Source organism: Bacillus sp. BS3(2021), from assembly GCF_021043345.1.
GTDB lineage: Bacteria > Bacillota > Bacilli > Bacillales > Bacillaceae > Bacillus > Bacillus paralicheniformis.
The window spans coordinates 403,701-519,043 of sequence record NZ_JAJNDM010000001.1 but is presented as its reverse complement, the minus strand read 5'-3'; the positions used below and the strand labels follow the sequence as shown (position 1 = coordinate 519,043).

General features: G+C 47.0%; 115 protein-coding genes and 2 pseudogenes (2 of these 117 cut by a window edge). 26 read left to right on the top strand and 91 right to left on the bottom strand.

The genetic code is table 11. The features are described 5' to 3' along the window. The 6 genes from srlE to LQ247_RS02500 form a co-directional block, all read right to left on the bottom strand. Positions 1-629, bottom strand: partial view of a PTS glucitol/sorbitol transporter subunit IIB gene (gene srlE / locus LQ247_RS02525; protein WP_020453200.1) — the 5' portion only. 379 nt of this gene lie to the left of the window's left edge; only the first 629 of its 1,008 coding nucleotides appear in the window; its start codon is at positions 627-629; its stop codon lies beyond the left edge, outside the window. Positions 630-645: 16 nt separating this feature from the next. Then, complete coding sequence (gene srlA / locus LQ247_RS02520; RefSeq protein ID WP_020453201.1) at positions 646-1,194, bottom strand: PTS glucitol/sorbitol transporter subunit IIC; 549 nt, start codon at positions 1,192-1,194, stop codon at positions 646-648. Beyond that, on the bottom strand, positions 1,191-1,634 hold the full coding sequence (locus LQ247_RS02515) for a transcriptional regulator GutM (RefSeq protein WP_020453202.1): 444 nt from the start codon (positions 1,632-1,634) through the stop codon (positions 1,191-1,193). Before LQ247_RS02515 ends, srlA begins: the two co-directional genes overlap by 4 nt. After that, positions 1,631-2,593 carry a sugar-binding transcriptional regulator gene (locus tag LQ247_RS02510; protein WP_095291473.1) on the bottom strand — a complete coding sequence of 321 codons (963 nt, stop codon included), beginning with the start codon at positions 2,591-2,593 and terminating at the stop codon, positions 1,631-1,633. Before LQ247_RS02510 ends, LQ247_RS02515 begins: the two co-directional genes overlap by 4 nt. A 220-nt stretch (positions 2,594-2,813) precedes the next feature. Then, entirely contained in the window at positions 2,814-3,161 is a 348-nt protein-coding gene (gene ssb, locus LQ247_RS02505) for a single-stranded DNA-binding protein (protein WP_025810666.1), read from the bottom strand. A gap of 104 nt (positions 3,162-3,265) precedes the next feature. Next, entirely contained in the window at positions 3,266-3,637 is a 372-nt protein-coding gene (locus LQ247_RS02500; protein ID WP_023857133.1) for a hypothetical protein, read from the bottom strand. A gap of 181 nt (positions 3,638-3,818) precedes the next feature. Here LQ247_RS02500 and LQ247_RS02495 point away from each other — a divergent pair, with 181 nt between their 5' ends. Then, on the top strand, positions 3,819-4,232 hold the full coding sequence (locus LQ247_RS02495; RefSeq protein ID WP_020453206.1) for a YwpF-like family protein: 414 nt from the start codon (positions 3,819-3,821) through the stop codon (positions 4,230-4,232). A 39-nt stretch (positions 4,233-4,271) separates the two neighbouring features. Here the strand turns inward: LQ247_RS02495 and mscL are convergent, their stop codons facing one another. From mscL to spoIIID, 6 genes are all read right to left on the bottom strand, one after another. Further along, a complete protein-coding gene (gene mscL / locus LQ247_RS02490; protein WP_023857132.1) occupies positions 4,272-4,652 on the bottom strand; it encodes a large conductance mechanosensitive channel protein MscL in 381 nt (126 codons plus the stop codon). 70 nt (positions 4,653-4,722) lie between these two features. Next, a complete protein-coding gene (fabZ, locus tag LQ247_RS02485) occupies positions 4,723-5,157 on the bottom strand; it encodes a 3-hydroxyacyl-ACP dehydratase FabZ (RefSeq protein ID WP_003185902.1) in 435 nt (144 codons plus the stop codon). Positions 5,158-5,338: 181 nt separating this feature from the next. Beyond that, positions 5,339-6,166 carry a flagellar hook-basal body protein gene (locus LQ247_RS02480; RefSeq protein WP_023857130.1) on the bottom strand — a complete coding sequence of 276 codons (828 nt, stop codon included), beginning with the start codon at positions 6,164-6,166 and terminating at the stop codon, positions 5,339-5,341. Positions 6,167-6,209: 43 nt separating this feature from the next. After that, positions 6,210-7,049 (bottom strand): flagellar hook-basal body protein, encoded by an 840-nt coding sequence (locus LQ247_RS02475; protein WP_231005660.1) that lies wholly within the window; start codon positions 7,047-7,049, stop codon positions 6,210-6,212. A gap of 206 nt (positions 7,050-7,255) precedes the next feature. Further along, positions 7,256-8,257: a cell shape-determining protein Mbl gene (gene mbl, locus LQ247_RS02470; protein ID WP_003185909.1), complete on the bottom strand. Its 1,002-nt coding sequence runs from the start codon at positions 8,255-8,257 to the stop codon at positions 7,256-7,258. A 185-nt stretch (positions 8,258-8,442) separates the two neighbouring features. Further along, complete coding sequence (gene spoIIID, locus LQ247_RS02465) at positions 8,443-8,718, bottom strand: sporulation transcriptional regulator SpoIIID (RefSeq protein ID WP_003185911.1); 276 nt, start codon at positions 8,716-8,718, stop codon at positions 8,443-8,445. A 336-nt stretch (positions 8,719-9,054) separates the two neighbouring features. Here spoIIID and LQ247_RS02460 point away from each other — a divergent pair, with 336 nt between their 5' ends. The 3 genes from LQ247_RS02460 (at position 9,055) to LQ247_RS02450 (ending at position 11,408) form a co-directional block, all read left to right on the top strand. Beyond that, the gene (locus LQ247_RS02460; protein WP_023857128.1) at positions 9,055-9,483 is read left to right on the top strand and encodes a MarR family winged helix-turn-helix transcriptional regulator; all 429 of its coding nucleotides are present in this window, start codon (positions 9,055-9,057) and stop codon (positions 9,481-9,483) included. 3 nt (positions 9,484-9,486) lie between these two features. Continuing rightward, positions 9,487-10,680 (top strand): MFS transporter, encoded by a 1,194-nt coding sequence (locus LQ247_RS02455; RefSeq protein ID WP_144497855.1) that lies wholly within the window; start codon positions 9,487-9,489, stop codon positions 10,678-10,680. A gap of 149 nt (positions 10,681-10,829) precedes the next feature. Further along, positions 10,830-11,408, top strand: coding sequence for an undecaprenyl-diphosphatase (locus LQ247_RS02450; protein WP_144497856.1), 579 nt, complete (start codon positions 10,830-10,832; stop codon positions 11,406-11,408). A 46-nt stretch (positions 11,409-11,454) separates the two neighbouring features. On the opposite strand, the gene LQ247_RS02445 is transcribed toward LQ247_RS02450, so the two are convergent. Both LQ247_RS02445 and LQ247_RS02440 read right to left on the bottom strand, forming a co-directional pair. After that, a complete protein-coding gene (locus LQ247_RS02445; protein ID WP_025810664.1) occupies positions 11,455-12,384 on the bottom strand; it encodes a manganese-dependent inorganic pyrophosphatase in 930 nt (309 codons plus the stop codon). A 130-nt stretch (positions 12,385-12,514) separates the two neighbouring features. Beyond that, positions 12,515-13,336, bottom strand: coding sequence for a manganese catalase family protein (locus tag LQ247_RS02440; protein WP_101561377.1), 822 nt, complete (start codon positions 13,334-13,336; stop codon positions 12,515-12,517). Between the two features lie 129 nt (positions 13,337-13,465). Between LQ247_RS02440 and LQ247_RS02435 the strand changes: the two genes are divergently transcribed. From LQ247_RS02435 to LQ247_RS02425, 3 genes are all read left to right on the top strand, one after another. Further along, on the top strand, positions 13,466-14,194 hold the full coding sequence (locus tag LQ247_RS02435) for a YqjF family protein (protein WP_144497857.1): 729 nt from the start codon (positions 13,466-13,468) through the stop codon (positions 14,192-14,194). A 132-nt stretch (positions 14,195-14,326) separates the two neighbouring features. Then, on the top strand, positions 14,327-14,842 hold the full coding sequence (locus LQ247_RS02430) for a TetR/AcrR family transcriptional regulator (RefSeq protein WP_035400336.1): 516 nt from the start codon (positions 14,327-14,329) through the stop codon (positions 14,840-14,842). Between the two features lie 78 nt (positions 14,843-14,920). Then, positions 14,921-15,868, top strand: a complete 948-nt coding sequence (locus tag LQ247_RS02425; protein WP_023857121.1) for an NAD(P)H-binding protein — start codon at positions 14,921-14,923, stop codon at positions 15,866-15,868. An 81-nt stretch (positions 15,869-15,949) separates the two neighbouring features. Here LQ247_RS02425 and LQ247_RS02420 read toward each other — a convergent pair whose 3' ends face one another. Continuing rightward, the gene (locus tag LQ247_RS02420; RefSeq protein WP_095323623.1) at positions 15,950-16,357 is read right to left on the bottom strand and encodes a CBS domain-containing protein; all 408 of its coding nucleotides are present in this window, start codon (positions 16,355-16,357) and stop codon (positions 15,950-15,952) included. A gap of 60 nt (positions 16,358-16,417) precedes the next feature. Continuing rightward, entirely contained in the window at positions 16,418-17,374 is a 957-nt protein-coding gene (locus LQ247_RS02415) for a magnesium transporter CorA family protein (protein ID WP_224066755.1), read from the bottom strand. 160 nt (positions 17,375-17,534) lie between these two features. Here LQ247_RS02415 and LQ247_RS02410 point away from each other — a divergent pair, with 160 nt between their 5' ends. The 3 genes from LQ247_RS02410 to LQ247_RS02400 all read left to right on the top strand — a co-directional run bounded on the left by LQ247_RS02410 (position 17,535) and on the right by LQ247_RS02400 (position 20,562). Continuing rightward, positions 17,535-18,833, top strand: a complete 1,299-nt coding sequence (locus LQ247_RS02410; protein WP_023857118.1) for a hemolysin family protein — start codon at positions 17,535-17,537, stop codon at positions 18,831-18,833. Positions 18,834-18,981: 148 nt separating this feature from the next. Next, positions 18,982-20,193 (top strand): ammonium transporter, encoded by a 1,212-nt coding sequence (locus LQ247_RS02405; RefSeq protein WP_023857117.1) that lies wholly within the window; start codon positions 18,982-18,984, stop codon positions 20,191-20,193. An 18-nt stretch (positions 20,194-20,211) separates the two neighbouring features. After that, complete coding sequence (locus tag LQ247_RS02400) at positions 20,212-20,562, top strand: P-II family nitrogen regulator (RefSeq protein ID WP_003185936.1); 351 nt, start codon at positions 20,212-20,214, stop codon at positions 20,560-20,562. Between the two features lie 47 nt (positions 20,563-20,609). Here the strand turns inward: LQ247_RS02400 and LQ247_RS02395 are convergent, their stop codons facing one another. From LQ247_RS02395 to LQ247_RS02385, 3 genes are all read right to left on the bottom strand, one after another. After that, a complete protein-coding gene (locus tag LQ247_RS02395; protein ID WP_026580222.1) occupies positions 20,610-21,182 on the bottom strand; it encodes an ATP-dependent Clp protease proteolytic subunit in 573 nt (190 codons plus the stop codon). 13 nt (positions 21,183-21,195) lie between these two features. Further along, positions 21,196-21,801: an RNA polymerase sigma factor gene (locus LQ247_RS02390; protein WP_020453224.1), complete on the bottom strand. Its 606-nt coding sequence runs from the start codon at positions 21,799-21,801 to the stop codon at positions 21,196-21,198. Positions 21,802-21,936: 135 nt separating this feature from the next. Beyond that, on the bottom strand, positions 21,937-22,812 hold the full coding sequence (locus LQ247_RS02385) for a M23 family metallopeptidase (protein ID WP_023857113.1): 876 nt from the start codon (positions 22,810-22,812) through the stop codon (positions 21,937-21,939). A 193-nt stretch (positions 22,813-23,005) separates the two neighbouring features. On the opposite strand from LQ247_RS02385, the gene LQ247_RS02380 reads away from it, so the two are divergent. Then, the gene (locus LQ247_RS02380) at positions 23,006-23,503 is read left to right on the top strand and encodes a GNAT family N-acetyltransferase (RefSeq protein WP_020453226.1); all 498 of its coding nucleotides are present in this window, start codon (positions 23,006-23,008) and stop codon (positions 23,501-23,503) included. Positions 23,504-23,553: 50 nt separating this feature from the next. On the opposite strand, the gene LQ247_RS02375 is transcribed toward LQ247_RS02380, so the two are convergent. Then, a complete protein-coding gene (locus LQ247_RS02375) occupies positions 23,554-23,997 on the bottom strand; it encodes a YwnF family protein (RefSeq protein ID WP_025810657.1) in 444 nt (147 codons plus the stop codon). Positions 23,998-24,244: 247 nt separating this feature from the next. Here LQ247_RS02375 and cls (LQ247_RS02370) point away from each other — a divergent pair, with 247 nt between their 5' ends. After that, positions 24,245-25,693, top strand: a complete 1,449-nt coding sequence (gene cls, locus LQ247_RS02370) for a cardiolipin synthase (protein WP_025810656.1) — start codon at positions 24,245-24,247, stop codon at positions 25,691-25,693. Between the two features lie 52 nt (positions 25,694-25,745). Here the strand turns inward: cls (LQ247_RS02370) and LQ247_RS02365 are convergent, their stop codons facing one another. The 12 genes from LQ247_RS02365 to btr form a co-directional block, all read right to left on the bottom strand. Further along, positions 25,746-27,179, bottom strand: coding sequence for an MDR family MFS transporter (locus tag LQ247_RS02365; RefSeq protein ID WP_105981267.1), 1,434 nt, complete (start codon positions 27,177-27,179; stop codon positions 25,746-25,748). After that, positions 27,176-27,400, bottom strand: coding sequence for an MbtH family protein (locus LQ247_RS02360; protein ID WP_095323618.1), 225 nt, complete (start codon positions 27,398-27,400; stop codon positions 27,176-27,178). The genes LQ247_RS02365 and LQ247_RS02360 overlap by 4 nt, the downstream gene beginning before the upstream one ends. Before the next feature lie 2 nt (positions 27,401-27,402). Next, positions 27,403-34,569: an amino acid adenylation domain-containing protein gene (locus LQ247_RS02355; protein ID WP_231005526.1), complete on the bottom strand. Its 7,167-nt coding sequence runs from the start codon at positions 34,567-34,569 to the stop codon at positions 27,403-27,405. 14 nt (positions 34,570-34,583) lie between these two features. Next, positions 34,584-35,510, bottom strand: a complete 927-nt coding sequence (locus LQ247_RS02350; protein WP_035337878.1) for an isochorismatase family protein — start codon at positions 35,508-35,510, stop codon at positions 34,584-34,586. 25 nt (positions 35,511-35,535) lie between these two features. Continuing rightward, positions 35,536-37,158: a (2,3-dihydroxybenzoyl)adenylate synthase gene (locus LQ247_RS02345; protein ID WP_231005523.1), complete on the bottom strand. Its 1,623-nt coding sequence runs from the start codon at positions 37,156-37,158 to the stop codon at positions 35,536-35,538. Positions 37,159-37,172: 14 nt separating this feature from the next. Next, positions 37,173-38,363, bottom strand: a complete 1,191-nt coding sequence (dhbC, locus tag LQ247_RS02340; RefSeq protein WP_230368290.1) for an isochorismate synthase DhbC — start codon at positions 38,361-38,363, stop codon at positions 37,173-37,175. A 24-nt stretch (positions 38,364-38,387) separates the two neighbouring features. Next, positions 38,388-39,167, bottom strand: coding sequence for a 2,3-dihydro-2,3-dihydroxybenzoate dehydrogenase (locus tag LQ247_RS02335; RefSeq protein ID WP_035400343.1), 780 nt, complete (start codon positions 39,165-39,167; stop codon positions 38,388-38,390). Between the two features lie 220 nt (positions 39,168-39,387). After that, positions 39,388-40,236, bottom strand: a complete 849-nt coding sequence (locus tag LQ247_RS02330) for an alpha/beta hydrolase (RefSeq protein ID WP_231005521.1) — start codon at positions 40,234-40,236, stop codon at positions 39,388-39,390. A gap of 40 nt (positions 40,237-40,276) precedes the next feature. Further along, the gene (locus LQ247_RS02325; protein ID WP_231005519.1) at positions 40,277-41,296 is read right to left on the bottom strand and encodes a FecCD family ABC transporter permease; all 1,020 of its coding nucleotides are present in this window, start codon (positions 41,294-41,296) and stop codon (positions 40,277-40,279) included. Further along, complete coding sequence (locus LQ247_RS02320) at positions 41,289-42,293, bottom strand: FecCD family ABC transporter permease (protein WP_020453237.1); 1,005 nt, start codon at positions 42,291-42,293, stop codon at positions 41,289-41,291. Before LQ247_RS02320 ends, LQ247_RS02325 begins: the two co-directional genes overlap by 8 nt. A 17-nt stretch (positions 42,294-42,310) precedes the next feature. Then, positions 42,311-43,267: an iron-hydroxamate ABC transporter substrate-binding protein gene (locus LQ247_RS02315; protein WP_105979558.1), complete on the bottom strand. Its 957-nt coding sequence runs from the start codon at positions 43,265-43,267 to the stop codon at positions 42,311-42,313. Between the two features lie 91 nt (positions 43,268-43,358). Beyond that, complete coding sequence (gene btr, locus LQ247_RS02310) at positions 43,359-44,954, bottom strand: bacillibactin transport transcriptional regulator Btr (protein ID WP_023857100.1); 1,596 nt, start codon at positions 44,952-44,954, stop codon at positions 43,359-43,361. Between the two features lie 332 nt (positions 44,955-45,286). Between btr and LQ247_RS02305 the strand changes: the two genes are divergently transcribed. Beyond that, a complete protein-coding gene (locus LQ247_RS02305) occupies positions 45,287-45,673 on the top strand; it encodes a DUF5362 family protein (RefSeq protein ID WP_231005659.1) in 387 nt (128 codons plus the stop codon). Positions 45,674-45,718: 45 nt separating this feature from the next. On the opposite strand, the pseudogene LQ247_RS02300 reads toward LQ247_RS02305, so the two are convergent. Continuing rightward, a pseudogene (locus tag LQ247_RS02300) lies at positions 45,719-45,922 on the bottom strand (NAD(P)-dependent oxidoreductase); the annotation flags it as partial. A gap of 193 nt (positions 45,923-46,115) precedes the next feature. Between LQ247_RS02300 and LQ247_RS02295 the strand changes: the two are divergent. Continuing rightward, positions 46,116-46,628, top strand: a complete 513-nt coding sequence (locus LQ247_RS02295) for a GNAT family N-acetyltransferase (RefSeq protein ID WP_025810650.1) — start codon at positions 46,116-46,118, stop codon at positions 46,626-46,628. A 73-nt stretch (positions 46,629-46,701) separates the two neighbouring features. Here the strand turns inward: LQ247_RS02295 and LQ247_RS02290 are convergent. Together LQ247_RS02290 and LQ247_RS02285 are read right to left on the bottom strand one after the other, a co-directional pair. Then, positions 46,702-46,871: pseudogene (locus LQ247_RS02290) on the bottom strand (SOS response-associated peptidase family protein); the annotation flags it as partial. Positions 46,872-46,940: 69 nt separating this feature from the next. Next, the gene (locus LQ247_RS02285) at positions 46,941-47,342 is read right to left on the bottom strand and encodes an Rrf2 family transcriptional regulator (RefSeq protein ID WP_020453242.1); all 402 of its coding nucleotides are present in this window, start codon (positions 47,340-47,342) and stop codon (positions 46,941-46,943) included. A 175-nt stretch (positions 47,343-47,517) separates the two neighbouring features. Between LQ247_RS02285 and LQ247_RS02280 the strand changes: the two genes are divergently transcribed. Continuing rightward, positions 47,518-47,901, top strand: coding sequence for a GRAM domain-containing protein (locus LQ247_RS02280; protein ID WP_229129223.1), 384 nt, complete (start codon positions 47,518-47,520; stop codon positions 47,899-47,901). A gap of 38 nt (positions 47,902-47,939) precedes the next feature. Here LQ247_RS02280 and LQ247_RS02275 read toward each other — a convergent pair whose 3' ends face one another. The 3 genes from LQ247_RS02275 to fdhD all read right to left on the bottom strand — a co-directional run bounded on the left by LQ247_RS02275 (position 47,940) and on the right by fdhD (position 50,403). Next, positions 47,940-48,419: a hypothetical protein gene (locus LQ247_RS02275; protein WP_023857096.1), complete on the bottom strand. Its 480-nt coding sequence runs from the start codon at positions 48,417-48,419 to the stop codon at positions 47,940-47,942. 152 nt (positions 48,420-48,571) lie between these two features. Continuing rightward, positions 48,572-49,597, bottom strand: coding sequence for a GTP 3',8-cyclase MoaA (gene moaA, locus LQ247_RS02270; RefSeq protein ID WP_048350588.1), 1,026 nt, complete (start codon positions 49,595-49,597; stop codon positions 48,572-48,574). A gap of 14 nt (positions 49,598-49,611) precedes the next feature. Further along, positions 49,612-50,403, bottom strand: a complete 792-nt coding sequence (gene fdhD / locus LQ247_RS02265) for a formate dehydrogenase accessory sulfurtransferase FdhD (protein WP_023857093.1) — start codon at positions 50,401-50,403, stop codon at positions 49,612-49,614. A gap of 266 nt (positions 50,404-50,669) precedes the next feature. Here fdhD and LQ247_RS02260 point away from each other — a divergent pair, with 266 nt between their 5' ends. Together LQ247_RS02260 and LQ247_RS02255 are read left to right on the top strand one after the other, a co-directional pair. Continuing rightward, entirely contained in the window at positions 50,670-51,932 is a 1,263-nt protein-coding gene (locus LQ247_RS02260) for an L-lactate MFS transporter (RefSeq protein ID WP_231005517.1), read from the top strand. Positions 51,933-51,965: 33 nt separating this feature from the next. Beyond that, positions 51,966-54,317 (top strand): FdhF/YdeP family oxidoreductase, encoded by a 2,352-nt coding sequence (locus LQ247_RS02255; RefSeq protein WP_224066760.1) that lies wholly within the window; start codon positions 51,966-51,968, stop codon positions 54,315-54,317. A 50-nt stretch (positions 54,318-54,367) separates the two neighbouring features. Here LQ247_RS02255 and LQ247_RS02250 read toward each other — a convergent pair whose 3' ends face one another. The 28 genes from LQ247_RS02250 to LQ247_RS02115 form a co-directional block, all read right to left on the bottom strand. Continuing rightward, entirely contained in the window at positions 54,368-55,060 is a 693-nt protein-coding gene (locus LQ247_RS02250; RefSeq protein WP_023857089.1) for a VWA domain-containing protein, read from the bottom strand. Positions 55,061-55,430: 370 nt separating this feature from the next. Next, entirely contained in the window at positions 55,431-56,117 is a 687-nt protein-coding gene (locus LQ247_RS02245) for a VWA domain-containing protein (RefSeq protein ID WP_023857087.1), read from the bottom strand. 316 nt (positions 56,118-56,433) lie between these two features. Next, positions 56,434-57,450, bottom strand: a complete 1,017-nt coding sequence (gene spoIID, locus LQ247_RS02240) for a stage II sporulation protein D (RefSeq protein WP_023857085.1) — start codon at positions 57,448-57,450, stop codon at positions 56,434-56,436. Between the two features lie 196 nt (positions 57,451-57,646). Continuing rightward, complete coding sequence (gene murA / locus LQ247_RS02235) at positions 57,647-58,957, bottom strand: UDP-N-acetylglucosamine 1-carboxyvinyltransferase (protein ID WP_023857084.1); 1,311 nt, start codon at positions 58,955-58,957, stop codon at positions 57,647-57,649. 32 nt (positions 58,958-58,989) lie between these two features. Continuing rightward, positions 58,990-59,733: a YwmB family TATA-box binding protein gene (locus tag LQ247_RS02230; RefSeq protein WP_105979552.1), complete on the bottom strand. Its 744-nt coding sequence runs from the start codon at positions 59,731-59,733 to the stop codon at positions 58,990-58,992. A gap of 136 nt (positions 59,734-59,869) precedes the next feature. Beyond that, complete coding sequence (locus LQ247_RS02225; protein WP_003186001.1) at positions 59,870-60,103, bottom strand: DUF1146 family protein; 234 nt, start codon at positions 60,101-60,103, stop codon at positions 59,870-59,872. A 382-nt stretch (positions 60,104-60,485) separates the two neighbouring features. Beyond that, positions 60,486-60,881, bottom strand: coding sequence for a F0F1 ATP synthase subunit epsilon (locus LQ247_RS02220; RefSeq protein WP_020453254.1), 396 nt, complete (start codon positions 60,879-60,881; stop codon positions 60,486-60,488). A 23-nt stretch (positions 60,882-60,904) separates the two neighbouring features. Next, positions 60,905-62,326, bottom strand: coding sequence for a F0F1 ATP synthase subunit beta (gene atpD, locus LQ247_RS02215; protein ID WP_020453255.1), 1,422 nt, complete (start codon positions 62,324-62,326; stop codon positions 60,905-60,907). Positions 62,327-62,351: 25 nt separating this feature from the next. Next, positions 62,352-63,206: an ATP synthase F1 subunit gamma gene (gene atpG, locus LQ247_RS02210; RefSeq protein ID WP_020453256.1), complete on the bottom strand. Its 855-nt coding sequence runs from the start codon at positions 63,204-63,206 to the stop codon at positions 62,352-62,354. Positions 63,207-63,294: 88 nt separating this feature from the next. Further along, positions 63,295-64,803: a F0F1 ATP synthase subunit alpha gene (atpA, locus tag LQ247_RS02205; RefSeq protein WP_020453257.1), complete on the bottom strand. Its 1,509-nt coding sequence runs from the start codon at positions 64,801-64,803 to the stop codon at positions 63,295-63,297. A gap of 7 nt (positions 64,804-64,810) precedes the next feature. Then, on the bottom strand, positions 64,811-65,365 hold the full coding sequence (locus LQ247_RS02200; protein ID WP_020453258.1) for a F0F1 ATP synthase subunit delta: 555 nt from the start codon (positions 65,363-65,365) through the stop codon (positions 64,811-64,813). Beyond that, positions 65,362-65,880 carry a F0F1 ATP synthase subunit B gene (gene atpF, locus LQ247_RS02195; protein WP_020453259.1) on the bottom strand — a complete coding sequence of 173 codons (519 nt, stop codon included), beginning with the start codon at positions 65,878-65,880 and terminating at the stop codon, positions 65,362-65,364. Before atpF ends, LQ247_RS02200 begins: the two co-directional genes overlap by 4 nt. A gap of 174 nt (positions 65,881-66,054) precedes the next feature. Continuing rightward, positions 66,055-66,267, bottom strand: coding sequence for a F0F1 ATP synthase subunit C (gene atpE, locus LQ247_RS02190; protein ID WP_020453260.1), 213 nt, complete (start codon positions 66,265-66,267; stop codon positions 66,055-66,057). A gap of 49 nt (positions 66,268-66,316) precedes the next feature. Then, positions 66,317-67,048, bottom strand: a complete 732-nt coding sequence (atpB, locus tag LQ247_RS02185) for a F0F1 ATP synthase subunit A (protein ID WP_023857083.1) — start codon at positions 67,046-67,048, stop codon at positions 66,317-66,319. 7 nt (positions 67,049-67,055) lie between these two features. Beyond that, the gene (locus tag LQ247_RS02180) at positions 67,056-67,439 is read right to left on the bottom strand and encodes an ATP synthase subunit I (RefSeq protein ID WP_020453262.1); all 384 of its coding nucleotides are present in this window, start codon (positions 67,437-67,439) and stop codon (positions 67,056-67,058) included. A 400-nt stretch (positions 67,440-67,839) separates the two neighbouring features. Then, positions 67,840-68,469, bottom strand: coding sequence for a uracil phosphoribosyltransferase (gene upp, locus LQ247_RS02175; protein ID WP_020453263.1), 630 nt, complete (start codon positions 68,467-68,469; stop codon positions 67,840-67,842). Between the two features lie 127 nt (positions 68,470-68,596). After that, positions 68,597-69,844, bottom strand: coding sequence for a serine hydroxymethyltransferase (gene glyA / locus LQ247_RS02170; protein WP_025810647.1), 1,248 nt, complete (start codon positions 69,842-69,844; stop codon positions 68,597-68,599). A gap of 226 nt (positions 69,845-70,070) precedes the next feature. Further along, the gene (locus LQ247_RS02165) at positions 70,071-70,613 is read right to left on the bottom strand and encodes a TIGR01440 family protein (RefSeq protein ID WP_105979548.1); all 543 of its coding nucleotides are present in this window, start codon (positions 70,611-70,613) and stop codon (positions 70,071-70,073) included. Between the two features lie 15 nt (positions 70,614-70,628). Next, a complete protein-coding gene (rpiB, locus tag LQ247_RS02160; RefSeq protein ID WP_020453266.1) occupies positions 70,629-71,078 on the bottom strand; it encodes a ribose 5-phosphate isomerase B in 450 nt (149 codons plus the stop codon). A 137-nt stretch (positions 71,079-71,215) separates the two neighbouring features. After that, positions 71,216-71,671 carry a low molecular weight protein arginine phosphatase gene (locus LQ247_RS02155; protein ID WP_023857079.1) on the bottom strand — a complete coding sequence of 152 codons (456 nt, stop codon included), beginning with the start codon at positions 71,669-71,671 and terminating at the stop codon, positions 71,216-71,218. Between the two features lie 150 nt (positions 71,672-71,821). After that, complete coding sequence (locus LQ247_RS02150; RefSeq protein ID WP_023857078.1) at positions 71,822-72,382, bottom strand: manganese efflux pump MntP; 561 nt, start codon at positions 72,380-72,382, stop codon at positions 71,822-71,824. Between the two features lie 74 nt (positions 72,383-72,456). Continuing rightward, positions 72,457-73,500 carry an L-threonylcarbamoyladenylate synthase gene (locus LQ247_RS02145; protein WP_023857077.1) on the bottom strand — a complete coding sequence of 348 codons (1,044 nt, stop codon included), beginning with the start codon at positions 73,498-73,500 and terminating at the stop codon, positions 72,457-72,459. A 157-nt stretch (positions 73,501-73,657) separates the two neighbouring features. Beyond that, complete coding sequence (locus LQ247_RS02140; protein ID WP_023857076.1) at positions 73,658-74,101, bottom strand: GNAT family N-acetyltransferase; 444 nt, start codon at positions 74,099-74,101, stop codon at positions 73,658-73,660. A 343-nt stretch (positions 74,102-74,444) separates the two neighbouring features. Then, a complete protein-coding gene (gene spoIIR / locus LQ247_RS02135) occupies positions 74,445-75,104 on the bottom strand; it encodes a stage II sporulation protein R (RefSeq protein ID WP_020453271.1) in 660 nt (219 codons plus the stop codon). Positions 75,105-75,224: 120 nt separating this feature from the next. Further along, complete coding sequence (locus LQ247_RS02130) at positions 75,225-76,409, bottom strand: MFS transporter (protein ID WP_095291445.1); 1,185 nt, start codon at positions 76,407-76,409, stop codon at positions 75,225-75,227. A 74-nt stretch (positions 76,410-76,483) separates the two neighbouring features. Next, positions 76,484-77,530 (bottom strand): Gfo/Idh/MocA family protein, encoded by a 1,047-nt coding sequence (locus LQ247_RS02125; RefSeq protein WP_231005515.1) that lies wholly within the window; start codon positions 77,528-77,530, stop codon positions 76,484-76,486. 13 nt (positions 77,531-77,543) lie between these two features. Further along, positions 77,544-78,392, bottom strand: coding sequence for an HAD-IIB family hydrolase (locus LQ247_RS02120; RefSeq protein ID WP_025810643.1), 849 nt, complete (start codon positions 78,390-78,392; stop codon positions 77,544-77,546). After that, on the bottom strand, positions 78,379-79,692 hold the full coding sequence (locus tag LQ247_RS02115; protein ID WP_231005514.1) for a DegT/DnrJ/EryC1/StrS family aminotransferase: 1,314 nt from the start codon (positions 79,690-79,692) through the stop codon (positions 78,379-78,381). The genes LQ247_RS02120 and LQ247_RS02115 overlap by 14 nt, the downstream gene beginning before the upstream one ends. Positions 79,693-79,798: 106 nt before the next feature. Here LQ247_RS02115 and LQ247_RS02110 point away from each other — a divergent pair, with 106 nt between their 5' ends. Beyond that, entirely contained in the window at positions 79,799-80,788 is a 990-nt protein-coding gene (locus LQ247_RS02110; protein ID WP_020453276.1) for a LacI family DNA-binding transcriptional regulator, read from the top strand. A 557-nt stretch (positions 80,789-81,345) separates the two neighbouring features. Then, positions 81,346-81,522, top strand: coding sequence for an IS3 family transposase (locus LQ247_RS02105; protein WP_354265252.1), 177 nt, complete (start codon positions 81,346-81,348; stop codon positions 81,520-81,522). A gap of 33 nt (positions 81,523-81,555) precedes the next feature. Here LQ247_RS02105 and prmC read toward each other — a convergent pair whose 3' ends face one another. Beyond that, positions 81,556-82,422 carry a peptide chain release factor N(5)-glutamine methyltransferase gene (gene prmC, locus LQ247_RS02100; protein WP_145625080.1) on the bottom strand — a complete coding sequence of 289 codons (867 nt, stop codon included), beginning with the start codon at positions 82,420-82,422 and terminating at the stop codon, positions 81,556-81,558. 1 nt (position 82,423) lies between these two features. Next, complete coding sequence (gene prfA / locus LQ247_RS02095; RefSeq protein ID WP_020453279.1) at positions 82,424-83,494, bottom strand: peptide chain release factor 1; 1,071 nt, start codon at positions 83,492-83,494, stop codon at positions 82,424-82,426. Positions 83,495-83,630: 136 nt separating this feature from the next. On the opposite strand from prfA, the gene gloA2 reads away from it, so the two are divergent. Together gloA2 and racA are read left to right on the top strand one after the other, a co-directional pair. Continuing rightward, positions 83,631-84,014 carry an SMU1112c/YaeR family gloxylase I-like metalloprotein gene (gloA2, locus tag LQ247_RS02090; RefSeq protein WP_020453280.1) on the top strand — a complete coding sequence of 128 codons (384 nt, stop codon included), beginning with the start codon at positions 83,631-83,633 and terminating at the stop codon, positions 84,012-84,014. Between the two features lie 135 nt (positions 84,015-84,149). Further along, positions 84,150-84,710, top strand: a complete 561-nt coding sequence (racA, locus tag LQ247_RS02085) for a chromosome-anchoring protein RacA (protein ID WP_020453281.1) — start codon at positions 84,150-84,152, stop codon at positions 84,708-84,710. Between the two features lie 51 nt (positions 84,711-84,761). Here racA and LQ247_RS02080 read toward each other — a convergent pair whose 3' ends face one another. The 10 genes from LQ247_RS02080 to LQ247_RS02035 form a co-directional block, all read right to left on the bottom strand. Continuing rightward, on the bottom strand, positions 84,762-85,718 hold the full coding sequence (locus LQ247_RS02080) for an AEC family transporter (protein ID WP_020453282.1): 957 nt from the start codon (positions 85,716-85,718) through the stop codon (positions 84,762-84,764). 177 nt (positions 85,719-85,895) lie between these two features. Next, positions 85,896-87,599, bottom strand: coding sequence for an oxaloacetate-decarboxylating malate dehydrogenase (gene malS, locus LQ247_RS02075; protein ID WP_023857066.1), 1,704 nt, complete (start codon positions 87,597-87,599; stop codon positions 85,896-85,898). A gap of 338 nt (positions 87,600-87,937) precedes the next feature. Then, positions 87,938-88,522, bottom strand: coding sequence for a thymidine kinase (locus tag LQ247_RS02070; RefSeq protein WP_026580247.1), 585 nt, complete (start codon positions 88,520-88,522; stop codon positions 87,938-87,940). A 78-nt stretch (positions 88,523-88,600) separates the two neighbouring features. Continuing rightward, positions 88,601-88,801 (bottom strand): 50S ribosomal protein L31, encoded by a 201-nt coding sequence (rpmE, locus tag LQ247_RS02065; RefSeq protein WP_003186051.1) that lies wholly within the window; start codon positions 88,799-88,801, stop codon positions 88,601-88,603. 127 nt (positions 88,802-88,928) lie between these two features. After that, entirely contained in the window at positions 88,929-90,212 is a 1,284-nt protein-coding gene (rho, locus tag LQ247_RS02060; RefSeq protein ID WP_003186053.1) for a transcription termination factor Rho, read from the bottom strand. Positions 90,213-90,662: 450 nt separating this feature from the next. After that, positions 90,663-91,628, bottom strand: coding sequence for a class II fructose-bisphosphatase (gene glpX, locus LQ247_RS02055; RefSeq protein WP_026580248.1), 966 nt, complete (start codon positions 91,626-91,628; stop codon positions 90,663-90,665). A gap of 66 nt (positions 91,629-91,694) precedes the next feature. Then, positions 91,695-92,984 carry a UDP-N-acetylglucosamine 1-carboxyvinyltransferase gene (locus LQ247_RS02050; RefSeq protein ID WP_023857064.1) on the bottom strand — a complete coding sequence of 430 codons (1,290 nt, stop codon included), beginning with the start codon at positions 92,982-92,984 and terminating at the stop codon, positions 91,695-91,697. A gap of 257 nt (positions 92,985-93,241) precedes the next feature. Next, positions 93,242-93,877: a fructose-6-phosphate aldolase gene (fsa, locus tag LQ247_RS02045; RefSeq protein WP_020453287.1), complete on the bottom strand. Its 636-nt coding sequence runs from the start codon at positions 93,875-93,877 to the stop codon at positions 93,242-93,244. A 229-nt stretch (positions 93,878-94,106) separates the two neighbouring features. After that, positions 94,107-94,964 (bottom strand): class II fructose-bisphosphate aldolase, encoded by an 858-nt coding sequence (locus LQ247_RS02040; RefSeq protein WP_020453288.1) that lies wholly within the window; start codon positions 94,962-94,964, stop codon positions 94,107-94,109. Between the two features lie 202 nt (positions 94,965-95,166). After that, a complete protein-coding gene (locus LQ247_RS02035) occupies positions 95,167-95,544 on the bottom strand; it encodes a response regulator (protein ID WP_231005658.1) in 378 nt (125 codons plus the stop codon). Positions 95,545-95,717: 173 nt separating this feature from the next. Between LQ247_RS02035 and LQ247_RS02030 the strand changes: the two genes are divergently transcribed. After that, a complete protein-coding gene (locus LQ247_RS02030) occupies positions 95,718-96,248 on the top strand; it encodes a DUF2529 domain-containing protein (RefSeq protein ID WP_026580249.1) in 531 nt (176 codons plus the stop codon). Positions 96,249-96,384: 136 nt separating this feature from the next. Here the strand turns inward: LQ247_RS02030 and LQ247_RS02025 are convergent, their stop codons facing one another. The 7 genes from LQ247_RS02025 to LQ247_RS01995 form a co-directional block, all read right to left on the bottom strand. Then, on the bottom strand, positions 96,385-97,992 hold the full coding sequence (locus LQ247_RS02025) for a CTP synthase (RefSeq protein WP_103749415.1): 1,608 nt from the start codon (positions 97,990-97,992) through the stop codon (positions 96,385-96,387). Between the two features lie 256 nt (positions 97,993-98,248). Then, complete coding sequence (rpoE, locus tag LQ247_RS02020) at positions 98,249-98,767, bottom strand: DNA-directed RNA polymerase subunit delta (protein WP_023857062.1); 519 nt, start codon at positions 98,765-98,767, stop codon at positions 98,249-98,251. Between the two features lie 302 nt (positions 98,768-99,069). Beyond that, positions 99,070-100,209, bottom strand: a complete 1,140-nt coding sequence (locus tag LQ247_RS02015; protein ID WP_035337908.1) for an acyl-CoA dehydrogenase — start codon at positions 100,207-100,209, stop codon at positions 99,070-99,072. A 12-nt stretch (positions 100,210-100,221) separates the two neighbouring features. Beyond that, positions 100,222-101,352: an acyl-CoA dehydrogenase family protein gene (locus tag LQ247_RS02010; RefSeq protein ID WP_231005513.1), complete on the bottom strand. Its 1,131-nt coding sequence runs from the start codon at positions 101,350-101,352 to the stop codon at positions 100,222-100,224. A gap of 12 nt (positions 101,353-101,364) precedes the next feature. Then, complete coding sequence (locus LQ247_RS02005; protein ID WP_023857058.1) at positions 101,365-102,228, bottom strand: 3-hydroxybutyryl-CoA dehydrogenase; 864 nt, start codon at positions 102,226-102,228, stop codon at positions 101,365-101,367. 16 nt (positions 102,229-102,244) lie between these two features. Then, the gene (locus LQ247_RS02000; protein WP_144497873.1) at positions 102,245-103,423 is read right to left on the bottom strand and encodes an acetyl-CoA C-acetyltransferase; all 1,179 of its coding nucleotides are present in this window, start codon (positions 103,421-103,423) and stop codon (positions 102,245-102,247) included. Between the two features lie 97 nt (positions 103,424-103,520). Continuing rightward, positions 103,521-105,635, bottom strand: a complete 2,115-nt coding sequence (locus tag LQ247_RS01995) for a (Fe-S)-binding protein (RefSeq protein ID WP_023857056.1) — start codon at positions 105,633-105,635, stop codon at positions 103,521-103,523. A gap of 149 nt (positions 105,636-105,784) precedes the next feature. Here LQ247_RS01995 and cls (LQ247_RS01990) point away from each other — a divergent pair, with 149 nt between their 5' ends. Then, a complete protein-coding gene (gene cls / locus LQ247_RS01990; RefSeq protein WP_105979528.1) occupies positions 105,785-106,975 on the top strand; it encodes a cardiolipin synthase in 1,191 nt (396 codons plus the stop codon). 73 nt (positions 106,976-107,048) lie between these two features. Next, positions 107,049-107,315, top strand: a complete 267-nt coding sequence (locus tag LQ247_RS01985) for a hypothetical protein (RefSeq protein ID WP_023857054.1) — start codon at positions 107,049-107,051, stop codon at positions 107,313-107,315. An 85-nt stretch (positions 107,316-107,400) separates the two neighbouring features. On the opposite strand, the gene argS is transcribed toward LQ247_RS01985, so the two are convergent. The 4 genes from argS to speE form a co-directional block, all read right to left on the bottom strand. Continuing rightward, positions 107,401-109,071: an arginine--tRNA ligase gene (argS, locus tag LQ247_RS01980; protein WP_023857053.1), complete on the bottom strand. Its 1,671-nt coding sequence runs from the start codon at positions 109,069-109,071 to the stop codon at positions 107,401-107,403. After that, positions 109,068-109,496 (bottom strand): DUF1934 domain-containing protein, encoded by a 429-nt coding sequence (locus LQ247_RS01975; RefSeq protein ID WP_023857052.1) that lies wholly within the window; start codon positions 109,494-109,496, stop codon positions 109,068-109,070. Before LQ247_RS01975 ends, argS begins: the two co-directional genes overlap by 4 nt. A gap of 155 nt (positions 109,497-109,651) precedes the next feature. Then, complete coding sequence (speB, locus tag LQ247_RS01970; RefSeq protein WP_023857051.1) at positions 109,652-110,524, bottom strand: agmatinase; 873 nt, start codon at positions 110,522-110,524, stop codon at positions 109,652-109,654. Between the two features lie 54 nt (positions 110,525-110,578). Then, positions 110,579-111,409: a spermidine synthase gene (speE, locus tag LQ247_RS01965; RefSeq protein WP_035337912.1), complete on the bottom strand. Its 831-nt coding sequence runs from the start codon at positions 111,407-111,409 to the stop codon at positions 110,579-110,581. Positions 111,410-111,777: 368 nt separating this feature from the next. Here speE and LQ247_RS01960 point away from each other — a divergent pair, with 368 nt between their 5' ends. Next, entirely contained in the window at positions 111,778-113,850 is a 2,073-nt protein-coding gene (locus LQ247_RS01960) for a transglycosylase domain-containing protein (RefSeq protein ID WP_231005512.1), read from the top strand. A gap of 60 nt (positions 113,851-113,910) precedes the next feature. On the opposite strand, the gene LQ247_RS01955 is transcribed toward LQ247_RS01960, so the two are convergent. Both LQ247_RS01955 and LQ247_RS01950 read right to left on the bottom strand, forming a co-directional pair. Continuing rightward, positions 113,911-114,426, bottom strand: coding sequence for a YwhD family protein (locus LQ247_RS01955; RefSeq protein ID WP_020453305.1), 516 nt, complete (start codon positions 114,424-114,426; stop codon positions 113,911-113,913). A 12-nt stretch (positions 114,427-114,438) separates the two neighbouring features. After that, positions 114,439-115,122 carry a site-2 protease family protein gene (locus tag LQ247_RS01950; RefSeq protein ID WP_035400430.1) on the bottom strand — a complete coding sequence of 228 codons (684 nt, stop codon included), beginning with the start codon at positions 115,120-115,122 and terminating at the stop codon, positions 114,439-114,441. Between the two features lie 86 nt (positions 115,123-115,208). Between LQ247_RS01950 and LQ247_RS01945 the strand changes: the two genes are divergently transcribed. Further along, positions 115,209-115,343 carry the 5' portion of a 2-hydroxymuconate tautomerase gene (locus LQ247_RS01945; RefSeq protein WP_025810627.1) on the top strand. It continues 51 nt past the right edge of the window, so the window shows 135 of its 186 coding nt (coding positions 1-135); it begins with the start codon at positions 115,209-115,211; its stop codon lies beyond the right edge, outside the window.

Genomic DNA, 115,343 nt, shown 5'->3' with positions numbered 1-115,343 from the left:
CCTGACTCTTTAATGATGCCGATCAATAGAGCCACAAAAGCCATGAACGGAAGAATTGTTTTGATAACGGTTTCAATCGCTTCCCGTCCAGCTTGATAAAACGTGCTGACGACCGATCCCATGGCCATCCCGATTGTCGCCATCATCCCTTTCGGCGACTGCTGTTCACTAATTTTTTTCTCTGTGCTATAATGGTTTTGTTTATTTTGCATTTGTTTTTCTTCTGGAATATTAGACTGTTCAGGCTCCTCCACAGCTCCCAGCAGTTTAATATTCTCTTTTTTTACTCCGGAAACATATATATCTTCTGTAATATGGGCGGCAAGCGGCCCGCTTTTTCCGGTCGCCATCACATTGATCGTCGGAATTCGCTTTTGCGGGTAAAGTCCGCAGCGCAGCGTCCCTCCGCAGTCGATGATCACAGCGGCCATTTCGTTTTCGGGTACTGTCGTTTTAAAGCCGTCGACCAGGGTGCACCCCGTCAGCTCAGCTAAATGATCCGCAAAATCGGGTTTGTTTCCGCCGGTGACGTACACGATTTTATTTCTCTCTTCATCAGGCGTGATCACCAGAGGCCCGCCAAACCCTCCCGGCCCTTTTGAAACTTCAACCGAACGATAGGAACTCATCTGTAAACCGCCTTTCTTATTTTAGATCAATCGAATCTTTCAAGGCAATGCCCTGCTGTTTTGCGACATAAGCCGTTGTCATATCCGTTACCCAGCCCCTGAGAAAGTTTGTTACAATCCCGACCAGAAGATAGCGGAGAGCGAGCTCGGTCGTTTCATGCCCCAGCGTCGTAATTCCTGCGGAAATCCCGAGGAAAACAAACAGCTCGCCCGGATTCACGTGCGGGAAAAGTCCGTTATGCGTGTGACAAGAATAGGATGCAGCCGCATAATAGCTCGGTTTGTATTTTTCAGGCAAGAACCTGCCAAGCGACAGCGTCATTGGATTTGCAAGCATGAACGTACCAATGACAGGCAAAACCATGTATCTCGTTAATGGATTTTTTCCCGACTTCCTCGCGAGCGCTTCGACGCGCTTTTCTCCTATCAGGCGTATCAGGGCATTCATGGCGACAAGAAGCATAATCAATAAAGGAACGATGTCTGTAAGCATACTGACAAACACTTCTCCGCCATGTCTGAATAAGTCCATAAACTTCTCCGCAAGCCATGTTACGTTTTTCATAATTCACCTCTTTTTTTGATTTGAAAGCTCATCAGTTTTTGAAGCCGCGTTTTCTTCTGCGGGACATCACCCCCTTTCGTGATGATGTCGAATGTTTTCAAGGCATCTTCAATTGCGAGCCGTGTGAGGCGGTCGTGCCGGACAAGCTCCGCTTGTCCGATCTTCAACAAATACTTTCCTTCAAACCCTTTTAAAGGCTTGATTCTTGAAAAGACAGTGACACCTTGCATTTTTGACGCCTTCAAAATTTTATTGCGCTTGTCAATGACAAACAGGACGACCGTTCCGGCTCTGAATAAGCCGGTCTTCCTTCCGACCGCGACTCTTCCCATACATCTGTATGCGGCGAATGTTCGGTTGAAATGCCTGATTTGCAAAAAACCAAAAATACTTTGGAGAAGCCATGCAGCTCCAAGGGCGATGATAAAGTAAATGATCATAATTGGTTTCTTACCTCCTCGGCAATTTCTCTGGCTGTTTCGGCAGTTGTCACCAAAATATTAATATAACGGCCTTTTGCAGCCCCGATAATAGAAGGGACTTTTTCATGGGATTCAGCAAGACCGATGGAATACTCCAAATTCTTTAACCTCTTGATGTCTATCGCGATGGTTCTGTCATGAATCTCTGTTTCTACCAACGCTCCCGACCGATCAAAGAAACGCGAGCATATATCTCCGACCGCCTGCTTTTCTTCAAGGCGCTCGATATCCTGATCGCCGTAAAATCCGGTCCAGATCATATTTGAAGAACTAAGCGGCGCTCCGATCCCGACGGCTGCCACGGTAAGGCCGTTCCACAGACTTTCTATTTTTTTAAAATAGTGGGACTTGACGATTTCCTCTTTCGTTTCTTTTTTTTCGACAACGGCTGCCGCGTCTATAAAGTAAGGCGTTCCTCCAAAGTCACCGGCAATGCTGTATACGATGCTGTTCACGTGATATTTCGTATCCATGGCGCCCGGACCGCCGACAAGCGGCACAAATGAAGCGCTCCGTTTTTTTACGCCGTGAAACTCCCCGATCATTCCCGCCATCGTCGTCCCCCATGCAAAGCCTACCGTATCTCCGTCTTTCACGACGCGTTTTAAGATTTCGGCACCGGCTTTGCCGACGAGTTTCTTCTTGTCTTCAGATGTTTGTTCCGGTTTTGCGTCGCATATGTACACTTCTTTAAGCCCAAGCAGTTGTTCGAGCTCCCGTTCCAAATCGTAGTGTGTCCCGACATGGTCATCGATCGTGATTTTAACGATTCCTTCCTCGCGCGCTTTTTTCAGCATGCGTCCGACCGTTGTTCTGTATATCCCTGTTGCTTTTGCAATCTGGCTCTGTGTCATATCCTCTTCGTAGTACATTTTGCAGACTTTGATCAGAAGGCGTTTATCATCCTTTATTTCCATAAGATCACCCTTCTTTTGCACATTTGTGCAAGTATTAGTCATTTGTTGTTGTATTCGCTTACATTATACATTCGGAATTTTTGGACGTCAATTTAAATTTGTCTATTTTTTGTCTAAAATAAAAAAACCGGTCATTGAAAACCGGCCATAAAGGGGGATAAAAAAGGGGATATTGATTGATTTTTTTTAAGAAAGGCGTTTATAGAAGGAATCTTGCGGTTTAAGCATCCGCCGGCTCATGGGCTTTTCGGCTTTCTCCCAAAAATCTGACTGATCGGGCGACAACTTCTGTAATAAAGACGCGTTCACCTTCTGAATTGACGTATTGGCGAGTCTGGATTCTTCCGCTCAGCCCGATGATGGAGCCTTTTTCACAATATTCGGCTGTATTCACGGCAGTTTTGCGCCACAGGGTGCAATTGACAAAGTCCGCTTCAATTTCGCCTGCTGCATTTTTGAAAGGCCTGCTGACAGCCAGCGTCACATTTGCAACAGGGACACCGTCAGATGTGTACCGAAGTTCGGGATCTTTTGTCAAACGCCCGACCAGCATGATCTCATTAAACATTTCGTCCCTCCCTTCCTGTTCGGGTATCCCCAGTTTATAAGAGATCGGTATTTAAGGAAAATCATCATAAAAGAAAAATAACCCGGAAAAAACCCGGGTTCGCGTCATAGTTTTTGTTTCTTTCTGCCATTAATTAAAAAAATCATCTCATTGTTATTTGAGAAATACGTATTTTTCAGAAACTGAAAAAAAACAGGAGATGCCAGCCACCGCTCTGAGTATACGCGGACATATGAGCCCCCGTCCCAAGCATACAAACGGAATGACAACTCTTTCTGTTTAATCGTTACTTGAAATTCGTATATTTCCATTCTGTCTTTTGTTTCATAGCGAAACACGATGCCTTCATTGGCATACGTGCTGATCTCGTGCTTTTTGTTTCCGGCTGAAAAGCAAATCATAGGCATATATTGACGGCAGTCAGCAGCTGGATTGCTTGCGATCACAAATACTTCTTTTAAGAAAAAATGGTTCATAAGTCACCTCCTGCTCAATATCACCTAAAGTATAAATAAAAATAAAGCATTATAAAATACTTTTTGCAAAATTTAAAATACGAATATGCTCCTATTGCATAAACAAACCAGGGTCAAGAGTTCTTCCAAGCGAATGTGCTATAATGGTTATACAACTATGGAAGCTTGTGAGGTGATACTAGTGAAAACCTTTAGGCTTATTGATTTAAAAATTGTCCGCCAGGATGAAACTTCAAAGCGGCTCGAGGAGTTCCCGCTGATCGACGGCCTTATCATTAATAAAGAAGACGGAGAAAACCACTGGATGGTTGAGGGGCTGGTTTCGAAAGAATACCGGTATTTTTTCGAATACCTCCTTCAGGAAGGCAAAGAAGTGAAAACATATGTAACGATCACGAAAAAAAGTAACCGCCCCGCACAGCTGTTAGCGAAGGTCAAAAAGATCACGGTACTAGGCGAGCATGTTTCCGTCTTATTGGACGGCAAAATGGTCAGCTCAAAGCTGAGGAAAGGCTCCGACAAGATCTTGGAAGATTTAATGAAAGAAGGATATTCCGGAGACCGGCTTCTTGAAGCATTTAAACAAAATATATAGAAAAGGCTGTCTTCGCCGGACAGCCTTTTCGCTATAGCTCTAAGAGCGTTTCGTCTGCTCTTTTAACAAATCCCGTATTTCCTTAAGCAATTCTTCCTGCGGATCAGGAGCAGCTTTTTCTTCTTCGGCATCCTTCTTCTTCAGCTTAGAGATATAACGGATAAATAGAAAAATGGAAAACGAAATAATAAAGAAATTGACGATCGACTGAATGAACAGCCCGTATTTAATGTCGGCATCAACAAATGTGAACGACAGCGCTGAAAAATCCAGGCCTCCTAGCAGAAGACCGAGGAGCGGCATCATTAAATCATTGACAAGCGAAGTCACGATTTTTCCAAAGGCGCCTCCTATGATAACCCCGATTGCAAGATCGATTACATTTCCACGAATCGCAAAGCTTTTAAATTCTTTCCACATGAATGATCACCTTTTCTCTTTTATGATAAAAAAACAAAATGGGCTTTTACGGAAACCCATTCTGTTTGCGTTATTCCTGTTTTTCGCCAAGAGAAAACATCAATTCGGCTTCACACACCACTTCTCCATCCACTTTCGCGACTCCTTTTCCTTTGCCGATGGAACCGCGGAAACGAAGCACTTCAAGCTCAAGATGGAGCTGATCGCCCGGTTTGACCTGCTTTTTGAAGCGGCAGCTGTCGATTCCCGCAAAAAACGCGAGCCTTCCGCGGTTTTCTTCCTTCATCAAAAGCGCCACGGCACCCACTTGCGCAAGCGCTTCAACAATCAAAACGCCAGGCATCACCGGATAATCCGGAAAGTGTCCGTTAAAGAATTCTTCATTTACTGTCACATTTTTATAACCCGCTGCCCGTTTTCCTTCCTCTACTTCTGTCACACGGTCTACCAGCAGAAAGGGATAGCGGTGGGGAATGATTTCTTTAATTTGCTGAGCATCAAGCATTGCCTTGACATCTCCTTTTTCGAAAAATATGTATAGAATGATATGTCAGTGCCTTATTCTGTACATCTGGAAGTATATTATGAAACGGAATCTTTTTCAACAAAAGATGAAAGACAACGCTGAAAATGAAAATAAAAAGAGCCTGAACCAAACGTCGTTTGGCCGGCTCCTATTTGCTTTGCTAGCGAACTGAATTGATCAGCCCCATCATTTGATCGCCCATCGTGATGGCGCGGGAATTCATTTGATAAGACCGCTGCGAAGAGATCAGGTCGGTCATTTCCTTCGATACATCGACATTTGATGATTCGAGGAATCCCTGTTTTAGAGAAATGTCCTGCCGCCCGGCTCCGTTCAGATTGATGAGAGCCGTTGCTCTCAATTCATCGCTGACAGAAAAAAGATTGCTTCCTTCTTCCGTAAGAGCCTGAGGTTTGACAGCCCGGACGATTCCCAGGTTAAAACGCAATGGCGCTTCACCTTGATTGTCTGACGAAACGGTGACACTACCCGAATCGTCAACTTTGATGTGTTTATAACGCTGGTTGAAACGGATGGGATTTCCGTTTTCGTCAAGAACAGCATGCCCTTCTTTCGTCACCAGCTGCATCTGGTTGGCGTTGCCAGCCGCAGGCGTCAGGTAAAATGCTCCGTCTCTTGTATATTGCACTTCCCCGTCGACATTGACCTGGAAGTACTGATAAGGAGAAGTCAGTGCGATATCAAGATCGCGGCCAGTTTCTTTAAGGCTTCCCTGTTTATGTGTCAGCCGATCGGTCATCACGGCTCCGACGCCGAGCCGAAGTCCGGGCGGCGTCTTTCTGCTTGCCGCTACTTCATTATTTTTCTCGTTTACCTGTTCAATCTGCTGCCTGATCAGCTCCGAAAAGCTCGTGTTTTTCGCCTTATATCCCGTTGTATCGGTATTTGCAAGATTATGGCTGATATTATCAATTTGTTTTTGCAGTTCAAACATTGTGTTTGAAGCCGTGATCATGGATCTAAGCATCGTTTTTCCACATCCTCCATTTACGCTGATCGCGATCGGTCATTTATCCGATCCTTCCAATCTCATTGGCCGCCTTTTCCATACTTTTATCATAAGCTTGAAGAACTTTTTGGTTGGCTTCAAACGAGCGGTAGGCAGCGGTCATTTCCGTATAAGCTCTCGTCACGTCGACATTCGACCGTTCCGTCATCCCCTGCTTGACAGAATAAGCGACTGCGGGATTGCCGACTGCGCTTGGCAGCGCCTCACCGTTTTCAGTACGATACAGATCATCGCCTTCTCTTGCTAAATTTCTCGTATCGAGCGCGATTCTGACATCGATCCTTCCAAGGTTTTGGCCGTTTTCAGTCACCGTTCCGTCCTCAGCGACTTGAAAATTCTCGCTTCCCACCGTAATCGGCTGGTTTTCCGTTGAAAGGACGAGTCGGCCGTTTATTGTCAATTGATTATTTTCATTTAAAGAAAAACGGCTGCTTCTTGAATAGCGTACATCCCCATTTTCAAGCCGGACCGCGTAGAAAAGCGCTGCTTTATCGTTTGTTTCCCCGTTGACCGGAACTTCGGTTTCGCTGATTGCAATATCCATCGGCTCATTCGTGCTTTGCAGATCCCCTTGCGAGAATTGAGGCTTCAGTTCCTGCATGTAAACTCCTGTATTGATAGAACCGATCGGCGTCTGTGTTGAAAACGAACGCGAAGCGCTGCCGGCCTTGACAGAATCGGATTCAATCCGGCTCAAAAGCATTTCCGGGAAAGAACGGATTGACCCTTGGTCTTCTTTATATCCCGGCGTATTTGCGTTCGAGATATTATTCGTCAGCATCTCTGTGCGGCGCTGCTGGGTGATCATTGCAGAAGTCGCTGTATAAAGTCCTTTTAACATCATTTCACCTCAAATAAGTGTCATGCTCCAGAGTTTCTCATCGAAAAACCTCTTTTGCGAAAGGCTTGCAATTTATATTTGCTAACACAGAACATTTGTTCTATAATGGTATTCAAACATACTACTCTTTTTATCGGCAGCCATTCGCTTCCTTTAAAGCATTTCACATAAAAAACCTCATTCTAAAAAAAGAATGAGGTTTCTGATCAGCTCAGTTTGCGCTTAGGTAGCTTGTCCATGTTATCAAGCATGACACCCGTACCAACTGCCACACAATCCATCGGATTTTCGGCAACGAGAACCGGCACTTTCAGTTCTTCGGCAAGAAGCTGGTCAAGACCGTTTAACAACGCGCCGCCTCCTGTAATGATAACGCCTCTGTCGATAATATCGGCTGACAGCTCAGGCGGCGTTCTTTCGAGCACCTGCTTGGCAGCCTGTACAATGACAGATACAGATTCGCGCAGCGCTTCTTCCACCTCTTTGCTCGTTACCGTAATGGTTCTCGGCAATCCTGTGACCATATCGCGGCCGCGGATGGAAATTTCCTCGTGACGTGCGTCTGGGAAAACAGTTGCGACTTTAATCTTAATGTCTTCGGCTGTCCGTTCGCCTATGAGCAGCTTGTACTCACGTTTGATGTAGTTCAAGATTTCAAGATCAAACTTGTCCCCAGCCATTTTAATAGAAGAGGCGGTGACAATATCGCCCATTGAGATGACTGCGATATCTGTCGTTCCACCGCCGATATCAACTACCATGTTTCCGCTTGGCTGGAAAATATCCATTCCCGCTCCGATTGCGGCCACCTTAGGTTCTTCCTCCAAATATACATGCTTTCCGCCGCTTTTCTCGGCAGCTTCTCTGATAGCCTTCTGCTCCACAGAAGTAATATTTGTAGGGCAGCAAATCAGCATGCGTGGCTTTGAAAAAAGACCTTTCACATTCAGCTTGTTAATGAAATGCTTCAGCATGGCTTCCGTTACTTCAAAATCGGCAATGACGCCGTCTTTTAATGGACGTATCGCAACAATATTCCCAGGTGTACGTCCTACCATTCTCCTTGCTTCTTCACCGACAGCGAGCACTTTCCCATTGTTTTTGTCAAGAGCAACGACTGATGGTTCATTTAAGACAATACCTTTTCCTTTGACATGGATCAGCACATTCGCTGTACCAAGGTCAATACCAATATCCCTTGCAAACATCTATCTATATCCTCCTCGAAATCTGTTTCACAGCAATGTCCACATTCTGCCCTAATTATATATTTTATCATAAATATTAGAAAAAAAAGAGAGCTTATTAAAGTTCTTCATAAAATTTTTGTGGCTTTTTACGGAGGATACCGGGAAATTCTGATAAACGGTGCTCGTTTCTGAGCCATTATTCCTTATTGCACGGGTTCTCTTTCAAAGATTTCCTCTTTCTTATATTTTAGTTTTGTCGCTTCTCCGCCCCGCAAATGTCTGATTGATTTATGATAATCAAGAATTTCTTTTACTTCATTGGCCAGGTCAGGATTAATTTCAGGCAGCCTTTCTGTCAAATCCTTGTGAACGGTACTTTTGGAAACACCAAACTCCTTCGCTATCACACGAACTGTTTTTTTCGTCTCCACGATGTACTTCCCTATCTTGATTGTTCGCTCTTTGATGTAATCGTGCACACCACTCGACCTCCCTAAAATGGATGTGAGAAGTGTGAAATGAGATCCGTCTTGTGAAAAAATTCGCTATTTACGCAGCTTCTTCGTTTTATGCTTTTCCAAGTAGAATTTTGAAATACTCCCACGATCCCTCACCTCAAACACTCTCTTTGTTAGGTTTGTATCAGTGTATTAGCATTCAAATGGGATTATGCTAAAAACTCAAGGAGGACAAGGGGTTTCTCTGATAATTTTATTTCGGGTTTCAAAAATTTTAACTTTACACTAATCTTGGCTTCCGGTAAAATGAATAAAGTTTATTATTTACCTAGGTAACTATTTTGAAGGAGTCCGGGAATGGAACATATCAATCGAAAGATTATTCACCAGCTCAATCAAAGCACGCGGATGGTTGCTAAAAAAACGAATGAACAGCTCGAAGCATACGGCCTTTACGGTTCACAGTGGTCGATCCTATACTGTCTTCACACCTGCGGACCGATGACGCAAAAAGACATTTGGACTTACTTGCACGTTGAGGCGCCGACTGTGACGAGAACCGTCAGCCGCCTCGAAAAAAACGGCTGGGTAGAACGGATACAGGGCGATGACAAACGGGAAAAAGTCGTCAAAATGACAGAAGAAGCCAAAATTAAATATGATGACATTCAATTAAAAATGCAAGAATTTGAAGAGGAAATGCTTTCCGTATTTGAAGAACGGGATAAAAAAACATTTCAAAGGCTGTTAAATCAATTATTAGAAGGACATCAGGAGGAGTTGTAGCCTATGAAGCAAGCTGAACCCATTTGGACCAGGGATTTTATCATGGTCGTTTTGATTAATTTATTTATATTCGTCTATTTTTACGCACTGTTGACCGTGCTTCCGGTCTATGCCATGCAGGAGCTCGGCGGTTCCGAGTCAGAGGGCGGCCTTTTGATCAGCGGCTTTATGCTGTCCGCGATTTTTGCGAGGCCGTTTTCGGGAGCCGTTATTGAACGTTTTGGCAAAAAAAGAATGGCGCTCATCAGTGTCGTGCTGTTTACTTTGGCATCATTTCTTTATATCTATATTCACGATATCTACCTGCTGCTTGGCATTCGCTTTTTCCAAGGCATTTGGTTCAGCATCATCACGACAGTGACGAGTGCAATTGCAGCCGATTTAATTCCGCCGACCCGCCGCGGGGAAGGTTTGGGCTACTTTGCCATGTCGATGAATTTGGCGGTGGTCATCGGTCCGTTTATCGCGTTGAACCTGCTGGATAAAATGAGTTTTTCCGATCTGTTTATTTTATTTTCAGGAATCGTCACTGTGGCCATCCTTTGCACGACACTGGTCAGGATTCCTAAAGGAAGCGACATCCGTTCGGCTGTGTTCAGGTTGTCTTTTTCCAACATGTTTGAAAAGGGCGCGATTCGGATTGCCACGGTCGGATTGTTCGTGTCGTTTTGTTATTCAAGCGTCATTTCCTTCATCTCTGTTTATGCAAAATCTCTCGGCCTTATTGAAGCAAGCAGCTATTTCTTTATGGTGTTCGCAGTGACAATGATGATCACGCGGCCGTTTACGGGAAAACTGTATGATAAAGTCGGCCCCGGAGTCGTCATTTATCCGTCCATTATCATTTTTTGCGCCGGGCTTTTCCTGCTTGCTTTCACAAACAGCAGCGGGATGCTCTTGCTATCCGGAGCTGTCATCGGCATGGGCTACGGATCTATCACGCCGTGCCTTCAGACCTTGGCGATTCAAGCTTCGCCGCCTCACCGGAGCGGCTATGCAACGGCGACTTATTTTACGCTATTTGATACCGGGATCGCAGTCGGATCCTATGTTTTCGGGTTGGTTGTGGCACAAGCCGATTTTTCAAACATCTATTTATTCTCAGGCGTTTTTGTGCTCATCAATCTGTTTCTGTATACATGGAGCCAAAAACCCGCACTCGCAAAGGAAAAGCGGGATATATCAATGGCTGAATAAGCCGTTCAACCTCGCCGGGCCGGGATTACCCGGCTTTTTTCATGCCGGCTGATACAGTCCGATCTGTCATTTAATGAAACTTTTGCAAAATCAAATACGTCTCCTAACTGTCTGACCAAAAACTACTACTCTATTAAAAAGGTGATTTTTTGAACTATTGGCTTTTTACACGTATTCATCAATTATCAAACCACAACCACATCCTGGACAGCGCTATGATTTTGATTACAGAAAAAGCAATTTACATGTATGCGCTCATTTTGCTTTTGATCTGGATCTTCGGAAACCGTTCTTATAAAATAAGCGTTCTTCAGGCAGGTGTGACGGGTATTCTCGGATTGGCGGCAAATTATTTGCTGTCATTGGTTTACTATGAGCCGAGACCGTTTGTCGCTCACCATGTGGACGTATTAATTCATCATGCGGCCGACGCCTCGTTTCCCAGCGATCATACAACCGGGGCGTTAGCCATTTCGATCGCTTTTTGGCTTTATCATCGGAAAATTGGAACCTGCCTGATTGCTTTCGGGTTATTGACGGGCTTTTCCCGTATTTGGGTCGGACACCACTACCCTGTTGACGTTTTAGGCAGCATTTTGGTCGCTTTATTTGTATCACTCGTTATGTTTAGATTCTCAGCGTATGTGCAGCCGCTTTTTGAACGGATCATCTCACTCTACGAATCGATCTGGCGGAAATTGCGGAAAGCTGTATCCAGAACGGCATAAGAAAACACCCGAATCTCATGATTCGGGTGTTTTTCATTTCCTTTCCTTAACCTTTTAAGGCTTCGGTTAACGGCGGAACAATTTGTTTTTTGCGGGATACAACGCCTTTCAGTGTCGCTGTGTTGTCTGACAATGTGACATTGAACGCTTTCTCCACTGCTTGTGCAGCTTGTCCTGAAGCTACGACAACCGAGTCGTTTGTTAAAATGTCGGTTACGACAAACACAAATAAATCCAATCCTTTTTCAGACACCACTTTTGCAAGTTCTGCTTCAACTTCTGCTTTGCGGGAGAGAACGTCGTTTGTATCAACAGTGTTAACTTGCGCGATCTCCACTTTATGGCTTCCCATCGTAAACTCTTTTGCGTCAAGAGAGAGAAGCTGAGGAATCGTTTTTGCGCTCAAATCTGCTCCAGCCTTCAGCATATCGAGTCCATAGCTGTCGGCATCAACACCGGCAATCGCAGCCAATTCTTTTGCGGCTTTGACATCTTCGTCCGTGCAAGTCGGAGATTTAAATAAGAGGGAATCTGAGATGATCGCCGACAGCATCAATCCTGCGATATCTTTTTTAATTTCGACGCCGTTTTCTTTATAGAGCTTGTTTAAGATTGTTGCCGTGCAGCCTACAGGCTCTGCGCGATAATACAGAGGGTCGCTCGTTTCAAAATTGGCGATCCGGTGGTGATCGATGACTTCAAGCACGCGAACTTGATCAAGGTCATCGACGCTCTGCTGGCGCTCATTATGGTCAACCAGAATCACGCTGTCAGTTTCATTCGCAACAGTGTTCACAAGGCGGGGTACTTCTGCATTGAATTTCTCAAGCGCGAATTCGGTTTCGCCGTTGATTTCGCCGAGGCGGACGGGTTCTGCGTCCATGCCGAGCTCCTTTTTTAATTCGGCATATGCAATCGCTGAACAAATCGTATCCGTATCCGGATTTTTGTGGCCAAAAATAAGTACTTTACTCATGATATAACTCCTTACTGTTGTTTTTATAGTAAGCTTACCTGACAATAAAAAAATCTGCAAATCTGTCACTTATTTTAATATTTACGGAGTGTTTTGTCATTTTAAAAAATAAAAAAAGAGCCGTTCGGCTCTATTCTCCATAGTCAGGTGTATTGTGGCTTCGTTTTGGAGCGGGCTTCAAGACCGGTTTTTCTCCATATGCGACAGGGCCGCTCTCGTAGTGGAATTCCGCTCCGTCCGGCGCCTTCTCTTTCAGCCAATCAAACTGCGCGCTTTCTTCTCCATCCGAGAAATTGTATAAAGTATGCGCAATGTCTTCTTTTTCATTTTCATCCGAAACCGTGCCGGGCACGATGACGCCTTCTTTTTCTTCCAACTCTTTGATCGCGGCGATCCACTGGTTTTGGTGCATCGTGTCTCTCGCTAAAAGAAAACCGAGCATATCTTGTACACCATTGTCATCCGTCATTTCGCGCAGCCGCGCGACTTGCAGCCTGCCTTGCGATTCAGCGTTGACATTTGCGCGCAGATCGGCCAGAAGGTTGCCGCTCGCTACAATATAGCCTGCATTCCACGGAACGCCTGTGCTGTTTTCAGGCATGGCTCCCAGTCCCGAAACGATCGCATGGTGAGGGTTCATTCCGCCCATAATTGCACCGATGACAGGATCGTCTGCGGCTTTTTCCTGCTCGTAAACCGGTGCGTCTTCAAGCAGGCGCGCGATCATCGTCGCAATCATTTCGACGTGTCCGATTTCTTCTGCCGCCGTATCCATGAGCAAATCTTTATACTTTTCATTTCCCCTTGTATTCCACCCTTGAAAAAGGTATTGCATGGCCACAGATATTTCTCCGTACTGACCGCCGAGTATTTCCTGCATTTTCTTGGCGAAGACAGGATCGGGTCTTTCAGGTTTTGCAGGGTACTGCAGCACTTTCGTATGCTTGAACAAATCACATCACTCCTCCGTTTTTTGTATCCTCGTTTTTGAATTAACCGTAAAGGGAAATGATAAAACCGTACAACAGGCTCGGGATGTGTTGCAGACGGGTCAACATTCGAATCGAAGGAGTGCTGTTCTATGATTAAAAATACTTCACACCGCCCTTTTCCGCCGCCTGAAGGACCGTGGGTGATGACGCAAACATGGAATCATGTATTATTTGCCCATTGGGCTGTTGATTCTGAAGCCATTCGCGGACGAATACCGGCGGCCTTGGAACTGGAGACATTCAATGGAAAAGCATGGATCGGCATTTTGCCTTTCCTGCTGACAAATATGCGCCCCCGTTTTTTGCCCCCCTTTCCTTTCGTCAGCAGATTTCCCGAGCTGAACGTCCGGACATATGTATCATATAAAGGCGTACCGGGCATTTATTTTTTCAGTCTTGACGCCGCTTCGCGCTTAGCCGTCGCCGGCGCGCGCGCAATGTTCCACTTGCCTTATTTTCACGCCGGGATAAACTTTGTAAAAGAAAAAAAACATATTGAATTTTCCAGCAGAAGGTATGATTCAAAAGCGGCCTTCCGCGCCAGCTACCGCCCGCTGTCAGATTCCTTTACCGCCCAAAAAGGGTCCATCGAATACTGGCTGACTGAAAGATACCGCCTGTACACCACGTACAACAACCGGGTCTACTATGAAGACATTCATCATTCTCCATGGACGCTGCAGCGGGCCGAAGCCGAAATCCGACAAAACACGGTGCCCGGAGCAAGCGGTCTCATATTGCCTGATACCGCTCCGCTTCTCCATTACGCCAAACGGCAGTACGTCTTATTTTGGCCTTTGCAGCGGGACCGGGGATGAAATGATTGATTGGAAAACTGTTGCACCAATAGATGCATGTTTTAAAAATTACGTGCTTGAATCTTGAATCGAAATCTGTTACGATCTCAGTAAGTAATCAATCAATAACAAAATGAGGGGAGGCGGCATATCATAAGACAGAGTAAGGAAAACCGAAAGGAGCAAATACTTGAAGCTGGATTAGAGGTGTTTGCAGAAAAGGGATATTATAATACCACGACAGCACTCATTGCTGAAAAAGCCGGTATTTCCCAGCCCTATATATTTAGGTTTTATAAGACGAAGGAAGAGTTGTTCGTTGCCGCGCTCGATCGGGCCTTTGAAAGAATTCTCCAAACGTTTCAAAATGTCGAATCCAGCTCCGAACAGATCGTAGCAAACATGATCAAAGCATATGAAGAGTTGTCTGTATCACACCCTAATGAAATAGCCTTACAGGTTATCGGACTATCCGTTACGGAGGAATCGATCAGAAATTGTTCAAAAACGGGCTTATCACGTATTAGAAACTATACGCTGGAAAGGTTCCAGGAAGCGAATGTTCCGAATGCAGAGAGGGAAGTTACGACTTTCCTGGCAAGAGGGATACTTTGCAACATTTCCTATTTCTTGGATTTGCCGGAGATCATGCACGGCCAAACAGAATAAAATAACCGATTTGTTTCGGTTTTTTATTTAAGCATTAGTTATTGATTGATTAATAACTTACCCAAGGGGGAATTTTCAATGGAAAAAGCAATTGTTTTAGGCGCAACAGGTGGAACAGGTCAAGTCATAGTTTCAGAATTGCTGTCAAGAAATATTCCGGTTATCGCTTTCGGCCGTTCTGAAAATAAACTAAAGAATCTCATAAAAGAACATCATTCAACACCGCTATTAACATATCAGCTTGGCGATGTCTTTGATGCACAGACCATCAGTGAAGCAGCGAAGGATGCAGATGTGATATTTCAATGCGCCAATGTTCAATATCATGAAATGGCAGATAAACTCCTGCTTCTCGGTGAAAGTGTAATGAAGGCTGCAAATATTTCAGGCAAGAAAATCGTGATTGTGGATGGAATATATGTTTACGGCCGACAAATTGCCAAAGGAGACGAAAATCATCCGAAACTGCCCCATACAAAAAAAGGAAAGCTAAGAGTAGACTTTGAAAACTTAATATTCGATAAGAAATGGAAAAATGCCAAACCATTAATCGTCAGACTGCCCGACTATTATGGAAAAACTTCGCAAAATTCTTATTTACAGCCTACATTAACCGGAATGGCAGCAAATAAAATAGCTGTTTTTATCGGCAATCTAAAAACCCCCCGGGAGTACGTATATTTGCCTGATGCCGCAAAAATGATTGTGGAAATCGCAAGTAAAGACGATTCTTACGGTGAAAACTGGAACATTCCCGGCGCCGGACTGATTTCAGGTAAAGAAATCATAAAAATCGCACGCCAAATTACCGGAAATAATAAATTAGTAATACCATTAAATAAACTTGCCATTCGTATAAGCGGATTATTTGATCCAGTCATGAAAGAAGTAGTAGAAATCATGTACTTAACTGAAGAAACATTCATTCTAAACGGGGAAAAATATGAAAAGAGGATAGGAAAAATTCCCGCGACACCTTATCAAGAAGGGCTGAAAGAAACATTGAGATGCTTAATGAAAACTTAAGCTGAATTTTAGTTATTGATCAATCACTAAATATTACACTATAAAAAAGGAAGAGCTAAAAACGCTCTTCCTTCACCCTGTTTAAGCCGGTTTTGAAATTTCGCTTAATGCTTCTCCCGCTTTCTCATCCGCATGTGAGACGGAGAGATCCCCCAAAGCAACGATTCCGACAAGACGGCCATCTTCAACAATCGGCAGCCTGCGAATTTGGTGTTCCGCCATCAAATCACCAGCCTCTTCAGCAGACATATCCGGGCGCCCTGTCACCATCTGTGTGCTCATGATATCCCGAGCAGCCGCATCTGTTTCATTTTCAGCTACACATCTGATAACAATATCCCGGTCTGAAACGATCCCCGTCAAATTTCCGTTCTCGCAGACCGGAATTGAACCTACATTGTAATCACGCATCTTCCCGGCAATTTCCGCAATCGGAGCAGAAGGTTCGCAGCATTCGGCATTGGTTGTCATGATGTCCTTCAGTTTCATTCGGAATTCCTCCTTTACTGGGGTTATTATGTGCTTTTCCGATATCCCACGGGCTTAAACCTATTTAAAAGAGCCCTTCCTTTTCATATATCGTTTTTTATCCTTCAATAAATCGCCGGTCCAGCCTTTCTTTTTCAAATACCAATACACAAGGGCGGTCGAAACGGCGATTAAAATAAGCGAAAATAAATAGCCGTACTTTAAAGAGAGTTCAGGCATGACTTCGAAGTTCATTCCCCACAGGGCGCCGAAAGCCGTCATCGGCGTAAAGATCGTCGTAAAAATCGTCAGCGCTTTAAAAATTTCATTGCCTCTGTGGGATGTCACCACTTCCTCGGAATGAAGCAAATAATTGATTTCATTCGCGTACTCTTTGATCAATGACATGCCTCTGTCGATTTCGTAAAACGTCCTGCGCTGTTCGATTTCATCAAACGATTTGCTTAAAAAAGTTTCTTTAAGACCCATTGCTACCTTTTTCATCGATAAAATTAAACTTCTTATGACGAGCAGTTCGTGACGCCGTTTATGAATCAGTTCAATGATGCTTTTATTGTTGTCATGGTGAAATCCCCATCTTACTTTTCCAAGGTGAACTTCAAAGTGCTCAAGTTCCTTTAAATACATTCTCATCAGTTCGCCCAGCAGAATCAGAAACACTTCTGGGGCGTCTTTGCATCGCTTTAAGTGTTGATCGATCGGCCTTCTGTTTGTCTCTTCAAATTGCGAGATATCTAAATTCATTGTGAAAAAATAGTCTTTCGTTAAGTAAAAATGAAATGCTGTCCGATTTTGTTGAACTTCCGCTTCCTGATCGTAAATATATGAACCGTAGATCGCTTCCTTGCCTTGAACGGCAGCATTGATATCAATGCAATTGATATTGGCCGATGGAACGCCTTGAAACCAATTTCGGCATTCCGGCCAATGATCGGGCTGGATCAGCCCTTGTGCTGTCGCTTTTTCGTGAGGGCCGAGCTGATACCATGTCCAGCCCTCTCCCTGAAAAACTCTCATATTTCGTCTCCTCCTCTTCCGGCCCATTCGTTTTATATTTCTTTGCCCGCCCTCCGCGTAAATAAACATCATGTTTGCCGCGCTGCGGCACGTGGTATGAAGCCAGTATGAGTTTTTCATAGAAAAGGAGGTGGCGCCTTCTTTTTGAGAAGGCGGGGCATTGGAATTACTGAAGCTGATTGCAGTGGCAGGATTAATCGCATTAACGGGCTTTTTCGTCGCGGTCGAATTCGCCATCGTCAAAGTAAGGCGGACAAAGATCGACCAATTGATCATTCAGAAAAAAAAGGGCGCGCTTGCCGCAAAAGAAGTGACCTCACACCTTGACGAATACTTGTCAGCCTGCCAGCTTGGAATCACCGTGACGGCATTGGGCCTCGGCTGGCTTGGTGAACCGACGATGCAGACCTTGCTGCATCCCCTTTTTTCCAAAATCGGCTTGAACGAGTCGATGACACATATTCTTTCATTTTTGGCCGCTTTTTTATCGGTCACTTATCTCAATGTTGTGATCGGAGAGCTGGCGCCAAAAACGATCGCCATTCAAAAAGCGGAAACCGTTACTCTGCTTTTTGCACAGCCGATGATCTGGTTTTACAGAATCATGTTTCCTTTTATATGGCTGCTCAATCATTCAGCCCGCATGATCACAAGTCTGTTCGGCCTGAAGCCGACCGGTGAACACGAATTGGCGTATTCGGAGGAAGAGCTGCGAACACTTTTATCTGAAAGCTATCAAAGCGGGGAAATCAACCAGAATGAATTGAGATATGTAAACAACATTTTTAAATTCGACGAACGTACGGCAAAAGAAATTATGGTGCCCCGCAATGAAATGACCGTCCTGTCTCTTGACGACAGTGTAAAAAAAGTGAAGCAGCTCATCAAAGAAACAAAGCACACCCGCTTCCCCGTCATGGAGGAAGACAAGGATCACATCAGCGGAATGATCAATATAAAAGAACTGCTGCTGGCTGAGCTTGCAGGCGGGTTTTCTTTAGAAACAAAACCGTTAAAGCCATATATCCATCCGGTTATCCATGTGATTGAAACGATTCCCGTCTACCAGCTGTTCGTCAAAATGCAAAAAGAGCATACACATATGGCGATTCTCGTAGATGAGTATGGCGGAACATCCGGCCTTGTGACGGTTGAGGATATCGTCGAGGAAATCGTCGGCGATATTCGCGATGAATTCGATACTGAAGAAGTATCGGCTGTTCAGAAACTGGAAGATGACCATTACATCCTCAGCGGTAAAGTACTAGTCAGCGATGTAAACGACCTGCTCGGAATTCATTTATCAGATGAGGAGATTGATACAATCGGCGGCTGGATGCTGACGCAGAATATTGAGAGCAAGCCCGGAACGGCGATCGAAAGTGAAGGATTCCGTTTCAAAGTAAAAGATATGGACGGACATCGAATCGTTGCAGTTGAGGTTGAAAAAACCGATTAATCCCCCTTTCAGCCTCTCCCTGTCCGCTTTTCTTCCTAAAAACCATGTGAGGAAATCTGACATGTTCATCATGATATCTCCCTTTTGTCACTATAATGAAAGAAAAAGAGATCTGCTCTCAATCTAAATGACTACGGAGGAATGAAACATGCAGATGGGGGATACAGTATTTATGTTCTTTTGCGCTTTGCTCGTATGGCTGATGACGCCGGGCATCGCTTTATTTTACGGAGGACTTGTCAGGAGCAAAAATGTGCTCAGCACCGTTATGCACAGCTTATCTTCAATTGCCATCGTTTCCATCATATGGATTTTGTTCGGCTATTCGCTCGCTTTCGCTCCCGGAAACCCATTGATCGGGGGTTTGGATTGGATCGGACTGCAAGGTATCGGATTTGAACCCAATGCCGATTATTCGGAGACGATCCCGCATACGCTTTATATGATGTTCCAATTGACATTTGCCGTACTGACGACTGCGATTATTTCCGGAAGCTTTGCGGAGCGAATGCGCTTTCCGGCCTTTATTCTTTTTTCGGTGCTCTGGGCGGTTTTCGTTTACTCGCCGGTCGCCCACTGGGTATGGGGTGGAGGCTGGCTTGACGAGCTGGGAGCGATCGATTTTGCCGGCGGCAACGTCGTTCACATCTCTTCCGGTGTAGCCGGCCTGGTTGTTGCGATTGTTCTCGGCAAGCGGAAAAATATCAGCGATACCGCCCCTCACAACCTCCTTCTGACTTTGCTCGGGGCGACTTTGATCTGGTTCGGATGGTTCGGGTTCAACGTCGGAAGCGCCCTGACGATCGATGAAGTCGCCATGACCGCTTTTATCAACACGAATACGGCTGCGGCTGCGGGGCTGATCGGCTGGATTTTGGCAGAATGGCTGATCAATAAAAAGCCAACGATGCTCGGCGCCGTCTCGGGAGCAATCGCGGGGCTTGTCGCGATTACACCGGGCGCAGGCTTTGTTACGCCTTTCTCATCCGTATGGATCGGGCTCATCGGTGGAATCGTCTGTTTCTGGGGTGTGTTTTCGCTGAAGAAAAAATTCGGCTACGATGATGCGCTCGATGCCTTCGGCCTTCACGGGCTCGGCGGAACATGGGGCGGAATCGCAACGGGCTTGTTCGCGACGACATCAGTCAACGCAGACGGAGCAAACGGGCTTTTTTACGGAGACATCAGTCTCCTTTGGAAACAGCTGATTGCGATTGCCGCAACATATTTGTTTGTCGCAATCGTCACATACGCTATTATTAAGATAGTCAGTATTTTCTTTAAACTCCGTGCCTCAGAGGATGAAGAATCATTAGGCCTCGATCTGACGCTGCACGGCGAAAAAGCGTATCAAGATTAATTTGTCAGGAGTGATGGTATGAGCGGTCAAATGTATAAGGTGGAAATTGTAACTCGTCCTACAAACTTTGAAAAGCTGAAAACGGAGCTGGCCAAAATCGGGGTAACGTCCATTACGTTTTACAATGTACACGGATGCGGCCTGCAAAAAGGGCATACAGAGCTTTACCGCGGGGTCAAACGCGAAAGCAATGTATATGAAAGGTTAAAAGTCGAAATCGTCGTCAGCAAAGTGCCTGTCGAAAAGGTGGCCGAGACGGCGCAAAACGTCCTGAAAACCGGGGAACCCGGTGACGGCAAGATCTTCATATACGAAATTAAAAACACCATCAACATCCGCACAGGCGAGGAAGGTCCTGACGCTTTATAAAAAGATCGAAGCTCCCGGCTGAAGTTAAGCCGGGAGCTTTTCTGATGTTATAAAACGGCGTCAATCACACCGTATGCCTTCGCTTCGTCCGCATCCATAAAGTAATCGCGTTCCATGTCGGCTTTTAGTTTTTCAATGGGCTGGCCCGTTCGTTCGTGAAAAAAGTGCTCGATTTTTTCCCTCAGTTTGATGATCCGCTTCGCTGAAATCTCCATGTCTGTCGCCTGTCCTTTGACGCCGCCGAGCGGCTGATGGATCATGATTTCGCTGTTTTTGAGCGCATACCGTTTGCCTTTTGTTCCGCCGGCGAGAAGAATCGCTCCCATGGAAGCTGCCATTCCGACGCAGATCGTGCGGACATCCGGCTTCACATAGTCCATCGTATCCAAAATCGCATATCCCGCGGAAGTTGATCCGCCCGGGCTGTTGATATAGATCGAAATGTCTTTTTCATTGTCTTCGGCTGACAAAAACAGCAACTGGGCGGTGACCCGATTGGCGAGGTCATCGTTGAATTCAGAGCCGATCATAATGATCCGGTCTTTTAAAAGTCTGGAAAAAATATCGTACGATCTTTCACCGGCAGCCGTTTTCTCAATGACGTAAGGTATGGTGTTCATAGCCTTTTTCCTCCTAGGCAGCACACCTCATCATGCTGATGCAGGACGGCTGTGAAGCGCCGAAAAGCCATGTCTGTTTGGCAAATTCGAGCAGAGCATCGGGGTTGTGATACAATATCGCCCGAACAAGCAGGTCAATGTGTTCGTCATCCCGGTCCGCCGCTTCCCTTTGCAGAACATCCGGAGAAAGCCTTTTTAATCGCTGACGCGATCTGAATAAAAGCGATTTGACGGATGATTCGGGCTTACCGAGCGACTCGGCGATTTCGTGCAGCTGAAAGGAAAACACATCTTTGAGCAGAAAAATCGTTAATTGCTTCGGCGTTAAAATACCGGAAAGCTGTTTCAGCAGGTGCTCGAAGTCATCGGCCGCCTTCATGCGCTCTGCCCTCCCGTCTTCCAGATTGTCTTCAGACAGAAAGATTTCGCGTTTCCTTTTTCTGAGCAGGTCAATCCATTTATGCTTTGCCACCGTCTTTTGATAAGCATGTGAGGCGTCTGTTCGATTGATTTCGATTAACTTCAGGATGGTATCCTGGACTAAATCCTCGGCATCCCATTTATCACCTGTCATTCTCATGCAATACTTCATCAGCGCTTGCTGTTCTAGCTCATTCATGAATGCATTCACACTCCTTAAAAGAGGCCTCTTACTTAATAAACGGCTGGCTCTGCAAATTTGATACGGGTTTTTTATGATTGTAACAAAAAAGGCGCCTATCGTATTTGATAGGCGCTCTGAGGGAAGCGTGCCTTATGACTGGCTTGAATCGTCAGACTGGGTTCCGTCTTGATTTTCTGACCCTTCAGACGAATCTTCCCGTTTGGTTTTGTCGTCTTTTCCACCTGTTTGATCTTTCGCTTTGTCTTCTGTTTTTGACTTTTCTTCAACAGAAGGCTGAGCAGGTTCCTTCATTTCAGCCGCTTGTTCCTCCACCGCTTTTTCGATGCTGGAGACCGGCTTGTCCATGAAGTTCAACGGGTTTAGCGCAACACCGTCTTTGCGGATTTCAAAATGCACATGGTTTCCGCCTTCTTCATTGTAAAGGTTTTTGCCTGCTTTTCCGATGACTTGATTTTGTTCAATCTTGTCACCTTGTTTGACGCTTACTTCAGAAAGAGACTGATACACAGTTGATAAACCATTTTCATGTTCAACTTCAACAACGTAGCCCAGTACAGGGTCTTTTGCAGCTTTGATGACCGTACCGCTGAGAGATGCGGAAACATCGAATGTTTTTCCGTCTTTCTCAGCCAAGTCGATACCTTTGCTCATGCTGTACGTGTTATTATAGTTTACAAGTGCTGCTTCTTTCTCTTCTTTAGTTGCGTCAGTTTCAAAGAACTTTTTAACGACAGAAACATTTTCAGAATCAGCAACCGGCATTGCGACATTTTCGACTGGTTTGCCTACTTCTACCGCGTCATCCCGGTTATCATAGGCTGATTTCTTACCATCGTCAGCAAGCTGATCTTTTACATCGTTGTTAGAAGCCGATTGATACCAAAGAACGGCGGTTAATACAACGACGGCACTTGTCAAATAGATGGCCGGAAATACCCAGCGTTTGCGAAAAAACTGTTGCAGCTTTGTGATTTTGGAAGTACGATTCTTTTCTTCCTCTTTCATTACTCATCACCTCAGCAACATTCTGAACACTTTTCAGAAAATATATACATTTACAAAAAACTTTTTTTCAAGTTAGTCTGCACCGGCTGCTTCGTTTTTATGTAAAAACCGACCTAAAACCTGAAATTTCACCAATGTGCATGATAACGGAAAAAACGCCGAAGATATAACATATGAAGAAAGGACAGAGAGAATGAAACTACGGATCGCCAATCGGGAAGACCTTCCCGCAGTAGTCGATATTTACAACTCCACCATTGCGTCGCGAATGGTTACGGCAGATACAGAACCCGTCACACCTGAAGAAAGGCTGAACTGGTTTTTGAACCATACCGAGGCAAGGCCTCTTTATATTGTGGAAAATGAACAAGGGGATATCGCCGGCTGGATCAGCTTCGAATCATTTTACGGTAGGCCCGCCTATAACAAAACCGCCGAAGTCAGCATTTACCTTCATGAAGACCACCGCGGCAAAGGGGCGGGTTCAGCGGTGCTTGAAAAAGCGCTTGAAGCTGCGCCAAAGCTTGGAATCCGTTCTTTAATGGCGTTTATTTTTGCCCACAACGAACCGAGCATCAAGCTTTTCAAAAAATACGGCTTTACCGAGTGGGGACACTTTCCCGGAATCGCCGAGATGGATCGAATACGGTACGATTTAAAAATATTAGGAAAAGAATTGAATGAAGCCTGATCATCATGGCACGAAAAAAAGAGCTGTCATGCAGCTCTTTTTTTCTTTCATCATTCAGCCAGCCTGCGCCTTCTGATCTCTTCTTCATTTAAAAATTCCAAAAAGCTTCTCATCACAGTAAACGGCTCTTCTTTGACCGCCTGAACGTACCGGCTTTTCCGTTCATCGGAAAGCACTTCGCTTGTTTGCATCCGTTCCAATATATATTTCATCACCGATTGCTGAACATTTCTTTTTTGGTAAGACGACTCTCTGAACAGCGCCATGCCGAAAGCTGCTGCTGCGGCAGCGCAGCCGATTTTTATCATTGAATCGGTTCCATAGGACGCCTGCCCCCAAAAAGAAGAAAGATAAACCAATGAAGCAACAAGCAGCGGAATCGCGATAAAAAGAAATATCAGCCTTTTCTTTAAGAACGGCGCCGCCACATGCTTGAGGTTATCCATTTCTTCTTTCATAAAAGCCGGCATTTGATGGAAACGTTCCATATCCATAATCAATCCCTCCCGATTTGGTTAAAGAGGCGTTGTTTCGCTGATTAAATCACGCTTTTTATATGTATATCGTAACTTAGATCCAACATGTTTTACAGTTTTTTGCCTTTCCCCTTTTTATTAGGAACTTTCCGTCCCCCGCCCCGTATAACATGAGATAGTTGCTTGAAAGGGGAGTAACTGTTATAAATGGAATGTATAAAAACAAATCCGTCTTGTGAGGTTCAATATGGATATTATTAAAAATATCAGCATCACATCGATATTTCTCGGCTTTATATTAGTTTTAAACACGCTATTGGCAATCGTTGTGATCTTTAGGGAACGCCGGGATGCAAGCTCCTCCTGGGCCTGGCTCTTGGTACTCTTCTTTATTCCCGTTCTTGGCTTTATCCTCTATTTGCTCTTCGGCCACAATTTGAGCAGGAATCACCTTTTTCAATGGGAAGACCGAAAGAGGATCGGGATGGAAAAAATATTGGAACAGCAGCTGACCAAGCTGAAAAACCGCGAGTTTGAATTTCGCAATAAAGCGACGGCGGACAGCAAAGACTTGATTTATATGCACATTCTGAATAACCACGCCGTTTTCACGGAAGACAATGCGGTCGAGCTGTTAACGGACGGACGCCAGAAATTCGACAGACTGCTTCGCGACATTGAAAACGCCAAAGACCATATACATCTTCAATATTATATTTATAAAGGCGATGAGATCGGAAAAAAGCTGCGGGACGCGCTGATCAAAAAAGCAAAAGAAGGCGTTGAAGTCCGCGTTTTGTATGATGAATTGGGATCAAGAAGCCTCAGGAAAAGCTTTTTCAAAGAGCTGAAAAAGGCGGGAGGATTTGTCGAAGTTTTTTTCCCGTCGCGTTTTAAATTTATCAATTTGCGCATGAATTACCGCAACCACCGCAAGCTCGTCATCATCGACGGCGTCATCGGCTATGTCGGAGGATTTAATGTCGGGGACGAATACCTCGGTCTAAATCCGGCTTTTGGCTATTGGCGGGACACGCATCTCAGAATCAAAGGAACGGCAGTCCATTCGATTCAAACGCGTTTTATCCTGGATTGGAATCAGGCCTCTCACCATCACGATATTACATATATGCCAAACCACTTTCCTGACATCGATTCCAACGGAAACATCGGCATGCAAATCGTCACCAGCGGCCCCGATTCAGAATGGGAGCAGATTAAAAACGGCTATATTAAAATGATATCAACGGCAAAGCGGTCGATTCTTATACAGACGCCTTATTTTATTCCGGACGCAAGCCTGCTCGATGCCCTCAGAATTGCTTGTCTGTCCGGCGTTGACGTGAGAATCATGATTCCTAACAAACCCGACCATCCTTTTGTGTACTGGGCTACCTATTCTTACATCGGCGAACTTTTAAAAGCCGGCGCTTCCGTATTTATTTACGACAACGGATTTATCCATGCGAAAACAATTGTTGTAGATGAAGAAATTTCATCGGTCGGCACGGCAAATATTGATATGCGCAGCTTCAAGCTCAATTTTGAAGTGAATGCTTTTTTATACGATGAGGAAATTTCGAGAAGCCTTGTCCTATCATTTGAAAAAGATCTGCAAGTCTCAAGGGAGCTGACCTATGAGGAATATTTAAACAGAAGCAAATCGATCCGCTTCAAAGAAGCCATTTCGATCCTGCTTTCGCCGATTTTATAGCGCGTCATTCATGCGGTAAAAAAATCCTCCCGGAAACGGGAGGATTTTTGTTTTACTTACCGGAAGCCGCCGCACCTTTGGAAACTGAAGCATGCTTGTCCATTTGACGTTCAGTGTCAGCGTCCTTGAGCTTGAGTGCGATGAAAAATGCTGCCATGAGGAAGCCGGCTGCACCGAGCAAAGCGGTCCGGTAAGCTGATAAATCGGGCTCTATCCCTGCGCCAGGCTGACTGAGCACGGCAAGGACGCACGACATGACGGTAACTCCAAAAGCAGATCCGAGCCGGTTTTGCACATTAAACAGCGTCGTTGCCCGGCCCATTGATGAGGATGAAATGTTGGCAAAACAAACAACCTGCGCCGCGCCAACCGCATGCCCCAGGAAAAAGCCCGCCGAAAACAGCAGCAGCCTGAGAAGCCACAGATTTGACCCGTATCCGGTCAGGCTCAGCAGCCCAAACAATACAGCGGCGCCTAAAAGCGCAACGGAAATGACCCGCCTCGGCCCGAGCTTATCTAACGACCTCGGCATCAGCTGGGAGGCCAGCATCAAGCCTAATGCTTCGGGAAACGTGATCAAAGCGGTATCAGTCGCAGAATAGCCGAGTGCTTCCTGGCACAACAGCGGAAATATATAGAGCATGCCAAGGAGTCCGCCTGCTGTCAAAAGCGAAATGACGCTCATCATTCCAAAAACCCGGTCCTTCAATAAGCGCAGTTCAATCAGCGGATGCTCAGCCCTCAGCTCGACAAAAACGAGAATGGCGAGGAGAATCACTCCCCCGGTTCCTGAAACAAGCACATTCGGAGAGCCGAAGCCCTGCACAGGCCCCTGGCTGAGTGCAAAAACTGCCAACGCCATTCCCGGCCCAGCCAAAAGAAATCCTAGCCAATCAAATCTCCCCGCTTTCGGCTCCATATGTTCATGAAGATATAACAGGCCAAACAGCAGAATGATCATACCGATCGGAATATTAATGTAAAAAATCCAGCGCCATGACAGCTGATCCGTCAGAAACCCGCTGATGATCGGCCCAACCGCAGGCGCGACCGCAATCGGAAGGACGAGAACTCTCGAAATTTTAGCCCGTTCGTGCGGAGGAAACGTCCTGAACAAGATTGCCATTCCCACTGGTGTGATCAATCCGCCGCCGGCTCCCTGGATCACGCGAAATACGTTTAATGCCGCCAGATTGTCAGCAATTCCGCATAATGCGGATGCAGCCGTAAATATGGAAAGCGCGGCAAGGAAAACACGCTTTGTCCCAAAGCGGTCTCCAAACCAGCCGGCTGCGGGAAGAAAGACCGCCAAGCTGACTAAGTATCCGATGTTAATTGTGCCTGCAGCAGACGGCAAAGTTTGAAATTCGTTCATGATGGCGGGCAATGCCATGTTAATGACACTCGCATCCATTGCAGCCATAAACATGGCCGTTACATATACAATGCTGACAACCGTCCTTTGATTGAACGGCCTTCTCTTCATTGCTGACCGCCGTGAATTTCTGCAGCCGGCTTCAAGCTGTTCGGCGAGAGATCGGTCCAATTCGAGCTGATATAGTCGATGCAGGCGCTGCGGCTCGTTTCCCCGCAGACAATCTCCCACCCTGCCGGAATATGAACAAAGGCGGGCCAGAGTGAATACTGGCCTTCCTCATTCATTAAAACAACATATGTGCCCTGTTCATTTTCAAAAGGATTTGTCATCGTTATCTCTCCCTACTTGTCCGTATCTTTTTCAAGCCGTCCAGTTTTTCCGCAACATGACGTCCGATTTCGGCCAGCGGCTCCGGCTGGCACAAATCTTTATGCCGGCAATCCATATCATGAATATCAATGTTTCCGTTCAGATAAGGAAGCCATGACTCCGGATCGATCGGATCAAACCATTCCGGTATCACGGTAGATTTGAAGAACAGGATATCACCATGAAAGACGCGGGGCTTATATTCGCTTAAAATCCGGACGGAATTCACATAAGTCTCCTTTAAATTCAAGATCGCAGCCTCATCCAGGCTGGCAAGCGCACTGCCGTCTCGGCGCAGTATATCGATCGCACTGGAAAGTTTCAGCGGTTCCCCGTTAAGGCTGTCCGGATCGTATCCTCCCAATGCCAAGAGTGCAATCAATGCTTCCTGCTCATCAGGTGCATCTTTAATTGGAAGGAAGTGATTCGGGTATGCATCAAGCATGACAAGAAGCGAAATGTCTTCCCCTTGTTCCTGCAGCTGAGTTGCGATCGCATGTACAACATTGCCTCCGAGAGACCAGCCGAGAAGACGATAAGGCCCTGTTGGCTGAATCGTACGAATGTGCCTGATATAATCCGCGGCCATGTCGTCGAGCGTATCAGGAAGCTCTTCCTGCCTTGCGATCCCGCGAGCTTGAAGGCCGTATATCGGATATTCCTTCCCGAGTGCCGTCATTAAACCGGCATAACACCAGCTGAGGCCCCCGGCCGGGTGCACACAAAACAGGGGATCCTGACTGCCTCCGGTTCTCAGCGGAAGCAGTACATCCAGCGCACTTTGCCCGCCGCCGGATTCAAGCCGTTCATCGAGTCCGCTGACAGTAGGTGCTTCAAGCAGGTCGCCGATGCCGAGCTCGACGCCGAGCGCTTCACGAATGCGGCTCATCAGCTGTACGGCGAGCAGAGAATGACCGCCAAGTTCGAAGAATCCGTCATCAATACCAATCCGCGGCACATTGAGGATTTCTGAAAAAAGATCACATAAGATTTCTTCCTGCGGTGTTCTTGGCCCCCGTCCTTTAACAGCCGCGGCAAAATCAGGCTCAGGCAGCGCTTTTCGATCAAGTTTGCCATTTGGAGTCAATGGCAGGTCTGCAATTTTTACAAATGCAGAAGGCACCATGTACTCCGGCAGAGTGCCTGCGGCAAACCGGCGCAGCTCAGCCGGATCAGTTTCTTCTTCAGACGTCGGGACAACATAGGCGATCAGGCGCTTGTCCCCGGGCTGGTCTTCCCTTACAACTACAGCAGCTTGATTCACCTTGTGATGGCGGACAAGCACCGCTTCTATCTCGCCGAGTTCGATTCTAAAGCCGCGGATCTTGATCTGCTGATCGGCCCTGCCCATATAATCAAGAGAGCCGTCTTGGCGCCTGCGGGCAAGATCGCCGGTTCGGTACATCCGGGTTCCGGGCGGACCAAACGGATCAGCGACAAAACGGTCTGCCGTCAAATCGGGTCTGCCCAAGTAACCCCGTGCGAGGCCGCCCCCCGACACATACATCTCTCCGGTGACGCCCGGGGGTACCGGTTCAAGGTATTCATCAAGCACATATACACCTAAATCGGGAATCCCTTGACCGATCAGGCTGTTCGCTTGAAGTGCTGCAGTCTGCTGATCGAGGGAAATATAGCTGACATGTACCGTCGTTTCTGTAATTCCGTACATATTAATCAGCCGCGGGAAATGCTCCGGATGGCGTTCATACCAATCTTCAAGCCTCTTCAGTTCGAGCGCTTCCCCTCCAAAAATGATAAAGCGCAAGGAAAGGCACTTTCCTGTCTCAGCATTGTCCCGGTCAGCCTGCATCAATTGATAAAATGCGGAAGGGGTCTGATTGAGCACAGTCACTCCCTCGCGTACGAGAAGATTGAGAAAGTCGGCCGGCGAGCGGCTGATTGTATGAGGCACCACGACAAGCCGTCCCCCATTGAGCAGCGCTCCCCAAATTTCCCATACCGAAAAGTCAAATGCGTAAGAATGAAACATCGTCCAAACATCGTCAGAGCCAAAATGAAACCATTGGTCAGTCGCTCCGAACAGCCGCACGACATTTTGATGTGGAACGATCACTCCTTTCGGCTTGCCGGTCGAACCGGATGTGTAAATGACATACGCCGGGTGAAGAGGCAGCAAAGGCTTCGTACGGTCGGCATCAACCGGATTCGCAGAAGCGCATCCGTTCAGTTCCTCTTGTATGCAAGGGTCATCAAGGACAATCCGTGCAACAGATGCGGGAACAGAAAGGCATGATTCGACCGCTGAACTCGTAACGATGCAGGCAGGATGTGCATCATTCAACATAAACGCTATCCTTTCTGCCGGGTAGTCCGGATCCAGAGGCACATATGCCGCGCCAGCTTTCAGCACTGCAAGCAGTCCGACAACCATATCCAAAGATCTTGGCAGCGCCAGGGCAGCAAATTGTTCAGGACCGACCCCTTTGGCGATCAGGAGATGGGCAAGCCGGTTAGCGCGTCTATTGAGCTCGCCGTATGTGAGCGAGTCATTTTCATATATAACCGCAACGGCTTCCGGGTCCTTCGCAGCCTGCTTTTCAAATAAAACAGGCAAAGATGAACAAGGTATGTTGTTGGACGATTTGCTCCAGTCAGCCAGCATGTTTTCACGTTCGGCCGGAAGGAGAATATCAAGTCTTCCGATCGGCTGATCAGGGTCGGATACTGCTGAATCCAGCAGTCTGACAAGCCGTTCGGCCAATGTTTGAACCGTATTTCGCTCAAATAAATCTGTGCTGTATTCCACAAATCCGCCGATACCTGCGGGTGTTCCATCCGCTTTTCGATGTTCCCGAAGCTCAATCGTCAAATCAAACTTGGCTGCGCCGACACTGCGAATGTCAATGTCTGATTTAAGGCCGGAAAGTTCAAGCTCAGGTTCAGGCGTATTTTGATAGGCGAGCATTATTTGGAACAGCGGATGTCTCGCTCTTGACCTGGCAGGATTGAGCACTTCAACAAGGCGCTCGAACGGAAGGTCCTGATGCTCATATGCTGCAAGATTTACTTTTCTAACTCTGTTCAGAAGTTCCCGAAAACTTGGATTACCCGATGTATCTGTTCGGAGCACAAGCGTATTAACGAACAATCCGACAATTCCGCCTAAAGCATCATCGTTTCTTCCCGCTATCGGGCTCCCGAGCGGAATGTCGTGGCCTGCTCCGAGCCGTGTCAGCAGTGAGGCAAGGGCCGACTGCAAAATCATGAACATGCTGACTCCGGTGCTGCGGGACAAACCGAGCAAACGGCCGTGTAGCTGTTCGTCAATGCTGAGATCAATCGTACCGCCTCTGTAGCTTGATTCCGACGGACGCGGGTGATCAGTCGGAAGCTCCAGCTGATCAGGCAGATGTTCCAATGCCTTTGACCAATACCCGAGCTGCTTGGCAATCAGACTGTCCGGATTGCTCTCATGTCCAAGCAGATGTTCCTGCCATACGGCATAGTCGGCATATTGTATAGAAAGCGGCTCCCAAGCAGGTGCCTCACCATTCAGACGCGCATTGTAGGCGGTTTCCAAATCGCGGGTCAGCGGCGTTAAAGACCAGCCGTCGCCAATCATATGGTGCAAAAGCAGAAGAAGAACAAATTTGTCCGGTCCGAGTACGAATAGCTGGGCGCGAAACGGAGGTTCCTTTTCTAAATGAAAACGGTGCCGAACAGCCTCAGCCAGGACTTTTTCCAAATCATGTTCGCTGACATGGGATACAGCGAGTTCGGGACGCGCTTGATCCGCTTCCAATATCAGCTGGTGTGTTGTCCCCTGCTGATACGGAAAAATTGTTCGAAGCGGCTCATGTCTTGCTGCCACATCGCTCAGAGCGGCTGTCAGCGCCTCTTGGTCCAAACGTCCGGTTAAATGAACGACAACCGGAATATTATAGGTCGGGCTCGGTCCTTCCAAACAGTGCAAAAACCATAGGCGCCGCTGCGCGAAGGACAGCGGAATTTCTTCCCGGCGCTCTCTTTTACGCAATGCCGGACGGGCGCTCTGCGCCTGATCAAGCTGTTTGGCAAGCCCGGCGGCTGTGGGCTCATCGAATAAACGGCCGATTCCGAGTTCGACGCCAAGCGTTTCCCGAATCCGGCCGACAAGCCTGCCTGCCAGAAGCGAATGTCCGCCGAGATCAAAAAAGCTGTCATCAATACTGACTCGCGGCACCCCCAGCACTTCAGCGAATAAATCACACAATATTTCCTCTTGAGGTGTCCTTGGCTCACGTCCCCCCGTATGCATACTCAATGCCGGAGCCGGCAGGGATTTGCGGTCAAGCTTTCCGTTCGGCGTAAGCGGCAGTTCATCAAGAATGACAAATGCAGACGGAATCATATAGTCGGGCAGTGTTTCACCAACGTAGCCGCGAAGCTCGACAGGATGAAGGCTTTCTCCCGAAGCGGGAACGACATACGCAAATATACGCGGATCACCGGGCTGGTCTTCACGAACAATAGCAGCAGCTTGTTTAACAACCGGATGATTTGCAAGCACCGCTTCTATTTCTCCCATCTCAATGCGGAATCCGCGAATTTTGACTTGATGGTCCGCACGGCCGATATAATCAAGCGACCCGTCTTCGCGCCAGCGCACGAGGTCGCCCGTCCGGTACATCCTCGATCCAGGCGGCCCGTATGGATTCGCAATAAAGCGTTCAGCCGTGAGAGCATGACGGTTCAAGTAGCCGCGCGCCACTCCTGTTCCTGCCACATAAAGTTCTCCAGCCGCTCCCGGAGGCACGGGCTGCAATCCGGCGTCTAGAACATACAGCTGCGTATTCCAAATCGCACGGCCGATCCCCGGAGATTTCGTGCAGTTGCCTCCCAGCGCGGCGGCTGTAGACCAAATCGTTGTTTCCGTCGGTCCATAAAGGTTCGTTAATGTGCATCCAAGCTGCTGCAATTGCCGGGCCAAGCTGGCTTGCAGAGCTTCCCCTCCGACAAGCGCACGAAGACCTTTAAGCTTCTCCGGAGCGCTCGAGGCCAATGCATACCAAAGGGTCGGTGTGGCCTGCATCATTGTGATTCCGTATGTTTCAATCATTTTAGCCAATGCGGAGGGGTCTTGTACCGTCTCCTTCTCGGCAAGAACGACTGCCGACCCGCTGATCAGTGGCAAATAAATTTCGAGTGCTGAGATGTCGAATGCAATCGTTGTGACGGCCAGCAGCCGGTCGTCTTGATTAAGCGGGAACATATCCTGCATTGAAAGCAAAAAATTGAATAAGCTTTCAGCTTGTACAACTACGCCTTTAGGTCTGCCGGTTGATCCGGATGTATAAATCATATATGCCGGCTGAGCGCCGGAATGCTGTCTGCCGGGATTTCCTTCAGAACATCCGGAGATTTTTTCCATAACAGTTTGTTCATCAAGGATGAACTTCGGCGTTTGCGAACTGATCATGTCTTGTGCTTTTTTGCTGGTGATGACAAACAGCGGCTGTGCATCATTGAGCATATACTCGATCCTGTCAGCCGGATAATCGGGATCTATAGGTAAATAAGCCGCTCCAGCCTTGAGAACGGCGAGCATGCTGACAATCATTTCCGCTGAGCGCGGCAGGGCCAAAGCAACGAATGTCTCGGGTTTCGCCCCCTTATTGATCAGCAGATGAGCCAGTTGATTTGCCCTTTTATTTAATTCGGAATAGGTGAGAACCTCATCATAGGAAACGACTGCCGGAGATTCAGGGTACTCCTTCGCCATCATTTCAAATCGTTGCGTAAGACTCTCATTTGGAAGACCGCGGTCTGTTTGATTCCATTCGATCAAAATTTGAGCGCGTTCTTCCGGGAGAAGAATATCCAACGTCCCCACCGGCTGAGTTCGCTCGCAATCGGCAATCGTTTTCAGAAGAGTAAGAAAACGATGAATATGATGTTCAAGTTCATCCGCATGATAAACAGCGGGGTTTGCATCCATGTTTATTTTCAACCCGCCTCCGTCCGGGCGGCCGTAAATGTTGATTGACAGATCGTCCACAGGTCCTGTGGCAAGATTATGCACGATGCCTTGACAGCCGGCAAAATTCAAGCGTTGCTCAAAAGGCATCAAATTAAGCTGCGGACCGAACAGCCGCTGATTTTCGCCAAGCAGCTTGAGTTCCCGGCGCAGTTCTTCGTGGCGGTAATGCTGATGGCGCCTCAGCTTCATCATCTCTGCTGAGATTTGCTTGACCAGCTCTCCTACGCTCATGTCCGGCTGCATGCCAATCCGAAGCGGAAGGAGATTCATGACCATACCCGGAATATGGAGAGCGGCTGACCCAAGGCGGCACATCATCGGCATCCCGAGAACGACGTCATTTGCCCCCGTCAGCCGATGAACATATATTGCAGCTGCTGCCATCACGGTTTCGTGCCAAGTTGCCCCCATTCTGCTTGCGGCAGACAGAAGACGCTCAGCATGTTCACTCGGCAGATAGTCAGACCTGCGAAGAAAGCTTGAAGAGGTGCGCGGCGCCCTTTCGGCAAGACTGACTACCTCCGGTTCATCGCTGAATCGCTCAAGCCAAAATTGCCGATCTTCCTGATACTTCTCTGATGCGCGGTAAGCCGTTTCCTCCGCGAGAATCAAATCGAGGGAGCCAAAGGCTCCGCTCTGATCGATCGATTTGTTCTGCATCAATGCGGTATATATTTTTGACAGCCGCTCGGCGATCAATGTAAAGCTGAACCCGTCCGTTGCGATATGGTGAGTTCGCTGATACCAGAAGTAATGATCCGGCGCCGTTTTGAAAAGCGCTTCTGTAAAAAGCGGACCGCGAGTCAGATCAACCGGACGGGCAAGGTCATCCTTCATCCAGCTTTTCGCCGCCTGTTCCGGATCGGTTTCTGAGCTGACATCAACATAATGAATCGGAAAATCTGCCGACGGAACGATCACTTGCCACGGTCCGTCTTGATCTTCTCCAAATCTGGCATGGAATGATTCAGCTTCTTTCATGACATGGCGCAGCGCTTTCTCGAAAAGCTCCTGATCAAGCGGGCCTTTAATTTCAACGTATTCAGCTGTATTGTAGATCGGATTTTCCGGATCAAGCTGCTGAGCAAACCAAATGCCGGCTTGCGCTCCTGATAATGGCTTTCGGTTATGTTGACATTCAGGCATTAAGGCGACCTCCTTCATTGATAGTCTGCATTCGGCAATGGTGCTTCTTTAGAGGAGGACAACAGTCTCCACCAGTTTTCAATCGAAGGGTCCTCCGCAAGCTCCACAAATGACACCTCCCGCCCCGCTCGGCGCCAGCGCTCCGCGAGACTCATGATTCTCACGGAATCAAGTCCCCTGTAAATCAAATTTTCGCTGTCGCTTATCTTTTCAGGCGATTCAAGAAGAAGCGATGCGACCTGTTCGCGAATGATCTGTTTTGTCAGTGCATGAGAGCTTTCTTTTGCGTGTTCATGGCTTGCGTCATCTTTCAGCTGGCTCAAAAGCTGTTCCGCAGTGATTGTGACGCTGCAGCGGTCAGCTGCGTATGTGATGGCCATTTCATGATGCTTTAATGAGAAATCCGCCACCGCATCGGCGACAAAAAACGTTTCAATATCTTGCATAAACGCATCACATGCCGTCATCAGGCAGCCGATATGGGCATAGATGCCGGTGATGATGAGCTGATCCCGACCTTGCTCCTCCAGCACACCTAAAAGGTTGGTTTTTCTGAACGCATTGTACCTCCACTTGGTCAGAACGATGTCGCCTTCATTCGGTTTCAGCTCATCTACGATCTTCTGCTCATCGGAATCAGGACCGATTCCAGGTCCCCAAAAATCTTGGAGAAGCCCCCGTTCTTCCGGTGTCTGAGCGCCTGGCTGAGCCGTGAAAATAACCGGAATGCCAAGCTCGGCACATCGCTTCCGAAGCTTCTTAATATTAGCCAGCAGATCTGTTACCGGAGACTCGCCGCAACGGTAAGCGTTGAGAAAATATTGCTGCATATCATGGATGAGAAGTGCAGCACGCTTCGGATGAGGAGTCCATGACACCTTGTTTTTCGGCATATTTGATGCTTCTGGCATTTGGTACGGTAAGATGGCAGGAATGGCCATCAAATCACATCCTCTCATTTTTTTATCACGTGATATTCTTAGCTGCAGACATTTTTTCAGCAATCGCTGTACGCAGTTCTTTTTTGCTGACTTTTCCTACGCCTGTCTGCGGGAATGCTTCAACCATTTCCACCCGGTCGGGTATTTTGTAGGCTGCAAGGCCCCTTTCTCTCAAAAACGATTGCAATTCAGCCTGAGCAGGTGCAGCGCCGCGTGGAATAACATACGCACACGTTCTTTCACCGAGAAATTGATCCGGCATCGAGACAACCGCCGCATCGAGTACGGCGGGATGTGCGAGCAGGTGGTTTTCCACTTCTTCCGCGGCAACCTTCTCCCCGCCTCTGTTGATCTGGTCTTTGGCTCGTCCTTCAACAATCAAATAGCCTGATGAATTGACTTTGACCAAGTCGCCCGTACGGTAAAACCCGTCTTCTGTGAACGCTTTGGCATTATGTTCCTCAGCTTTGTAATAGCCGCGGATCGTATAAGGACCTCTTGTCAGAAGCTCCCCGGTCTGTCCGGGTCCAAGTTCGCGTCCTTCTTTATCCACAATTTTAATTTCGTCAAACGGAGACATCGGTCTGCCTTGTGTGTGAACGATCGTGTCTTCAGGATCATCAAGTCTGGTATAGTTGACCAGACCTTCCGCCATGCCATAAACCTGCTGCAGTTTGCAGCCAAACACCGATGTGACGCGTCTGGCGGCTTCGGCACTGAATTTCGCTCCGCCGACTTGAAGGACCTGGAGACTTGACAAGTCGTCCCGGCGCGCCGGAGCAGCGTCAAGCCAGATTAGCGCAAGCGGCGGTACGAGACCTGTGATCGTTACCCTCTCCTTTTCGATCAGAGGAAAGGTTTCATCCGGGCTGCCTCCTGACGCAAGAACGACTCGGCCTCCCGCATAGAGTGTACCGAGCACTCCCGGCGAACTGAGCGGATAATTGTGAGCGATTGGAAGAGCGGCAAGATACACGCTGTTGTGATCAAGCCTGCAAATCTCTGCGCTGACCCTCAAGCTGTATATATAATCATCATGCGTCCTCGGGATCAGCTTAGAAAGACCTGTGCTTCCCCCTGACAACTGAAGAAAAGCGACATCTTCTGAATGGACGTTCTGCGGAGGTGCAGGCTGATCATAAAGGCCCGACAGCGCTTCAAACTCCTCCGATTCGCCGGCGACAATGACCTGACGAAGCCCCCGCAGCTTTCCCTTTACCTGTCTCGCCAGCTTGCGGTAGTCAAACCTTGCGTGATGATCGGGAATCACATAAGCAGCAGCTTCAGAAAACTCGCAAAAATACGTGATCTCGCTATGTCTGTGCGATGGAAGCGCAAAGACAGGCAGAGCTCCGATTCGGAAGAGTGCAAAGCAAACTTCAAAAAACTCGATGACATTCGGTAGCTGGACAACGACGCGGTCATTTTTTTTGATCCCAAGCTTTAAAAGACCGCCGGCCAAAGAGTCGGCTCTCTTGTCTAACTCTTGATAGCTTAAATGGGTATCTCCGTATGTAAGGGCAATGCGGCTGCCATGTTTTTCGGCCCGTTCCCTCAGCATTCCCCCAAATGTTTCGCCTCGCCAGCATCCCTCCTTCCGATATTTATCCGCAAACTCCTTCGGCCATGTTGGGCACCCTTTCAACATCCTTTATCCCTCCGTTATTCACTGTTCATTCCCATCGCAAGAAGCATCGTCCGAAACTTTGCAGACGTTTCGGCAAGTTCTTCTTCAGGCTTCGATCCGGCGACAATTCCGGCGCCTGCGTACAGCCGCAGCGCGTGTTCCTCCGCCTCAGCACAGCGAATCGTTACGACCCATTCACCGTCACCGTCCGCGTCACACCAGCCGACCATACCTGTGAAAAATCCGCGGTCAAACGGCTCAATCTGTTTAATCGCTTCTTTCGCCGCATTCGTCGGCGTGCCGCAAACAGCGGGCGTCGGATGTAGAGCGGCGGCGAGCTCTAATGATGATACAGAAAGATCTGTAAGCTCTCCCTTCAATTCAGTTGAAAGATGCCACATCGTCGGCGTGCTGATCAGCGATGGTTCCGGCACCTCCAGCTTTCGGCAAAACGGCTTGAGCGCGGAAGCAACCGCTTCGACTACGACCGCATGTTCGTGACGGTCTTTAGGAGAAGCAAGCAGTTCAGCCGCCCTTCTTCGATCTTCTTCAGGATCATCACTTCGAGGTCTTGAACCTGCTAAAGGATTTGCCGTAACGCGGAACCCGGACCGTGATACAAGCAGCTCAGGACTTGCGCCTATCAAAGTGGTACGAGGTGCTTCCGGCGACTGCCCGGTTAAGTCAACGGCAAAGTTGTACCCGCTTGTATTGCGGCGGGCAAGATTTCGCAGCAATTGACCGATATCGACTTTGATCGGCGAGGTCAGCTGCAATGACCGGGAAAGGACGATCTTACTGTATTCTCCTGCTGCTATACCTGCCAACCCTCGTCTGACCCCGGTCATATACGCTTCCGGGCTTGGAATCTGCTCGATATCATAGGGGTACAGGGCAGGTTCAGGCTCCTCTTTACCGTCTTCTTCACATGTCAGCGGCCCCGCCTGCCACGCTTCGACCGGCACGGTTAACTGCGCCGGCTTTGCATCGTCAAACGGTACAGCTCCGACCACCATCGGATTTTTCTGCCCGTTCTCCCTCGCTTTTTTCAGAACTTCCGCAGCCCGCTGAGCAAGGCTTTGCTCTTCCGTTTGAGAAACAGAAGCCAAAACACCTTCCGCCAGAATGGTCCGCTCAGGGGAAGAGAAAAAGAATGAAGCTCCGGCCTGATATTCCTTCAACAGCTGATCGGCAAGCGCTTCTGACACGACATGACGTTCTATCATCATTAAAACCTCCTTTAGATTGAATCAGGCTCCAAGCGTTGCTCCGCCATCGACGCGCAAATCGTGCATCGTAATATGACGAGCCCCGTCAGACAGCAAAAATACTACAGCATCTGCAATATCAGCTGGCGAAGCCAATTTTCCGAGCGGGATTCCCGTTTTGAATGTTTCAAGTGATCCTTCAATTACGCCTTGCGCAGCTTCCTCACCTTGCCATAGCGACCGCTGCATCGGCGTATCGGTTGATCCGGGCGATACGATATTGCAGCGGATATTGTACTCGGCAAGTTCAAGGCCGAGACATTTCGTAAACATTAAAGCGGCCGCCTTAGAGGCCGCATAGGCGGCCATATGCATACGCGGCACTGCCGCCGCATTTGATCCGACAGTCACGATCGCTCCAGTTCTGCGCGGAATCATCCGGCGGGCGACGGCACGCGATACGTTAAAAACCCCGGTAGAGTTGACGCTGAACGTCTTCTCCCAATCTTCATCACTCAATGAATGGATCAGACCCGTTCTGAGCACGCCGGCTACATTGACAAGCATGTCTATCGGACCGATCTCTCGTTCAACATGGGCCACAAGCTGATCGACGGCGGCACTGTCTCCCACATCCGCGGCAAAACCGGAACCCTGCAGATCTTTTCGTTCAAGTTCGGCTTCAAGTTCAAGCAGCCCTTTTCGATTTCGATCAGCTGCGGCAACAAACACCCCGCGTTCAGCAAGCGACAGAGCCACTTCTTTGCCGATTCCTTGCGAAGCCCCAGTCACCAAAGCAACCTTGCCTTTCACTCTTATCATTTCCTTTCTTAAAAACGGCAGCTCCAAAGTCTCAAAGAGTCACTGCCAGCTAAATCCTTAATTGATAATGATAATCATTATCAATTAAAAATATAATATACCAATAAATGCAAACGGTCAAATCGTTTTCGATTGTTTATCCGTATCATGCTCATGGTATATTATCTGTTATCCATTCTTATCTTTTCTTAAAGCTCGGGGCGCCGGAAGCGCCCCGCTGTCAAACAGGCTTGAAGGCAAACTGGAGCGCTCTGCTGATTAACACAGGCAGAACCGATATATGACCTTCCCCTTTAAATTCATGGTACTCCGCACGAATCCCCTGCTTTTCCAAGGCGGCCAAGCGGGCGGCCAGCCTTTTTGCATTGTCGTTCATCCCGCTTTTATGCGTCTTTTCAAGCTCTCCCGCCCCGAGCAATACCTTTACATCGCCATCCGCTTCCTGCAGCTTCGAAATAAAGTCATGCTCTTCATCAAAAAAGGACGGATGCCAATGGATGGACGGACTTCCGGCGATATATGTCTGAAACAGGGCCGGTTTTGTAAACAGGGTCTGCAGAACAAAAAGTCCGCCAAGGGAATGACCGAAAATCGCCTGCCTTTTCACATCAATCGTGAATTCCTGTTCGATCTCCGGCTTTAACTGCTGTTCGATGAAGGACAGAAAAGCTTTCGCCCCGCCCGGCTCCGGCCAGTCTGCTCCATCAGGTCTCCTGGGCAGCTCGGCGCCCGAATCAGGCAGAGTAAAATCGTAATATCGCCCCCGGTCAAAGGGAGCGTCGGTTTCATAGCCGATGCCGACGATAACGGCCGGCACGACGCCGGTTTTATCGGGACGACGCGACTGCATCCGCAATGCCTCCACCATTGTTCCAAACACGGAATTGGCGTCAAGCAGATAAATTACGGGATATCCTGCGGGCGGCGGTTCCACAAATGGTTTCGCAATAAAAATCCGGTATGTGCGGCTCCCATCCGTTGAACGCATGCACCGCTGTTCTGTCCCCGGTATCGCCACCGGAATACATTCAGCAGCATTGACAGACTGCTGAAGTTTTTCTTGAGCCATGTGATTCTCCCTTCCCCTCTTTGATTGAGCTAAAAACAGTCTAATGAACCGTCTTTTTTTGTTTAAACAGTAAAAATAAGAAGTAAGGCACACCGAAAATGGCGAGGATGATACCCGCCGGCACTTCGGACGGCTGGAACAGCAGCTTTCCGGCAAAATCAGCGCACAATACGAGAAACATCCCGATCAATCCGCTTAACAGCAATGAGTGGCGGTGCAGAACGCCGACGAGCCTCCGCGAGATGTGCGGAGCAATCAGGCCGACAAATGCCATGCTTCCAGAGATAGCCACACAGGCGCTGATGATGCCGACACAAGCCGTCAGCAGCACCACTTTTTCAACATTGACGGATACGCCGAGACTCTTCACCGTATCTTCATGAAAGCGAATGGTATCGAGCAGGCCGGATTTTGTCAGCAGGAATGGGATGAGAAGCAGCAGCCACGGCAGTGCCGCTTGAATATACGTCCAATTCGCTGACCAGATGCTCCCGTTTTTCCAAACCATGGCCATTTCGTGGTCATTCGGATTCATCTTCAATGACAGGTACAGCGAAATAGCGCTGAAACCCGAATTGATCGCGATCCCAACGAGAATAATTCTGCCCGAATCCAAGTTGCCGCCATGCCAGGCAAACATAAAAATGAATATCGCCGCCAAAATGCCCCCGATCAAGCCGAAGAATGGCATCCCCATTGCAGCGAGCAGGCTTGTCGTTTCAGTCTGGCCTTGAAAGATCAGCATGTAGCCGACGATTGCTGCACCCGCACCGGCATTAATCCCCAGGATTCCCGGGTCAGCCAGTCCGTTCCTTGTCATCGCCTGGATAACGGAACCGGCAATGCCGAGCCCAAGACCCACGAGTGCTGCCGTCACAATCCTTGGAAGACGCAGCTCAAAAAGAAGAATGGCGTATTGCTCATTCGGATTGATGTGAAGCAATGTTGATAACAGCTCAGCCGGATGTGCGGCAAACGATCCTATTGTTATGCTGAGATAACAGATTGTGAGAATCAGCACAATAAAAACAGCATAGATGACTGCAACTTTTTTAGGCACGCTGCTCCCCTCCTTTTCTTTTGATCAAATAAAGGAAGAAAGGAACGCCGATCACCGAAGTGACGACTTCAATCGGTGTCTCAAACGGATAGTTGAGCAGCCGGCTGAGAAGATCGGCCAGCGTCAAAAAAATGCCGCCGAGAACGCAGGAGCATGGAATCATCCGGCTGTAATCCGCCCCGACGAGAAAACGCGTAATATGCGGTACAATCAGTCCGACAAAAGCAATTTTTCCCGCCATGGCGACGGAGCAGCCTGTCAGAATGACAACCGCTGCCATCGCTGTCCATTTGACGGCCTGCTTTTTCTGACCAAGGCTTTCGGAAATGTCATCTCCCAATGATAAAGCTGTCACTTTTTTGCTGAGAGAGAGCGCCAGAATGATGCCGATCACAAAAAACGGCACAGCATACTTCAGCAGCTCGGGATTCAATTGATGCAGCCTGGCGCTGTACCAGAAGCTGACGTCCTGGGAAATTTGAAAGTAAATCGACATCGCCGCTGACAGACTGCTGAGCAGCATGCTTGTGACCGTTCCGATGATGGCAAGCTGAACCGGCATAAAACCGTTTGGAATCACCGAGGCGAGGCCGAAGACGAGGCCGGCGCCAACGGCTGATCCGATAAACGAATAGCCCATCATCTCCAGGGAGGTCGAACCCGGAATCACCACCATCAGCAGCGTGATCACAAATGCTGATCCGTCGGAAACGCCCATAATCGACGGAGAAGCTAAATAATTTCGGGTGATACCCTGCATAAGCGCACCGGACACCGCCAGCGCCGCTCCGATTAAAAGAGCGCCGGCAGCGCGCGGAAGGCGGGAATGCCAAATGATTTGATGATCTGTGTTGCCCGGATCAAAATGCAGCAGCGCTGAAAAAATCACTTCGGGCTCAAGCTGTTTTGCACCGTAACATACCGACAGAAAAACGGACAGCAGTATGGCAAACGGAGCAGAAATCATAATGATGCGGGTCATTTGCTTTGAATGCATCGTTCAAGAAACCTTTTCTATTTGTTCTGCGCCAATTTCTCAGCTGCAGCCTTTAAAAATTCAACCTTGCTCCATGCCGTGCCGCCCTGCGCAAGCGGATCTACAGCATTGACAAATACATGGTCATTTTTCACTGCAGAAATGCTTTTCCAAATTGGATTATTCTCTAGATCTTTCAGCGCATTCGGCTTGTCTGCATTCTCATCGTCAGAGAATTGAACAAACATATAGTCCGGATTCATTTCGCTCAGTTTTTCTAAAGAAACCAACTCCTGGGCTTTTGCCGCCTTGACTTCTTTTGGAGCTGTGAAGCCGAGCTCGCCGTATAATGTGGAATTAAAGAATACGTCTTCCGGATAGATAAAGACATTGCCTTGTCTAATTCTGACAACGAGCGCTTTTGTATCTTTGGCCGTTTTCTCAAGCTTTGTTTTTGCTTCCTTAAGGTCTGCTTCATAATTCGAAATAATCTGCTTCGCTTTATCTTCTTTGCCTGTCAGTTCAGCCAGCAGATTTAAATTGTCTTTCCAGTTTGAAGAAACGTGGGAAACAGGAATCGTCGTCGCGATGTTATCCAGTTTTTTCACCACTTTTTCCGGAAATTTCGTTGAAGCCAGGATGACATCCGGTTTAAGCTCAAGAATTTTCTCCAGATTCGGTTCTGTTTTTTCACCGACGGCAGCTGCTTTGTCAGTAATGCTCTTGAACAGGTCCGGGAACTTTCCGGAGAAGGAAATGGCACCGGCCGGGTGAACATCCAGAAGCTTGGCATCTTCCATCGATTCCACGCTTCCCGTAATGACGATTTGTTCGGCCGGGGTCTTCACCTTGTATGTATGATCGAGGTACTCGATGCTTTTCTCAGCTGATGCTGAGCTCTTGCCATCGCCGCCCGCCTTTTCTTTGCTGTTCCCGCATCCCGCTGCGCCAAACGCGAGAAGGAGAATAAATAATAAGATTGATAGTTTTCTCATCTGACTGAGACCCCCTGATTTAATTGATAACTATTATCAATTAAAATTATAGGGTTGCCTCTTCGATAACACCATGGATTATATCCGGCAATTAAAATGGATTTTTTCCGGACAGCAGCCGAACCGCCTGGCGAATGATTCGTTCATGGCTGCATGCGGAATATTCCCGCCAAGGATCTGAATTCACCTGATACACCCGGTGATGCCGCACCGCTTTCAAATCCTGCCATGCAGCCGACTGCTGCAGCTCCCGGTAGAATGCCAGCGTCTCGGGCTCTTTAAAAATGAAAATCATGATGATATCCGGCTGATATGCCGCAATCGTTTCGATGGAGACGGACCGGTCAATCGGTTCTTCCAGCGATACAGCAGGTTCAAAGCCAAGGTCGCCGAAAAATACATCTTGAACAGAGCGGTTATGCGCCAGATAAATCTCGTGTTTATGCAGGCGCAAAAACAAAAAACTTCGGCGTCCGCAGATTGGATAAAGCGTTTCTTTTGCGGTTTCGGTGAGACGCTGGTAAGACAGCAGCCATTTCTGAGCCTCCGCTTCTTCATCCAAATGGGATGCGGTCAGCATAAAATGCCTCCTCCATTGTTCCTGTGAAGGCAAAAAGAAGACATCGGCGATCGACTGGAGTTGTTTCCGTTCCTCGTGAGACACGCTGTCCATGCTGATAATGAGCTCAGGGGCAGCCGATGACAATGTCCGCAGGTTTTCTTCCCACGGCTCGTGAAAGCGGTAAGCGCTCAGATGAACCGGAATATCTGCCGCGTAATGTTTATAGTAATACGATGTCCACTTCGGATGCAGAGAAGCTGCGTAAGGAATGAGGTGCAGCGGTATCAGCTGACCGATCGTATTCTGGCCGTAGGCCGCCAGTTTCCTGCGCCTTTTTTTCATATAAACGGTCGGGGATAAGCCCGTATGCTTCTTAAATGTCCTGCTGAAATAAAATTCATCCTGATACCCGATTTGGCTTGAGATTTCCCTCAGCTTGTAGCTTGCTTTTGCCATCAGCTGCTTTGCTTTCGTCATCCGAGTCTCAGTGATAAACTCTGTCACGCTTCGACCGTACAGCTTTTTGAACGTTTCGCTGTAGTGCTTCGCGCTGATTCCGGCCATTTGCGCGAGTTGATCAAGCGTCAGGTGTGCATCTGAATGCTCTTCAATATACTCCTTTGTTTTTCCTATGGCTGATGCGGTGTTTTCGGGATGGGTCAGTTTAGCCGAATAGATATCGTACAAAAGCTGCTGCAGGTCTGCTTGGCATTTCAGCTCCTGGAGTGCTGAAGATGCCGGCCATAAGGCGGAAAGTTCCTGAAGGCGGGAGGCCAGATTTCCGACAGAATGGACATTCATCATCTGAAGGTCGGAAAAAACGTCAGGATCGGTGTCTGCTTCAAGTGTCAGGCGGCGGTCGTCATAGCTGTAGGGCTGCAGCCTGATGAGATACCCGCTGATTTCAGCTGATGAAGCTGTGATTCCGAATGTTTCATAAGGCGGAACAATATACAGCGTTTCTTTTTGGAGCGGACTGCCTGATGCCTGTATATCAATTCTCCCTTCACCCTTCAAGTGAAAGATCAAAACAAAAGAGTCTGCCAGCTGCTGTTCATCCGGAAGATCGCCGGGCTTTCTTATATGATCGACTTGCAAGAGACGATAGAAATAAGAAGATTTCATAGAAAAACCGCCTTTCTTAACACCAGTAATATCACAAAAATAAAAATGCCCCTAAAACAATATGGTAAATTGGTTGCGGGGTTCTGGTCCGGCACAAAATACCAGTTTGCAAGGTGCATTTCACATCACTTATAGCAATATGCTTCTTACGATTTACTATAACACAGTCGCTTTTATTGGGGAATAATGTTGTCAGTGCGGTCATCTGCCCAATGTGCACTTTAAAATATAATAAAAAATCAATACTTATCATTTCAATATCTTTTTGCCTGGTGTATAACTATAGAGAAATTACTATATTTAAAGGGAAGGCGTGACTTCTTATTTTGGAAATGACATCCAGCATGAAAAAATCGCTTGATGCGATTGCAAAATGGGGGAAAATAACCGGCGTTTTTATGATTATCGGCGGAGGCATCTATGCCTTCTTCGGAATTTCTTTGCTTATCATCGGAGCCGCTCCAGGTGTGCTGATGATTTTTTCGGGGATCTACCTTATAAAATCGGCAAACGCCGCTCAGAAAATGAGTGATGACATGCCGCAAGAACCGCATGAAGCCTTGCTTGATAACTATGTGAAGTTTATGAAATGGCAATTTTTCTTCTTACTATCCATTATTGTGATCTTTATTTTATGCATAGTCGTCTTTTTCTTCCTGATCTTTTTAGGTATTCTTACCGATTTACACAGCGGGTATGATCCTTATTATTATGAATGAAAATCAAAAGCCTGTCTCGGGAATTGATCCCGAGACAGGCTTTTATTATTCGGCTTCACCGACAACAGTGAAACGCTCATTGATATGCTCGCCTTTTTCAGCCTCGTCCACCACTGCAATGGAATAGTCTGCATAGCTGATGTAGCTTTCTCCGGCGGCGTTTACGATTAAGTTTTCCTGACCTTTTTGATATGAACCTGTTCGCTTTCCTTCCAGGTCGAAAATTGCCGCCGGGCAGATGAACGAAAAAACATCGGAAAGTTAAACGATTAGTACATAAGAACAAGGATGATGATGAGATCAATCAAAAGCATATATAAAAGTCTGCATGAAGATACAGGCTGAGCTACTTGCTTTGTGCCAGATTGTTGAATAAGGATCGTCTTTAAAGAGGTCATTGTTGTCTTAATATCGAAATAAAGAGTGATGGGAGGTTCGTTTCATGCATATCACAACAGAAAGGTTATTGATACGTGAATTTGAATTTAAAGATTGGCAAGCTGTATATGAGTATACATCAGATATTAATGTGATGAAGTATATACCGGAAGGCGTTTTTACTGAAGAAGATGCAAAGGCATTTGTAAATAAAAACAAAGGGAATAACGCTGAAAAATTCCCTGTCATACTAATGGATGAAGATTTACTTATAGGCCATATTGTTTTTCATAAGTATTTTGGTGAACATACATATGAGATCGGGTGGGTGTTTAATCGTAAATATCAAAATAAAGGGTATGCTTCTGAAGCAGCAGAAGCTATCTTGAAATATGGATTTAAAGAAATGAACTTACATAGGATTATAGCTACGTGTCAACCTGAGAATATTCCATCATACCGAGTGATGGAGAAGATTGGAATGAGAAGAGAAGGCTTCTTTAAAAAATGTATTCCCAAAGACAATGAATGGTGGGATGAATATTATTACGCTATTTTAAAGGAAGAGTGGAATTGAACGATGTTGAATTGGCGATACAACAAAATATCACCGACTACTTAGAACATAGTAGCTAAGCGAAGGTGATATATTAAGCGATATGCTTCCCTACATCAACATCATATGGCTGCAGCAAGCTTTGTAGATATGCAGTTTTAGGTGAGCCCTCCCTTTTCATTCTCATCAGTAAGGATAACCGGCATACGATCATGAATGTCCACCATAGGCCTCATAAGGCTGTGTTGTGATGATTGTGGATGTGTCATCAATAATATTTCCTTATTTGTAACAAAATAAGTTACATGTTGATGATGAAACATCATCTCTTATTTAAAAGAGATGAGTTAAGACGTCTTTAAGAGACTTGCTGGCCAATTCGTTCTCCATCGCCTGCTGAACGCTGTGAAACGTTTGGTCAAGCGTTGTTTGAATTTGTCTTCCAACCGGACAGTTTGGATTCGGCTTGTCATGAATCGCAAACAATTCCTCTTGCGGCTGAACCGCGCGGTAAATATCCAGCAGAGATATATCTTCAGGATCTCTTTTCAGGGTTGCCCCGGCCACTCCCGGCCGCGACGTCAGAATACCGCCTTTTTTGAGCTGGCTGATCATGCGTCTGATCACAACCGGGTTCGTATTGACGCTCCCGGCGATCATTTCCGAAGATTCCCGCGGGTTTGCAGCGATTAAAGACAAAATATGAATGGCCACTGAAAGACGGGTGTTCACCATAAGTTTTCACCACCGATGTAATTATTATAGTTACAGGATAAGTTTTTTGTCAACTATTATCATATCCTTAATAATCGTAAGAATAAATAAAATTTTTTTCAAACCACCTTCATGTCTCACTTTGGAACTTTTTCATAGGATCTTTCGTATTGATTGATGAAAGGAGTGTTTTTCAATGAAAGAGATAGCAGAAGGAAAAGCAGCTTTGGATGTCCGGCTTGAGCCGAATGAAGAGATCAGATCTATTATTCTTTGCGCTTATAACGCGAGACTGTCTGCACGTTACACTCCTTACAGAGGCGTGCTTGCGGCCACTGACAGGCGGCTCATGTTTTATTCTTCTCTGTTTGGCGCCCCTTTTCACCTTGACATCCGCTTTGATACCATCTCCTCGTTCCGCCGCGAAAAAGGGCTGATCACAGGAGGCGATCACCTCGTCGTGATGAACAACGGGGATCGGGAAGCATTTCAATATTTTAGCGGCTGTGATCCTTTGGAAACATTCATCGAATCCGTTCGAAAGCTAAGGAAACTGCCTGAAGACATCATGCATGTCTGAAAAACGCCGGCTTCGGGTTGTGCCCGCAGCCGGCATACTCAATTATTAATCTCGTACTTCTCCCCATATCTCAGCACTTTATAAATTGCCATTCCATCAGAAAGATGATTTTCGGAATATCTCACGGGAATCAGAGCAAAAAATACATAATAGGTTGAAAAATAAACAAACTGGTAGAAAAAAATATTTTCGGGTATGATGTCTTTGATAATCAGCAGATTGACAATAAAAATAGACGCTAAATTAAACAGCGATCCGCCGGCATAAATCATCGCATTCGTAAAACGGTTATCGTATTTCAGATCTCCGTATTTGCAGAAGGAATCCATGAAGTAAACACTTCTGATTTGCACAGGGCCGATTTTCAGCAATTTTTTGCCCATCCCGATTTCAAGCGAAGATTTCCCGCCGAACAACACCGCCATGACGCTGTGGCCCAAGACATGAAGCACCGACACGGCGGGAAAAACGATCAAGAACGACCAGAAGAATTTGACAATATCCTGCAGTCCGAACATTCAATCATCCTTTCTGTTTCAGCCCATGTTTTTTAAAGAATTTCCGCTTTTCCCCCCGTATCAAACCTGTCAATATGCAAATCAAGCCGGCCTCCGAAGCATAAAAAAAACCGCCCATCTTTTCAATGGACGGCTCTCTCCAAGGCGGTCAATTATCCTCCTATATAGGACATTTCAACCTTTTTCCGCGGAGCCGCTTTTGAAAGAGCGCGGTCGAGCGAATATTGGTCATCGCGATTCCGCCAGACGGTGCCGATCGCCTTTACCAGCTCCTGATCGGTCTGCCCGCTTCTGATCAGAGTTCTTAAATCAAACCCGCTCGATGCGAAAAGACATGTGAAAAGCTCGCCTTTCGCCGATAGTCTTGCTCTGTTGCACGTGCTGCAAAAAGCATCGGATACAGAAGAGATAAAACCGATTTCTCCTGAACCGTCCAGATATCCGTACCGTTTGGCGACTTCTCCTTTGTAGTTCGGGTCGATCTGTTCAACCGGCATGTCTTCATTGATGATCCGGATGATATCCGCTTTTGTCACCACTGACTGACGGTTCCATTCATTTGTGTTCCCGACATCCATAAACTCAATAAACCGCAAGATATGGCCTTTTTCTTTAAAATAGCGGGCCATCGGCAAAATATCCTTTTCATTGACCCCTTTTTGGACGACCATGTTGATCTTGACGCCGAGTCCGGCCTCTTTCGCCGCTTCAATTCCGGCCAGCACCTTGCTGACGGAGACGCCTCTGCCGTTGATCGCTTTGAAACGTTCGTCATCCAGGGAATCCAGGCTGACCGTGACCCGTTTCAGCCCCGCTTTTTTCAGCTTGTCAGCGTAAACCGGCAGCAGAACGCCGTTCGTCGTCATCGCAATATCGCGAATCCCTTTGATCTCCGCAAGCTTCCCGACTAATTCCGGCATATCTTTTCTCATCAACGGCTCGCCGCCGGTGAGGCGGATTTTTTCCACCCCGAACTGATGAACAAACAGCTTGGCCAATCGTTCAAGCTCTTCAAAGGACAACAGTTCGCCTTTTGGCAAAAACGGATAATCCTGTCCAAAGATTTCGGCAGGCATGCAATACGTACATCTTAAGTTGCAGCGGTCGGTGACAGAAATTCTTAAATCCCGAAGCGGCCGGCTTTTCTGATCCAAAACTTGTTCACTGTTGTTGTTCACGCCTGTTGCCTCCTTTATGTTAACTGAATTCGCTCGTGATGCGTATATACATTAAATGACCGGTTCCTGGCAAAACCAATCGTCATGATATTCAGCTCCTCTGCCATTTGAATGGCCAGCTCGGTCGGCGCCGACTTGGAAATGACCGCGGAAACCCCGATTTTTGCGGCTTTAAGCAGCACTTCCGAAGAAATTCTGCCGCTGAACACGATCAGCTTGTCGCGCACAGGGACCTGGTGAAGCAGACAATATCCGTACAATTTATCAAGCGCATTATGTCTTCCGATATCAGATCTGACTGCAATCAGCTTGTCAGTGCTGCACAAAGCGGCATTATGAACGCCCCCCGTATGGCGAAAAAGCTTGCTGTTTTTCTGCATGTCGCGCATCAGCGCCAAACAGTTCTCAGGCGTAATGGTCACGCCGTCAATCGCCGTTTTTGCGGTTTTGACGTCCTGCTGGAAATAAAAATGCCGCCCTTTTCCGCAGCAGGAGCCGATCACCCGCTTCGTGTAATCCTTCAGTACCAGCTTTTTTGAGCTGACAAGGTCGACATATGCGAATCCGAGACTTTCATCTATTGTAAACCTTTTAATCTCATTTTTAAATCGGATCACACCTTCAGACGCGAGAAATCCGATCACCAGTTCTTCCAGGCTGTCCGGCGAACAAACAAGCGTGACAAATTCCTCACCGTTCACCATGACAGTCAGGGGGAATTCCGTTGCCATCTGATCTTCTTGCTGTGTCATCTCTCCATTATCATAACGGAAAATTTTTCGGCTTGTTGTGATGTTTTTCCCCATGAATAAACCCCGCCCCTTTGTTTCTTATCATATCTATTACTATACTCGTCTATCATGCCGTTTCACAACCGTCAGGTCAAATTTGGAAGCTTCATCTTGTTGATAGCTTGAAAACATGATATTATTTTTTAAAAGTTCAAAAAATATACACTTTTCAAACAGACTGCCTTTCTTCGCAGCAACCCCGGAAACCGCTTTCAAACAATCGCTCCCCGGCAGCCTTCTGTCTTTATGACAAGCCTTTCTTTTCCACAGGAGGTTCTCGCATGAAAAAAGTGAAAAACAGGTGGCTCATTGCTTTATGTGCTGTAGGTATTCATTTGTCTATCGGGTCTGTATACGCATGGAGCGTCTTTACAAACCCGCTCGCTGAAACCTTCGGCTGGAGCCTCAGCCAGATCAGCCTGACGTTCAGCATCGCTATTTTATTTCTCGGTCTTTCAGCCGCATTTTTGGGGCACTTCGTCGAAAAGCACGGCCCTAAAAAAGCAGGCATGCTCGCCGCTCTTTTCTTCGGAGCTGGCGTGACGTTTTCAGGCTTCGCCGTTCAGATCGGCTCCCTTCCCCTGCTTTATTTGTTTTACGGCGTCTTCGGAGGAATCGGACTCGGCGTCGGCTATATTACGCCCGTATCTTCGCTTGTTAAATGGTTTCCTGACCGCCGCGGCTTGGCTACGGGGCTAGCCATTATGGGATTCGGATTTGCGGCCTTGATTAGCAGCCCGATCATGCAGATGCTGATCTCAGCGGTCGGTATAGCCAATACCTTTTTTATTCTCGGCATTTGCTACTTTCTTGTGATGATGCTGTCTTCGCTTTACCTCGCTCCGCCGGAAGACGGCTGGAAGCCTGAAGGATTTTCAACCGAAAAAAACGGAAAGGCGCAAAGCGCCGATATTTCCCAGCTGACGGCAAATGAAGCCATTAAAACGAAACGCTTTTATTATTTATGGCTGATGCTTTTTATTAATGTTACGTGCGGAATCGCCATCATATCCATCGCTTCGCCGCTGGCGCAGGAAAGTGCGGGCATGTCCGCCGCCGCTGCTGCCGCTCTCGTCGGCGTTTTGGGCGCATTTAACGGCTTAGGGCGGATCGGCTGGGCCTCAGCATCTGATTACATCGGCCGGCCGAATACGTATACCGTCTTTTTCGCTGTACAGCTGATCGCCTTTCCGCTTTTGCCGTTTATTTCTGACAAGGCCGTCTTCTCTGTTTTGATGGCATTGATCTATACGTGCTATGGAGGCGGGTTTGCCGCAATTCCGGCTTATATCGGGGATTTGTTCGGAACAAAGCAGCTCGGTGCAATTCACGGATACATTTTAACGGCATGGGCGGCGGCAGGACTTGCGGGCCCGATGTTCTCTTCTTGGGTGCGTGATGCAACAGGAAGCTACAGCCAGAGCCTGACGGTTTTCGCAGCACTGTTCGCCATCGGCCTGTTCATTTCGATCTTCATTAGAACCGACATTAAACAGTTGCGAAAAAAAGCGGCGGTTCATGTCTCAAACTCGATAAAAGGATGATCTGGCAGTATCCGCTGGAAAGGAGAGAATGGAATGGGAAAAACAAAGCATGAAGGTCCGATGAAGCTGAATAAAAAACCCGCGCCAAAACTGTGGGCGTCTTGGGCGCCGCTGGGACTCGGAAAGGTAAAGCCAAAGCATATCAGAGATACGATGAAAACGGCGTGGGACAATAAAGACAACCTTTCGTACGCCTACAGAATTTTGACGCAAGGCGTGTGCGACGGCTGTGCGCTCGGTGTATCCGGGCTCCGTGATCAGACGCTCACAGGGCCTCATCTATGCACGACGCGGCTGAACGTCCTCCGCTTAAATACGATGCCTGCGATCGAGGACAAATGGCTGTCCGCCGACATTGAACAGCTGAGAAAGCTGGATAGCACCGAGCTGAGAAAGCTCGGACGTATCCCTTATCCGCTGTCGAGAAAAAAAGGAGAACGGTCGTTTTCGAGAATTTCATGGGACGAAGCACTCAGCCGAATCGCGGACAAAATCAAATCGATTGATAAACGACAGCTCGCCTTTTATTTAACGGCCAGGGGTATTACGAATGAGGTATACTATACAGCCGCAAAAGCGGCTCGGTTTATCGGCACAAACAACATTGACAACGCCTCGCGGATCTGCCACTCGCCAAGCAAAACGGCTTTAAAAAGGTCCCTTGGCATCGGCGCCTCAAGCTGCAGCTACCGAGACTGGATCGGGACGGATGTCCTCGTCTTCTGGGGATCTGTCGCCGCCAATAACCAGCCGGTGTCAACAAAATACATGTATGCCGCCAAAAAAGCGGGAACAAAAATCATTATGATCAACCCGTACCTGGAACCTTCGATGGAGAAATACTGGATTCCATCGATAGCTGAGAGCGCCCTTTTCGGCACCAAAATCACTGATGACGTATACCAAGTCAATATCGGCGGCGACATTGCCTTTATGAACGGGGTAATGAAGCACTGGTTTGAAATGGAACGGGAGGCCCCCGGTTCAAGCATTGACCGCGCTTTTATCGAAGCACACACAAACGGATTCAATGAGCTTAAACAGCATATCGAAAAACAAAATTGGAAGACGCTTGAAGAGTCATCCGGCATATCGAAAGATAGAATGAAAGAATTCGCCATCTTGCTGGCCCGGGCGAAAACCGGCGTTTTCATTTGGAGCATGGGACTCACACAGCACCGTTTTGCGACCGACAACATTTCACAGGTGGCAAATCTCGCCCTTTTACAAGGATTCATCGGCAGAAAGCATTGCGGCCTTATGCCGATCAGAGGGCACAGCGGTGTGCAGGGTTCTGGCGAAATGGGTGCCGATCCTTTCGTCCTGCCAGGCGGTGATTTTGACGAAGAAACTACCGCACGGATCGAGAAGATTTGGGGCTTCCGTATACCGACTTGGCAAGGCGATACGATCGGCCAGACAATCGAAAACATGCTGCTGCCGAACGAAAGCGAAAGAAAAGTAAAAGTGTTTTATACGAGCGGAGGCAACTTTTTGGAAACGATGCCGAACCCCGATTTTATCAAAAAAGCATTACAGGAAGTTGAGATGAGAGTCCATCAGGACATCATCTTCAATACTTCCACCCTTGTCGATGCCAAAGAAGAAGTTATCATTCTCCCCGCAATGACAAGATATGAACAGCCTGGCGGAGGAACCTCGACCAGTACGGAACGGATGGTCTATTTCAGCCCTGAAATTAAAGGACCGCGCATCGGAGAAGCCCGTTCTGAATGGGAAATTTATATGGATCTTGCCAAACGGGTTCGGCCCGCAGACAAAGAACTGATCCATTTTGACGACGCTGCAGAAATCCGTGAAGAAATCGCTGCTGCCAACCGGAATTATGACGGGATTCAGCATTTAAAAAAACGCGGAGATGTCTTTCAATGGGGCGGCGCCTGGCTTTGTGAAGGCGGGATGTGTCCGACGGCAGACGGTAAGGGTAACCTGATCCCCGTCGATCTTCCTGAAAACAGACAAACTGAAGGACGCTTTCTCGTGACGACAAGGAGGGGAAAACAGTTCAACTCGATGATTTATAGTGAAAAAGATCCTTTCAACGCGGCAGATCGCCGGGATGTCATGATCAATCCAAAAGATGCCAAGGAGCTTTATATTCAAGATGGAGAAGCGATCGTTCTATTCAACCGCTACGGAACTTTCCAAGGCCGGGCAAAATATGCCACCGTACAACGCGGAAACACTGCGGTCTACTGGCCGGAAGGAAATGTCCTGATCCCTAAAGGCGTATACGAAAACCATGCCCGTATTCCGGAATACAACACGGCGGTCATGATTGAAAAGGCGGAGATTTTCCATTCAAGAAAAGATCCGCGCTATGCAGAAAAACGAATCGAAGAACTCGAAATGTCGACAGATTAGCTTAACAGAAGGTCGGGACGGCACTGCGGCCGTCCCGCTCTCGTACGGAGTTACTGAGACAGTTTTACGCCTTCTTCTTTCCATACCTTTTTAAAATCAGAAGCTGAGTCGGCTTCAATCAATTTTCCGCCGCCAGCAGCAGCTACTTTTTTAAGCTTAGCTTTTTCTTTCACGGTTTTCACATCAAGTCCAACAATGTTGACGATTGTTTTAATGTTGGATTTGCGCAGATCTTTCGCTGCCTGAACAGGGTCTCCTCCGCATGTTTCTTCACCGTCTGTCACGATGTAAACATAATTCTTACCATCTTTATCGGCAAGATCTTCTTTTACATCATAAAGAGATTTTGCAATCGGAGACCAGCCTGTAGGCTTAATTCCGCTTAAAGCGTTTTCGAACGAGTTGGAAGAAAACGGTTGCAGATCATAGACGGTTTCCGTCGTACCGCAAGATAGTTCTTTTCCGGAGTTTTTATTGTTGCCTTTATGTCCGAACACATTCAGCATAACATTCGCATCGCTTGAAAGCAGGTCAGCAAAGTCGGTTACGGATTCTTTGGCAATATCAAATTTTCTTTCTCCTTCAACCTTTTGTGCCATGCTGCCGCTTGCATCAAGCACAACTGCAACATTGACATCTTTTTTGCTGTTGTCCGCATTTCCGTCTTCAGCCGCGAAAGCAGCAGCCGGAGCCAATGACAAAAGCATGGTGAACGTTGTTAACAGAGTAAACCTTTTTTTCACCTTTCTCACTTTCCTTTCCGCACTTTTTTTCGGACCGAACTTCCGCATGAGATCTAGTCCACCAACATCGTAAAAGAAGGCTTGATAGAAATAAATAGGCCGGATCTCCTTTTCAAATTCACAAATTCTTCATAATCCTTACGATAATCGACCGACACTTCCACTTAAGTCCTACCAAAAAAGTCCGCTAAAAGACCGTTTTCGTCCCAATAAAACAACAGTTACGACAAATTACCCCTCCAAAGGATTCAGCGGGGTTCAACGTTCTGAAACAATAACTTAATATTTGTAAAGTGTTTTACTTGACTTTTGACAATCTTTTCATCAAAAAAGGAAAGCTGCGGAAACATGTCCACAGCTTTTTTCCAGTTTATTTAGAAAGCTCGATTGCTTCCTGAGTGAAAATTCTTTTGATGTCATTTTTGGTTTTTGCTTGGAAATATTCACCGCCGCCGGCTGCTGCGATGCTTGTCAATTGTCCGTGAAAATCTCCTTCATAATCAAAGCCGATTACGTTGACAACCGCATTAGATTTGCGCAGTTCTGTTGCGACTTTTACCGGGTTGCCTCCACATGTTTCCTCACCGTCTGTCAGCAGATAGACGACGTTTTTCCCGTTGTTGTTCTGCTGGTCAAGCGCGTTTTTGGCATCTTGCAGCGCGTTTGCGATCGGTGTCCATCCAGTCGGTCCGATGCCGTTTAATGAATTGCGGAAGCTTTGCTCGTCATACGTTTGGAATCCGTACACTCCTCTGATTGCATTGCAGGATTGTACTTTTCCGGAGTTTTTATTGTTTCCCTCTGAACCGAAAACCCTCATGAGCACGTTTGCATTTTCAAGCTTTGAACCAAAGCTGAACGCCTCATTTTTGGCAAGCTCGTATTTTGAGACTCCGCCGATCTTTTTAGCCATGCTGCCGCTTGCATCAAGCATAATCGCGATGTTAGGCGAATCTTCAGCAACTGTTACCTCCTGTTTTTTCTCAGCTGCGAAAGCAGGTGAACCAAGGCTAAGAACCATAGCGGTCAAAATCCCTAATGTCAGCTTCTTCTTCATTTCTCCCTTTCCCCTTTCTTAAATAAAGTCGTTAACACATTAATATCGTAGAAGAACACCAGGGAGAAATAAATAGGGCATGTCTCCTTTTCCTCGTTATTCATTTCAGCATACAACAAGCAGATAAAATAGACTTTATAGCCTGTGAACCCTTATATTGACAAGAGATTCACGGCCTTTTGACGCTGTTCAGCAAGCCCTCCGGCACATGATTCTTGCAATATTTGTATAATATTTTGGCGCACATCAACTTCATGAGAATGCCAAATTTGATGACATTCAAAAAGACGCCGCCAATGAGGCAGACGTCTCTTTATTATTTTTTCGCCATGTATTTATTTAAAAATTCATCAGCATTGGATACGGCTGTTCCTTTGTAATAATACTTGACGATGGCTTCCGCTTTCTTGCCGTCTTTCGCCATATAATGTGCGCCGTATTGGCTCATTCCTACTCCATGTCCAAAACCCCTCGTCGTGACGGTAATCTGATTCCCGTCGCGTTTCCAATCAAAGTCTGCCGATTTGAGGCCGAGCTTTTCACGAATATCTCTTCCCTCAAGCTTCTTTCCATTAATGACAGCAGTCGCTACGCGTTTTCCCGGCGTTCTTTCAGTGATCTTCCCAATGCTGTTTGAGCTGGGCAGCTTCACGCCGAGCTTTTGTTCAAATTCAGTGACAGTAAACGTTTTGTGGTTCAGGAATTTCGGCGACTTTGTGTCCCAGGAGCTTTTCACGCTTTGCAGGTACGGAATATCACTTGTCCAATAAGCCCCCGCATTCTCGGTGTACCCGTTGCTCGTCGAGAAAAACGAAGCGTCAATTGGCTTATGATCATAGGTTAAAATTTTGCCTTGCGTACTGGCGACAGCTTCGGTCACTTTTTTGATTTTCCAATCGTAATCTTTCTTCCACAGCCTGCGGAGCTCTTCTTTGTTTTTATACACCTGGAACATCTGCGTATCATCGACGAGCGAGCCCTTCGGCGATCGGACAGCCTGCTCTGATACCATTTGCCTCACAATATATGTGCGGGCCGCGAGCGCTTGTGCTTTCAAAGCTTCGATATCGAAATCAGCCGGCATTTCCGAAGCAACGACACCAATGACATACTCTTCAAGCGGAATGTCTTCAACTTTCCGGTCAGCCGTTCTGTAGACCGGAATTGAAACGGGAGACTCTTTTAAGGTGACTTTCTTTTTTTCCTCGTGTTGCTGAGCGTGCTTTTCTGTTTTGATTGCCCCCGGTCCCCCGTGAAAAGGGAGGACAAGCAGTGTTGGTATGAGTAAAATCAGCATGCAGATTCCTGCTAGTACAATAAATAGCTGTTTCAAATCAGTGCCCCCATTTCTGTTTTGTCTCTTTCATTTTATGGGCGGGGACAAGCTAATATGACTGTACTTTTCAACTGCGGCTGCGTATTTTAAAAGCCATTCTTGTGCATAATGATAGATATGGGAGGCATACTGATATAGAATACTTGAAACATAAAAATCAGTATGCCGGATGACATACTGATTTCACGTTGATTTATGCGTTTAAATCGGATACAACTTCTTTATTTTCAATATGAACCGCTTCTTCATCGTTAACGCGCTCAATATCAGCACCGATACCGGCAAGTTTTTGGTGGAAGTTGACATATCCCCGGTCTAAATGTTTTAATTCGGTTACGCGCGTATGACCGTCAGCGACAAGGCCAGCAAGGATAAGAGCTGCGCCGGCGCGAAGATCCGTTGCGGCCACCTCAGCACCTTGAAGCTGCACAGGACCATTAATAATGACAGAACGGCCTTCGATTTTAATATCTCCGTTCATACGGCGGAATTCTTCCGCATGCATGAAGCGGTTCTCAAAGACGGTTTCTGTGATCATGCTGGTTCCATTTGCGCGCATCAAAAGAGCCATCATCTGAGACTGCATATCAGTCGGGAAACCTGGATGTGGCATTGTTTTTAAATCAATAGGCTTCAATTCAGAAGGACCGATGATCCGAAGACCGTCTCCTTCTTCCATGATTTGAACGCCCATTTCTTCCATTTTCGCAATTAAAGATGTTAAGTGCTCAGGAACCGCTCCCTTTACCAGTACGTTCCCTTCGGTAATCGCAGCGGCAACCATGAACGTACCCGCCTCGATCCGGTCAGGAATAATGGTATGTTTTGTACCATGAAGCGCCTTAACGCCTTCAATTTTAATGGTGCCTGTACCGGCACCCCGAATTTTACCGCCCATTGCATTGATATAGTTAGCCAGATCAACGATTTCAGGCTCTTTAGCAGCATTTTCGAGCGTTGTCGTGCCCTCAGCCAAAGCTGCAGCCATGATCAGGTTTTCAGTTGCTCCGACACTAGGAAAATCAAGATAAATTTTTGCGCCTTGAAGGCGGCCTTCTACAGTCGCTTCAATAAAGCCGTTTCCGACTTTAATTTTTGCGCCCATTGCTTCAAAGCCTTTCAGATGCTGATCGATCGGTCTTGAACCGATTGCACATCCTCCAGGCAAAGCCACTCTCGAGTGACCTGTGCGAGCAAGAAGCGGACCCATCACCAATACAGATGCGCGCATTTTACGAACATATTCAAACGGAGCTTCCGTAGACAAAGTGCGAGATGCATCAACCGTTACTGTATTATTTTCAAAATGTACACTTGCGCCTAAATGACGTAACACTTCGTTAATCGTATATACATCGGAGAGCGTAGGCACATCACATATTACGCTTTTTTCTTCACTGGCTAATAAAGATGCAGCGATAACTGGTAAAACGGCATTTTTTGCTCCTTCAACTTTGACTGTGCCGTTTAACTTTCGACCGCCGCGGACGATGATTTTTTCCAAGGTATTCCCCTCCGCGTCCCAATTTCTCTATATTAATATTCAGTCGTGACGATTGGTGTGCCAACCGTGACGGTAAGTTTTTCGCCCATTCCCGCATTTCTAAGCGAGACTTGCAGATTCATACGGTGTTTTTCTGTCTTGATGGATTCTTTCCACTCGTTAGTGTAAGCAGAAATAGAAACGAAATTTGGTTCGATTAAATCTTCAACTGACTTTGCATCAAATTCATGTACTAGTTCATTTGCTTTTTTTTGCAAAACAACATTCATCATACCATTTAAATGGCCCTTTAGACAAGTAAAAATTGCGGTCTTTTCTCGCATTATGTCGAATGCATCCCGTTCAAACTGCTTATATGTAGTATTCCAGTTTTCCCGTGGTCCCGCGCCTTTTTGCTCATACAATAAATACGAAACAAGTCTCTGGTTTTTGTGGGTGGATACCAAATGTATTTTGGAATTGATGTGATTTTTTTTGTCCTGAAAAACACCTGTTGCTTTAACTGTATCATCGTCTCCCCGCGTTATAGTCCATTGATATTGTCGATGCTGTTTCTTGAAATGTTTCAGTTTTGCAAAAAAATCTTTTTCACTTAGGGTAAGCTGCTTTTTTGTGTGCAGGGTCCATTCTTCAAGCTCGACATCATGGCGGCTCAAACCTTCCGCCAGCTGTTCCAGCGGCGTATTGCCCGCTGCTTCAAGCGATTGAAAGACATGAACAATTAAAAATAAAACCACAATAAAAATGAGGGCATTAACCGTTTGTTTTGTCTTCATTCCGCATCATCCTCTCCTACTCTCCATTGTTGACGGATCGTAGGAAAAGCATACGTGGAAAAACAAGGTCCCCCGGTGATTTTGCGGAATGCGGCGTTACCCACATTTGTCCATTCCCAAAAATTCTTTTACTCAATCATGAAAATAAATTTTGAAGCTGTCTGGAATAATAAAGATAGTCCAGGAAAAAATTGCTGACGGTGGAGCCGACGGCGATTGTAATGATGATCATTAACACCCTCGCCTGAATGACTTTTCCTTTCCTGATAAGCGGATCAATATTGACCGCCAGAAGAGCCCACCAAGTCAATGCAATAAAAAAAAGATGAACGATGATACTGACAGCAGCCTGTTGTCCGATCTCTTCCATTATTGATGACGCCTCCTTACGTTCCAGCCGGTTTGGTGGCTCCGGCCTGCCTAGTCTCTTCTGCTGTGGGATAAAGGAATAATGCCGGTCATTTCAAGTCATTTTAACAGTTTTGATGTTTCATGTTAAGACGTTCATGGATAGAACTTTTTCCCATAGATGGAGTGATCCTCTGTTGCCTGAGGCCAATGTTGAGGAGTTTGCTTGAATGTCTTACATCCTCTTTCTGGCGGAAGAGAACATAGCTTACTATTTTGTATTATAGATAGATTCAAACTAAAAAGGCGAACAATTTATGAACTTTTTTTAACATTTTCAATTCTGTTTAATCATGAATATAAAAGAACCCTTCCCATCCTTAATATGGGAAGGATCCTCATCTTTATCTCGCAACATCCAACCGGTTAATCGCGCGTTTTAAAGCAAGCTCTGCCCGAATAATGTCAACATCTGGCGTATGCTTTTGCAAACGTTCCTCGGCACGCCGTTTTGCGGCCAAGGCGCGTTCTTTGTCAATTTGTTCAGATGTTTCCGCCGTCTGGGCCAGAATGGTGACATGGTCAGGGCGGACTTCAACTATGCCCCCGCTGACGGCAACCAGCTCAGTTTGACCGTCTTTTTTCAGACGGACTGCAGCAATTTTTAGCGGAGCAACCGTCGGAATATGGCCGGGTAAAATACCAAGCTCACCGCTCTCTGCTCGAACGCTTACCATTTCTATATCCGCATCGTATACTGGGCCGTCGGGAGTAACGATATTGACTTTTAAGGTCTTCATGCTTTTACCCTCCTAGGACCAGATTATACTTCTACACCCATTTCTTTCGCTTTTTCGACAACTTCTTCGATTCGGCCGACAAGACGGAAAGCGTCCTCTGGAAGGTGATCATACTTACCTTCAAGGATTTCTTTAAAGCCTTTTACCGTTTCTTTGACAGGAACGTAAGAACCTTTTTGTCCTGTAAACTGTTCAGCTACGTGGAAGTTTTGCGATAGGAAGAACTGTACGCGGCGCGCACGGCTGACGACAAGCTTATCATCGTCAGAAAGCTCATCCATACCGAGAATCGCAATGATATCCTGAAGCTCTTTATAGCGCTGCAGGATTTGCTGTACTTGGCGGGCCACTTGATAGTGCTCTTCTCCGACGATTTCTGGCGCAAGTGCACGAGAAGTTGAAGCCAGAGGGTCAACCGCAGGGTAAATACCCATTTCAGACAGCTTACGCTCAAGGTTTGTTGTCGCATCCAAGTGAGCGAACGTTGTTGCCGGTGCCGGGTCAGTATAGTCATCGGCAGGAACGTAGATCGCCTGAATCGATGTAACGGAACCGACATTTGTAGAAGTGATCCGTTCCTGAAGCTGACCCATTTCAGTTGCAAGCGTCGGCTGATAACCAACCGCAGACGGCATGCGTCCAAGAAGTGCAGATACTTCAGATCCGGCTTGAGTGAATCGGAAGATGTTATCGATAAAGAACAATACGTCCTGGCCTTCTTTATCACGGAAATGCTCTGCCATTGTAAGTCCTGTCAAGGCAACGCGCATCCGCGCACCAGGCGGCTCGTTCATCTGACCGAAGACCATTGCCGTTTTGCCGATAACGCCGGAATCTTTCATTTCATAGTAAAGGTCGTTTCCTTCACGCGTACGCTCGCCGACACCCGCGAATACAGAGATACCGCCGTGCTCTTGAGCGATGTTGTTGATTAGCTCCTGAATCAAGACGGTTTTTCCAACTCCCGCTCCTCCGAAAAGACCGATTTTTCCGCCTTTAATATATGGAGCGAGCAAGTCGACGACTTTAATACCCGTCTCTAAGATTTCAACCTCGGTTGATAGCTGATCAAATGTTGGAGCTTCTCTGTGAATCGGATCTTTGGCAGCATCAGCCGGAAGCGGCTCATCCAAATCGATGTTTTCCCCGAGTACATTAAATACGCGGCCGAGTGTCACGTTTCCGACCGGAACGGAGATCGGCTCTCCCAGGTCGATGGCTTCCATTCCGCGTGTAACACCGTCAGTTGAAGCCATTGCAATCGTCCGAACTGAATCATCACCCAAGTGAAGCGCTACTTCAAGGGTAAGTTCGATATCTACTTCATTCTCGTTCTGCGCTTTATGTGTAACTTTAATCGCATTATATATTTCAGGCAAGTGACCGTCTTCAAAACGAACGTCTACGACCGGTCCCAATACCTGGCTAACGCGTCCTTTTTTCATCTCTATCCCTCCTGACAAGCTTTTTCTATTCTAAGGCAGCTGCACCGCCGACAATTTCCGTAATCTCCTGCGTAATCGCCGCCTGACGAGCACGGTTGTAAGACAGTTCGAGGTCAGCGATAAGCTCTTTCGCATTGTCCGTTGCGTTTTTCATCGCTGTCATCCGCGCAGCATGTTCACTCGCTTTACTGTCCAGAATCGCGCCGAAAATCAAGCTCTCAGCGTACTGAGGCAGAAGCACTTCCAAAATTTCTTCTTCGTCCGGTTCAAATTCATAGGAAGTTCTTTTTTTGTTTGGCGCGATATCTGATAATGGCAGCAGCTTTTTCTCCGTCACCTCTTGAGAAATCGCGCTGACAAAGTGGTTGTAGAACAAGTAAAGTTCATCAAATGTCTCATCGATAAACATTTGTATCGTACTGTTCGCCAAATCCTTAATTTCTGGAAAGGAAACTTCGTCCCTGATGCCGGTCATTTCGGAAATAACCGGGATGCCGCGTTTTTTGAAGAACTCGCGTCCCATTTTTCCGATCGCGATGACCGCATATTCGTCTTTTGACTGATGGCGCTCCTGGATTTTCTGGTACGCTTTGCGGAGAACGTTAGCGTTAAAAGCGCCGGCAAGTCCGCGGTCAGATGTGATGACCAGATAGCCGGTCCGCTTCACGGGACGGCTCGACATCATCGGATGCGTTCCGGTGTATCCAAGCGCAATATCAGCAACGACTTCCTGCATTTTCTCCATGTATGGAACGAACGATTTCGCTTTACTCTCAGCGCGGTTCAGCTTTGAGGCAGAAACCATTTGCTGAGCTTTGGTGATTTGACTCGTTTTTTTATTTGAAGTAATTCTGGATTTAATATCCCGTAATGAGGCCAAAAGGTTTCACCACCTTTTTGTTTTCAAATTCACTCCGAATTTACGTGAAAAAGAGAGAAAAAGAAGATCTTTTTCTCACTTCAAATGTTTAGTTGCTAGGTGCAAACGTACGTTTAAAGCCTTCGATCGCAGCCTTCATGTCCTCGTCGGCCGGAAGGTTTCCTGTCTGAGCAATTGAATCAAGGAGATCTTTATGGTTTTGATCAAGGTACATAAAGAACTCTTCTTCAAAGCGTCTGATGTCCTCTACAGGCACATCATCAAGGAATCCGCGGGTCAGGGCATAAAGAATGGCAACCTGCTTTTCGACGCGGAGCGGCTGGTTCAGATCCTGTTTCAGAACTTCCACTGTACGGGCTCCACGGTTCAGCTTGGCCTGCGTTGCTTTATCAAGGTCAGATCCGAACTGTGCAAATGACTCAAGCTCGCGATAAGATGCCAAGTCAAGACGAAGCGTACCGGCTACTTTCTTCATCGCTTTGATTTGCGCAGATCCGCCGACACGGGATACCGATAATCCAGGGTTGACGGCAGGGCGCACGCCTGAGAAGAACAAATCAGACTGCAGGAAGATCTGTCCGTCTGTGATTGAGATGACGTTTGTCGGAATATAGGCTGAAATGTCGCCAGCCTGCGTTTCAACAAACGGCAATGCTGTTAAAGATCCTCCGCCTTTAGCGTCGCTCAGTTTCGCAGCGCGCTCAAGCAAGCGGGAGTGCAGGTAGAATACATCTCCAGGGAATGCTTCACGGCCTGGAGGACGACGCAGAAGCAAGGAAAGTTCACGATAAGCCGTCGCTTGTTTTGAAAGGTCGTCATACACAACCAGCACGTGTTTTCCGTTGTACATGAATTCTTCACCCATCGTAACACCCGCATACGGCGCTAGATACAAGAGCGGTGCAGGCTGTGAAGCGGAAGCTGTGACAACGATGGTATAGTCAAGAGCGCCTTTTTTGCGCAGCGTTTCAACGACACCGCGAACAGTCGATTCTTTCTGACCGATCGCAACATAGATACAAATCATGTCCTGATCTCTTTGGTTCAAGATCGTGTCAATCGCAATCGATGTTTTACCCGTCTGACGGTCACCGATGATCAGCTCACGCTGACCGCGGCCGATAGGAATCAGCGCATCGATCGGTTTAATTCCCGTTTGAAGCGGTTCATGAACGGATTTACGATCCATAACACCAGGTGCCGGGCTTTCGATCGGACGGGTTTTGCTTGTGAGAACCGGGCCCATTCCGTCTACAGGCTGACCGAGCGGATTGACAACGCGGCCGAGCAGCTCTTCACCGACGGGAACTTCCATGATCCGTCCGGTTCTTTTGACTTCGTCACCTTCACGGATGTCTTTGTAAGGTCCCAAAATAACGATACCTACGTTTGATTCTTCAAGGTTCTGAGCTAAGCCCAGCACACCGTTTGAAAATTCGACAAGCTCACCTGCCATACAGTTATCAAGGCCGTGCACGCGTGCGATACCGTCACCGACCTGAATTACCGTACCTACGTCGTGAACTTCTATTTCAGACTGATAATTTTCAATTTGCTGTTTAATAAGAGTGCTAATTTCTTCAGCTTTGATGCTCACTTAGGTTTCACCCCTTCTTTCGATTTTCGCCTGCTAATTGACGTTCTATCCGGTCAAGCTTTCCTCTTACACTGCCGTCATAAATACGGTTCCCGATGCGGATTTTTACTCCGCCGATCAGATCCGGATTCACTTCGTTTCTGACGCGCAGTGAAGCGGCGCCTGCTTCTTTTGCAAACACTTGAGAAAAAGAGGAAATTTCCTCTTCACTGAGCGGTTTTACAGAGTATACGATCGCGTCTTCCGTCCCGCGGAACCGGTTCGCCATTTTTACATAATCGTCCGCGAGATCCGGGACGATTGACGTGCGGCTGCGGTCAACGAGAAGATAAAGCGTATGTAAGACTGCAGTCGAAACAGATCCGAACGAGTCTTTTAAAATCTGCTTTTTCTTTTCAGCGGGCACTTTAGGATGACTCAGAACGGCATTGAGGTCTTTATGATCAATAAATATCTTCTTAACGACGGTCAGCTCTTCTTCTATTTCATTGACCTTCTTGGATTCAAGGGCAATGTCAAACAAAGCGGCTGCGTAGCGTTTGGAGACAGCTGATTGGCTCATCGGCTTTCTCCCACTTCTTTAAGATAGTCTTGGATCAATTTTTCCTGGGCTTGTTCGTCAAGCTCTTTTTCGATCACTTTCGAAGCGATCATCACAGACAGTGATGCAACCTGCTCGCGCAGCGCGCTGACAGCCTGGTCTCTTTCTTTGACGATCTCGCTTCTGGCTGATTCTTTCATGCGTTCTGCTTCCTGGCGCGCAGCCTTGATGATTTCATCCTTTTGCTGTTCTCCCAGTTTTTTCGCGTTTTCAATCAGAGAATGGGATTCTTCACGCGCTTCTTTCAAAAGCGCCTGCTGCTCTTCAATGAGCTTCTTCGCTTCTTCATTCTTTTTCTCGGCAGAGGAAATCTCTCCGGTAATGTAGTCTTCACGCTCTTTCATTATATTTAATAGCGGCCCTAAAGCGTATTTCTTCAAGAGCGCTAACAAAATCAGCATGGCAACAAGCTGGAACAGCATTGTTCCGGCATTAAACCCTACTCCTGCACCCATAACCTGTGGTAAAAAAGACATCGAATACGGCAACTCCCTTCTTGCAGATTATCTCTCCGAGGCCATCGAAAAAATGTTCTCCCTCTTTTTTCAAGAGGTTGTTTCTTCCGGCCATTATGACAGTTCAAGCAACCATAAAGCAATGGCGAAGGCCTCTTGCAGTGATCTTCGCCATTTTACTAGTTATATAAGTTTTTAGCCGAAGAATGCTAAGAACGCGATAACAACAGCGATAATCGGAAGGGCCTCAACCAATGCTACCCCGATGAACATAAGCGTTCTTAATTCTTTACCAGCCTCAGGCTGACGTGCGATTCCTTCTACTGTACGTGATACGATAAGTCCGTTACCAATACCTGCACCAAGTGCACCTAATCCAATTGCGATTGCAGCTGCTATTAAATTCATGAAAAAGTTCCTCCTTTAAATTGTTATCCTTTTCGGATATGTCTTGTTTTTAGTGTTCATGACTTACTTTGTGAGACATGTAAACCATTGTTAACATCGTGAAGATGAATGCCTGGATTGTACCTACGAACAAGCTGAACGCCTGCCATAAGATCATCGGCACAACCGCTCCAATGGTTCCAACCAGCCCCATGAAAATGCTTTGAGAATAGAAGTTGGTTGCCATTCCGGCAAGAAGGCCGAGCAGAATTTCGCCGGCGAAAATATTACCGTAAAGACGCAATCCCAATGTTAATGTATTCGCAAATTCTTCAATAATTTTGAGCGGCACTAAATACGGAATTGGTCTGAAGAAATCTTTGGTATACTCCCCCAACCCTTTTCTTTTCACTCCGTAGTAATGAGTGAGGCCTACTACCATGACGGCGAGGGTTAAAGTAACCGCCGGATCGGCTGTCGGGGATTTCCACCATAATTCATGGCCTACTGTAATGGAAAACGGAAGGCCGAGCATGTTGGCAACAAATATGTACATCAGCAGGGTTATGCCAAGGGCGAGAAAGTCTCTGCCGACTTTAAGATCCATTGTGCTGCCGATAATATTGCGAACAAAGTCGACAATCCACTCCATAAAGTTCTGGGCTTTCGTCGGCCGGATCGCGAGTGTTCTTGTGGTCAGCACCGCTATCAGAAAGACGATGATGCTTGTCACAGTAATCATTAAGATACTTGATACATCAAAGTTAAGGCCTAAAAAGTTAACAACTCTTGATTCGTGCAAAGGGTCTTCACCTCTCTTCCATTGATGAACGTTTTAGCTGGATAAAGGAATCTATCATAATGACAGGATAAATTGTCATCAACCCCACAATGACGCCTGCCAAATGAATATATTCAGGGTATTTATAAGCAATGGCCGCCGCGATAATGGCGTTGCACAATCTGGAAGCAGTCCCGAGAGAACGGATCATTTTGCCTTTTGCCACTGCTTTATCGAAGGCCTGCATCCTTTTGGTCAGCAGCCAGAGATTGAAATAGCTGAAAACAGTGCCGGTAATCAGGCCTAAAAAAATCGCCTGAAATGGCAGAAATCCATAGCCTAACACGCAGACTGCTAAAATATATAGGACATATTTTTGTTGCCTACGGAATGAAAGACTCGCATCGGTCATCAAATACGCTCCTGATGTGAAAATTTTAAATCTATCTTACGATTACGGTAAACTAGGCGGTCTGACCATTTTACAGAACGTAGTGTTCTGTTCAAGACTTCACACACTCCGAAAATTCTCGGGCCGGTGATCTGTCTGTCGCCTGCAAATATGGGGTTTTCAAAGGATTTTAACAGAGGACTGGTCATTATGATAACCGCTATGAAAACCTTATCATAATAGCCTATTTTAGCATACAATAGCCCCCCTGAGGTGTCAATCTGTTTAAAGTTAAAAAACTATTCATAATCACAGCGACTCTCACAAAATGTTCACAAATTCGCCCCATTTAAGACGCACACATGTTTAATTATGGTATAAAACACAAAAAAAGAAAACCCTTTTTCAGGATTTTCTTACATTATTTCGTTCCGAACATGCGGTCTCCGGCGTCGCCCAATCCGGGAACGATATATCCTTTTTCATTTAGTTTCTCATCCAAAGCGGCAATGTAAATGTCAACATCAGGATGATGCTTCTGAACTTCGTCTACACCTTCCGGAGCAGCGATCAGACACATAAAACGGATATTTTTTGCGCCGCGTTTCTTCAAGCTGTTCAGTGCCTCTACCGCCGAACCTCCGGTAGCCAGCATCGGATCGACGACGATGAATTCGCGTTCTTCAACATCGGATGGAAGCTTGACATAATATTCAACAGGCTTCAATGTTTCAGGATCACGGTAAAGCCCGACATGTCCGACTTTTGCAGCGGGAATCAGCTTCAAAATTCCGTCTACCATTCCCAGTCCCGCTCTTAGAATCGGAACAACCCCGAGTTTTTTTCCGGCGATGACGTTTGACTTTGCCATTTGCACAGGAGTTTCTACATTCACTTCCTCCAGCGGCAGGTCCCGCGTAATCTCAAATGCCATCAGCGTTGCAACCTCATCAACAAGCTCTCTGAATTCTTTTGTTCCGGTCTCTACATCCCGGATGTATGTAAGCTTATGCTGTATAAGAGGGTGGTCAAACACATATACCTTTCCCATATCCGTTTTCAGCTCCTTTTTTTCACACACTTCTATTGATTCTACATAAAAAAACAGCTTGTTTCAACAAAAATCAGGAGACAATTTTATGAAAAAAGCCGCCCCTTTTGGGAGCGGCACAAATATCTTAGTAATCAAGCCCGGTATATAACGGGTATTTGCTTGTCAGCGCTTCTACGCGCTGTTTTGCTTCTTCCAGCTTCGCTTCGTCTTCATGGTTTTTAAGGGCAAGCGCGATGATCGCTCCCACTTCTTCGATCGCTTCCAGATCAAAGCCGCGGCTTGTCACGGCTGCTGTACCTACGCGGATTCCGCTCGTTACGAAAGGTTTTTCAGGATCATAAGGAATCGCGTTTTTGTTGACGGTGATGCCGACTTCATCAAGAACATTTTCAGCCACTTTTCCGGTCATGCCGAGAGAGCGCAGGTCGACCAGCACAAGATGGTTATCCGTTCCGCCTGATACGAGCTCGATGCCCTCTTTTTTCAATGTTTCAGCCAAGTGCTTCGCATTATTGATGACATTTTGGGCGTATGTTTTGAATTCGTCTTTTAAAGCTTCGCCAAAGGAAACAGCCTTTGCAGCGATCACGTGCATTAACGGTCCGCCTTGAATTCCAGGGAAGATCGACTTGTCGATTTGCTTTGCAAACTCTTCACGGCAAAGAATCATGCCGCCGCGCGGTCCGCGAAGCGTTTTATGAGTTGTCGTCGTCACAAAGTCAGAGTAAGGAACAGGATTCGGGTGAAGACCTGCTGCTACAAGTCCGGCGATATGCGCCATGTCTACCATCACATAGGCTCCGACTTCATCAGCGATTTCGCGGAACTTTTTAAAATCGATGGTGCGCGGATACGCGCTTGCCCCGGCCACGATCAGCTTAGGCTTATGTTTAAGCGCTTTTTCACGTACATCTTCGTAGTCAATATACTGCGTCTCTTTATCAACACCGTATTCAACGAAATTGTACTGAACACCGCTGAAGTTGACAGGGCTGCCGTGCGTTAAATGTCCGCCGTGAGCAAGGTTCATTCCCAATACGGTGTCACCGTGCTCTAAAATCGTGAAGTATACCGCCATGTTCGCTTGTGCGCCGGAATGCGGCTGAACGTTGACGTGCTCGGCGCCGAAAATCTGCTTGGCGCGGTCGCGCGCGATATCCTCTGCGACATCTACATGCTCACATCCGCCGTAGTAGCGTTTACCAGGATATCCTTCCGCATATTTATTTGTTAAAACCGAGCCTTGAGCTTCCATAACCGCTTCGCTTACAAAGTTTTCAGAAGCGATCAGCTCAATCTTCGACTGTTGACGTTTCCGCTCATCTTGAATGGCGCTAAAAACTTGTTCATCTTGCGCAGGTAAATGTTTCATCAGCGAGATCCTCTCCTATCTGTTTCCATTTCGTTAATTATACCATCTCATTGTACACGGTTTTTCATGCAAATGTAAGAGATTATTTTTAAAAATCGTTTTTTATTATTGGAAAAACCGAATATTAAACGAATAGACAAATCATATAGTTCGACATATCATTTGTTCAAAAAATTATTTTAATAAAGAAAAAAAGCCTGTCCGGCTCTTCCCCCCGCTTCTTCCGCTACTCCGCTTCATAGACGGCGCGGACGCCTCCAATCAGCTTCGGCCTTGTCCGCGCAAGCGTCACATGCGCTTCGCCCAGCTGTTTTTGAGAGACGCGGACAGGAACGGCCACAGGCTTTAAATGCATCCCTATAAACGTGTCGCCGATGTCGATCCCCGCATCGGCCTCTATTTGTTCAACAAGGACAGGAGCCTTCATATGTTGATAGGCATATGAAGCCATGGAACCCCCCGCTTTCGGAACAGGAACAGCAAAAACAACGGGAAGACGGTATGCTTTCGCCGTTTCTTCCTCGACAACCAACGCCCTGTTTAAATGCTCGCAGCATTGAAAAGCAAGGGCGACTCCTGTTTGATCCCTGAGCTCTTCTAAGCCTTTGTAGACCGCTTCAGCGATTTGTCCGCTTCCCGAAGTGCCGATTCGCCTTCCGGCCACCTCGCTTGTGCTGCATCCGATGACGACGATGTGGCCGTTGCGTAAATTTGCCTGCTGATGAAATTCATCTAATATAGAACGCCATGTTTGTTCGAGATTCTTCATGATTGACGACACCCTTTATTCATGCTTGTCTTCATAATCGGCGATTTTTCCGATGCGGACAGCGTGCCGCCCGGCTGAAAACTCAGTCGTAAGCCAAACCTTTGCAATCTCTCTCGCTAAACCAGGGCCGATCACCCGTTCACCCATCGCAAGAACATTCGTGTCATTGTGCTCTCTTGTCATTTTCGCGCTGAAAACGTCGTGGACAAGGGCGCAGCGGATGCCTTTTACTTTATTGGCGGAAATGCTCATGCCGATTCCTGTTCCGCATATTAAAATGCCTCTGTCAGCTTCCCCGTCCGCCACTTTTTGCGCGACCGGAAACGCATAATCCGGGTAGTCCACAGATCCTGAACCGCATTCGCAGCCGTAATCTTCGTATTCGATGTTCAATTCATCCATCAATGCCATAATTTCTTTTCTGATATTGATTCCGCCGTGATCTGAAGCAATGATTACTTTCATTGGAATGACTCCTCCTCGTTTGATGTGCCGCCAAAAGTCTCGTGCAGACCGTTAAGCAGTATACAGCCGCTATATATTTCTGATTGATCATGTCTATTGTACCCGCTGCCGCTCGATTTGCAAACGCTCCTTAGCTTCTATTCCCGAGATTTTCCCGCCAGCATTTCTGCCAATTTTTTCAGCAGCTGCTCCAGCTCATCTCTCGTTTTTTGATAGTCGCTGAGAGATCCGCCGAACGGGTCAATGATGTCCCCGCTTTCTCCTTTGACATACTCTTTCAGCGTATAGATTTTATCTCGGCTCTTTGAAAATTCATGTACTGCCACCTGTTTGTGCTGCTCCGTCATCGTCAACACGAGATCCGCCCATTCAACCTTCTCCTCGGAAAGCTGTGAAGATGTATGATTCAGAGCGATGTTTTTTTCAAAAAGCGCTTCGACTGCATATAAAGAAGCTTTTCCGTTTTCAGGAGCAAACAACCCGGCAGATTTGACGGAGACATCCAGTTTTTTTTCGGCAGCCGCAGATTTAAAAAGCGCTTCCGCCATCGGGCTGCGGCACGTATTTCCAGTACAGACAAATAGTATGTTCAATCCTGTTCACTCCTTTGTTCATATTATAAAGGATTCAGCCGGAAAATAATAAAATCCGCTCCAGAAATCAAAAAAGAGAGGATCTCTCCCCTCTTTTTCTAAGTTTCATTATGTTATGCAAAGCGGGAAAAAGATTTTCTCCTCTTTCAATTAAATGGGCAGCAAAAGCTTCAGGCCGAAGCTCAGTAGGATGGCTCCTCCGAGCGCTTCGCTGTAAGCTCCAAGCCACGTTTGAACCTTTTTTCCAAGCAGCAGACCCGCCCAAGTTAACACCATGCTGAACAAACCGAACAAAAAGATCGTTAATAGCGGTTTCGTCCCGTAGAGGCCCAGGCTGAGACCGACTGAAAAGCTGTCGAGGCTGACGCCGACGGCAAAAATGAATAAGCCGAAGCCGTGCGGAGAGATGATCTGCTCCCCGCTTTTATTAAAAGATGCGGCAATCATCTGAATGCCCAGCACCAATAAAAGCGCTCCTCCAAGATACCCCGCAAGCGCACCAAGCGCGCCCGAAAGAAACTGTCCCGCAATCATACCGCCAAGCGGCATGATGACATGGAACAATCCAATAATGACGCCGATTTGAAAGATTTGGTTCCTTTTCAGCTTGGCCATTCCCATTCCAAGACCGACTGAAAAGGCATCCATGCCGAGTGCAAAAGCCATGATCGAGAGCGTCAGGATTTCGCCTATTAACACATCAACATTCATGCAATTCCCCCTTGGACACGCCAGCTTTTCTAGCTTATGCACGTCCAAAGGCGGATAGAACAACCCTGCTTAGGCTACGCTTCGATTACGCGATGGCCTGCCGCTTTCAAGAGCCGGTTCATAATCGCCCGGCCCACCCCTTCCTCAGGGAAAGACTCAGCAAAAATAAAATCGAGCTGTTCTTCGTCAAAGCTGCGGAGAATGTCATACAAACCGGCGGCAACCGTTTCAAGACGGTCTCTTCTGCCGCAGATGCGGACGGCATCCGCCTGATAGGCACCGGCCCGTTCCTCTGTCGTAAGGACGCCGACTTTCATGCCGTCTTTCTGATATTGGCCGATCAGCCGTTGAATATCTTCAACGCTTCCGTTCACAATGGCAAGCGGGGCTTCCGGTGCATAATGCGTATATTTCATCCCGGGAGACATCGGCGCCTTTTTTTCGTCGGTGAGGCCCTGGTCAATCAAGACAGAGCCGGCCGCTTCTTCGAGCTGCTCTTTTGTGACGCCGCCCGGCCTCAAAATGACCGGAATTTCCCCGGTACATGAAACAACTGTTGATTCAACCCCTACTCCTGTAGGACCGCCGTCAACGATACCTGCAATCCTTCCATTTAAATCGTGAACGACATGCTCGGCTTTCGTCGGACTCGGTTTCCCGGACAGATTGGCGCTCGGGGCGGCCACCGGAACGCCGGCCTGTCTAATCAGCTCAAGGGCAACAGGATGATCAGGCATTCTGACCGCGACCGTATCGAGCCCCGCCGTCACCTTTGTGGATAACACCCCGGGTCTGCAAGGCAGCACAAGGGTCAGCGGTCCGGGCCAAAAACGCTTCATCAGCATTTCGGCCTGAGGCGAATCAACCTCTGCAAATTCTCCGAGCTGTTCAATTTCAGCGATGTGGACAATGAGCGGATTGTCGCTCGGACGCCCTTTCGCTTCGTATATTTTAGCTACTGCTTCGCTGTGTTTGGCGTTTGCACCAAGACCGTAAACCGTCTCTGTCGGAAAAGCAACCGTTTCATTTTGCTTGAGCAGTCTTGCCGCTTGTGCAATTTGTGGACAGTTTGTGGACAAATCACGTTTTACATCCACAGTCCATACTTTTGTTTTCATTAACATCAAAACTCCCTTAACAAAACACTAAAAACGTTAATCATTCATGTAAATCCTGTTGAAAGTATAAAAGATGAAGAAAAAGAAAACAAGCGTTGTCCACATTTTGTGGATAACGCTTTTGAATCCGTGGATATCTCTGTGTATAAGTTAACGGCTAATTAGACGTTTTCTCCATCAAAACGGCTCCGTTTACGCTCAACGAGTCTGAAACATGCTCTGATCCATCAAGCTCTTCCGGAATTGCCGCAGCTTGTTTAAAACCGAGCACTTCAAGGAAATCCATCGATGTTCGTTTATTGGCAACTAAATACAGGGTTTGGATTCCCCGCTTTTCACACAATACCTGCATGCTTTGAAACAGGGAAACGATGTGGCCCTGGCTGAGCTTGTCAGACACGACAAGCGAGCGCAGCAGCCCTTTTTTGTTTTCAAATTCCTCCATTCCGAGGCAGGCGACGATTTCATCGGGAGGGTCTTCCATCATGATAAACTGGCTCTTCGCTTCCTCAATGCCTTTATGGCTTGTCCCCGCCTTTTTTAAAAACGCTTCGATCGCATTCATGTCTTTCATTTCCGCTAACCTCAATTGGTAGAACATCTTTTCACCCCGTTTTTTAACTTCTCTATCCAATCTATGAGGGCGACAGTAAAATATACCTTTTGATTTGGAAGAAAGCCGGCAATTCATTTTTCAATTTTGATTAGCAGGAACTAATGCTTTGAATGAGTATGCAAATGAACGCTGTACTGGTGATAAGACAGTTTCTCTTTCTACCGGGCAATGTAATTGACACATCAGAAAGGGGCAGAAGGTGTATATTCGAAAAGCAGTATTTTCCCTGAACCGTTTTGGAAAATTATATCATATTCAAAAGCGTGAATAACCATCATGAAAAAACAAACAGTAAAAAACCGCCCTGCACGAAAGCACGGCGGTTCCTTTAAGAAAAAAGCCCGGTAATCCATTCGACAAGAAAAAATTTCACTTCTTTGTCTTCTTTATCTTTGCCAGATACCGCTTCATCTGCAGCGACTGTTTTTTCTTCCCGGGCGTTTTCCCCGGCATCGGTTTGTTCGTCTTCAGGCGACTTTACGGCTTCCCCATTGGAAAAATCAAGAAAGCAAAGCGGCGGAAACAGGACACACCACCAGTTGGCTCCCTCTCCCTTGCCTAATGTAATTAAAACAGCCTCATATTCTCCGGCTGGATACACCATATTGCCGTATAGCTTTGTCGGAAATGAAACTCGATCAAAACGGACAGACACGGATTGCCGGACATTTTCGCGCTTCATAACATCCTTGGCAACCTCTTTGATTTCGGGCAGCTTCGACCTGATGACTTGTCTCGCTTCCTCAACCGAGGTCAGGTTTTCCACCCATTTCGTAATTTGTTTATTGACCTCATCCCTGATTTTACGTTTGACGCTTTGGTCGCTCCCGCTGTCGCTGTTTGCCAAAATCCGCAGCCGAATCGCTTCATCTGGAATCACGGCAGGCTTCCCGTCTGATGATTGGGCCGTCTCTTCCGTCGTGAGATTTGCAAGCGCTCCTATTAATAAAAGAAAAATATACATACAGGCAATGTTTGATTTCTTCATTTTCCCCACCGTTCCTCTCCGTTCTTCAACCTTTTCTAGCAATATTATGGTCAAAGATGGAACGGTTTAAACGGATGCTGAAAAAAATTCTACTAAGCTTGTAATCTCTTCCTAAAAGGTCTACATATCCAAATGGCTCTGCTTGTTTTTTTGCAGGCCGGATAAAAAAATCACCGCGCTGATCACGAGCAGCAAGCCCCCCAATCCGCCGAACAGCAGAAACGGGAAGACAGCCGCTGCGCTTGCATCAATCGCCCAGCCGATCAAAAATGAAAGAAGCGCTCCTCCCAGACTTGCGGATGAAATGAAGAGACTGGTGATTTCCTCTGTAAAAGGCTTTCCAGCCAACGAGGCCAGAGTGACGGCGCACGGAAAAATGCCGGCTGCCGAGAGCCCGATGAAAAATACGAGAAGCAGCTGTGTTTGATGAACCGGAAACCATGCCAGAATCAAAAGCAAAACAGTCAAGGCTCCGGCACTGAAGATCAGAAAGGCAACGGAAGTCAAGCGTCCGCCAAAAATACTTGTCAACAAACGCCCGCACACCATTCCCGTCCAAAAAAACGAAACGCTGATCACGCTGATTTCTTCTGCTCCTTTTTCCAGCATCAGCGCCGGCAAAAAGTTTGCGAAATTGGTCTCGATACCCGCATATACAAAAGCGAATATGAGAAAGAGGAAAATGCTTTTTTCTTTCCTTCCGGTTTCAAATATGGCTGACACAGTCGGTTTTTCCTGATAAGTCATTTGACCGGAAGCAGTGTCAGGGGTTTTTCTGCACAAATAAACCACCCACATACACGCAAGCACAAAAACGAAGATAAATAAAGCATACAAGGGGAAATGCCAGGCATATCGTTCCGTAAGGATATAAATAAGAAAAGGAAACAGCAAAGCGCCCAATCCGAAAAAAACCTCTAAAATATTCATCCCCTTCGCATTTTTATCTTGGGCAATCACATACGCTCCCATCGTCGTTTCTAAAGTACCGGCGCCAAAGCCGAGCAAAAACCCCATGATGACAAAAAAGATGAACATATCAAAAAGGAACACGCCTAAAAGCGTTACGAGAATAAGAAGAAGGCCAAACGTCAATACAGCCGCATGAGAGGTGCGCCTGACAAATATCGGCGCAAGCAGGACACCGATTAGAAAACCGGTGAATTGGAAAAAGATCAGGAAGGATAGATCATGAACATCCCGGTGATATTCTTGAATGATATAAGGTGACAGGCTCCCCAGCAGGATATGGATAACCCCTACGAGAAAATAAAACGAACAGCCGAATAGAAATATTTTTTTCATTAGACTCACTCCTTCGTTGCAGACCATAAAACCCTTGCGGCTATTGGCACGGCCGGCAAGGGTTTTTCGCAATGCTAGTTTGCTTGTTTTGAAAGGGACAGCTGCTGACCTTTATTGAAAAATTCATTTAAGTAGAACTGCGTCTTGTATCCATCATCAAAAGTGGCAAGAGGTGCGAAATTGCGATCCCGAACTCCGTTCATCCATTGAATCAGCTGAACTCTGAAGGAATCGGCCCATCCGTAAAATTCATTTTCAGGGTCTGTCAGCCACGTGTCCGGCATTGTTATCATCCGCTCCGTCAATCCGGTCCTCAGCAAAAACTGATTTTTCTGCCGTGAATGATAGTAGAATACGCCGTTTTGGCCATTGACCTCGATGCTAAAGCCGCATTCATCCGCTTTTGTGCATTTTGACGTAATCATATTGACAAACACATGATTTTCAAGCTGGCCGTATACTTCAGAATGATCATCAACATATACCTGTTTTTGTTCTTTTTCTTTGACGACCGTCATCATTTTGACTTTTAAACTGTCCAGTTTAAACGGGCTGTCGAACAAATAAAGAATGAGATCGATTAAATGCACACCCAAATCTCCTAATGCCCCGCTCGTTTTATTGCTTTTCGAATGATCGCGCCAAGTATATTTTTTTCTTCTCAAGGCGCTGTTTTTCTTAAAATGGACATTGATGGACAAGATATCTCCAAGTTCATTGCCGGATAGCATATCTTTTAGGCGCTGAACAAATGTAAGATGGCGGTAATTGAAGCCCATGATCGGAATATAAGCAGATTGAGACGCCCTGTTTTTCATCTCCTCCGCTTCCTCCATTGAGACAGCCATCGGTTTTTCACACAATACATACTTACCTGCGGCCATCGCTTCAAGCACATGTTCTTTATGGCAAAAGTTCGGCGATGAAACGATGACTGCCGTCGACTGATTCAACAGCTCCTGCATACTTTTAAATGTGGTTCCTCCATATTCAAACGCACATTTGCGCGAGGCAAGCGAGTTGATATCAAAAAACCCGGAAAGCTCGGCACCTTTGACTGTTGAAAGAGCTTTCGCATGAGCTTTTGCAATTCCTCCTGCTCCAATAATTCCGATTTTCATCTAAGGACACTCCTTATCTTTTGATATGGGCTTTTAGCACTTCTAAAATTCCAGCCGTATAGCTGCCTTCTGTCATACGGGAATGGAGCGACTTTGCTTCTGCTGTCGCATTCCCCACCAGATAACCATGTCCGGTTTTTTTAAGCATATCCACATCGTTTCCGCTGTCGCCGAAAGCAAATGAATTCTCCCTCTCTATCGCGAATTTATTCAATATAAAATCCACAATGTACGGTTTGCCTGTCCGCAAAGGGATAAAGTCCACATCATAGCTGTTTTCCGGATCGCCTGCCAAAGGGTTGCAGCGATTGATATTTACTCCTATTTCATGCTCTCTTGCAAGCCGTCTGATGGCTTCAAGCGCCCTCTTATCTGTGTTCTCATCCGACGATCTATAGTAATAGTTGATTTTATAGCGGGAAAAACCATGCTGAGTCTGAGGCACAAGCTCAATCTCATATTTTTTAGAGAGAGTCTGCTTGATTTCTTCGACCAGATCATGGGAGAAATTCGATTCTTGCAATCGGGCTTCCCAATCTTTATCAGAGACTTGGCCTTCTTCAGAGAAATACGTGATCTCAGTGCCAAGGTCACTGGCGACAAAATGCGGAAGATATCGAAAGCCTCCCCGCTTCATTTTTGCAAGAACAGATGACAGGCTGCTCCCGGTCACCCAGCCGAGCAAAATCTTGTGATCGAGATGGTTCGAATGAATAAATGTTTCAAGGTCCATGAGCGCTTTCCTCGATTCATCGGTGATGCTGTGGGCGAAATATGTCTCATCAAAATCGCAAAATACGGCGTACTTCGGCTTGTTTACTTGCTGCAAAGTGTGAAAAGAAAGTGTTTCATGATACGACATCAATTAAGGCCTCCATTACTTTGTCTTGTTCTTCTACGGTGAGTCCCGGATAGAGAGGAAGCTGAAGCATTTGTTTATGCACCGATTCAGTGACCGGCAGCGATATATGCTGATAATCGGCTTTTACAAGTGGTGTGTTTTGATGATGGGATAAAATCGGGTAGTATATATCTGTTTGGACATTATGAAATTTAAGCATCATATCTTTGACTTGGTCTCGATTTCCGCTTATCATTTTAATTGTAAACAAATGCCATACATGATCATCGGTCATTTGAGGCAATTGGATCAGACCTCTGTCTTCATACTGCTGCAAATGCGTAATATAACGATCTGCTAAATATAAGCGCTTCAGATTATTTAATGAAAGATGTTTCATCCTTGCCAGTCCAATAGCGGCTTGCAGATTATCAATCTTAGCGTTAAAGCCGTAATCAGCAGCCTTTTTATTTTTTTGATTCAGTTCAAAGCCGTGGTACATATATTCCATGCATGCGGATGCAAATGATGGATTATCCGTCACAATTGCGCCTGCTTTTCCGCAAGTGCCGAGATTTTTATACGGATTAAAGCTTAATATGGAGCAAAGGCTGTTTTTTCCCAGATCGGAAACGCCGATCGACTGGCAGGCGTCTTCAATAATCGGGATGCCGTATTTATCAGCGATTTTTGCAATGGCTTCCATGTCTGGCAGCTTTCCATAAAGGTGTACAGGCAAAATGCATTTCGTTTTCAAAGTGATGCATGCTTCAAGTTCAGAAGGATCCATGCAAAATGTAACAGGGTCAATATCGCAGAAAACCGGAGTGCCTCCAGCTGCAAGCACGGCGTTTTCCGTTGCAGCAAAGCTGTTTGCAGGCATAATGACTTCATCACCTTGTCCAATACCCGCAGCTTTCAGTGCGACAATCATGGCATCGGTTCCGCTGGAGGAAGCCATGACATGCTTTTTTCTCAAAAGAGCGGCTATTTCAGCTTCAAATACACCGACATAAGAACCGCTTGTAAATTGCCCGGTCGGCAGCACGCCTTTCACCGCATGAATCACGTCATCTACTTCTTCTTCTGTGATCAGTCGATGAAGCGGCATAAAATCAACTCTGGAGGGCGGAGAATCCATTCTGTTTAGCAAATTGGCGGTCAAGTCGAATTGATCCTGCTGCAATGTCTCTTTTAATTTTTGATTGGCCAGTGTGTCGTCTATACGGCATTCACCAGCGTGCTTCCCTTCCTTCAAATCATTCAGAAGGACAAATAGCTGTTTGCTTGTGCAAGTCATGTTTTCGCTTGCGGTTTTCATCAATTTCACCCCATTTTTATTATTTTGGGAAATTGTCATATTTCATGACATATCTTAAATGATGGAATCGATACCATAACAACTCTTTTTTTCAGGAAGTGACTTTATGCCTACGATTGACGAAATTGCAAAATTAAGTAATGTGTCAAAAACAACTGTTTCAAGAGTACTGAACGACCATCCTTATGTATCTGAAGAAAAAAGGAAGCGTGTTTTGGAAGTCATCGAAAAATTGGACTACATTCCGAACACCTCTGCACGAAAGCTCAGATCCAACAAAACGATGTTTCTCGCAGTGTCTGTCCCTCACGCGGACCATCCATTCTTCGCGCAGCTCATGAAGCATGTGTCCGCTGAAGCGCTGAAACACCAATACAAAGTCATTGTGTTTCAGACGTTTTATCAAAAGCAGAATGAACTGAAAGTACTGGAGCTGCTCAAGAGGAAAGAAGTCGACGGGCTTATGTTATGCAGCCTTGAAAATGAGTGGGAAGACATCAAAAAATACGTCAAATACGGTCCTGTAGTCTTGGCAAATGAATTCCACGCCGAAGCGGACGTGCCGGTGATCTGCTATGACGAATTCGAAGCCGGATATAAAGGAACGGAGCTTTTTATTCAAAAAGGGCATCATTTAATGGCCTTCTGCTGTGACACGATACACAGCAAGGCCCAGATTATGAGAAAAGAAGGGTTTATGAAAGCATTGTCTGATGCGGGTTTACATTTCCAGGAGAAGTGGATGTTCAGCCACGCATTTACCATTCATGACGGCTTCCGTATTATGGACCAGATCCACAACATGTCCGAAAAGCCGACCGCCATTTTTACGGGAAACGACCAAGTGGCCGCAGGAATTATTAAAAGGGCCCGCTATTATCAATATGAAGTGCCAAAGCAGCTTGCAGTGCTTGGATATGATAATCAATCGATCTGTGAGGTGACCGATCCGGAAATCACGACAATCGATATACCTGTTGAAGAGCTGGCTCAAAAAGCCGTATGTGCAATGGTAAACCACCTAAATGGGGAAAGCGGATTACAGAGGGATGTCGTGACTCTGTCTCCTACATTAAAAATCAGACAATCTGTTTAGGGTATATATTAATCTTGAACTATTTTTTATTTTATTCAGATAAAATTTTTGTTAAAAAACGGTAAAGAAGGCCTTCTGAACGGTCATGGCTGTGGTTGCTGTTTTTTAACAAAAAAGACCGCCGGGAATTTGAACTGCCCCTCTTTTGTTAGACACACTTAACAATTGGAGGTGCAGTTTTTAAAATTTACAGTTGAGGAAATTCGCACAGTGTCTTTCATGGGTGGATTCGCAATACCGATATCATGGAGAAGACGCGTCTAAAAAGCCTATACAAGCTATTCTGCCGAAGATAAACCAAAAGGTACTTCACTCGAAAATGGGACATCTATCCGTGAAACAGCTTGAAACCGGAGGAATAGGTACCCTAAAAAGCGGCGTTTACCTATGAAGAAGGATCAGACGAAGGGACCCAAGCGGAAATTGAACGCCTGCGGATGGAGAATGCCTGCTTAAAAAAGTTGAAAGCCTTAGTTCAAAACAACGAAACATCACACAAAGCATGTCCCGTAAAGGCAACTGTCACGACAATGCGGTGGCGGAAAGCTTCTTTTAGCATTTTAAAATCAGAATTCATTTATTTTAAAGAATTTGGAGCGTCGAACATTTCAAAAAAGGACCCGCATAGTATATTGATTCTCTACAATCACAAACGGATCAAGATCAAATTAAAAGGCATGAAACCTGGTACTATACCGGAATCATGCCAGTCAAACTGCTTCATGAGATTTTAACTTTTTAGGGTCGCTTCATTTCCGGCGGTTTCCTTAACGATGTTGCTCAATTACCGCGCAGACGATGCGGTCTTTTCCATTAAGATCCTTTTTCACCCGTACGTCAGCATCAGGAAAGAACCGGTGAAACATGTCTTTGACGGCATTCCCCTGAGTCCAGCCGATTTCAAACACCACCAGTGCCTGATCTGCGATGACAAATGGAATTTCTTTCATGAAACGCTTATAAAACTGCAATCCGTCAGCACCGTCCGTCAAAGCCCCGGCGGGTTCATGAAGACGTACGACATCTGACAGCGTCTTCATGTCTTCCTCAGATATATAAGGTGGATTTGAAACGATGACATCAGCTTTCTTCTGTCGCTTGATAAGCGGCTCAAGCAAATCGCCGCCGATAAAATCCACTTTCGCCCCAAGCCGGTCAGCGTTGTGTCTTGCCGTGCTTAAAGCTTGTTCCGAAATATCCGTCGCCGTGACGGAAAAACGCGGGCTCTCAAGCGCAAGAGTCACCGCAATCGCCCCGCTTCCTGTACCGATATCGACGGCTTTAAGGCGATCTGTTCCGTGAAAAACTCTTTCCGCTTCAGAAAGAACAGCTTCAACGACTTCCTCTGTTTCAGGACGCGGAATCAAAACGTGTTCATTTACGGAAAATTCCCGTCCGTAAAAGGATTCTTTTCCGGTGATATATTGAACAGGCAATCCTTGATGATGAAGCTCGACAGATTTTTTAAACCGCGAAAAATCAGACTCTGATATGACATCATGGAAGCTTGCCAACAGTTTGCTGCGGTCGATGTTCAGCTGATCTGTCAGCAAAATTTCCGCGGCATTCCGGTCTCTTCCCGCTTCGGCCAAATAAGAAGAAGCCCATTTAAGGGCTTCAAATACCGTCTTCATCTCAGCTTTCCGCCTCTTGCAGCTTGCTTGCCTGGTCTTCTACGATCAGCGCGTCGATGACTTCGTCAAGCTTGCCTTCAAGGATCTGGTCGAGCTTTTGGATCGTCAAGCCGATCCGGTGATCAGTGACGCGGTTTTGCGGAAAGTTATACGTGCGGATGCGCTCTGAACGGTCCCCTGTTCCGACTGCGGATTTTCGGTTTTGATCATATTCAGCCTGAGCTTCCTGCTGAAATTTATCGTAAATTCGCGCGCGCAGAACTTTCATCGCTTTTTCTTTGTTTTTGATCTGAGATTTCTCATCTTGGCAAGACACGACAACACCTGTCGGAAGGTGGGTCAGACGGACGGCTGACATCGTCGTATTGACGCTTTGCCCTCCCGGACCGCTCGACGCGAAGGTGTCGACACGGATGTCTTTTTCATGAATATCCACTTCTACCTCTTCAGCCTCAGGAAGACAGGCTACCGTTGCCGTGGATGTATGGATGCGCCCGCCTGATTCGGTCTCTGGAACGCGCTGTACGCGGTGTGCGCCGTTCTCATACTTCAGCCTTGAGTATGCGCCGTTCCCATTGATCATAAAAATGATCTCTTTATATCCGCCTGTGCCTGTCATATTCGCTTCCATCACTTCTGTTTTCCAGCCTTGGAGCTCTGCGTAGCGGCTGTACATGCGGTACAGGTTTCCGGCAAACAAAGCAGCCTCTTCTCCGCCCGCTGCGCCGCGGATTTCCATGATAACGTTTTTGTCATCGTTCGGATCTTTCGGGATCAGCAATACCTTCAGCTGGTCTGTGAGCGACTCGATTTCTTCCTGCAGTTCGGAAATTTCCTCTTTAACCATCTCGCGCATATCGGAGTCCAGCTTTTCCTCAAGCATCGCTTTGGCATCGCTCAGCTGTTCCGACGCGCTCCGATAACGTCTGTATACTTCAACTGTTTCCTGTAAATCAGATTGTTCTTTCGAATATTCTCTAAGCTTCTTCGGATCGTTGACAACTTCCGGATCGCTTAATAGTTCATTTAATTTTTCGTACCGGTCCTCTATCGATTTTAAACGGTCTAACACGCTATTCACCTCTGTTTGCTGTGCGTAACATTCTAATTATAGTACAGGGACTCCTCCCCGTCAAAACAACTTCGCCGTTATCGGCAGCTGCCGCATCTTTTTTGCTATACTTTTAAGAAAAAAGGAGCTTAACTCAATGCTGGAATCGATTCATCACATCGCTATCATATGCTCGGATTATGAAGCATCCAAAACATTCTATGTCGACAAGCTCGGACTTGAGATTCTGAGCGAAACGTACAGAAAGGACCGGGATTCTTATAAACTGGATCTCTCATTAAACGGCCGCTATGTCATCGAGCTGTTTTCTTTTCCAGATCCGCCCGAGCGCCTTACCAGACCAGAAGCTGCCGGGCTCCGCCATTTGGCTTTCACAGTGGCCGATCTTGATCAGACCGTCAAGGAGCTCAAGCAAAAAGGCATCATTGCCGAACCGGTTCGCACCGATCCCGGAACAGGCAAGCGCTATACGTTCTTCTCCGATCCGGACGGCCTGCCTTTAGAGCTTTACGAGGCATAGCAACGCCTTCGCCATCTGTGGAAAAACCGCTTTCTTTGCCGAATCCCTTCTTCTTTTGTCTAACAGGAAGGAAGCTTTTCATTCAGGTCGAATACCCTTTTTAATGAACAATTACAGGTTAAAAGGAGGTATCATATGAATACTGCTGATGCGGCAAATGAACTCGGGGTATCAACCAAAACGGTGCAGCGCTGGGTCAAGCAGCTGCAACTGCCCGCTTCCCGAAATGAGCTTGGCCACTACTTTTTCACGAAAGACGATATCGCCATTTTAAAAGAAGTAAAAGAGCAGTTAAAAAACGGTACGCCTATGCAGGATGTCACAGTCAAACGCCCGAAAAAAACCTTCCTCATCAAAAAAAACGAAATGGTTCAAACGGAAGAGCCGGCACCCCAGTTGAATGAGCGGCTCGAAGAAAGGCTGCAGCGTTTTTTAGAGCACGAACAGCTTGAACGCGAGCTGCTCCAAAAGAAAATCGCCGAGCTGGAAAGAAAGCTTGAACAAAAAGCGGACGATGTCGTCTCCTATCAACTTCTGCAGCAAAGGCGCGAACTGGAAGAAGAACGGCAGCAGATCAAACATCTCGAACAGAAAATCAGTGAATTGGAAAGCATGAACCGCCACGAAAAAGATACAGCCGGCAGAAGAGAAGAAAAAAAACCGAAAAGCAAATTGAAATCGATCTTCTCTTTTTAAAGCGCAAAAAAGCTTGCAAGGCCATAAAACGGCTTCTTGCAAGCTTTTTCATTATGCTGTAATGGCAATCAATATCGGCAGTGAAATAATTGACAGCACCGCACTGATCACAAACGCGGATGCCGTTTCTGCTTCCTGGCTTTCAAAGTTTGTAGCAATCATAGCCGCCACGGCAGATCCAGGGAATGCCACAAGCAGAACCGCTTTTGTCATGTCGGCGGAAGAAAGGCCCACGACCATCGCGATCACAAACATTAAAGCAGGTTGAGCAGCGACTTTTAATAAAGCGATGCTCAAAGCAGGCATGCTGAATTTGATTTTACGGATTCCGACAGTCACCCCGACTGCGAAAAGAGCGATACCTGAAGTCGTATTTCCGAGCATATCAAGCATTTTCTGCGGCAATTCAGGAATTTGCAGACCGAATAATACAAGAATGATACTTGCAAGCGGTGCAAAAGCGAGCGGTTCAGACAAACCATGTAAAATTGATTTTCCTGTCACCTTCCAAATGCTGTCTGTCGTTTCCGCTTGTTTTTTAGAAGAACGGCCGACAGTTCCGACGATGATCGCAAGAGGATCAAGCATCGCATTCACGACAATTCCCGTAATCGCGATCGGAATCGCAACTTCCTGCATGCCGAACAGGCTGCCCAATACCGGAATTCCCATAAAGGCGAATGTCGGCTGAGCTGAGTTTAATGAGAACATTGAAGCATCTGTTAAATCGTACTTAAATAAAAATCGTAAAAGAAGCAAAATAATTACGTAAAATCCAACGATACCGATGACCAGTGAAATCATCAGCGGAATCTGGCTGTAAAACTTATCTTTTGGCGTTGACAAAATGCTTGAAACAAAGTGGGCCGGAAGCGCGTATTTCGTAACGAGCGTACTTACCCCTTTTGCAGATTTAGCATCATAGCTTCCAAAGTGACCCGCGAACCATCCCAGCGCAATAACAAAAAATATTGGCGCAAGGAGGATTAAAATATTTAAAAAGTCCAAGACTGTTTCCTCCTCTATGTTGTCCCTTTCAGGGACGAATTAACGGCGGCTGATAAACGCAGTCGCCCTGTTACACAGCCGTCGATCCCATTTTTCATCTTTGATTGGTGCAGCCCGGTGACAAAATATCCGGACCCGGGCTGCTGTTTCTTTTTATCGTTTCCTCAGTATTGAATATTAGTCGCGTTTTGCAACAATTGTTTGATATTCCGGACGCCACATGGCTTCGCGAACCGCCTTTTCGACATCTTCAGGCTGAACTTGGGCCACGCCGTCTTTAATGGCAGCTTTCACAACATCAATTGCCACTTGAACGGATACGTCTTGCAGGTCGTCAATTTTCGGCAGCAGGCCTGCACCCGGTTTTTCATGGTCAACCATGTTCGCGACCGCGTTTGCAGATGCTGCAAACATGCCGTTTGTGATGACTTTCGCCTTCGAAACGATTGTTCCCAGGCCTAATCCAGGGAATACGAAAGCATTATTGGATTGTCCGATTTCGTGTTTCACGCCATTGTACTCAACAGCTTCAAACGGGCTTCCCGTCGCCACAAGCGCTTTTCCGTCCGTCCATTTGAACAAGTCTTCAGGAACAGCTTCAGCCAAATGTGTCGGATTGGACATCGGCAGAATCACCGGACGTTCAGTATGAGCCGCCATCTCTTTGATAATTTCTTCAGTGAAGGCGCCGGCAACACCTGATGTACCAATCAGAATGGTAGGCTTCACTTGACGGATGACTTCCTCAAAGGAAATCTCTCCCTTTTCATTGCGTTTCCATTCTTTCACTTCTTCGGTATCGCGCAAATACGGTTCTTGGAAATCCAAAATTTGATCCATGCCTGTCGTTAATAATCCTCTGTAGTCGACTGTCCAGAATGCGCGGCTGGCTTCTTCTTCTGAAAGCCCTTCAAGCACCATGGTGTCACGGATTTGGTCAGCAATTCCGATACCCGCAGAACCAGGTCCGAAGATGACGACGCGGTGGTCTTTCAAAGACGTGCCGGTCTTTTTAACAGCTGCTAAAATCGCTGCCAGCGTGATAGCTCCTGTTCCTTGGATATCATCGTTAAATGTCGAAATTTTATGGTTATATTTACTCATAATATTGCGAGCGTTTTTATTTCCGAAATCTTCCCAGTGAAGAAGCGCATTAGGGAAAAACTTCAATGCTGTTTCGACATAAGCGTCGATAAATTGTTCGTAACGCTCACCTTCTACACGCGGATGACGGTTTCCGATATAAAGCGGATCGTTTAGCAGTTTTTCATTATTCGTTCCGACATCCAGTACGACTGGGATGACGCGGCTCGGATCGATTCCTGCTGCCGCCGTATATACTGCAAGCTTACCAATTGCAATGTTGATGCCTCCGACGCCCCAGTCGCCGATGCCCAAGATGCTTTCGGAATCGGTCGCAACGATCAAATCGATGTCATCAGCAGACGCCTGCAGGTTTTTAAACGCCGTTTCGATTCCGTCTATATCATCGATTGACAAGTAAACACCGTGCGGTCTGCGGTATTCGTGGCTGTATTCCTGAATCGCTTCACCGACAGTTGGCGTATAGACAACCGGAAGCATTTCACGCAGATGGTTTTGCAATAATTTATAGAAAAGCACTTCGTTTCTGTTTTGCAGATCGTTCAAATATACATTTTGACGAAGTCTGTCAGGTTGACGGGAAAATTGTTCATAAGCCCGTTCCGCCTGCTGATCAAGGCTGAGAACAGTCGGCGGCAGAAGCCCTTCAAGACCAAGGTTCTTTCTTTCTTCAAGCGAAAATGCAACACCTTTATTAAGCGTCGGAATGGAAAGAACGTCTTTTCCCCGCAAAGAAGTCTCCAAATATCCTTCCTTCGTTCTTCTCATGTTGTTCACACTAATTACCTTCTTTCTTAAAATATTAATGAAGTGAAATAAATACGGTAAACAATATAGAACATTTGCCTTTTTTACACATGTAGATTGTCAAATATGTAACGCGCGTTTTTGACAAAAAACTGAACATTTCTTAAAACCTATTTACTTTTTACTGACTACAGTAAGTCATTTTATGCCTGACTTTGTCAAAATTCAAGCGATGAAAATTAGTTAATTTTTTCGTATTCTTAATTAAGTTTTTTAATTACATTAATTCCTATAAAAAGGATTCAATAAAAAAAACACTTGTTTTTACCAAGTGTTTTTTGCGTGAAAATCTATGTGTTTGTCCGATTTCATTTTGGCTTTCCAGGCACTTCATGATGGTGGCGGCAGCGTGCTTCATATGCTTCGGAAGCCCCCACCAAAATGACCGGATCGTCATAAGAAGCAGGTTTTCCATTGATCAGCCTCTGCGTACGGCTGGCCGGAGATCCGCAGACAGAGCACACCGCTTGCAGCTTCGTCACCGTTTCCGCTAAAGCCATAAGATCTGGCACGACACCGAAAGGCTCGCCCCGGAAGTCCAAATCAAGACCTGCTGCAATCACACGGTAGCCCTGATCAGCCAGAGAAGTTAACGTGCCGACAATCGTTTCGTCAAAAAACTGGACTTCATCGACGCCGATGACATCCGTTTCTTTGCTTATGTATTGAAAAATTTCTTCCGGAGATGCGATGGCATGGCAAACAATGGATGTCCCATTATGCGAAACAACCGATTCACTGCTGTAGCGATTATCAATGGCTGGTTTAAACACTTTGACTTCCTGTCTCGCAAACGTTGCCCTTTTGATCCGGCGGATAAGCTCCTCTGACTTGCCCGAAAACATGCTTCCGCATATGAGCTCAAGCCATCCGCTTTGCTTCATGATGTACATCCGACTAACTCCTCTCCAGCGATTATTGCAAGTAAAAAAACAGGCAAGAAAAATCCTGCCTGTTTATCATATCTATTATTACTTAAGACCGTATTTTTTGTTAAAGCGATCAACACGACCATCAGCAGAAGCGAATTTTTGGCGGCCAGTGTAGAACGGATGGCATTCAGAACAAATCTCAACGCGTACCTCTTCTTTTACTGAACCTGTTTCAAATTCGTTTCCACAAGCGCATTTGACTGTTGCTTTTTTGAACTCAGGATGAATTCCTGCTTTCATATCTGTCATCTCCTTCCGCCCTGAATCCAATTCGGAAACAGAGTTATTATTCCGGGACAAAACCTCCGGAACGCACATGATAGAATTATAACAGCGATTCGGACGTTTTGCAAACTAAAGTTTTAAATCAGCGCCTTGCCGCCGACATATTCGCTTGCTTCCATTCCTGGATCAGAATATCGAAAAACTCCTGATTCGTTTTCGTCTTTTTCATTTTTCTCATAAATTTCTCGACGAAATCAGGCGTGTCAGACATCGTTTTCCGGATGGACCACAGACGGTCAAGGTGCTCTTTCGGAACGAGAAGCTCTTCTTTACGCGTACCCGAACGGCGAATATCAATGGCAGGAAAGATTCTTCTTTCCGCAAGAGAACGGTCAAGATGAAGCTCCATGTTCCCTGTCCCTTTAAATTCTTCATAAATGACGTCATCCATCCGCGAGCCCGTGTCGACAAGCGCGGTCGCCAAGATCGTTAAGCTGCCGCCCTCTTCGATGTTGCGGGCTGCTCCAAAGAAACGCTTTGGACGGTGGAAAGCGCCGGGATCGATTCCCCCTGACAACGTTCGGCCGCTCGGTGGAATGACTAGGTTATAAGCGCGGGCAAGCCTTGTAATGCTGTCCATTAAAATGATGACGTCCTTTTTATGTTCGACAAGCCTCATCGCACGTTCCAAAACAAGCTCGGCCACCTTGATGTGGTTTTCAGGCACTTCGTCAAACGTGGAGCTGACGACGTCTCCTGCAACCGAACGTTCGATATCAGTCACTTCCTCAGGCCTTTCATCGATAAGAAGCACGATCAGCTCCGCCTCCGGATGGTTGGTTGTGATGCTGTTCGCGATCTCTTTCAAAAGCATGGTTTTACCTGCTTTAGGCGGAGCGACGATCAGACCGCGCTGTCCAAATCCGACCGGCGCCATCATGTCCATGATCCGTGTTGACAGGTGATTCGGTTTCGTTTCAAGCACCATCTGGCGGTCTGGATAAAGAGGCGTTAACGCTGGAAAGTGCACGCGCTCTTTTGCCGATTCAGGATCGTCGCCGTTAACCGCTTCAACATGCAGAAGGCCGTAATACCGTTCGTTTTCTTTTGGAGGACGGACCTTTCCGGACACTTTGTCACCGTTTCTCAAATCAAAACGGCGGATTTGCGAAGCGGAAATATAGATATCCTCTGAACTAGGGGAGTAATTGATCGGTCTGAGAAAGCCGAACCCTTCAGACTGGATGATTTCCAATACGCCTTCCATGAACAGCAGATCTTCCTGTTCGGCGTTCGCTTTCAGAATGGCAAAAATCAGTTCCTTTTTTGTCAGTTTGCTGTAATAAGAGACTTTATAATGCCTTGCAAGCTCATACAGCTCTTTTAATTTCATATTTTCCAAAGATGAAATGGATACATCTTTCACTAAGAACACCACTCTTTTCTAATCGAATAATTTACTTTGTCTCATCAATTTCATGAAAGACGCTTGATTATACTGCCGATTCGTTTACCGGCAACGCTTCTACCCATATATATCGACGTATTGAAAAGGATTATAAGTATGAGTCGAGAAAGAAGCGAGGACTTAACAAGAGAAGATAATCGCATATCTGATAGATGCGGCAGGATTTTGGCTCTCTAAGAACCAACATGTGCAGAAAATTTCGCAGCACTCTTTAGTTTTACCCCATTTGTCGTACATATTCAACTTCATTTACGATTTGACATGAAATTGATAGAGATGACCCTGTTTTGAAAATGCCTTGACATAAAGAAGAAAAGCCGTTAGCTATTGTATCAGAGTATGAACCTTGATTCAATTCGTGAAGTGAAATACAAGGGAAAAGCGGGTCATCTATATCCCCGCTTTTTCTTATGGCCGGATGACCAGGTTAGGTTTTTTCTTGAGACTGTGTCTTCCGTCCACAAACCGCACCGTACCGGATTTCGCTCTCATGACTATACTGTGGGTCGTTCCAACAGATCCTTTGAATTGCACGCCTTTCAAGAGCTCTCCGTCTGTGACACCGGTTGCAGCAAAAATCGCGTCGTCTCCTTTGACGAGGTCTTCCATGCGGAGCACTTTGCCCGTATCAAGCCCCATCTTTTCACAGCGTCTCAGTTCTTCTTCGTTTTGAGGAAGAAGCTTTCCGTGAATTTCTCCTCCGAGAGCTTTGAGTGCGACAGCAGACAAGACGCCTTCCGGAGCTCCTCCTGAGCCGAATAAAATATCGACGCCTGTATGATCAAAAGCGGTGTTAATGGCACCGGCCACGTCCCCGTCGTTGATCAGCTTGATTCGGGCGCCTGCTTCGCGAAGCTCATGGATGATTTTCTCGTGCCGCGAACGGTTCAAAATCGTGGCTACGACATCTTCTACATCTTTATTTTTTGCTTTTGCCACAGCTTTTAAGTTATCAATCACAGGCGCTTCAATATCGATGCAGCCGACAGCTTCAGGACCTACAGCGATTTTATCCATATACATGTCAGGCGCATTCAGCAAGTTTCCGTGATCAGCCACAGCAATGACTGCGAGTGCGTTCCATCCGCCGCTTGCGACGATGTTCGTCCCTTCGAGAGGATCTACTGCTACGTCTACGCGAGGGCCGTAGCCGTTGCCGAGCTTTTCTCCAATATAAAGCATCGGCGCTTCGTCCATTTCCCCTTCTCCGATTACGACCGTTCCCTTCATAGGAATGGTGTCAAATACATCCCTCATGGCGCTTGTCGCAGCGTCGTCGGCCTCGTCCTTTTTACCTCTACCCATCCAGCGCGCTGACTTAAGCGCAGCCGCTTCTGTCACACGCACCAGTTCCATCGATAAGCTTCTTTCCATTCCTATCTAATCTCCCCTCACCCGTATGAAATCGTTTTATGTTTGATCTATCACAGCATTTGTCCATCAGGAATTTTGCAGCTGTTCAATTTCCTGGTCTGTCAATTTTTCGCGCCAGACAGTGGCCCCAAGCTTTGCCAGCTTTTCTTCAAGCTGGCTGTAGCCTCTGTCAAGGTGCTCCAAACCGGTGATTTCCGTGACTCCTTCCGCCATTAGACCCGCAACAACGAGACACGCTCCCGCCCGCAGATCGCTCGCTTTCACCTTGGCGCCCTGCAGAGGAACGGGACCGGTAATAATCGCCGATCTGCCTTCGACCTTCATCGACGCGCCCATGCGCCTCAGCTCGTCAATATGTTTGAAGCGGGCGGAATAAATGGTGTCAGTGACGACGCTCGTCCCGTTTGCCTTCGTTAAGAGCGATGTCATCGGCTGCTGCAGATCTGTCGGAAAACCGGGGTATACGAGCGTTTTTAAATCGACGGGTTTCAGCTCTTTCTGTCCGCCGACCATTAAAATCTGCTCGCTGCTTTCTTCGATTCGAACTCCCATTTCGCGGAGCTTGGCGATTAACGATTCCAAATGCGTCGGAATCACATTATCAATCAGCACTTCTTGTCCCATGGAAGCAGCTGCGATCATGAAAGTGCCGGCTTCGATCCGGTCCGGAATAATCGAGTGTCTGCACCCGTGAAGCGACTCAACGCCTTCGATGCGAATGACATCCGTACCGGCACCTTTTATTTTTGCTCCCATGCTCGTTAAAAGGGTCGCAACATCGATAATCTCAGGTTCTTTCGCAGCATTTTCAATTACGGTTCTGCCTTTGGCAAGCACGGCGGCAAGCATGATGTTGATCGTTGCTCCAACACTGACGACATCAAGATAAATGCGCGCGCCTTTTAATTCCTCCGCACGCAGATAGATCGCACCCTGTTCGTTCGTCACTTCGGCTCCGAGCGCCTCGAAACCTTTGATATGCTGATCAATCGGTCTCGGACCGAGGTGGCAGCCGCCTGGAAGGCCGATGACCGCTTTCTTAAAGCGTCCGAGCATCGCGCCCATTAAGTAATAAGAAGCCCGAAGCTGTTTCACTTTTCCATTCGGCAAAGGCATGCTGATCATCGGCGCAGGATCAACGACCATTTCTCCCTTTTCAAAGTGAACGTTTCCGCCGATCTCTCTCAGCAGATCGCGCAGCGTCAAAATGTCTGAAATATGGGGAAGGCCTTCAAGCGTAACCGTCGAATCAGCCAAAATCGTCGCGGGTATGAGAGCGACAGCGCTGTTTTTCGCTCCGCTTATATGTACTGTGCCATTGAGAGGATCGCCGCCGGCTATATTTAACTTTTCCATGATCGTCTCCTTCCTTAAAGAAGATAGCTAATGGAGCGCTTCATAATGAGATTTCCTTCAGACTCAAAATAAATGGTTCATTTCAAAATCTATCCAATTAAAAGAGAAAGAATACAACACATTTTAAATTTATCGGGAAGAAAAGTAGCGAAGCAGACTGCGGCAAGGTTCTCTTCTGCAAAACATTCATTTCTCTTTGTAAGACAAAATGGTGACAAACGGAGGGAGCCCCTCCACTTGCCACCCACATGAAGCAATTATTTATTCCAGTCAGCTAAAAACTGTTCAATCCCTTTATCAGTCAGCGGGTGCTTTGTAAGCTGATGAATGACTTTGAGAGGCATCGTACCGATATGCGCTCCCCTTAGCGCGGCTTCAGTCACATGCTGCGCATGGCGGATGGACGCGGCGATGATTTGCGTGTCCAAACCGTGCACATCGAAAATTTGTTTAATTTCACTGATCAAATCGAGGCCGTTGTGGCCGATATCGTCAAGGCGTCCCAGGAACGGGGAAACATACGTAGCTCCTGCTCTTGCGGCAAGAAGCGCCTGGTTTGCGCTGAAGATCAGCGTGACGTTCGTTTTAATCCCGAGATCGGTTAATGCTTTAACAGCTTTCAGGCCGTCAGACGTCATCGGAATTTTCACCGTAATATTCGGCGCGATTTTCGCAAGCTCTTTTCCTTCTTCAATCATCTCTTCAGCCTTCAGAGAAATAACCTCGGCGCTGACTGACCCAGAAACCACTTCGGTAATTTCACGCAGACGGTCATGAAACGAAATGTTTTCTTTTGCTACTAAACTAGGATTTGTCGTAACTCCTGCAAGCACACCGAGAGCGTGTGCCTCTTTGATTTCGTCTAAATTTGCAGTATCAATAAAAAACAGCATATTGATAAAACCTCCTGTCATGAAAATGTCTGAACTGTGGAACATGTTTGCGCTTTCCGGATGATATGGATAAAACCGCCTGTCGCTATCAGGCGGCTTTTTTGACTGAACGGGAAGCAAAAGAGCCTCATGCCGTCAAAGGCATGTGTTAACAGCACTTCCCTAAAACATCAGAAAAACATCCTGTTCCCCCGGCTTTGCGGGAAAACAGATGCTTTTCCAATCGTCATTATGCTTTGTTTGAAGAACCAAATTCACGCATTTTGCCGATCACTGTTTCTTTGATAGCTTCGCGTGCAGGTCCGAGGTATTTGCGCGGATCATACTCTTCAGGCTTCGCAGCAAGCGTTTCGCGAACAGCTTTCGCAGAAGCGATTTGGTTTTCAGTGTTGACGTTGATTTTTGCCGTACCTAAAGAAATAGCTTTCTTGATGTCGGCAGTCGGAATGCCTGTACCGCCGTGAAGTACGAGCGGAAGACCAGTTGTGTTTCCGATTTCTTCCATTTCTTTGAATCCAAGGTTTGGTTCGCCTTTGTAAGGGCCGTGAACAGAACCTAATGCAGGTGCAAGGCAGTCGATTCCTGTGCGCTCAACAAGTTCTTGACACTCTTTAGGGTCCGCGTAGATGACGCCTTCAGCAATTACGTCGTCTTCCTGTCCGCCTACAGTTCCAAGCTCAGCTTCAACTGATACACCGTGGAAATGAGCAAGCTCAACAACTTTTGAAGTCGTCGCAACGTTCTCCTCGAAAGGATGGTGGGAAGCGTCGATCATAACGGAAGTGAATCCCGCATGAATCGCTTTTGCACAAGATTCAAAGCTTGAGCCGTGGTCTAAATGAATCGCAACAGGTACTGTTACGTTGTATTCTTCCATCAGCGCTTTAACCATTGCCACAACGGTTTTAAATCCGCCCATATAGCGTCCTGCACCTTCTGATACACCGAGGATAACAGGAGATTTCTCTTCTTCAGCGGCTTGTAAAATCGCTTGAGTGAACTCAAGGTTATTTAAGTTAAATTGTCCGACAGCATATCCGTTTTCTTTTGCTTTATTCAACATTTCCGTCATTGATACTAAAGGCATGTCGAAAGTCCTCCTTATGTAGCCTGATTTGCTTTTGCGAAAAAAGCCTCCACACCTACCTAGCATGACCAGAAAAATCCGCCATATGTAAAATGTTTTGGTTTTTTAAAAACGTTAGATAGCTTTTCTCTACTTATATAGAATAACAATTAATCAACAAATCGGCAACATTGTGACTGTGACAACATCAAAAACTTTTCAGCTATCCGTTTGACTTTATAGGCAGATAGGTTTTAACGGCATCGCGAATTTCGTCGATGTCAAAAGGCTTCGCAAAGTGCGTCAGGGCTCCGAGCTCCTTCGATTCCTGGATCATGTCGAGCTCTCCGTAGGCCGTCATAATGATGACCCGGATCCCCTCGTCAATGACCTTCATCCTTTTCAAAATTTCAATTCCGTCCATGCCGGGGATTTTCATATCGAGCAAAACGAGGTCGGGGCGCTGGTTTTTCACAATGTCAAGCGCTTGAATCCCGTTCGCAGCCTGGAAGGTTTTGTATCCTTCTTTATTGAAAACTTCATTCAGCAGAACCCGAATCCCGTACTGGTCGTCTCCGATTAAAATCTTCTCATTCATGATTTACACCTCTATATTTATAATTTTCGCCAAAATTAAGCAGTAGTTTATCTATTCTGTTTTGTTTTTCTCTTTTCCTTTAATTAAAATATTTAAGTTTGCGACATATTTAGAGGATTTTTCCCATTATTCTCTTTTGTTATATAATGATAGTCAGTAAAAAAGGAGGAGTCAGCTTGCTTAAAATTTTCACCACTCAATTGACGGGAATCTTCAACCGGATTCAAGAGGGCGAGGCCCAATCGATAGAGGACGGCGCCCGCTTGTTGGCTCAGGCGGTCATCAGTGATCATTCGGTTTATGTATACGGAAAAAATGAATTGGAAGGCATTTTGAAAGAAGCGATGTACAGTTCTGAACCGTTCCCCTCAGTCAAAGTGCTGCCGAAGAACGAAGAAAACTGGCCCGATTTTGAAATGACGGACAAAGTGCTGATGTTCTGCGCCGGTTCAGCGGATTGCGAAGAGCTGAAAATGGCGGAAAAACTGTATGAAAGAGGAATCGGACTTGTTGTCGTCTCCCCTTCGGGAAAAGACGGCGCCCCGATCGAATCATTCGCCGATGTCCATATCGATTCAAAGCTGAGAATGCCGCTTCTTCCCGATGAAGACGGAACAAGGTTCGGATTTCCGTCCCTGATGGTCAGCCTCTACATTTATCATGCCCTATCCTTTACATTAAAGGAAATTCTTCAGGAATACCAATAAAACAGGGTTGCCTAAAGGAAATTAATGACGGTGGGGCCGGCCTTAATGAATATAGTACCAGTTCGGGCCGCCATTATCACCAGAAAAATCCAAAAAAGGCCTGCCGGCGTGATGTGCCGGCAGGCCTTTTTCTTTTTTACAGCTTTTCCGAAGTCTTCAGCGAAGCATGTACGAAGTCTCTGAACAGAGCCTGAGGTCTTGTCGGTCTTGACGTGAATTCAGGGTGGAACTGAGACGCGACAAACCATGGATGATCTTTAAGCTCGATAATCTCCACGAGACGGCCGTCAGGGCTTGTCCCGGAAAATACAAATCCGGCTTCTTCCATCTGCTGTCTGAATTCGTTGTTGAATTCATAGCGGTGGCGGTGGCGTTCATAGACCACTTCATTTTCATATGCCTGATACGCTTTCGACCCTTCTTGAAGCTTGCACGGATAAAGTCCGAGACGCAGTGTTCCGCCAAGGTCTTCAATGTCCTTTTGTTCAGGGAGAAGGTCGATAATCGGATACGGTGTGGAAGGATCGATTTCGGCTGAGTGCGCTCCTTCAAGACCGAGCACATTTCTTGCGTATTCAATCGATGCCACCTGCATTCCGAGGCAAATGCCGAAGAACGGAATCTTTTGTTCGCGGGCATATTTGACTGTCGTGATTTTCCCTTCAACACCGCGGTCTCCGAATCCGCCCGGCACAAGAATACCATCCGCATTCTGAACAAGATCGGCAACGTTGTCTTCCGTCACTTCTTCCGCATTGATCCATTTAACCTGAATGTCTGCGTCAAACGCATAACCCGCATGGCGAAGCGATTCCACAACTGAAATGTAGGCATCCGGGAGCTCGACGTATTTACCAACCAAAGCGATTGTCACCGTTTTGGACAGACTTTTCACCTTTTTGACAAGTTCTTTCCATTCTTCCATATCGGCTTCTCTACAATTCAGCTTCAAGTGGCTGCAGACTAAGCTGTCCAGCCCTTGTTTTTGCAGGTCGAGAGGAATGGAGTAGAGCGTATCCGCATCGCCGGCCTCGATGACGGCTTTAGGATCGATGTCGCAGAACAGCGCGATTTTATCTTTCATGTCCTGAGAAATCGGCATTTCTGTTCTCACGACGATGACATTTGGCTGAATGCCGAGGCTGCGCAGTTCTTTTACGCTGTGCTGAGTCGGCTTTGTTTTCATTTCTCCCGCCGCTTTAAGATATGGAACTAGCGTACAGTGAATGTACATCACATTGTCGCGGCCGACATCGCTCTTGATCTGGCGGATCGCTTCAAGAAACGGCAGCGATTCGATATCACCGACGGTTCCGCCGATTTCGGTGATCACGACATCAGCGCCCGTTTCTTTTCCGGCGCGGAATACGCGGTCTTTAATTTCATTTGTGATATGAGGTATAACCTGTACGGTACCGCCTAAATAATCGCCTCTGCGCTCTTTTTTCAGCACCGTGGAATAGATTTTTCCTGTTGTCACGTTGCTGTATTTATTTAAATTGATGTCGATGAAGCGCTCATAGTGGCCGAGGTCAAGATCCGTTTCCGCACCGTCGTCGGTTACGAACACTTCACCGTGCTGATACGGGCTCATTGTCCCCGGGTCTACGTTGATATACGGGTCAAATTTTTGAATGGTAACATTCAAACCTCTGTTCTTCAGCAGGCGGCCGAGCGAAGACGCCGTAATTCCTTTTCCAAGCGAGGATACAACTCCTCCGGTTACAAAGATATATTTTGTCATTTCTGTACCCCTCTCTTCGATTAACGCTTATTCCTTAAAATGCTCTTTTTATGAAAAATCATTTAGATCTTTTCTAAATGATTTAAATGATAAGGAGGCGGAAAAACAAGAAAGCTCCCTTTCAATTTCTTGAAAGGGAGCTGATAGTCCGTATCACTCGAATCTCTTCGTTTTGAAGAGCCCAAAATACATACTACATAGTTCGCCTGTGAAAGTCAAGATCGATTTAAACATGAATTCCGTTCAGGCGGCAAAATTACTCCTCGTCTTCCTCTTCTTCAAAATCTTCATCATCATCGTCCAGGATCTCGTCTTCAAGATCATCCAGTTCATCATCGTCGGCTTCATCGATTTCTTCGAATTCATCGGCGGCAATGTCCAAGTCGTCTTCGACATCGTCAAGAAGAATATCATCCTCGTCGATTTCTTCGAATTCGTCAAGATCAAGATCTTCTTCAACCACTTTTTTCGCTTTTTTCTTTTTCGCTTTTACAGTCGGTTGTGTTTCTTCATCAAGCTGATCATACGGATACCAGCTGCGCAGGCCCCACGTTTGGTCTGACAGCGCCAAAAAGCGTCCGTCGATATTTAAATCTGTGTAGAACTGGGCGATGCGGTCTTCCAGCTCTTCTTTCCCCATTCCAAGCAAGGAAGCCACTTGATCTGTTAGCTCCTGGAATGTAATCGGTTTTTTGTGTTCCGAAAAAATTTCGTATGCGATTTCAACTAAAGCCATTTCCTTTAGCTGTTCCTCTGAGTATTGTTTCAAACTCATCGCCAGACACTCCCTTTCTATCTTCATGTATGTATCTACTATCTCTGTCATAGAAAATAAGCATGTAATCCCTGTCTTTACGACAAACCATACCTCTCATTATAAACAAAAGAAATCACTTTATGCCACCTTTATTCCCGTTAATTCAATAATTTTTACCTGTTGCATTGGAAATCGGCGGCAAGCGGGATTGAAACATAGAACAGCCGGGAGCGTCCGGCCCCTTGAAAACGAAAAAAACTGCGTCGGCGGCCTGTCCGCCGGCAGCAGTCCAAACCGTGCCAGACGGCTGTTTTCCGCCCTTATTTCATCAGCATTCTCGAAATGACGAGCTTCTGTATTTCCTGCGTTCCTTCATAGATTTGAGTGATTTTTGCATCGCGCATAAAGCGCTCGACCGGATAATCCTTTGTGTAGCCGTATCCGCCGAATATTTGCACGGCCTCCGTCGTCACTTTCATAGCCGTATCCCCTGCATATAGCTTCGACATCGCGGAAGCTTTTCCATAAGGCAGCCCCTCTGATTCCAGCCATGCCGCCTGGTAGGTTAAAAGCCTTGAAGCTTCAATCTCCGTCGCCATATCAGCCAGTTTAAAAGCGATGCCCTGCTGCTCGGCGATCGGCCTGCCGAATTGCTTCCGCTCTTTCGCATACGCCTTCGCCGCCTCAAATGCACCCTGGGCAATCCCGACGGCTTGAGCGGCAATTCCGTTTCTTCCTCCATCAAGCGTCTGCATTGCGATTTTAAAGCCTTCACCTTCCCCGCCAAGGCGGTTTTTTAAAGGCACGCGGCAGTCCTGAAAGATAATTTCGGTTGTCGGCGATGAACGGATGCCCAGCTTCCTTTCTTTTTTCCCGACAGAAAAACCGGGAAAATCCTTTTCAACGATAAAAGCGGTTGTGCCTTTGTGCTTCTGTTCCGGCGCAAGGTTGGCAAACACGATGTAGATGTCTGCAATTCCGCCGTTTGTGATAAAGATCTTCGTTCCATTTAAAATATAATCATCACCATTTCTGACCGCGGTCGTTTTCATGCCGCCGGCATCAGAGCCTGAACCGGGCTCCGTCAATCCGTAGGCGCCTATCTTTTCACCGCGGGCCATCGGCTTTAAGTATTCCTGCTTCTGTTCTTCCGTTCCAAATGCATAAATCGGCCAGCCTGCAAGCGAAGTATGGGCTGACAAGGTGACGCCCGTTGAGGCGCAGACTTTCGAAAGCTCTTCTACTGCGATGACATAGGCGAGGTAGTCACTGCCGATCCCCCCGTATTCCTCAGGCCACGGTATTCCCGTCAACCCCAATTCCGCCATTTTGGAAAATAGCTCCATGTCAAACCGCTCTTCCTCATCCCGCTCCTTTGCAGTCGGCTCCACCTCTTGACGGGCAAAGTCGCGCACCATCTTCTGTATCATTTGGTGCTCTTCACTCAGCTTAAAGATCATTCTTTTCCCCCCTTATAAATGCTTACCGATGACGATCCGCTGGATCTCGCTTGTGCCCTCATAAATTTCACACACTTTCGCATCCCTGAAATATCGTTCAGCGCTGAAATCCTTTGTATATCCAAAATCTCCGAGCAGCCGCACGGCCTCTCCGGCGACATACATTGCCGTTTCCGAAGCGAACAGTTTGGCCATTGAAGCAGCCTTTCCCGTCTGGACGCCTTGTTGTTTCAGCGAAGCGGCCTGATAAACGAGAAGCCTGGCAGCCTCTGTCCTCGCCGCCATGTCGGCCAGCTTAAAAGCAAGCCCTTGTCCGTTCTTATACAGCTCTCCGTCCGGATACCGTATTTTTAGAAATTCGATGGCTTCAGAAAGCGCTCCTTCGGCGATGCCCAGAGCCTGCGCCGCAATTCCGATCCGCCCGGTATCCAGATTGGAAAGGGCCATTTTGAATCCTTTACCTTCCTTCCCCAGCAGCTGCCGGGCGGGGATGACAGCGTTATCAAAATTTAAAGTGACCGTCAGTGAACCGTGAAGCCCCATTTTCTCTTCATTTTTCCCAATAAAAAAGCCCGGCGTGCCCTTCTCCACGATAAAAGCCGAAATGCCCCCCGTTCCCGCTTTCGGATCGGTTGAAGCAAAAACAAGATAAATGTCGGCGGCTCCGCCGTTTGTGATAAAAACTTTCGTACCGTTGAGCACATAGGTATCGCCGCGCTTTTCGGCCCTGGTTTTTAGACTGCCCGCATCGGAACCGGCACTCGGTTCGGTTAAACAAAAGGCTCCCAAGTACTGCCCTGCTGCCAGCTTTTTAACATAATGTTCTTTTTGCCGCTCATTTCCGTATAAAAGAATGGGAATGGTGACAATTGACGTGTGTACAGATAGAACCGCGCCAAGAACGGCGCTTTTCTTTGACAGCTCATGGATGATCATTATATAGGTGATAAAGTCATGACCGGCCCCGCTGTACTTAGCCGGAATCGGAAGCCCCATCCAGCCGCGCTCCGCCATTTTCTTCAAAAGAGAGGTTGGAAAGCGCCCTTTCTCCATTTCAGGTACAAAAGGAGCGACCTCCTGTTTAACAAATTGCCTGACAATCTTCTGCATGCGGGTCTGCTCTTCTGTAAACTGAAAATTCAAGGTCACCCCTCCTTATGTCGGCTGCTTTTCGTACGTATAAAACCCTCTGCCCGTTTTCTTTCCGAGACGTCCTGCGCTGACATATTGTTTAAGGAGCGGACAAGGCCGGTATTTATCATCGCCAAAACCTTCATGCAACGTCTCCATAATATACAGACACGTATCCAGACCAATCAGGTCAGCGAGAGCCAGCGGGCCCATCGGATGGTTCATGCCAAGCTTCATGATTCCGTCTATGCTTTCTTTCTCGGCGACGCCTTCATAAAGCGCAAAAACCGCCTCGTTAATCATCGGCATTAAAATGCGGTTGGAGATAAATCCCGGAAAATCCCGCACCTCGATCGGAACCTTGTTCATCCGCTCCGCCGCAGCCACGACGGTTTCATATGTTTCGCCGCTCGTCTCAAGCCCCCTGATGACCTCGACAAGCTGCATGACCGGAACCGGGTTCATAAAATGCATGCCGATGACATTCTGAGGTTTTTTCGTGACGGAAGCGAGTTCCGTAATCGACAATGACGATGTATTTGATGCCAATAGGGCTGAGTCTTCGGTCACTTCATCAAGCCGTTTGAAAATCTCTTTTTTTACATCCATTTGCTCAACAGCCGCTTCAATGATGAGAAAAGCTTCCCGCGCATCGTCGAGCGAAGCCGAAGGAGAAAGACGCTGGTAGATTTGCTGTACGTCTCCATGCGGAAGCTTGCCTTTTTCCGCCTGTCTGACTAGCTGGCCGGAAATGCGCTTCATTCCCTTTTCAATTTGGTCAGGTGATACGTCGTACATGTAAACATTGTATCCGGCCTGGGCAGAGACCTGGGCGATCCCGGCCCCCATCTGGCCGGCTCCGATGACCATGATCGTGTCTTTTTTCATTTAAATTCCCCCTTTTTTATACCTCGATCATCACGGCGTCTCCCTGACCGCCGCCGCTGCAAATGGCAGCAATACCTGTACCGCCGCCGCGCCGTTTTAATTCGTACATAAGCGTCAAAATGATTCTTGCCCCGCTCGCGCCGATCGGATGACCTAGCGCAATGGCGCCGCCGTTGACATTGACCTTCTCCATGTCAAGGCCCACGATCTTTCCGCTTGCCAAAGCTACCGCGGCGAACGCTTCATTGATTTCAAACAGTTTGATATCAGAAAGCTCAGCTCCGGTTTTGTTAAGCAGTTCTCTGATGACAAGCCCTGGGGTTTTCGGGAAGTCTTTGGCTTCGACTGCAATGGATGTGTGCGCTTTAATGACGGCGGACACCTTCACATTGAGTTCCTTTGCCCTGTCTTCATTCATCACGATAAGCGAGCATGCTCCGTCATTTACCCCCGGCGCGTTTCCCGCAGTAATTGTCCCATCGTGGTCAAAAACCGGAGCAAGCTGTGACAGCCTTTCCAATGACGTATCGCGCCGCGGAGCTTCATCTTGATCAACCGTTAATTCGCCGCCCCGCTTCTGCGGTATACAAACAGGGACGATCTCTTCTCCGAGCGCACCTGAAGCTGCAGCCTGTACGGCCCGCATGTGGCTCCTGAGCGCCCATCGATCCTGTTCTTCTCTTGCAATCTCCAACTCTTTTGCAGCGGCATTTCCGTAGGAGCCCATATGAACACCCGTAAATGAGCATGTCAGCCCGTCTGTGATCATCAAATCTTTAACCGCTCCGTCTCCCATTCTCAGCCCCCATCTCGCTTTTTGAAGCAGATAAGGGGCATTTGACATCGATTCCATACCTCCTGCTGCAATGACCTCCGCATCACCAGCCCGGATGATCTGATCCGCCATTGTGACGCTTCTTAAACCTGAAGCGCACACTTTATTAATCGTTTCCGTTTTGACGTCCCATGGCAGTCCCGCAAAACGCGCAGCCTGTCTCGACGGCAGCTGCCCCTGTCCGCCTTGAAGAACGGAACCCATAATGACTTCATCGACATCCTCAGGATGTACACCGGAACGTTTTAATGCTTCTTTTACGGCGATTCCGCCGAGCTCCGCTGCCGTCTTTGACTGAAGCGCGCCCCCGAGTTTTCCAAAAGGCGTGCGCGCGCCGCCTGCAATAACCGATCTCGCCACCTGACATCCTCTCCCCTTATCATGATTTGTGCATACCGAAGATAAAAGAAGGCGGAGATCCGGCTCACACCTTCTTTATTCAAAACCTGAAATCCGTCTATGAAGCATGTTCTTTTTGTTCTGAGCCGAATACGGCGCGTTCAAGCAGCTCCGCCACATCGTAGGTGCCGACCTGATCCTCCATTTCCTTGGCTTTTGTTCCGTCGCCTAGCATCGTCAAACAATACGGACAGCCCGAACTGATGACAGAAGGTGAAGCGCTGAGCGCCTGCTCCGTTCTGGCAACGTTGATCCTTGTGCCCGTCTCTTCCTCCATCCACATGAGACCGCCCCCCGCTCCGCAGCACATTCCGTTTTCACGGCTGCGTTCCATTTCCACTAAATGGATGCCCGGGATGGAGCGCAGAATATCGCGCGGCGGTTCGTAAACCTCATTGTAGCGGCCCAAATAGCATGAATCATGAAAGGTGACGGTTTCGCGAACCGGAAACTCAGGTTTCAGCCTTCCTTCTTCAATAAGGGCAGCGAGAATTTCTGTATGATGATACACCTCCGCTTTCAGACCAAAATCAGGATATTCATTTTTAAAAATATTGTATGCATGCGGATCGATGGTTACAATTTTTCGAACATCATTTTTTTCAAATTCTTCAATGTTTTTTGCGGCAAGCTCCTGGAATAAAAACTCGTTGCCAAGCCGCCTCGGCGTATCGCCTGAATTTTTTTCTTTATTGCCTAAAATCGCGAACGTGACCCCGGCTTGATTGAGAAGGCGCGCGAAAGCCATGGCGATCTTCTGGCTTCTCCGGTCATACGATCCCATCGACCCGACCCAGAACAGGTATTCAAAGGCCTCGCCTTTTTTCTTCATTTCTTTCACTGTCGGCACCTTAACGTCGTCTCTCATGTCACGCCAGTTTTCGCGTTCTTTTCTGTTTAATCCCCAAGGGTTACCCTGTCTTTCAATGCTCGTCATGGCGCGCTGGGCATCTGCATCCATTTTTCCTTCTGTGAGCACGAGATAGCGGCGGAGATCGATGACCTTGTCGACGTGCTCATTCATGACCGGGCACTGATCTTCACAATTCCGGCACGTTGTGCATGCCCAAATTTCCTCTTCGGTGATGATGTCGCCGATTAAGCTCGGATTGTATAGCTCTGAAGCAGCCGCTTCTCTTGATCCTTCTCCTCCCGCCGCCATGGCCAGCTGGTTGCCTTTCGTATGCTGAAAGAGAGGCGCGGGAACCCAAGGCGTTTTCGATGTTACTGCTGCTCCCTTTTCTGTCAAATGGTCTCTGAGCCGCAAAATCAGATCCATCGGCGAAAGCATCTTGCCTGTTCCGGTAGCCGGGCACATATTGGTACAGCGCCCACATTCAACGCACGCGTAAAGATCGATCAGCTGGGATTGCCTGAATTCCTCGATCCGTCCGACGCCGAACGTTTCTTTTGTTTCATCTTCAAAATCGATTTTTTGAAGCTTTCCCGGGTTTGTCAGCCGGCTGAAAAATACGTTTGCCGGTCCGGCAATTAAGTGGGCGTGCTTTGACTGCGGCACATAGACTAAAAATGTCAGTAAGATAAGAAGATGCGCCCACCATGCCGCATAGAACACTGCCGCTGAGGCGGTTTCTCCCATGAAGCCGAGGGCAAAAGCGATGCCTGATGCCATCGGTTCGTGCCATGATAATGAATGTTCATGCCAGATCATGTTCATACCGTTTCCGAGTAAAACGGTAAACATCAAGCCGCCGATCAGCATGAGCACGATCCCCGACTTCAAATTGCGCTTCAGTCTGACGAGTTTTTCAATATAGCGCCTGTGAAAGGCCCAGACCACCGCAATTAAAATCATCAACGTGACGATTTCCTGAAAAAACGTAAACGCCGGGTAGACGCTGCCAAGCGGAAGTCCTTGATCGGGAACGAGCCCTTTCAAAATAAAATCGATCGCTCCGAACTGAACGAGAATAAAGCCGTAAAAAAACATGACGTGGATAATGCCGCTTTTTTTATCTTTAAGCAGTTTCTTTTGGCCGAACACGTTCTCCCATATCTTTTGAAGGCGCTCCTTCGTCCGCTTATCAAAATCCTCTTTTTGTCCGAGCCTGATGTAACTGATTCTCGTTCGGATCAAGTAGACAAACAGATAAACGGCGTAAGCGGTTACACCTAAAAACGCAATGAAATTCAACCACAATAAGACATTCATCAGCTGCTCCCCCTTTCATTTCCCCAACCTTAAATCCCCTTGAACTACCTTTATCTTAAATAATGAATGAGTGTTCAGTCAATATGTTTTCATAAATGCAGGAAATTAGGGGGACACTATTCTTTACACGAAAAAAGGGAGTGTCTTCATTGGTGCCGCTTATGATTATGGTATGTTTTCTCATCCTGCTTCTTGCGCTCGATTTCCGTTTCGGCCGCAAAGCCTTTGAAAGGAAAGCCTACGAACCCGTTTTTTCAGAGAAGAAAAGCGATATTGAACTGATTCATAACGGAGAAGACTTGTGTGAGCGGCTGCTGGATGACATCCGCCAGGCCGAATCGTCGGTGCATGTCATGTTTTATATTGTGAAGAACGATGATATCAGCCTTGAATTTTTAAAAATGCTGAAGGATAAAGCGAAAGCCGGCGTATGCGTACGCTTGCTGATTGACCGGATCGGCGCGATGAAGGTAAAGAAAAAAACGCTGTCAGAATTGAAACAAAGCGGAGCGCACGTTTTTTTTGTCAACAATCCGGGCTTCCCTTATTTCTTTTATCGACTGAATGCAAGAAATCACCGGAAAATCGCCGTCATAGACGGAAAGATCGGCTATGTGGGCGGATTTAACATTGCGAAAGAATACCTTGGTAAAAAAGCGGAATTCGGCCCGTGGAAGGATTACCATTTGCGAATGACGGGGGAAGGTGTTGCCGACTTGCAGCACATTTTTTTATCAGACTTCAATAGAGAAGCGCCGCTATCACAGCCGGACAGCGGTATGTTCCCGCCGCTCCATCAAGGAGCTGTCACCCATTCGATACATGCGACAAAAGGGTTTTCTCTGGAAGGAAAATACATTTCATTTATTGATCAGGCAAAAGAAAGAATCATGATTTGCACGCCGTACTATATTCCGAGTCCGGCTTTGCAGCAAGCAGTTCTTTCAGCCAGGGAAAGAGGCGTGATCGTCTCGGTTCTCGTGCCGATGAAAGCCGACCATCCGCTTGTCAAAGAGGCCGCCTACACGAACTTTCCCGCACTTTTGGAGGCGGGTTGCTATATTTACCGGTACTACAGAGGCTTTTATCATGCAAAAGCATTGATCGTCGACGACCGGCATGTGATGATCGGAACATCAAATTTTGACAATCGAAGCCTGTTTCTCAATGATGAAGTGAATGTCGTCATCCATGATAAAGACTGGACAAAACAATTCTTTGACGTCGTCAAGGAAAGTATTGAACACGCCGAGCTTCTGACAAAGGAGCGGTATGCGAAGCGGCCGGTGATGCAGCGGCCCATCGAATGGCTGGCGAAATCGATTTCATATTTTTTATGAATCGTACGTTTATCCTGCATAACATGCGGGTAACATTTCACCAAAGTGATGATTACATACGGAGGGATATATGATGAACCAAGCAGAGTCGATTAAGCTCCGCGCACAATCGATGACATTAAAAAACTTGATTGAGCTGTACAGACTTTGCCGCTCAGCCAGACATCAGCTTTATATATGCTCAAGAAAAACAATGTGCAAAATTAAAGATTTAATTGAACTGGAAATGTTCAGAATGGCCAATCGCGAAAATGAGTGCCTGATTGTCATCGAAGGGAAGATGGCGCAGGAGTTAGTAAGAAAAGCACAATCGATTCTTTCTGACGCTCAAGTTCAATAAGGGAAGGCGACGGACCTTCCTTGTGTGAGACGCCTCCTCACCAAATCAAGAAAAAATCCCCCGTTCAAAGGACGGGGGATTCGTTTTACATTTTTTCAGGAGCTGATACGCCGATCAGCTTGAGTGCATTATTTAATGTGATTTGTGTTGCCTTCATCAATGATAAACGCGCTCGGCTTTTTTCTTCATCTGCCGGATCGAGAACTTTCTCAGCATTGTAAAAACTGTGGAGCACAGATGCCAATTCAAAAATATAGTTTGTAATGCGGTGCGGAATCCGCTTCTCTGCGGCATCGGCGACAGCCTCAGGGAACGAGCCGATCACTTTAAGCAGATCATACTCTTTTTCAGAAGCGATTTTCGTCAGGTCAAGGTTCCCTTCAAATGAAATACCTTTTTCTTCGCCTTGTCGCAGCATGCTGCAAATTCTCGCATGAGCGTACTGCGCGTAGTAAACCGGGTTTTCATTCGATGTGGAGACAGCCAGGTCAAGATCAAAGTCCATGTGCGTATCGGCGCTGCGCATCGCAAAGAAGTAACGCACCGCGTCAAGGCCGACCTCATCAATGAGATCGCGCATTGTCACAGCTTTTCCGGTTCTTTTGCTCATCTTCATTTTTTCGCCGTTCTTGTAGAGATGGACGAGCTGGATGATCTCGACCTCAAGCGTTTCTTTGTCATAACCGAGCGCTTCAATGGCCGCTTTCATGCGCGGGATATAGCCGTGATGGTCCGCTCCCCATACGTTGATCAGCTTTTGGAAGCCGCGGTCAAGCTTGTCTTTGTGATAAGCGATGTCAGGCAGAAGATACGTGTAGGACCCGTCTTTTTTGATCAGGACGCGGTCTTTGTCATCGCCGAACGCCGTCGAGCGGAACCATGTCGCCCCGTCTTCTTCATAGATGTGCCCTTTTTCGCGAAGGGCTTCGAGCGCCTGATCGATCTTTCCGTTTTGGTAAAGCGATGTCTCTGAGTACCAGACATCAAATGGGACACGGAAATTCTCGAGGTCTTCACGAAGTTTGCCTAATTCGTACTTTAAGCCGTATTCACGGAAAAACGCGAGGCGTTCGCTCTCTTCTTCATGAACAAAACGGTCGCCGAATTCATCGGCGAGCTTTCGGCCGATTTCCTTAATGTCTTCGCCGTGATATCCGTCTTCAGGCATCGGCTTGTCTTTTCCAAGCGCCTGAAAGTAACGGGCCTCGACGGATAATGCGAGGTTGTTGATTTGATTGCCGGCATCGTTGATGTAATATTCGCGGCTCACTTCATACCCCGCTTTTTCAAGTACATTGCAGAGAGAATCTCCGACAGCGGCTCCGCGGGCATGTCCAAGATGCAGGTTGCCCGTCGGGTTTGCTGAGACGAATTCCACCTGAACGCGTTCTCCGCCTCCGATATTTGTTTCACCGTAGGCCTCTCCTGCTTCAAGCACAGCCGGAATGAGCTTCGTTAAATATTGATTGTTCATGTAGAAATTGATAAAACCCGGTCCTGCGATATCAAGTTTGTCGATCGACGCTTTTCCTTTATCAAAGGATGCGACGATTTCCTCGGCAATATTCCGCGGCGCTTTTTTGGCGATTCTCGCCAGCTGCATCGCCATGTTAGTGGAATAGTCTCCATGCGACTTGTCTTTCGGGACTTCCAATACGACTTCGGGAATCTCGCTTTCTGCGGCGAGGCCGGCTTTCATGACAGCTTCTTTAATTTCCTGCTTCAGCACATCTTTCATTTGTTCGACTATGTTCATGACTCGTGTCCTCCTCTATACGAAATCGACATCATATGTAAATGCTTTTGTTCATCGCTTACAATCATATCGTACTCAACGCTGATCTTTCCGTCTGGCGGCTGCCGGGTGACTGATACGGATTTTGTATCCACGCCAAGCTCGAGCCTGCCGAAAGGCATTTTATAATGAGTGACGGTGCGGCTGCCTGGCCTGAAACGCTGTTTCATTTCAATGGCGCCGGAACGCATCACCAGAACTTCGTTTTCGCTTGCTTTTACAATCGTCTTCACCTTTCCCGCATCATGCTCTTCATGATAAGAAAGATATATTTTATCTTTTTTCATATAATAAAACCCAGTTGTCCGGAACTCGATCGTTTCCGTGTCCGATCCTTCCCGGATAACAGATTTCACATGGATATTAACGGGTGTCTCCTGGTTCATTCCGACACTTCCTTTTTTGATCCGATTTGACTTGATTAGTATAATCATTCGGGAAAAAAAGTTCAACCGCTGCTCCTTTATACCATCTTAACAGAACGGACGGGAAGATAAACCATTTTCTAAGAAAAAAGCCGTCCCGAAAAAGGACAGCCTGTTTATTTCACCCAGCCGAGCAGCATTTCGCGAATCAGCTTGCTTGCCGTATTTGCGGTTTGTTCCGAATGGTCGTAGACCGGAGCGACCTCAACCAGGTCTCCTCCAACAACGTTGACGTCTGAGCGGGCGATTTCGTGAATCGAAGCGAGCAGCTCTTTTGATGTGATGCCTCCGGCGTCAACCGTACCGGTTCCCGGCGCATGAGCGGGATCTAAGACATCGATGTCAATCGTTACATAAACCGGACGCCCTGCGAGTTTCGGCAGGACGGATTTAAGCGGCTCAAGCACTTCAAATTTGGAAATGTGCATACCGTTTTCGTTTGCCCATTCAAACTCCTCTTTCATACCGGAGCGGATGCCGAATGAATAGACATTGCCGGGACCGATCAGTTCCGCTGCTTTGCGGATCGGCGTCGAATGCGAGAGCGGCTCTCCTTCATAGTCGACGCGGAGATCTGTGTGCGCATCCATATGGATGATGGCAAGATCGGGATATTTTTTATACATCGCTTTAATGACCGGCCATGAAACGAGGTGCTCTCCTCCCATTCCGAGCGGGAATTTTCCTTTTTCTAAAATGCTGTCAACATATTCTTCAATCATGTCGAGGCTCTTCTGCGGGTTCCCGAAAGGCAGCGGGATGTCGCCGGCGTCAAAGAAATGAACCTCGTCAAGCTCCCTGTCCAAATAAGGGCTGTATTCTTCAAGCCCGATGGACACCTCGCGGATTCTCGCCGGACCGAAGCGCGATCCGGGACGGTAGCTGACCGTCCAATCCATCGGCATGCCGTAAAGGATGGCGTCCGCCTCTTCCCAATCGGGGCGGCTTGCGATAAACACCTTGCCGGAATATGCTTCATCAAATCTCATCTTCAAAAACCTCCCTGAAAAAAAGCGCAGAATACCATCCTGCGCCAAACTGTTTTATTTGATTAAATCGCTGACGAATTTCGGAAGGACGAATGCCGCTTTATGAATTTCTTTTGTATAGTATTTCGTCTCAATATCGAAGAAGCGACTGTCCTCCACTTCAAGAGGATCGTATTTTTTCGAACCGATCGTAAACGTCCACAATCCGCTTGGATATGTCGGAATGTTGGCCAAATACAGCTTTGTAATCGGAAAGATCTCTTTTACATCGCGCTGAACGTTAGTGATCAGTTCAGGTGTAAACCAAGGGTTGTCCGTCTGAGCAACAAAAATGCCGTCTTCCTTTAGCGCATTTGCTATGCCGGCGTAAAAGCCTTTTGTAAACAAGTTGACAGCCGGCCCTACAGGCTCGGTTGAATCGACCATGATGACATCGTACTCATTTTCAGATTCTGCAATGTGCATAAAGCCGTCATCGACCTTTACTTCGACGCGCGGATCGTCAAGTTTGCCTGCAATGGAAGGCAAAAATTTCTTAGAGTATTCGATCACCTTGCCGTCGATATCGACAAGCGTCGCTTTTTTGACGCTCTGATGCTTCAAAATTTCACGGATGACGCCGCCGTCTCCGCCGCCGACCACAAGTACATGCTCAGGGTTCGGATGCGTAAACAGGGGCACATGCGCCACCATTTCGTGGTAGACAAATTCATCTTTTTCAGATGTCATGACCATGCCGTCAAGAAACAGCATGTTGCCGAATTCTTCCGTCTCGGCCATTTCGAGCTTTTGAAAGTCCGTCTGCTCTGTATGTAAAGTCTTGTTGATTTTCATCGTAATGCCGAAGTTTTTCGTTTGCTTCTCTGTGTACCAAAGTCCGCTCAAAGCGTCATCTTCCTTTCGTGATAAGCTGTATTTCCATCTATTTTTCTCGCCTGCGGCGACGATTATTCTGCACTGAAGCATCGGCTTTTGCCTAAGGAAAAAGTATAGAGGAATTGCAGGTGATTGTAAAGACGGATCAATTCATTTTCAGGAGTCATTCCATTCCCGACGGCCGTTTTGGGCTGAGCTTGCCACAGATGTACATAAGCTAATTCTGCAGCGGCGACTGCCAAAACTGAGGATTCCTCCGGTTGCTCTGTTAATCGCCTCCTAGAGGGTCTGCCGTTTTTTCCTTCCCGCTTGTTTAAACCCTCCTCTTTTTCCTCATAATGATAAGAACATTTATTTATCCGGGAGGAGATTTGAACATGGACATGATGACGGACAAGCGGGTCCGTTTAACTATCAAGACGATACGCGCATTTTTGTTCATGGGAGCATTGATGCTGATCTTCCTTTCAATCGTTGTCATGACGGTGGTCCTGGCAGCCAAATGGCAAGGCGCTCCTTCGATTCAGGTGCCGAGGTCTACCGTGCTGTATGACGGAAGCGGAAAGCAGATAGGGGAGACGCATTACGGGCAAAAGCGGTACTGGGTTTCGCTGAAAAGCATCAATCCCGCCGTCATCGATGCCACGCTTGCCGTTGAAGACCGGAACTTCTTCCGGCACCACGGCTTCGACTATATGAGGATGGGCGGCGCCCTCATCGCCGATCTAAAGGCGATGTCCAAAGTTCAGGGAGCCAGCACCATTACACAGCAATATGCGAGAAACCTCTACCTCGGCCACGATAAAACATGGAAAAGAAAGTGGAATGAAGCTTTTTATACGATACGGCTCGAACAAAACTACACAAAGAAAGATATTTTGGAAGGCTATTTAAATACGATTTATTACGGGCATGGAGCCTACGGAATCGAAGCTGCTTCCCGGATGTATTTTGGCAAACGGGCCAAGGATATCAATGCGGCGGAAGCTGCGATGCTTGCCGGCATTCCAAAGGGTCCTTCCGTTTATTCGCCTTTTGTTAATGAAAAAAAGGCGAAAGAACGCCAGGAAATGATCCTGACAATGATGGAGAAAGAAAACAAGCTCACGAAAAAGCAGGCGGCAGAACTGAAAAAACTGCCGCTCCGCTTTGAAAAACAGGATAAGCAAACAACCGCTAAAACCGCTCCGTACTTTTATGACGAAGCGGTTAAAGAAATCGCGCGCTTGCTGCATTTGACACCGGAGCAAGCAGAAACCGGCGGCTACAACGTATTCACCACGCTCAACCCGCGTCTCCAAAAAATTGCCGAGGACACGATCGAACGCACGATTGATTCGTCATCTGACATTCAGGCAGGGTTTGCAGCGATCAATCCGTCCGACGGCAGCGTTCTCGCGCTTGTCGGAGGACGCGATTACGAAAAAAGCCCGTTTAACCGCGTAACCCAGGCTATGCGGCAGCCCGGCTCCACTATGAAGCCTTTCCTTTATTATTCGGCTGTTCAAAACGGTTTTACGCCGGCCACCCGGATGAGGAGCGCGGAAACGACATTTGAGCTCGGGCAAGGCAGCGCTTATTCGCCGAGCAACTATCACGGCTATTACGCAGACGGCCCGATCACTCTTCTTCAGGCCCTGGCTTTGTCCGATAACATTTACGCCGTGAAAACGCACCTTTTCCTCGGCATGGACAAACTGATTGATGCTGCAAAACAATTCGGCATCACGAGCCCGCTGCAAAAAGTGCCGTCGCTTGCGCTCGGAACATCCCCCGTGAAGCCGATTGAAATGGTAAACGGATACGCCATGTTTGCCAATGGCGGAAAAAAAATCGAACCTTCCTTTATTACGAAAATTACCGATTCGAACGGGGAGGTTCTTTACGAAAAACCGAAGCGAAGCAAACAAATCCTTGACCCAAGAGCGGCTTTTATCACGGCCAACATGATGAGCGGAATGTTCGACAAATCACTCAACGGCTATACATCTGTTACCGGGCGGACGATCGCAGATCAGCTGACGCGCCCATACGCCGGAAAATCGGGAACGACCAGCACCGACAGCTGGATGATCGGCTTTTATCCCGGCCTTGCTTCAGGCGTGTGGACGGGATATGACAAAGAGCGGACAATCGATGCCGTCGCAGAGAAAAACTATGCCAAACAAATTTGGGCCAAATTTATGGAAAAAGCGCTTGAAAACGCGCCCGCCGCAGCTTTAAAGCCGCCTGAAGGCGTGAAAGGGATGTATATTGACCCTGCTACAGGCTATGCGGCGGCGCCCAGCTGTCCGTCCAAATATTTCGCTTATTTTATCGAAGGTACTGAACCCGAGCAGGTTTGCTACGGAAAAGAAATCTATAAGGATCAAAAAGCCGGGCGCGAAAAACCCGCCGCTCCCCACAAGCGGAAAAAGTGGTGGGAAAAATGGTTTAAAAAAGAAGAATAAACTTTTTTGGGCGGGATAGACGAACCCCCCGGACTTCACGGCGGTCCGGGGGGTTTTTTCCTATTGCTGAAGCAATCCCTTTTTCAGCTCGTCTGATGAACGGTCCCAAAGCCCTTGATCATGATTTTTCAGAAAATCGGCCAGAACGCGCTTGGAACTTTCATCCATGTGCTCGACGATAATCTTCCGCTTCATCGACTTATCCATTAAATTCACGTGCTCCGGAAGCGATTTGTAGCCGCGGCGGATGCTTCTGTCCACCGTCATTTCGCAAGCCGTCACCCCCGCATAATAAGGGCCTTCTTCCCTGCGGTCGATCGTAACCCACACAAGCCAGTAAGGTTTTCCGTTCGGCACCTCTTCCTTGTTCGGCAAAAATTTGATTCCTTTTTCAACCGTGCTGCGGGCGTGCATGGCGCCGATATCAACAAACGCTTCTTTCTCTTCGACATCGACAAAGACAGGCGAGATGTTGTCAAGGCTTAAAGCCCCTGCACCAAATCCCCCGTGTCCGTCCGTCGGATCGCTTTTAATAATATTGAATCCGATTGTTTTTTTCTTTTTTCCTTGTTCCATCAAAAATACCTCCTACATCAGCGGCCGGAAAACGCTGTTAAATATCGAGATGATATATTCCCGCCCTTCATTCAAAAACGGCCAGAATACATATTGGCCAAGCGGCGTAATGACGATGATCAGAAACACGATCGAGCCGTACGCTTCATATTTCGACAGCTTCGCCCGCACATCGGGGGCGACCACATCCTGTATAACCCGAAAACCGTCAAGGGGCGGGAACGGCATTAAATTAAACAGAAATAAAAGCAGGTTGAGATTCACCCAAATCGTAAAAAATTGAAGCAAGCCGCTGTAAAAACCGGAAGGCAGCGTCCCGGACAGCTTCACGGACAAAAGCAGCAATATAAAACCGATGAAAGCAAGGATCAGGTTGCTGATCGGTCCTGCGATTGACACGAGAAATCCGGCCAGCCTCGGATTTTTAAAATAAAAGCGGTTAACGGGCACCGGCTTTGCCCATCCGAATCCCAAAATAAAGATCAAAATCGTTCCAAACGGATCAAGATGCTTGAGCGGGTTGAGCGTCAGCCTGCCCTGCCGTTTGGCCGTCTCATCACCGAATTTGTATGCCACATATGCATGGGCGACCTCATGCACAGTGAATGCGGCAGCAAGTGTCAAAACAACATACGGAATCATTTCCAGCGGATAAATAAGAAAACGGTCTAAAATGTGGCTTTCCCTCTTTCTCATATACAAAGATTTACTATCTCCAGTATACTATAAGAGCAGCTGATGCTAAAGTAAGCAGCCATTTTTTAAAAGGAGGAGGAGAACATATGCCGTACGTAACGGTTCAAATGCTGGAAGGCCGCACAGATGATCAAAAAAGAAATCTGGTGAAAAAAGTGACCGAAGCCGTCTCCGAAACAACAGGCGCACCTGCAGAAAAAATCGCGGTCATCATTGAGGAA

Bases quoted from the DNA above. Each gene is read 5' to 3' on its own strand.
- LQ247_RS02220 (WP_020453254.1), bottom strand. From the start codon at position 60,881: ATGAAGACCTTAAAAGTCAATATCGTTACTCCCGACGGCCCAGTATAC.
- LQ247_RS02480 (WP_023857130.1), bottom strand. From the start codon at position 6,166: ATGCTTAGATCCATGATCACGGCTTCAAACACAATGTTTGAACTGCAA.
- LQ247_RS02150 (WP_023857078.1), bottom strand. From the start codon at position 72,382: ATGAATGTTGATGTGTTAATAGGCGAAATCCTGACGCTCTCGATCATG.
- dhbC (WP_230368290.1), bottom strand. From the start codon at position 38,363: ATGATAGAACGTCATGTCGTGTCAGAAGCGCTTGCCGATCAGCTGTTG.
- LQ247_RS02455 (WP_144497855.1), top strand. From the start codon at position 9,487: ATGAAGCAAGCTGAACCCATTTGGACCAGGGATTTTATCATGGTCGTT.
- fdhD (WP_023857093.1), bottom strand. From the start codon at position 50,403: ATGGGGAAAAACATCACAACAAGCCGAAAAATTTTCCGTTATGATAAT.
- LQ247_RS02460 (WP_023857128.1), top strand. From the start codon at position 9,055: ATGGAACATATCAATCGAAAGATTATTCACCAGCTCAATCAAAGCACG.
- racA (WP_020453281.1), top strand. From the start codon at position 84,150: ATGAATACTGCTGATGCGGCAAATGAACTCGGGGTATCAACCAAAACG.
- atpE (WP_020453260.1), bottom strand. From the start codon at position 66,267: ATGAATTTAATAGCAGCTGCAATCGCAATTGGATTAGGTGCACTTGGT.
- LQ247_RS02110 (WP_020453276.1), top strand. From the start codon at position 79,799: ATGCCTACGATTGACGAAATTGCAAAATTAAGTAATGTGTCAAAAACA.
- LQ247_RS02365 (WP_105981267.1), bottom strand. From the start codon at position 27,179: ATGAAGAGAAGGCCGTTCAATCAAAGGACGGTTGTCAGCATTGTATAT.
- LQ247_RS02330 (WP_231005521.1), bottom strand. From the start codon at position 40,236: ATGGCTCAAGAAAAACTTCAGCAGTCTGTCAATGCTGCTGAATGTATT.
- LQ247_RS02050 (WP_023857064.1), bottom strand. From the start codon at position 92,984: ATGGAAAAGTTAAATATAGCCGGCGGCGATCCTCTCAATGGCACAGTA.
- LQ247_RS02420 (WP_095323623.1), bottom strand. From the start codon at position 16,357: ATGAAACTGAAGGACATCATGACAACCAATGCCGAATGCTGCGAACCT.
- LQ247_RS02145 (WP_023857077.1), bottom strand. From the start codon at position 73,500: ATGAAAACAAAAGTATGGACTGTGGATGTAAAACGTGATTTGTCCACA.
- LQ247_RS02260 (WP_231005517.1), top strand. From the start codon at position 50,670: ATGAAAAAAGTGAAAAACAGGTGGCTCATTGCTTTATGTGCTGTAGGT.
- LQ247_RS02295 (WP_025810650.1), top strand. From the start codon at position 46,116: ATGCATATCACAACAGAAAGGTTATTGATACGTGAATTTGAATTTAAA.
- LQ247_RS02405 (WP_023857117.1), top strand. From the start codon at position 18,982: ATGCAGATGGGGGATACAGTATTTATGTTCTTTTGCGCTTTGCTCGTA.
- LQ247_RS02390 (WP_020453224.1), bottom strand. From the start codon at position 21,801: ATGAATGAGCTAGAACAGCAAGCGCTGATGAAGTATTGCATGAGAATG.
- LQ247_RS01960 (WP_231005512.1), top strand. From the start codon at position 111,778: ATGGACATGATGACGGACAAGCGGGTCCGTTTAACTATCAAGACGATA.
- btr (WP_023857100.1), bottom strand. From the start codon at position 44,954: ATGAAATCTTCTTATTTCTATCGTCTCTTGCAAGTCGATCATATAAGA.
- LQ247_RS02355 (WP_231005526.1), bottom strand. From the start codon at position 34,569: ATGCCTGAATGTCAACATAACCGAAAGCCATTATCAGGAGCGCAAGCC.
- LQ247_RS02335 (WP_035400343.1), bottom strand. From the start codon at position 39,167: ATGATAAGAGTGAAAGGCAAGGTTGCTTTGGTGACTGGGGCTTCGCAA.
- fabZ (WP_003185902.1), bottom strand. From the start codon at position 5,157: ATGCTTGATGCTCAGCAAATTAAAGAAATCATTCCCCACCGCTATCCC.
- LQ247_RS02320 (WP_020453237.1), bottom strand. From the start codon at position 42,293: ATGCATTCAAAGCAAATGACCCGCATCATTATGATTTCTGCTCCGTTT.
- LQ247_RS02120 (WP_025810643.1), bottom strand. From the start codon at position 78,392: ATGTCGTATCATGAAACACTTTCTTTTCACACTTTGCAGCAAGTAAAC.
- LQ247_RS02435 (WP_144497857.1), top strand. From the start codon at position 13,466: ATGATTAAAAATACTTCACACCGCCCTTTTCCGCCGCCTGAAGGACCG.
- atpF (WP_020453259.1), bottom strand. From the start codon at position 65,880: ATGTCTTTTTTACCACAGGTTATGGGTGCAGGAGTAGGGTTTAATGCC.
- LQ247_RS02015 (WP_035337908.1), bottom strand. From the start codon at position 100,209: ATGATCTTTAAGCTGAGTGAAGAGCACCAAATGATACAGAAGATGGTG.
- LQ247_RS02285 (WP_020453242.1), bottom strand. From the start codon at position 47,342: ATGGTGAACACCCGTCTTTCAGTGGCCATTCATATTTTGTCTTTAATC.
- LQ247_RS02005 (WP_023857058.1), bottom strand. From the start codon at position 102,228: ATGAAAAAAGACACGATCATGGTCATCGGAGCCGGCCAGATGGGGGCC.
- LQ247_RS01975 (WP_023857052.1), bottom strand. From the start codon at position 109,496: ATGAACCAGGAGACACCCGTTAATATCCATGTGAAATCTGTTATCCGG.
- LQ247_RS01985 (WP_023857054.1), top strand. From the start codon at position 107,049: ATGAACCAAGCAGAGTCGATTAAGCTCCGCGCACAATCGATGACATTA.
- LQ247_RS01955 (WP_020453305.1), bottom strand. From the start codon at position 114,426: ATGGAACAAGGAAAAAAGAAAAAAACAATCGGATTCAATATTATTAAA.
- LQ247_RS02225 (WP_003186001.1), bottom strand. From the start codon at position 60,103: ATGGAAGAGATCGGACAACAGGCTGCTGTCAGTATCATCGTTCATCTT.
- LQ247_RS02070 (WP_026580247.1), bottom strand. From the start codon at position 88,522: ATGTACATCATGAAGCAAAGCGGATGGCTTGAGCTCATATGCGGAAGC.
- mbl (WP_003185909.1), bottom strand. From the start codon at position 8,257: ATGTTTGCAAGGGATATTGGTATTGACCTTGGTACAGCGAATGTGCTG.
- LQ247_RS02255 (WP_224066760.1), top strand. From the start codon at position 51,966: ATGGGAAAAACAAAGCATGAAGGTCCGATGAAGCTGAATAAAAAACCC.
- LQ247_RS02165 (WP_105979548.1), bottom strand. From the start codon at position 70,613: ATGAAGAATCTCGAACAAACATGGCGTTCTATATTAGATGAATTTCAT.
- glyA (WP_025810647.1), bottom strand. From the start codon at position 69,844: ATGAAACATTTACCTGCGCAAGATGAACAAGTTTTTAGCGCCATTCAA.
- LQ247_RS01950 (WP_035400430.1), bottom strand. From the start codon at position 115,122: ATGAGAAAGAGGGAAAGCCACATTTTAGACCGTTTTCTTATTTATCCG.
- LQ247_RS02515 (WP_020453202.1), bottom strand. From the start codon at position 1,634: ATGATCATTTACTTTATCATCGCCCTTGGAGCTGCATGGCTTCTCCAA.
- LQ247_RS02040 (WP_020453288.1), bottom strand. From the start codon at position 94,964: ATGCCTTTAGTATCAATGACGGAAATGTTGAATAAAGCAAAAGAAAAC.
- LQ247_RS01995 (WP_023857056.1), bottom strand. From the start codon at position 105,635: ATGAATGTCTTATTGTGGTTGAATTTCATTGCGTTTTTAGGTGTAACC.
- LQ247_RS02180 (WP_020453262.1), bottom strand. From the start codon at position 67,439: ATGACCGATGCGAGTCTTTCATTCCGTAGGCAACAAAAATATGTCCTA.
- upp (WP_020453263.1), bottom strand. From the start codon at position 68,469: ATGGGAAAGGTATATGTGTTTGACCACCCTCTTATACAGCATAAGCTT.
- LQ247_RS02360 (WP_095323618.1), bottom strand. From the start codon at position 27,400: ATGACAAATCCTTTTGAAAATGAACAGGGCACATATGTTGTTTTAATG.
- LQ247_RS02445 (WP_025810664.1), bottom strand. From the start codon at position 12,384: ATGAGTAAAGTACTTATTTTTGGCCACAAAAATCCGGATACGGATACG.
- LQ247_RS02230 (WP_105979552.1), bottom strand. From the start codon at position 59,733: ATGAAGACAAAACAAACGGTTAATGCCCTCATTTTTATTGTGGTTTTA.
- srlA (WP_020453201.1), bottom strand. From the start codon at position 1,194: ATGAAAAACGTAACATGGCTTGCGGAGAAGTTTATGGACTTATTCAGA.
- LQ247_RS02140 (WP_023857076.1), bottom strand. From the start codon at position 74,101: ATGTTCTACCAATTGAGGTTAGCGGAAATGAAAGACATGAATGCGATC.
- prmC (WP_145625080.1), bottom strand. From the start codon at position 82,422: ATGAAGACGGTATTTGAAGCCCTTAAATGGGCTTCTTCTTATTTGGCC.
- speB (WP_023857051.1), bottom strand. From the start codon at position 110,524: ATGAGATTTGATGAAGCATATTCCGGCAAGGTGTTTATCGCAAGCCGC.
- LQ247_RS02245 (WP_023857087.1), bottom strand. From the start codon at position 56,117: ATGAAGAAGAAGCTGACATTAGGGATTTTGACCGCTATGGTTCTTAGC.
- LQ247_RS02305 (WP_231005659.1), top strand. From the start codon at position 45,287: ATGACATCCAGCATGAAAAAATCGCTTGATGCGATTGCAAAATGGGGG.
- glpX (WP_026580248.1), bottom strand. From the start codon at position 91,628: ATGGAAAGAAGCTTATCGATGGAACTGGTGCGTGTGACAGAAGCGGCT.
- LQ247_RS02315 (WP_105979558.1), bottom strand. From the start codon at position 43,267: ATGAGAAAACTATCAATCTTATTATTTATTCTCCTTCTCGCGTTTGGC.
- mscL (WP_023857132.1), bottom strand. From the start codon at position 4,652: ATGTGGAAAGAATTTAAAAGCTTTGCGATTCGTGGAAATGTAATCGAT.
- LQ247_RS02510 (WP_095291473.1), bottom strand. From the start codon at position 2,593: ATGGAAATAAAGGATGATAAACGCCTTCTGATCAAAGTCTGCAAAATG.
- LQ247_RS02375 (WP_025810657.1), bottom strand. From the start codon at position 23,997: ATGGATATGGAACGTTTCCATCAAATGCCGGCTTTTATGAAAGAAGAA.
- LQ247_RS02025 (WP_103749415.1), bottom strand. From the start codon at position 97,992: ATGACAAAATATATCTTTGTAACCGGAGGAGTTGTATCCTCGCTTGGA.
- LQ247_RS02115 (WP_231005514.1), bottom strand. From the start codon at position 79,692: ATGAAAACCGCAAGCGAAAACATGACTTGCACAAGCAAACAGCTATTT.
- LQ247_RS02350 (WP_035337878.1), bottom strand. From the start codon at position 35,510: ATGGCCATTCCTGCCATCTTACCGTACCAAATGCCAGAAGCATCAAAT.
- rpmE (WP_003186051.1), bottom strand. From the start codon at position 88,801: ATGAAAGCAGGAATTCATCCTGAGTTCAAAAAAGCAACAGTCAAATGC.
- LQ247_RS02400 (WP_003185936.1), top strand. From the start codon at position 20,212: ATGAGCGGTCAAATGTATAAGGTGGAAATTGTAACTCGTCCTACAAAC.
- spoIIR (WP_020453271.1), bottom strand. From the start codon at position 75,104: ATGAAGAAATCAAACATTGCCTGTATGTATATTTTTCTTTTATTAATA.
- rpoE (WP_023857062.1), bottom strand. From the start codon at position 98,767: ATGAGTTTGAAACAATACTCAGAGGAACAGCTAAAGGAAATGGCTTTA.
- LQ247_RS02200 (WP_020453258.1), bottom strand. From the start codon at position 65,365: ATGAGCCAATCAGCTGTCTCCAAACGCTACGCAGCCGCTTTGTTTGAC.
- LQ247_RS02125 (WP_231005515.1), bottom strand. From the start codon at position 77,530: ATGAAAATCGGAATTATTGGAGCAGGAGGAATTGCAAAAGCTCATGCG.
- LQ247_RS02425 (WP_023857121.1), top strand. From the start codon at position 14,921: ATGGAAAAAGCAATTGTTTTAGGCGCAACAGGTGGAACAGGTCAAGTC.
- LQ247_RS02345 (WP_231005523.1), bottom strand. From the start codon at position 37,158: ATGTTGAAAGGGTGCCCAACATGGCCGAAGGAGTTTGCGGATAAATAT.
- LQ247_RS02395 (WP_026580222.1), bottom strand. From the start codon at position 21,182: ATGAACACCATACCTTACGTCATTGAGAAAACGGCTGCCGGTGAAAGA.
- LQ247_RS02275 (WP_023857096.1), bottom strand. From the start codon at position 48,419: ATGTTCGGACTGCAGGATATTGTCAAATTCTTCTGGTCGTTCTTGATC.
- rpiB (WP_020453266.1), bottom strand. From the start codon at position 71,078: ATGAAAGTAATCATTGCTTCAGATCACGGCGGAATCAATATCAGAAAA.
- LQ247_RS02385 (WP_023857113.1), bottom strand. From the start codon at position 22,812: ATGAAAGAGGAAGAAAAGAATCGTACTTCCAAAATCACAAAGCTGCAA.
- LQ247_RS02415 (WP_224066755.1), bottom strand. From the start codon at position 17,374: ATGAGAGTTTTTCAGGGAGAGGGCTGGACATGGTATCAGCTCGGCCCT.
- argS (WP_023857053.1), bottom strand. From the start codon at position 109,071: ATGAACATAGTCGAACAAATGAAAGATGTGCTGAAGCAGGAAATTAAA.
- gloA2 (WP_020453280.1), top strand. From the start codon at position 83,631: ATGCTGGAATCGATTCATCACATCGCTATCATATGCTCGGATTATGAA.
- ssb (WP_025810666.1), bottom strand. From the start codon at position 3,161: ATGTTTAATGAGATCATGCTGGTCGGGCGTTTGACAAAAGATCCCGAA.
- atpD (WP_020453255.1), bottom strand. From the start codon at position 62,326: ATGAAAAAAGGACGCGTTAGCCAGGTATTGGGACCGGTCGTAGACGTT.
- LQ247_RS02280 (WP_229129223.1), top strand. From the start codon at position 47,518: ATGAAAGAGATAGCAGAAGGAAAAGCAGCTTTGGATGTCCGGCTTGAG.
- LQ247_RS02130 (WP_095291445.1), bottom strand. From the start codon at position 76,409: ATGAAAAAAATATTTCTATTCGGCTGTTCGTTTTATTTTCTCGTAGGG.
- LQ247_RS02500 (WP_023857133.1), bottom strand. From the start codon at position 3,637: ATGAACCATTTTTTCTTAAAAGAAGTATTTGTGATCGCAAGCAATCCA.
- fsa (WP_020453287.1), bottom strand. From the start codon at position 93,877: ATGCTGTTTTTTATTGATACTGCAAATTTAGACGAAATCAAAGAGGCA.
- LQ247_RS02380 (WP_020453226.1), top strand. From the start codon at position 23,006: ATGAAACTACGGATCGCCAATCGGGAAGACCTTCCCGCAGTAGTCGAT.
- LQ247_RS02475 (WP_231005660.1), bottom strand. From the start codon at position 7,049: ATGTTAAAAGGACTTTATACAGCGACTTCTGCAATGATCACCCAGCAG.